Raw genomic sequence first — 115,343 nt, forward strand, 5'->3', positions numbered from 1 at the left:
AAGCCACATGGCATAACCGGCATCTTTGGCGCGCAACGCGGTTGTGAAATGGATGCCTTCATTGTGATTGCCGCTGATCATGCCCGGGATCGTCATGACTCCGGCCCGGCTGGCAACGGCACCATTGGCAAATGCGTCTGCAACCAGATCGCCATCCAGTCCGGCCTTTTGTGCCACCGCAACCAGTTCGGCGGCAGCGGCAATGTGGACCGCCCCCAAAAGGTTGTTCATCAGCTTGTAGATTGTCCCCGATCCAATAGGCCCGAAATGCACGATACGGTTGGCAACGGCTTCCATGATCGGGCGTGCCTGTTTCAGGACGGCGTCATCCGCACCGATTAAAAACATGGTTTCGCCCGCGGCAACCTGTGCCGGCACCGCGGTGACCGGTGCATCGACATAAAGGCAGCCTGCCGTCATGATCTTGCCGGACAGTTCCAGAACGAACCCGTGCGAAAGGGTGGAACACTCGATGGCAAGCGCCCCCGGCGTCATTGCACCAAGTGCCCCATTTTCGCCCAGCCAGACGGTTTCAGATGCAATATCGTCGGCCATGAAGGAAAGGACTGCGTCAACATCACTTGCCGCCTCGGCTGGTGTCGCGCAGGCAATGGCCCCCTTGGCAACCAACGGTTCGATTTTGGCAGCACTACGGTTCCAGACCTTGACCGGATAGCCTTGTTCAAGCAGGCGCGAAATCATTGCAGACGCCATGCGGCCTGCGCCTAGGAAACCGATTTTCTGGGGCATGATATTTTCCTTCGGACCAAAGAAACGGCCCGCCACCTCGGGCGGGCCGGAAATTCCAGTTATCAAGAGATGATCAGGAAAGCTGCACTTTGACATATTCACCCGGTGCCGGGCCAAGCACTTTAAGCTTGCCATCGCCCGGTTTGCGGGCGTCGACTTGCCCTCCGGAACGGCGGCTGATCCAGTTTTGCCAATCGGTCCACCATGATCCTTCATGCTGGACCGCCTTGGCGAGCCAGTCATCGGGATTGGGGGGATTGCGATTATAAGTCCAATGGCAATATTTGTTGGCTGCGGGCGGGTTCACCACACCGGCAATATGACCCGATGCCGATAGCACGAATTTCACCTGGCCTGACATCAATTGGGTTCCGGCATATGTTGCCTGCCACGGTGCAATATGGTCCTCGCGGGTGGAGAGGAAATAGACCGGGATTTTGATGTCGCGAAGGTCGATCTTTTCGCCCAGAATCGTAATGCCACCCGGTTCACGCAGCAGGTTCTTGTTATACATGTTGCGCAGATAGAAGCTATGCATTGCCTTGGGCATCCGGGTCGAATCGGAATTCCAGTACAAAAGATCGAACGGGAAGGGATCCTTGCCTAGCATGTAGTTGTTGACCACAAATGACCAGATCAGGTCATTGGCACGCAGCATGTTGAACGACATCGCCATGTCGCGGCCGTCAAGATAGCCGTCCTTCGACATGCGGTTTTCAAGGCTTTCGATCTGTTCGTCATCGACAAAAACCGAGAGTTCGCCGGGTTTTTCAAAGTCGGTCAGGGTGGTAAAGAACGTCGCCGATTTGATGCGTTCATCGCCAATCTTGGCCATATAGGCCAGCATGGCCGCCAGAAGCGTTCCGCCAAGGCAGTAGCCGATAGCGTTGACTTCCTTTTCGCCGGTTGCCTTTTCGATCATGTCGAGTGCCGCAAGCACGCCGTCACGCCCGTAATCTTCAAAGCTTTCTTCGGCAAGTTTGCTGTCCGGGTTGACCCACGACAGGACAAAAACCGTGTGGCCCTGATCAACAGCCCATTTGATGAATGAATTTTCCGGGCGCAGATCAAGGATGTAATATTTGTTGATCCATGGCGGCACGATCATAAGCGGCCGTTTCGCGACCTTTTCGGTTGCCGGTTTGTATTGCAGCAGTTCCATCAGCTGCGTCCGACCGATCACCGATCCTTCGGTGGTTGCGACATTCTCGCCGATCTTGAAAGCGTCCAGATCTGTCATTTTGATCTGAAGCTTGCCCTTGCCGCGTTCCAGATCGTCCAGAAGGTTGCTGAGCCCCTTAAGAAGGTTTTCACCGCCACTTTCGATGGTGGCGCGCAGGACTTCCGGGTTGGTCATCATGAAATTGGTCGGCGAAATCGCGTCCGCAAACTGCCGGGTATAAAATTCGACCTTTTGGGCGGTTTTTTCATCCAGCCCGTCAACATCATGGACAACATTCTGCATCCATTGCGAGGACAGCAGATAGGATTGTTTGATGAAATCAAAAAGTTCGTTGTTTTCCCACGCTTCGTCGCGGAATCGACGATCCCCCTTTTGCGGGAAGGCGACAGGTTCCGATTCCTGCCCCAGCATACGCATCGTTGTATTGTGCCAGAGCATATAATATTGCTGCCACAGGTCCATTTGTGCTTCGACCAGTTTGGTCGGATTTTGCATCATATGGGTGGTCAGTTCGACAAATGCCGATCCGATATTAAGCGGGTCCGGGTCGGAAATTTCCGGGTCTTCTGCCTGTTTTGCAAGGAAGTCTGACACAAGTCTTTGACTTCTCTCCGCTATTTCTGCCATCGCTGATGACAGCTCTTCGGGATCAGGAAGATGAATTTCGGTTTCTTTGGCCTGTTGATCGTTCATGGCGCATTCCCTTATGATACGGCCGCCGGTGCATCGGAACATAAAACGGGAAATCCGATCTTTGCGATATCGCAATCATTTTCCCGTTTTATGATCCAATGCTCTCAAACTGCGTGCTGGGTTGAAACTCTGCTTGATCCCAAGCTTATCATGGCCTTAGCCTAGCTCGCTGATGAGGGGTAATACAAGAATTATAAGGTGACGGATTTGTCGCAATCTTCAACGGCAACGTCACACATAACATAGTTTGGAGCAGCGAAATCAAATGGGCGTTCTGAAATCGACGACATGGCGGTGGTCGGGGCACGGGTCCGCGAAAGGTAAATTGCGGCCCTTGCTGCATGCGGGATCGGCGCTTGCTGTTGTGCTGATGCTGGGCGCCTGTTCTTCGGTCCCTGATGCAATCAATCCGGTCGAATGGGGAAAATCGATTGGTGATGCTTTTGACGGCGACGAGGAAACTGCTGCCAAGTCGGATCAGCCGATTCCGGGTGAAGACGAAGATTATCCGCGTCTGGCCGATACGCCGGCCAAGCCGGTTGTGACCGGTGATGCCGAACGTGATGCGCTTGTCGCAGGTTTGGCAGCAGACCGCGCCAATGCGCAATATTCCCAGTCGGGCCGTCGTCAAAGCACGCCGCCGGTCAACGCGCTTCAGCCGCAGCCGCAGCAAAGTGCCGAAAGTGTTGATATGCCGACGATTGCGCCGGCTCCAACCACATCTGTTAGCAGTAGCGCCATGGCGGAGCCGCAAAAATCAGCTGAAACCAAGGCAACTGCAACTGCTAGTGCCACAACGGGCAGTGCTGTGACTTCGGCGCAGTCCGGTTCTAGGATTGCCGATGAATGGAGTGCCAAGGCACCGGCTTCCGGACCCGTTCCAACACCGCAACCTGCGCCCGAGAAGCCCGATATTCTGAAATCTGAACAGGAAAGAGCCGAGTCTTCACAAGTCGTGCCCGGATCGTCAGGATCATCAACCGGTGACCCGGTGATGGACCAGTACAATCGGCGTCTTGCAGAAGGTCAGGGCGTGTTTGCCAATGAACCGCCGGCACAATCATTTGACTATTCTGCCTATTCCGATAACGGGGCGGTAATTGTCGATGAAAGCCAGCTTGGTAGCGGTGGCAATGCCTATCTGTCCGATTCTGCCATGCCCTATGCCGAAACCGCGAACGAGGTTCTGGCATCGCGTCTTGGTGTGCGTTCCGTTGATACGCTGGGACCAAGTGTGAATGGTGTGCAGGTCGCACAAATCCAGTTTGGCCATGGTTCGTCGAATCTGTCGGGCACGGATAACAATGTCCTGAGCCAGGTTGCCCAAGCGTGGCGTCAGACCGGCGGCATCCTTCGTATTATTGGCCATGCGTCGATGCGTACCGCGAATATGAGCCTTGAAGAACATCTGGCGATCAACCGTCAGGTTTCGGAACAGCGCGCTTCGTCGGTGGTGTCGCAGCTTGTGTCTCTCGGTGTTAACCCTGACGCGATCTTTGTCGGGGCCGACGGATCGGCTGACCCGCGCTATTATGAAGGCGTTCCTGCCGGTGAAGCCGGAAACCGCCGTGTTGAAATCTTTATGGATTATTGATCCTAAAAAAGGTACATCCTTCGAATTGTACGGCGCGCCACCCGCATTTTGTCGTGTGGCGCGCAATTTTTTTCAATTCGACGACCCGGTTTTCGCAGGAAATTCGAAAATCGGCGAAATGACGAGGATGTAGGATAATGTCCCAGGAATTCCATCGCATAAAACGCCTCCCGCCATACGTATTTGCTGAAGTAAATGCGATGAAAGCGGCGGCGCGGCGAGCGGGAGAGGACATTATCGACTTCGGCATGGGCAACCCGGACCCGGCCACGCCGCAACATATTGTCGACAAGCTGGTTGAAACGATCAAGAATCCGCGCACGCATGGTTATTCCATGTCGCGCGGTATCCCCGGTCTGCGCAAGGCGCTGGCGGCTTATTACGGGCGCCGGTTCGGGGTGGATATTGATCCTGAAACCGAAACCGTTGTGACGCTGGGCTCCAAGGAAGGGCTTGCGAACCTCGCCGCAGCCATCACCAGCCCGGGCGACATCATTCTGGTGCCCAATCCGTCCTATCCGATCCATGCGTTCGGTTTCATCATTGCCGGTGCGGCGTTGCGCCACATTCCGATTGGTCATGACGAACAGGGCGAATTCAACGCCGAAAGCTTTATGGAGCAACTGCATCGGGCGGTGAAACATTCGGTCCCGAAACCGAGTGCAGTGGTCCTGAACTTCCCGGCCAATCCGACATCGCTGGTGGTTGACCTTGATTTCTATAAGGAAGTTGTCGATTTCTGCCGGGCGCAGGAAATCTATATCCTGTCGGATATCGCCTATTCGGAAATCTATTTTGATGGCAATCCGCCGCCCTCAATCCTTCAGGTCGAAGGGGCGAAAGACATTGCCGTTGAATTCTATTCCCTGTCGAAAACCTATTCGATGGCGGGATGGCGCATCGGTTTTGCCACCGGCAACAAAAAGCTGATCAATGCACTGACGCGGATCAAGTCATATCTTGATTACGGTGCATTTACCCCGATTCAGGTGGCGGCAACGGCAGCATTGAACGGCCCGCAGGATTGTGTCGAAGAATTCCGTAACCTGTATCGTGACCGTCGCGATATCTTTATCGAAGGTATGCAAAGTGCCGGATGGCATATTCCGGTCCCGGCGGCGACCATGTTTGCCTGGGCCCCGATTCCCAAGGCGTTTGAAGAACTCGGATCGCTTGATTTTTCCAAGCTTCTTTTGCAGGAAGCGGGCGTTGCGGTGGCACCGGGACTTGGCTTTGGCGAATATGGTGATCGTCATGTGCGTATCGCGCTTGTTGAAAACAAACATCGCATCCGGCAGGCCAATCGTAATATCAAGGCATTCTTCCAGAAATATCCCGATGCAGAATCTGCACGTGAACTGTTGAAGAAATCCGTCTGATATTCGATAAAGCATTCTATGTTTCGCCCGGGACATGTCCCGGGCGAAGTTTTGTGTGCGTATCAGATGTTGTAAAAGACTCCGTCGCGCATGCGCAAATCCAACCACGGCATGAGGAGTTATCGTGCAAAACGTCGTAAAAATCGGTGTGGCAGGCCTTGGTACGGTCGGTGCCGGAACCGTTAAACTGCTGAGCGAACACAGGGATAATCTGATGGACCGTTCCGGTTCCCCGATGATTGTCACAGCAGTATCGGCGCGCGATCGAACTCGGGACCGTGGATTTTCGACCGAAGGCATTACCTGGTACGAAGATGCCCGTGACCTTGCAACTGACAAGAATGTCGATGTGGTTGTTGAAACCATTGGCGGTTCGGACGGCATTGCCTATGACGTCTGCAAGGCCGCCCTTGAAAACGGCAAGCATGTCGTGACGGCCAACAAGGCGCTGATTGCATTACATGGGGTGGAACTGGCACGCATTGCCGATGCAAATAACGTGACCATCGCCTATGAGGCCGCGGTTGCTGGCGGTATTCCGGTGATCAAGGCGCTGCGCGAAGGATTGGCGGGGAATGTCATTTCTCGCGTGACAGGGATTCTGAACGGGACGTGCAACTATATCCTGACCACCATGCGCGAACAGGGGCGTGACTTTGCCGATGTTCTGGCCGAGGCGCAAAAACTTGGCTATGCCGAAGCCGACCCGACCTTTGACGTTGATGGTATTGATGCCGCGCACAAGCTTGCGATCCTGACCAGCCTTGCCTTTGGGGTCGAAGTCGACTTTGACGCGATTGCGGTTGAAGGCATTCGCAGCGTTTCTGCCCTTGATATCCAACTGGCTGAAGAACTTGGTTATCGCATCAAGTTGCTGGCGATTGCCAAACAGACGTCTGAGGGCATCGAGCAGCGTGTTTCACCGGTTCTTGTTGACCGCAGCACCCAGATTTCAAAAGTTGAAGGTGTGTTTAACGCAGTCGTGCTTGAAGGCGATTATGTCGGGCCGGTCGTCCTGCAGGGGCGTGGGGCGGGCGAACGTCCGACCGCATCGGCTGTGGTTGCCGACCTTGTTGATATTGCGGCCGGGCGCAATGCGCCGGTCTTTGGTGTTCCGGCGGATCGTTTGAAAAAGAATGTGCGGGCCTCGCTCGAAAAGCATGTCGGGCCTTATTACCTGCGTCTGATGGTATGGGATCGCCCGGGTGTCATGGCCGAGGTCACCGCGACCCTTGCCAAGCATGGTGTGTCGATGGCGTCCATGATCCAGCATGGCCGGGCCGAGACTGAGGGTGGGGTTGTTCCGGTGGTGTTCGTGACCCACGAAACCAGCGAAGCGGCGATGTCCGGGGCGCTTTCCGACATTTCGGCGTTCGAAAGCAATTCGCAGCCGCCGGTCCTGATGCGGATCGAAGGATTTACTTCGTAACAAAACAAAAAAAAGACATATGCGCCTCGCAGGTATAATACCGCGAGGCGTAATTATAAGTCCCGAGCCAAACGGGACACGCCGGGAAACAGAAAGACGGGGCCCCCAGACCCCGCGTTAATGACGAGGATGAAGTTATGGATCGAAATCTCGCGCTTGAAACCGTTCGTGTTACCGAAGCCGCAGCACTTGCCTGTTCCGGGCTTATGGGGCGCGGTGATGAAAAGGCCGCTGACCAGGCCGCCGTGGACGCAATGCGCAATGCCCTCAACAGCATGGATATTCGCGGTACCGTCGTGATCGGCGAAGGTGAACGCGACGAAGCGCCGATGCTGTTTATTGGCGAAGAAGTCGGTTCGGGCGAAGGCCCGGAAATCGATATCGCACTTGATCCGCTTGAAGGCACGACCATCTGCGCGACTGGTGGCCCGAACTCGTTGGCCGTTGTCGCCATGGCGGAAAAGGGCGGGTTCCTGAACGCACCGGACACCTATATGGACAAAATCGCCGTTGGTGGTGGTCTGCCAGATGATGTTGTCGACCTTGATGCCAGCCCGGCCGAAAACCTGAAAAGCCTTGCCTCGGCAAAGGGTTGCGATGTTTCCGATCTGGTGGTTTGCATCCTTGATCGCCCGCGCCATCAGGAAATCATCGCCAAAACCCGTGAAGCCGGTGCGCGTATCATGCTGATCGGTGATGGTGACGTTGCCGGTGTTATCGCGACCTCGCAGAAAACGTCGGGTATTGATCTGTATATGGGAACCGGTGGTGCGCCCGAAGGTGTTCTTGCGGCGGCCGCCCTTCGTTGCATCGGTGGGCAGTTCCAGGGACGTTTGGTCTTCCGCAATGATGACGAAATCGCGCGCGCCAAAAAATGGGGCATCGAAGACCTGACCCGTAAATACAAACTGACGGAACTTGCCAAGGGCAATGTCATGTTTGCGGCAACCGGTGTGACCGATGGCGCAATGCTGCGCGGTGTGCGCCGTTTCGCCAATGGTGCGGAAACCGAAAGCATCGTGATGCGGTCGCAGTCGGGCACGGTGCGCTATGTGCGCGCGGTTCACGATTTCAGCCGGAAAATCTGGTACAAGTAATTCGCCAAAGCGGATCGCGAAAACAAGGGAGTGCCTTTGCGCTCCCTTTTTTCGTTTATCGCTTGCGGGGATAGGCTGTCCGGGTTACATCCTCCGCCCCTTGAAAATGAAACGCCTTTGCCGGAGCCGCCATATGTCCGAAATTATCGCCCTTGATTTTGGTACGACCAATTCGGTGCTTGCCGTGGCCGACAGCAACGGCAATGTGCAATCGGCAACGTTTGAGGTCGGGCAGAACAGTTTCGATACCTATCGAACCATCCTGTATTTCTGGGAAGAACAGAAGCTGACCACACCCGGTGCGCCGATCAGTTTGCAAAGCTGTTCCGGGCCGTTTGCCATGGCCGAATATCTGAAGGAAAGTCAGGATTGCCGACTGATTCAGTCGATCAAATCCTATCTGGCGTCCAAGGATTTCGAGGGCACCGAGATTTTCGGCAATGTCTATACGATCGAAGATCTGATCGCGACGTTCCTGACCCAGATACATCATCACGCGCAATACAGCCTTGGCGGCCTTGGCTATCGGGTGATTTCCGGGCGTCCGGTCGCGTTTGCCGGAACAAATCCCGATAACGATTATGCCGAAATGCGCCTACGTGCGGCCTATGAGCAGGCCGGGTTCGAGGTCGAGGCCATGGTGTTCGAGCCCTTGGCGGCAAGCTATTATTACGGTCGGCAGCTTGATAAACCCGAAACCGTTCTGGTCGCCGACTTTGGCGGGGGTACCAGTGACTTTTCGGTGATCCGCTTTACACCGGGCATGGGGATTCGCGGGGTTCAGGCGCTTTCGCATACCGGTCTTGGCATTGCGGGCGACAGCTTTGATTACCGCATCATCCAGAAAGCCATCTGGCCGCGTCTTGGTTTTGGCAGCGAATATCGCACGATGGGGGCGGCATTGCCGGTGCCGCGCCAGTATTACACCGCGTTTTCGCGCTGGCATTACCTGTCGATGATGCGCCAGCCCAAGGTGATCAACGAAATCAGAAGCCTGATCCGGACCGCCGAACAACCCGACGATATCGAAGATCTGGTAACAATCATCGAAGAAGAACTGGGCTTCCACCTGTATCAGGCGGTGTCAAAAGCCAAGGCGGAGCTTTCAAGCGAGCAAAGCACGATCCTGCAATTCAATCATGCCGGGGTCGAGATCGAGGAACGCCTGACACGTGCCGATTTCGAAGCTGCGATTGCGCCTGATATCGCCGATATCGAAAAGGCCGCCAAGCTGTGTCTTGAGCAGGCGGGTATTCAGGCCCACGAAGTATCACGCGTTTTCATGACGGGTGGGACGTCCTATGTCCCGGCGGTGCGCAAAATCTTTGAAGACGGCTTTGGCCAGGAACGGGTCGAAATTGGTCAACCATTCCTGTCGGTTGCGCATGGTCTTGCGCTAATTGCAGCGGATGAGGGGATCGTTTAGCAACTAAAACTGCCCTGACACTGGGTTTCAAGCAGGATCACGGCCACCGTTATCAGGACAAACCCGATCACGCCAAGGCCGTAAAGCCACAGCGATTTCGGGTGGTTCTTTAAAATCCACGGCAGGATGCCGCCCATCAGGCACAGCACCGGAAACGCCAGAACGGCAAAAAACAGAAACCAGGTCAGGTTGTTTTCGTCCGAGCCCGGTGCATCGAATATCATCGGTGAAAACATCACCAGTGGGGCGGCCATCAAGGCACCCAGAATGGAAAGGACGGTAAGGCCGATCCGAAGGCCTTTTCTATGGTTCATTGCGCGTATCCGCTTTTTGTTTATCCCGGCAGTCTGCACAGCTTTGACGTGTGTGCAAGAAGTTGCAGGCAGGCGCATGTTTTTCACGATGCGAAATCGTCACTTCTTTTTGTGAAAGATCGATCACACTTATCTTCAGGTTATCAAGGGGCGGGCATTCGTTGCTGTATAAGGCCCGATGAGCTTTTTCAGGGAGGATGATTGATGAGCAGTGAAAGTGACGCACATGTTATTGCACGGTTGACGGGCCAGATGCTGCCGTCCCTTGCGTTGGCGGCAACCGATGGCCAGGCGGTTGATCTTGCGATCCTGACCGGGCGCAGCGTTGTCTATGCGTATCCGCGCACAGCCGAACCTGACAAGGCATCCCCCGATGGGTGGGATGAAATCCCCGGTGCAAAGGGCTGCACGCCGCAATCCTGTTCCTTCCGCGATCACGCCAAGGAGCTGTCGGCTGTGGGTGTGGATCACCTATTCGGGCTTTCCAGCCAGACCACGGAATATCAGAAGGAAGCTGCCGAACGGCTGCATCTGCCATTTGCGCTTTTGTCCGATGCCGATCACCGGTTCAAGGAATCCATGGCGATGCCGGACTTCATCATTGATGACATGCGGCTGTTCAAACGCCTGACCATGATCATTGATGATGGCAGGATTGCCAAGGTTTTCTATCCGGTTGATGCCCCGGCCGAGGATGCCGAAAATGTCTTGCGCTGGTGCCGTGATAATCCGAAGGGCTGATGGATTAAAATATCCGGTTTAAGCGCGCCCCGGATTAGGCTATTTCAATGAGCATGACAGACCATGCGCAAGAAAAGACATTTTTGGGAATAGAGCGATCCGTTACCGGTAAATGGTGGCGGGAACGCAATCTGGATGATCGGCTGGCAACCACCATTGCCCAGCGTTTTGGCGTTCCCGAAGTTGTCGGGCGGGTGATGGCGGCCCGCGATATCGGGCTGGATGATGCCGAAAGTTTCCTGAACCCGACCTTGCGCGACCTGATGCCCGATCCATCGACCTTGAAGGATATGGACAAGGCAGCCGCCCGTATTGCCGATGCGGTGATCAAGGGCGAGAATATCGCGGTTTTTGGCGATTATGACGTTGATGGCGCGACCAGTACCGCGCTGTTAAAGCGCCTTTTTGCGGCCCTTGGGCGCGATGTGGTCGTGCATATCCCGGACCGCCAGAAAGAAGGATATGGTCCCAATAGTCCGGCCTTGCTGGATTTGCAACGTCGTGGTGCCAATCTGATCCTGACGGTCGATTGCGGGGTGACGGCCTATGCGCCGCTGACCGATGCCAAGGAAGCCGGGATCGAGATCATCGTTGTTGATCACCACGCGGCCGAGCCAGAATTGCCACCCGCCGTTGCGGTGGTCAACCCGAACCGTCTTGATGATGAAAGCGGCCTTGGGCATTTGTGCGCCGCGGGTGTTGCCTTTTTGCTGGCTGTTGCGATCCTGCGCGAATTGCGTTCGCGTGGCTGGCTGGAACAGGCAGGCATTCGTGCGCCCGATTTGCGCAACTGGCTTGACCTTGTGGCACTTGGCACGGTTTGCGATGTGGTGCCACTGCGCGGGCTTAATCGGGCATTCGTGACGCAAGGCATCAAGATCATGCGCCATCGCCACAATGTCGGCATGGCGGCGCTGGCCGATATTGCCGGGGTAAATGAAACGCCCAGTGCCTATCATCTTGGATTCATGCTGGGGCCGCGGGTGAATGCCGGTGGGCGGGTAGGGGAGTCGTTCCTTGGGACGACGTTGCTTTCGGGCGATGATCCCGCCCAGGCGCTGGATATCGCGCGCAAGCTTGATGAATATAACCGTGAACGCAAGGCGATCGAGGATATTGTGCTTGATCAGGCGATCAGCGCGGTTGAAAGTCAATCAAAGGTTGGTGCAATGGTGCTGGTCGGCGGCGAAGACTGGCACCCTGGTGTGATCGGTATTGTCGCCAGCCGTTTGAAGGATCGTTACCACGTGCCGGCCCTTGTGATGGGCATGGTTGATGGCGTTTACAAAGGATCAGCGCGTTCGGTGCGCGGGATTGACCTTGGGGCCGCGATCATTGCTGCACGGCAGGCGGGGCTTTTGATCAATGGCGGCGGGCATGGGATGGCGGCTGGTTTCACCCTTGATCCGGAAAAACGCCCGGCATTCGAAGAATTTCTTGAAACCCGGTTTGCCAAAATCATCGCTGAAAATGATATTCGCCCGACCATGACGGTTGATGGTGGCCTGCATGCGATGGGGGCGACGCTTGATCTGATCGAGGCCCTCGAAAAGCTTGGCCCGTTTGGTGCCGGCAATGCCGAGCCGCGCTTTGTTTTCCCGGAATGCCGGGTAGTCAAGGCTGACGTAGTGGGCGCTGATCACGTGCGTTGCATATTATCGGGCAGCAATGGCAAGGGGCGCCTTAAGGCCATTGCATTTCGCTGCCTTGACAATGACATGGGCCAGACTCTGCTGAAGCATGGCGGGCGGCCCTTGCATATCCTTGGCCATTTGCGGCGCGACAGCTGGCAGGGGCGTGATGGTGTGCAATTGATGATTGACGACATTGCCCTACCGGTTCTCGGCTAAGGTACATTTTCAGGTCCTTGTACCGGGCCGTTAAAGCGGCCCGGTAACGCGCGGAATTAAATGCGGAAACTGCCTAGGCGTTCTTTCAGCTTTTGTCCGCGCGGCGTTCTTGCTGCCGATCAAGAATAATGGTGATCGCCTGCGACAATATGGTGGCCATCTCGCTGCTATCTCGATTATTTTCGAGGTTCTCGACGATCTGGTCATAGGCACCAATAATGTCATTGGCAATTTGAGGGCTGTTCGTGATGCCTTCGGCTGCGAGAAATCCGCTTATGATGGCGATAAGGATCTCGCGTTCTGCTGGCCCGGTACAATATGGATTTGGTGCCCGGGTTGTTTCAGGCTCGTTCACTGTATTCGGTTTCTTCGCGGTTCCCCTTGGGGGCTCACCTGTTGCGATCCACTGCAAAGAGATACCCTTTGAGATGGCAAGGCGGGCAACGCCGACAAAGCGAGGTTCCGATTGTGCCTGACACCATCTGTTCAATTGTTCAGGGATGATACCGGCGATCCGGGCTGCATCTTTTTTTCGATCAAACATATCGACGACATGGCGAATGCGATCCCCAAGCGCGCTATCAAGTACGGGCAAAGGGGCGTCTGTATCCCGCCTATCCATGATGCACGCAGTATATTGCCGGCTGTGAAACGTCATTACCCGGTTTCCGCAAAATGCTGGAGTAACGAAATTTTTTAGTTGAATGTCGAATTTTTTCGTTGTAAATCTTGCTCATGTTCAACTTTAACTGGCTTTTTTAACCAAAGGGCTTGGTTTTGTTGTTCGGGCTTGGGGATCGGCGAAGAGTGGGCGCCGAAAGAATCGAAAACAGCATACTACATCAACATGTTCTAAAATTAGACTGCTACCCTTTCGGACGGAATCCATCTTGCACGTGGCATGTTAGCGTCACGTGAAGGCGCATTCTTGTTCAAATGGATGGTTCCCTTTGAATCTAGATATGTACGACGTTACTGGCAATCAACATGTCGGGCTACCATGTTGAATAAACAGGTTATGTGACAGTTCGTTCTTTCGGTCCTGCAAGTTTCTTTTTTGCGGCTTTTTGCATTTCATAGCTGACAGGGAAACATATGCGACGGACGGGTATATTCTTTCATCCAAAGGAGCGGCGAGGCATTACGATTTTGCGGCGCATTGTCGTAATTGTTGCCTTTGCTGCCGTCATCCTGTGGTCGCACGGTATGGTCGCAGCTGCCCAGACGGGGGATATGCTTGCCGCGGCCCGGTCGATAAAGATTTATACCGAGGATTTTGCACCCTTTAATTACATGTCGGATACGGGGTTGACCGGTGCCGGGACGGATGTGGTCCGTGAAATGGCCGCGCGTCTGGGGCATGACGGAAAATTTGAGGTGCTTCCGTGGAAACGGGCCCTGCAAATTGTCGACAATGAACCCGGCACGGCTGTTTTTTCAATGGTGCGAACGTCTGAGCGCGAAGATGAGTATAAATGGGTTGGGCCAATCATTGTGACGCGTGGCTGGCTTTATAAAATGACCGACAGCAACCTTGAAATCCGCGATTTGAGTGACGCACGCAAAGTTGCCGCCATCGGGGTGCAGGCAGGCGGTGCGGCGGAACGAATGTTGCGCGAACAGGGCTTTAAAAACCTTGCGGCACTTTATACACCTGGGAATGCGTTACAGCTTCTGGCCAGTGACCGGATAGACCTATGGGAAGCATCCGATCTGGTTCTGGAGCATCAGTGTCGCAAGTTCGGAATTGACCGGTCCGAAGTTGAACCGGTTATCGGCTTGGGAATTTACGAGCTTTATCTGGCATTTTCACTGCAAACGCCGGACTTCATCGTGGATCAATGGCAGATGGTTCTTAACGATCTGCGCAGTGACGGGACATTTGTCGAAATCGGCCGAAAATACGGTGTTTCGATGCTGCATGAGGGGGCCGAAGTTCCGTCAGGTGAAGAATTCAATCTGATGACGCGTTGATCGCGACAGAGGGTGATCTGAACCCGCCTGTGTCATTGCGCCAAACGTATCACGGCAATACATCAGGATATATCTTACGGGGGCTTGCGGGTATCCCGTGATCGGATTATGCCATTTGGCATCATGAATGATCATACAAAAACACCAAAGCAGGCCGTGCACGGGGTAGGGACATTTTTATGGATCCTGGCACCGGTCGTGCTGGCCTTTTCGCTCAGCCAGTTTTTCCGTTCTGCACAGGCCTTGCTGGCCGAATCCCTTCGGGCGGAGCTTTCGACCTCTCCCGAGGAACTTGGCCTGATATCGGGCAGTTTTCATTTTGCCTTTGCCTTGATGCAAATTCCCGTCGGTGTGATGCTGGACCGTTACGGGCCGCGTTTGACCAATGGTGTGATGATGATCATCACGGTGGCCGGTGTTCTGATCTTTGCCAATGCGCATAGTGTGGCGGGATTGATGATCGGGCAGGCGGTGATCGGCCTTGGCTGTTCAGCGGCCTTCATGGCGGCATTGGTGCTGGCATCGCGTTGGGTGGCACCGGAAAAGTTTGCCGCGACTTCTGGCCTGATTGTGGCGTTCAGTTTGCTGGGCGTTCTGGCATCGGCAACGCCATTGGCCGCCCTGATCGAACTGCGCGGCTGGCGCGACGTTTATTACGGGCTTGCCGTGCTCAGCGCGCTTTCGGTTGTTCTGACATTCACCATGGTGCGCGACGCACCGCCAAAGCACAGCTTCCATTCCCGAAAGGGCGAAACCGTGGGTGAGGCATTGCGCGGCATGATCTCTGTCTGGAAAAACCGGCAGGTCTGGTTTCTGGTTGGTGTTGCCTTCTTCAGCTATCCGGCGATCCTGACCGTACGTGGGCTTTGGGGCGGGCCGTACCTACAGGACGTCTTCCATCTCGGGGCGGTGGATGTTGGTAACGTTCTTTTGGTGATGACAATCGGCATGATCATCGGACCGCCCGCCTATGGGCAACTTTCGCGCCTGATGGGCGGTGCGGCACATCCCCTGATCGTCTTTGCCGTTCTGATTGCGGCTGTGCTGTGCCTGTTGCAGGCGCTGCTGGGGACGACAGCTCTTTGGCTCGCCGCGGTCCTGATGGTCGCACACGGGCTTCTGGGCAGCTGTGCAACGCTTAACTATGCCGCATCGCGGGCCGCGGTGCCCGAACATCTGATTGGCCGTGCCCTGACCACGGTCAATCTGGCGACCTTTGGCGGGCTGTTTGTCCTTCAGGGGATTGCAGGTGTGATCATTGGTCGGTTTGAGCCGGGCGCAACGGAGGGCTATCGCGTGATGTTTGCCTTCCTTGGTGTCTGCCTTGCGATTGCGGGAACGGCCTTCTGGATGGGAACCCGAAAACGGTCGAATTGATTTCAAGCGGTTTTGTGCGGGTGCCTTTGCGGTTGTCGTTGCGGACATGCGTTCGCATATGTGTTGGACAAGGATATTGCAGGATCGGACTATGATCCTTGCGGTTAAACAGGATGCTTGGATTTCCCGGCTTTTGGCGTGTTATCGCCCTATTTGCGGTGGGGGATTAAAAAAAACGTCACAGCGGCGAAAAACGCGCTTGACCTTGCCCGACCCAATCGCTAAAAACCGGCCTCGTTAACGCGCTGCGTCCCCTTCGTCTAGAGGCCTAGGACACTGCCCTTTCACGGCGGCAACAGGGGTTCGAATCCCCTAGGGGACGCCACTCGTTAACACGGACTGCATTTTGGTGACTGTGTCCCCTTCGTCTAGAGGCCTAGGACACTGCCCTTTCACGGCGGCAACAGGGGTTCGAATCCCCTAGGGGACGCCACCAAAGCAGACCATACATAAGATCGCACCGCGATTTGCGTCCCCTTCGTCTAGAGGCCTAGGACACTGCCCTTTCACGGCGGCAACAGGGGTTCGAATCCCCTAGGGGACGCCACTTTCTCTTAAAAAGATTGTTCAATCTGTGATGCTCGTTCGGTTCGCGACGGGCATTTTTCGTTTCAAGCCGTTCAGGCAATGGAAACGCTAAAATCCGAAACGATGCTGGCGCGATGTTTTCTTGTGCTGGCGATACCGCCGCGTCAGGCTTTCGCGTAATTGCTCCGCCGTCGGGCGTGGGATTTGCGGGATCAGGCGGGCCGGGGGCAGGGTGCTTTCGCCATTATCCTCGATCAATTCGACGGGGGCTGTTTCCTCGGCTTCGCCAAACAGGTCGGCAGGGTCGGCTGTTTCGGCCGGGAAAAGATCGGCAACGCCGACACCCAGCAGGCGATAACGCGTGCCATCGACTTCCTTTTTCAGAAGTGTCAGGGCTGTTTCAAGGATCAGATCTTCGCGCAATGTCGGGTAGGTCAGGCGCATATTGCGCGTGCGGGTTTTGAAATCGGCTGATTTCAGTTTCAGAACAACGGTATGGCCCGCGATTTCCTTGCGTGCGAGGTCACTGGCGACGCGCGCCGTCAGGCGTTTGGCGATATCGACCAGTTCATCTAGGTCGGAAATGTCTTCGTTAAAGGTTGTTTCCGATGACAGGCTTTTGCGTTCGCTGCTTTGTTCGACCCGGCGATTGTCCTGCCCGCGCGAAAAATAGAAGAACCGTTTGCCAATGCTGCCGTAACGGCCCTGCAAGGCATGTATATCAAGCTGTTGCATCTGTCCGATGGTGGTGATGCCATCGTCGCGCAGCTTGCGCTCCATCGCCGGTCCAACGCCCCACATCATGCGTACCGGCTTATCCGCAAGGAACGATACGGCTTCTGCGGAGCCAATCATTGAAAAGCCGAACGGTTTATTGAGGTCGGATGCGATCTTGGCCAGAAATTTGTTGTAGGAAAGCCCGATGGAAACCGTGATGCCGACTTCGCGCCTGATTTCCGCCTGAAGATCAATCAGGCATTCGGCGGCTGTTTTACAATGCGTTCCTTGCGCATTGGTCAGGTCAAGAAACGCCTCGTCAATTGAAAGCGGTTCAATGTCCGGGGTTATGGCGCGCATCATGTCACGTACTCGGTATCCTTCGCGCTGATACTTTGCCATGTCGGGTTTCAGGAAAACACCGTCGGGGCAAAGTTCGCGCGCCTTGAAGGCTGGCATGGCGGATCGCACGCCGAATTTGCGCGCGACATAACAGCAGGTGGAAACCACCCCGCGATGCCCGCCGCCAATGATGACAGGCTGATCCATCAGTTCCGGTCGGTCACGCTTTTCAATCGAGGCATAAAACGCATCGCAATCCAGGTGCCCGATGAAAAGTTCGGGCAGTTCGGCATGCGCGATCCCGCGTTTTCCGCCACAGACCGGGCAGGGGGCATAGGCCCCTTCGCCGCTTTTGGGGAGCGGCCGGTCTGCATGGAAACGCCATTTGTGATGGCAATCGGGACAAAGCGCATAGATCATGCTTATTTGTACCGCTTTTGTTCCGTTTATGCCAAGCAAAGAAACGCGGCAAATCCCCGTCAGGTGACAGGATTTGTCAGGAGCAATAATCGGATTGGGGCGAGGTTAGCGTTTCTGTGCTGCGGCCGCACGTTTCGCACGGCGTTGACGGGCAATCATGTTGTCGATATAGCGCCCCTGGAACAGGGTAATGCCCAGCGACTGACCGAATTTGATCGCGGTCGGGCTGTCGCAACGGCACAGGATCACACGTTCCCGGCCAGAGTCTTTCACAAGATTGTCCATTTCGGAATATTTTTTGCGAATGACGTTGTCTGTCATTTCCTCGCGCCAGGCGACCTTGATGAAATCAGCCTTAAGGCTTTTGCGATCCACAAACGAAAGGGCTTCGACAGTCAGATTGTCGATCAAAACGCGATAGCCGCGTTCATGGAATTCGTCACGCAGCCGCAGATAGGTTTCGAGGTTTGAGAACAGATCGACCTGATTGAGCTCGATGATCACATTGCCCGGCCATTTTTTACGAACAACTTCATCGAACCGCTCGAAATCCTTGGATGTCAGCGTTTCCAGATTGAGGTTGATCGAGAATGAGCTGGCATGTGTCTTGAACGTCCGCTTGCACAGATAGTTCAGCATGCGTTTATCAAGCACTTCGGTCATATGCTGAAACAGCCAGCGGTTTGACGCAAGGTCAATGTTGGGCATGATCGCGTTGCGCAAGTCCGAGATCGAGACAAAGAATTCGTCAAAAACCGGATGCAGTTCCTTGGAGCCCGCGCGGGCAAACACGCAAACAGGTTGCTGGCGGATATGTTCGGAAAGATCAGCCGAATGAATGGTGTCTTCCAACTGGGCCAGATTTTCCGCATTGATCGGGCTCAGAACATTGGTTGGCTTCTGGGCCGGGCGCATATTGCTGCTTTGCTGCAGCTTTTTGGCGCGTTCATCAAGATGCTGGCACAGCAGCAGGAATTCCTGGAATTCCGTATTCAGATTGTACCATGTGCAGAATCCGGTTTCCTCGCTTTCGTCCTGCGAAAGCGGATCATCGCGGAACAGGTAGCGCAGCGTGTCAACTGCCGGTTCCACGTCGGCGATCGATTTGTCTTTCCAGATGAACAGAAGGTCATCGTTACTTAGGACAAAGATACGGCCGACATAAAGCTTTACGTAGCTTTCAAAGGTATTGGTCGCGACCCGGATATGATAATCGCGTCGGTGAAATGGCTTGAGCCGGGACAAATGGATATGAACAGCGCGGTGCCCGAATTTGCGGGTTTCCAGACGCTGGACATAATCAAGCATCAGGTATTCCTGAAGGGCCTGTTGGCCATATTGTTTGGGCTCAATCAATCTACTTCCCCGAAAGAGACAGGATTAATTCCTGATATTTTGAATTCATACAATGGTATGGGACGATCTATCAAACCATATTGTCCCTGAATGCCGCGTTAACAGGTGCGACAGTTATATAGTTTACTTTTACGAATTATATTTTGGACATGTCCTATTGCATAGTTTCTGACATTGGAAAATGCTTTTAACGAATTGTTCGCAGCCATCGGGCAGACTGGATCACCATCAGGGAAATGATGGGGCGGTGCGCGTTGGACTTGACGACAGCCTGCGAAACATGCTCCCTGAATTGTCTTTTAATAATAGGGGGTTGACACCATGAAGGTATCCGCAATGCGGACCGGGAACTGGCTGAAGATCGGCGGCAGAAGCCTTGCCGTTGTCGGCATGGTTTCATGGGTGTCTGGCTGTGCGCCACTGCTTGATCAGGATTTCTGGGACGAGGCGACTTCATTTACCGATGAAAATTATACCGCCAATGGTTTGCAGCAGCTTGCAACCGGCGATTATGCCTCTGCGGAAAAATTCTTTGACGAAGCATTGCGCAAAAATCCTCAGGACGGGCACGCGCTTTTGTGGCGGTCGGTGATGTATCAAAACACCAACCGTGCCGATCGTGCGCGGGATGGATACGATACCCTGATCGCCATGAACCCGCCCGGAACGGTTTTGATGACAACGGCCAACGGCACGCAACCGCGCCCGTTGCGCGATGCGGCTGAATTCAACCTGATGCGTTTGCAGCGCGGTCTTCCGGGATCGCTTAGCATCAATGACCAGATTGCGACGGCTCCGGCCGGGTTGGGGACGGCAAATCAATCCGTCATGGCACCGTCGAATGCCATGGTCGCACCCCCGATGGTCGCCAGCAGTCAACCGCGTGCGCGAAGTGCCGATATGCCTGCCGGTGCTGCATTGAGCACGGGGGATGAAGCCATCGCAAAGCGGTTTGCCATTCTGCGTGATTTACAGGCCGCTGGCCTTGTCACGCCGGAGGAATTTTCAGCGCGCCGGTCTGCCAATCTGGGGGCATTGCTGCCCATGAGCCAGTCAGCACCGGCGGCATTTCTTGATAATCCGCCACCGGACAGCACGCAAATCGAGCAGCGCCTGAACCAGTTGAACCGTGCCCTTCAGATCGGGGCGATCACGGTGCAGGAACATGTCAATGAACGTACCGCTATTCTGGATGCGCTTTTACCGGCCCAACCGCGCCAGCGCGCAACCCCGCCGCCGGCACCACAAGGCTTGATGGATGCCGCACGCCAGATTGCGCGTATCGAAGATTTTTCGCAGATGAAACTGGTGACGCCCGACGAATTCAAACGAGAGCGTGATGCAATCGAAGCCGCCATTGTCGAACCGGCAAAGGCCAATGTAACGACCTTAAGCGCGGGCGAGCCTGTTCGTCGTGTCGCCACCGGCGAAAGCCGTGCGGTTCAGTCGGGCGGCGAAATGGCAGCGGCCCCGACCATGGGGACGGCAAATCCGGTTGCTGCAACAGCCGGGGGCAAAAGCCTTCATCTGGCATCTTATCGCAATCAGGCACAGGCCGAACGCGGTTGGCAAATCCTGACGCAACGTTATGCCGAGCTTGCGCCACTTCAGCACGGTGTCACGCAGGCAAACATTCCTGGCAAGGGGACCTATTTCCGTTTGATGGCGACCGGGCTTAGTGACAGTTCCGCCAGTTCAATCTGTGCTGAGCTTAAACGTCGCGGTCAGTTCTGCGAGGTCAAGTAACAGCGCTTTGCGCGCAACCTGACTGAAATCAGGCAGGTTTGCCGACGATCCGGATGTCCGACATGATCCTGATTTTCAGCGATTTTGGCGTAATCGGCCCTTATAGTGGGGCGATGCGTGCGGTTGTTCATCGTAATGCCCCCGACATTACGGTTTGCGATCTGATGTTCGATGCGCCGGATCGCAATCCACGTGCATCAGCCTATCTTCTGGCCGCATTGTCGCGCGAATTTCAACCGGGCGATGTCGTGCTTTGCGTCGTTGACCCGGGTGTCGGCAGCCAGCGTCGCGGCATTGTTGTTGAATGCGACGGCGTTTTTTACGTCGGTCCCGACAACGGATTGTTCGAAATACTGATCCGGCGGTCGAAAACATGCCGGGTGAGAGTGATCAACTGGCATCCCGAAAATGCATCGGCAAGCTTTCACGGGCGAGATATTTTCGCCCCGGTGGCCTGCATGATTGCCAAGGGTGAACCTGTGGCACTTGGCGATATCGATGTCGGGTTGCGTTATGTCCCGCCCCAGAGCTGGCCGGATGAGCTTTCAGAAATCATTTATATCGACAGCTATGGCAATCTGATGACCGGTCTTCTTGCCGCACCGGGGTGGCAGAACCGCAATCTGAAGCTTTTGATCAACGGACAGTCTCTTTCGCCTGCCCGGACATTCTCCGATGTCGCGCTGGGGCAGGGCTTTCATTACCGAAATTCAATCGGACTTTGTGAGGTTGCCGTAAACTGTGGACGTGCCGATCAGGCGTTCGGGGCAGAGATCGGTACAGCGGTGTTTATCAAGCCGCAGAATTAGAACGCGGGTAATTTTCTTTTGCGAAATGAGTGTTATATTTCAACGGGATTGATGCATTCGTCTGTCGCGGACGACAGCCACAGACATATGTGAAGGGCAGCGAATGGCAATTGATGTAAAGTTCTGGGGAGTTCGTGGGAGCATTGCCTGTCCTTCCCCCGACCATGTTGTTTATGGCGGCAATACCAGTTGTATCGAAATGCGGATCGGTGATCATACCCTGATCTTTGACGCCGGAACCGGTATTCGCAATCTTGGCAAGGATCTGATCCGGCGCAAGGTAACCGAAGCCAGCATTTATCTGACGCATACCCACTGGGACCATATCAACGGGTTCCCGTTTTTTGTCCCGGCCTATAATCCTGCTGCACGTTTTCACGTGCTGGCCGGACATTTGAAAGAGCAGGGCGGGGTCGAGCGCGTGTTTTCGGCCCAGATGGCCGATCCAACCTTTCCGGTACCGCTTTCGGCCATGCAGTCAAAACTGACATTCGAAGATTTCACGGTCGGGACGGTTTTATACCCGGCCGATGGGATTGCCGTTAGGACCGCGCCGTTGCGTCATCCCAACGGGGCGACGGCGTATCGCGTGGAGCATGACGGCAAGTCTGTCTGTTATGTCACCGATACCGAACATATGCCGGGCCAACCTGACAAGGTGGTTCTTGATTTCATCCGGAATGCTGATCTCGTGATTTATGACAGCACTTACACCGACGATGAATTCCCGGCCAAACTTGGCTGGGGGCATTCGACCTGGCAGGAGGGAGTTCGGTTGTGTCAGGCGGCAAACGTCAAACGGCTTGCCCTGTTTCATCATGATCCCGATCACAATGATGCGGTAATGGCCGGGATCGAACAGCAGGCACGCAGCCAATGGTCAAATGTCTTTGCCGCGCGCGATGAAATGGTCGTCGCTATCGAATAGGTACCCGGCAGAACGCGCACCACCAACATCAGAATACGCGCGAATATTTTGGGAAAATGCGAATTTCGATACGGCGGTTGGCTTCGCGGTTTTCCTCGATCGGGTTGCCATCATCGCCGCGGTTGGGCAATTTCGGCTTGGTATCGCCATAGGAAATTGCCCGCATGCGGTCACTTTCCGGATCAACCCCGACCGCGGTTAAAAAGCGCACAACGGCAATGGATCGCCCGGCCGCCAGTTCCCAGTTCGACGGGAAACGTGGTGTGTTGATCGGGCTGTCGTCAGTATGCCCGGTCACTTCGACCTGAAAGCCAAGATAACGGGGTTCTTTTAACAGGTCCCCAACATCTTTAAGGAACAGGACCGCATCCTGCGTCAAATTGGCTGATCCGGGATGGAAAAATGCGCCGCCGCCAAGTTCCATCAGAATACCTTCGTCGTCGGTCGAAACATTGACGGCATTATCCATTGATGTGTTGAACACAACATCCTTCAGATCGGTTTCGAGAACCTGCGTCGGGCGGACGATCTCGCGTTTGCCAATCTGTTCGGCAATACCTGATTGTACTTTTTCGAAAAGCGGGATTTCGACCTTGGAAAAGCTGACCAGCATCACAAAGAACGCCATCAGAAGCGTGATCGCATCGGCATAGGTTACGATCCAGTCTTCTTCGACCAGTTCTTCCTGGCGTCGCCCCATCGGTGATTTGCGTCGGGCCATCATGGCCTCCTGTCGTCAAGCATATCGTCTGTGGCCGCTATTTTGCGGACTTGTCGATATTGAAATGGATCGCCGGATCAAGGAACGAATTCATTTTGTCCTGTATGGCGCGCGGTCCCTTGCGATCGGCTAGCATGATCAGGCCTTCAGCAATCAGGTAATTTCGAAACCGCATGATTTCCTCGCGCTGCTGGATTTTGCTGGCGGCTGGCATGAAAAAGAACCGGGCGGCGACAATCCCGTAAAGGGTCGTGATCAGCGCAATCGCAAGACCCGAACCAAGCTGTGTCGGATCATCGGCCATTTTATCAAGCATGATGACAAGACCAACCAGCGTTCCGATCATGCCAAATGCCGGCGCGGCACCCGCCATGCTTTTCAGGATGGATACAGGCACCAGATTGCGGCTGAACGCGTTTTCAATCGCGTTATGGAGCATTTCGGCGGTTTCATCACCGTTATAACCGGTGATGACGACTTCCATCGCCCAGCCCAGAAATGGCTCGTCCTTGCCGACGCGCTGTGCTTCCTGCTCCAGCGCGTTGATGCCTTTTTTCTGAAGCAGATAGCCCCATTTGACAACACGCCCGACTTCGCCAGTCAATTGGCCCCGGCCCATCTGCGGTGCCCGAAAGATTTTGAAAATCAGCTTGAGCGCAAGCAGAACATAGCGTGCTTCATAGGCAATAAAAGTCGCTGCCAAGGTCCCGCCGATCACCATCAACGCACTCGACAGACTGATAAACACAAAATAGTTGTCGGTCGAAATGAAGATGGAGCCGACAAAAAGCCCCAAACCGACCAGAATCCCCAAGATCGTCGTAAAAGACATTGTCTTTTATTTTCTCCAAGCGTGAGCCGCTCGAATACCCCCAACCCGATTAGAATTTTAAAGGTTTAACACCTTTTTTTCAGAATAGACAAATTGGCGGTTATCGTCAGGTTAATTTTGATGCCAAGATTTTGCCGGGGAATTGCTGTACACCAAAAAACAAGCCCCGCACCACCAGAAATGGTGCGGGGCACAAAATGCAGTTCCGGAAAATTTCAGGATCAAGCCGACCGGATACTGATCAGGAAACTATCGACCTCTCGGCGAAGTTCTGTCGAAAGTTGCCCCAGTTCTTCAGCCACATTCAGGACCTGGTGGGCGGCCTGGTCGGTTTCGGCCACCGTATCGCTGACGCGTTCGATATTGCTGCTGACTTCCTGCGTGCCAATAGCGGCCTGTTCGACATTCTGTGCAATTTCGCCAGTGGCATCGGCCTGTTCACGAACTGCATCGGAAATCGTGTTTGTGATGTCGGTAATCCGCGAAATAACGTTGGAAATGTCGTCCATTGACTGGACCGTTTTGCCGGTTTCTTCCTGGATGGCCAAAATCTGTTCGGAAATTTCGCTGGTTGCGCGTGCCGTCTGGTTGGCAAGGTTTTTGACCTCTGCTGCAACAACGGCAAAGCCTTTACCTGCTTCGCCTGCGCGGGCGGCCTCGATGGTTGCGTTAAGCGCCAGAAGGTTGGTTTGACCAGCAATGTCACTGATCAGTTCGACAATCTCGCCAATGCGACCGGCGGCTTCTGAAAGTCCGGCGACGGTCTTGCTGGAAACTTCGGCTTCGCGCGATGCTTCGGCGGTGATTTCGGTTGAATGATGCGCCTGATTGCCGATCTGGGTGATCGAATGCGACAGATTTTCCGCTGCGTCGGCCACGGTGCGGACATTAACCGTGGCTTCTTCGGAGGCGGCAGCAACGGTTGTGGCACTTTTGCTTGCCAGATCGGCGGCGCCGACCAAGGCGCGGGCCGTGCTTTGCATCCGGTCGGCCGATGTGGAGACCGAACCGACAATATTGGCAATTACCCCTTCGAACCCGCCAATGTGTTTTTCAAGCATCTTCATGCGTTCTTCGCGCTTGCGCGATGCCGCTTCCTGTTCGGCTTCCATGCGTTTTTTTGCAATCGCATTGGTGCGGAACACATCGACCGATTGTGCCATGCGACCGATTTCGTCCTTGCGGTCAAGGTCATGGATGATCAGGTCGGTTTTGCCATCGGCAAGTTCGGTCATCACCGAACCCAGCTTGCTAAGCGGTTCGGTAACGATTTTCGACAGCAGCAACCGCATGCCAAAGATGGTCGCAAGTGCAATGACGATGCCGCCAATCACAATACCGATCAGGATCTGATTGGTTTTCGCCTGTTCGGGGGCAACCGAAAGACTTGATGACAGAACTGCAATCACGTCGCCCTTTTCGGCTTCCATTGCGCCATGGCAGCTAAAGCAAACCTCGCGTTCGGCACCTTTGGTCACACCAAGAACAATTGGCATCGACAGGCGATAGGTGCCTTCGTCGGTATAACGTCCAATGGTTTGACCGGTTTCAATGGCTTCCTGATCAATCGCATCGCGCGGCGTTTTCAGGTCCTTGTCGCCATATTCCTTCATATAGGCCAGCGTGGTCGGGCCCCATGCCGACCATAATTCGCCGGGATAATCCAGATTTCGGCTTTCAAACCAGTTGTTGAAAACATCAATACCGATGTCATCAGAGTCATCAGGACGGGCGGCCATCACATTTACAATCAGCGCATGAAGCGATGTCAGTTCATTCTGGCTTAGCTGATTAAGCTTGGCATCCATTGCCTTTTCTTCGGCAAACATCATCATGGCAAGTGCGATGATCACCGTGGAAGTAACGCCGAAGGCCGACGCCCACATAAAGCGTTTGCGAATGCCCATGGCATTGAAAGCCGATAACAACTTCATCACTGATCCCCGAATGGATTATGCAAATGCACGCGCACAGACCATCAATGATCCACTGATGGTCCGTATCAAACTGTCCCGAATGCAGCATCGGACCATGCGGGATGCAGGTCTTTGATTTGTCTCAAGTCGGATGGCAAAATGGCTGGATCATTCGGATAGGTAAGGGCGCGCCGGTATAGTTCGCGGGGGCGAAAACTTGTCATCTGGTAACTGGCAGGGCATAAGGCGCGTGGTTGTCGTATCAGAACAGGAAACATCATGAGCATTTCATTCTCGGACGCGCAGAAAAAGCTCGAACAGATCACAGCCGAAATGCTGGAGCTGATCCGAAAATATGGTCTGGATGCTGAAAGTCCGTTTGATGTGATCCCGGTTGCACGCGCCAAAATCGACAATCAGCAGGACTATATCCGGTTTCTGGAGCTGTCGATCGAAGGCCGTATCTACGGCGAATATGCCGATGCGCTGCAAAAGAAGTTTGATGAAGAAGCGCGTCAGGCCGAAGCCCAGAAAAAGATGCACTGAACCGGGCTGGCTATTCGCCGGTTGGCGTCTTTTTTCTGTCTGATAGCAGTTTGTTCTGATTGCATTTTTTCCGATTAAGGCGAGGTGTCACAAAATATTCCCGATCTTGTCACCGTCCTGCCGTTGAGAGGCGGCCTTTAGGGGATTATATCGCTGCTTGACGATGCGCTGGCAAAGCCGGGCGTCGTTATTCCGAAGGGGATTGTCATTCGGAACATCACGAGCAACAGGATGGCTGACATGAACAAAAGTTATGTCCAGACCTTGATGGAAGTCGAAAAAGTATTTGGTCAGATCAATGACCATGATTACCGCCTTTATCGCGCAGTATGGGGTAACCGGCAGGCCGCCGGGACCGGTTTGCCGCGTGGTACACGTGCTGAAATCAGCAAGAAACTTGCAAATGACTTTGTCACGGCAAACAACGCCGTAATGCATCGAAACACGGCGCACGCGGCCTAGCTGCGATTGCAGGCCGCAAACCCGATTTGCTGCCAATATTCGGGAACGCTTGATTTTAAACCGCCATCTGGTGTTAAAGATGGCGGTTTTGTTTTTCAGGTTAACCCCGGCCGGAGTTCTCCCATGTCGATCAAGTCGCTGATCCGTACCATTCCCGATTACCCGAAAAAGGGAATCATGTTTCGCGATATCACGACCCTGTTTGCCGATGCAGATGGTTTGCGTGATGTGATCGACAGTTTTGCTGCCGAATTTCAGGATAAACAGATCGACGTGATCGTCGGGATTGAGGCGCGCGGTTTTATCATCGGCCCGGCGGTCGCCGTAGCCCTTGGTGTCGGTTTTGTTCCGATCCGCAAACGCGGCAAACTTCCTGCTGAAACCATCGAAGTCGAATATGAACTGGAATATGGATCGGACGTGATCGAAATGCACACCGATGCGATCAAACCCGGACAGCGTGTTCTGGTGATGGATGATCTGATCGCAACCGGCGGCACGGCTCTTGCCGCGATTGATCTGATCGAAAAGGCAGGCGGCGAAGTTGCCGGTTGTGCCTTTATTATCGATCTTCCTGATATTGGCGGGGCACAAAAAATCCGTGATCGCGGTGTCAATGTCTTCCACCTGGTCGAATTTGACGGCGACTAATGCTTCAAAACAGCTCGATACCCACTGAAAATGACGATTCTTGTCTCTTTTGAGCCGTAATTGGGATATAATCTTACAGTTGAATAATACTGCAACATGTTCCGGTTCCGGCTAGAGAGAGGAAAATGGTCGCACCTGTCGTCAACAACCAGTCCATAAGCCAGGTCAGCCAGTATGGCCGACTTGCGGCTGCTGGTGCGCGCGGTGTTGCGACGGTTGACCGCAATAGCCAGATTCAGGCTCCCAGCGAACATTACACTTATGACCCCGATAATGACGGTATCCTGTTCAATGCCTATATCGACGGCAAAGGCAAACAGCAATCCGGGCAGGGAAGTGCGGGTGATCAGAAAGACCAGCGCGCCGAACAAAGCCGTCTGTCGGCAGCTCGTCGGGCAAGCGACCGCGAAGGTGCGATTTCACCCGAAAGCGATATCGATTTCGCAAGCTTTCTTGATCCGGAAATTCCATTCGATCTAAGCGCGAATAGCGGAACATCATTCTATGCGGTGGTTAATGCTGTTGTGCATGGTGCGGGTATTCGCGGCACACGGGTTGATGCTTTGATCTGATCGCCTGCCGGATTTCCTTGAAAAGTGAATACATTCCGTTCCGGTCCTTGTTGTCGTGCCCAAGCGGCATTATGATCGTGATCCGCCATGCGTTTCGTTTGCTGGATCAGATATGCAGAACAAGCCGGTCCTTAATTCCGTATTCGAAGCCGTTTTTCGCCTGATTGATCATGCATTAAACGACAACGAATATCTGCAACCGCAAAAGCTTCATCGTCTGCTGTATCTGGCGCAGGCCTATTACGGGGCCAATTATCACGGTCGCATGTTGATGCCCGCTGTTTTCATCGCAGATGATATTGGTCCGATTGAACCGAACGTCTATGCCGTCATGGAAGAAAGTCGACCGGATGTGCGGCTTAAATCGGTTGATCCCAAAACGCAGCATTTTATCGAAAGTATCTGGTCGCAGTTTGGTCATCACTCTGTCGAACATCTTAGCGAAACCGTGCGCAATCATCCGCCTTATCTTGATGCATATAAACAGGGGCCGGGGACAGTGATCCCGTTTCAGGTGATGGTGGATTTCTATGCCTCGGTCCGTAAAAGTGCCACCACGCCTGAGGCAAAAGAAGTTGTCCGCCCGCGTGTCATGCGTTCGCATAAGGGCAAACCGGTTGCGACCACCGATTGGTTGCCCCGTCGAATCAAATAATTTTCGGTTTTTGCTCGGACCTATTGTCCAATCTGAATGTCTTCGCACGGATCGGCACGTGGCAGATCATTTGTGAACCACATGAAATCCGCCACATTTTCTGATCCCATCCGAAGCGCATAATCACGCACACCAGGAAGGTCTTCACCCGGGTCATCTGCCTCGATCAGAATGACAACTGCAATGTCGTTATCGTCGATATCAGGTGCATAACGCCGCAGATGGTAGGGTACCGCAATGTCATCACGCACATGCATGGCACCGGCAATCAGGAATGCGCCATCCGGGCTAATGGTTTTGTTCGCATCAATCATCGCGCGCGCAAGCGACGCATCGCGGGCAAACTGCACAAGCGAAAAGTCAGGTAATTGCGATTTGGGTAACATGTTGCAATGACCGACTGCAATTTCCTGATCAAATCGTGCGGCAATATCATCGGGTAGCGCCGGCAGGGAGAGCTTTTGCGCAAGCTCGGTCGGCAGGGCGCTGATACCTTCGTTGATCATGGGCCGCAGGACATCCCGGGGCAGATTGCCTGCAACCATCGGCAGCCCGTTTTCCTTTGCCGCCTCGGCAATCGGGGCATAGTCATGCCATGATGGCCAACCACTTTCGCCCCACTTCATTTCACTGCCAAGTTCCTCGGGCGGTACAGCCTGCCAGGCCAGATCAAGGCTTTCCTGCTGGTCGCGATTAAACATTTCCCAGACAACTGCACGCTTGGTGCCTTCGCGTTTGCTTAGCGCGCGGACCAATTGTGCCTGATGATGATGATGGATCGGATTGTCGTGTTTTTCCCCGATCAGGATAAAACGCGTCCCGGCAAGATGCGAAACCAAGTCGTCAAACATGATATAGCGCTGCCCGGCCATATCGAAAATCAGTCCCGGTGCCGGGGGCAGGGAATTGGCATCGGGAATATCACGCATGCCTGCCGGTTGGCTTGAGGTGCGGGCTTGCGCCTGCGCCGAACGAACCGGAAATTCCGTCGCCGCGATCATTGCTGCAAAAGCAAGACACAGCGAAAGTGATTGTTTGAAACAAGATCGTGTGCGGGCACGAAACACAGTTTTCATCACGCGTGGAATTTCCAGTCCGTTGATTGGCCGATTTTCATTCCGACTTTATTTACTCAAATTCAGGGCGGTTTCAATATCATGGATCAAATCGTGGGCATCTTCGATACCGACGGACAAACGCAACAGATCATCGGGTACAGGGCTTGTTGGGCCTTCGACCGATGATCTGTGTTCAATCAGACTTTCGACCCCGCCAAGTGACGTCGCGCGTTTAAACAGTTTGCACTGATTGTGGAAATCCACGGCCCGTTTGCCGCCGCCCTTGACCCGGATCGACATCATGCCGCCAAATCCGCCGGTCATCTGACGCTTGGCAATGTCATGGCCGATATGGCTTTCAAGGCCGGGATACTGGACCTGCGCGATTTCAGGGTGGTTTTCGAAATGGCGGGCGATTGCCATGGCATTGGCACTGGCCCGTTCGACCCGGATTGACAGGGTACGCATACCACGCAAAAGCAGCCATGCTTCGAACACACCCAGAACACCGCCGCCGCCTGCATGCTGTTTGCAAACGCGTTGCCAGAATTCGCTGTCCTTGTTTGCAGTGGTAAGTGTGCCGGCCAGAACATCACTATGTCCGTTAAGATACTTGGTTGCCGAATGCATGACGATATCTGCACCCAGTTCAATCGGGCGGGTCAGAAGCGGTGTGGCAACCGTATTGTCAACCGCAACAATCGCCCCGGCCTTGTGCGCGGCATCGGCAACGGCGGCGATATCGGTGATCTGCCAGTCCGGGTTGGCGGGCGTTTCCAGCCAGACCATTCTGGTTTTGCCCGGCTGGATATGTTTCACCCACTGGGCCGTGTCGCCATTGTCGACAAAATCAAATGTCAGACCGGCGCGCACACCGCTATCGAGCATGAAGCTGCGCAGTGCCCAATACATTACCTTTGGCGCGACCACATGATCGCCTGGTGATAACGCATGCAGCAACGCAACGGCGGCGGCCATGCCCGATGCGAAAAGCCGCGTCTGTGTGCCACCTTCGAGCGCGTCAAGAACCGCACAGGCCTGATCATAGGTCGGGTTGTCGGTGCGAGTATAGCATCGGCCATCGTGATAGCTAAGATCGGTATTGCGTTCGAACGTGGTCGACGGATAGATCGGCGGGGTGACCGAACGGGTGGTTTCCTCGACCCAGCCCAGGGCCTGAGCCGTGATGGTTGCGGGGTTCTGTTTCTTGTTATCGGCAGACATGGTGGCACCTGATTTTGTTGTCATTTATTGCCGCGCAACATAACGTGGAACACGCCACATCCCAAAACGAAAACAAAAGAACGACTGATTCAGATGCCCCATATCACGAACGATCCCCAATTCGACCTTCCCAAAGAATGCGATGTTGTCGTTATCGGCGGCGGTATCCATGGTGCCAGCAGCGCGTACTACCTTGCCAAGGCGGGCATGAAGGTTGTCCTTCTGGAAAAGGACACCATTGCCTCGCATCAGTCGGGGCGGGCGTGGGGGTTCGTGCGTCAGCAGGGCCGCGATCCGGTTGAACTGCCCCTGATGATCGAATGCAACCGCATCTGGCAGGGGCTTGAACAGGAACTGAATGCTGATCTGGAATGGCGGCAGGGCGGGGTCATGTTCGTTGCGCGCGATGATGCCGAAATGGCGGAATTTGAGCAATGGATCGAAGACGCCAAAGGATTTGATATCGAAACGCAGGTGCTTGATCCCAAGGGGGTTGCCAGGATCGCACCGGGCATCACGCGCCCCGGCGTTGGCGGGATTTATACCCCGTCTGACGGGCAGGCCGAACCGAAAAAGGCCGCCCCGGCAATCGCAAAACGTGCCGGTGAACTCGGCGCCTTTATTGCCGAAGGTTGCGGCGCCATTGGCATTGAAACGAGTGGCGGTGCAATCAGTTCGGTCATATCCGAACGTGGCGAGATCAAATGCAAATACGTGATCTGTGCCGCTGGGGCCGCGACGCATAAATTCGTTGCCAAATTCGGCCGTCGCCTGCCGCAGCAAACCACGCGCGGCACGGTGATCCGCACCACCCCGGTGCCGGAAATTTCAGCCGCCGGTACATTGGCCGCCGGTCTGGCGTTTCGTCAACGTGCCGATGGCTCGATGAATATCGCTGACGAATTCATGACCGATCTGGATCTGACATTGGGCCGGTTCAAATATGCCCGCGATTTTGCACCGGGCCTGTTTGCTAATTGGGCGACCTTCAAATTCCATCTGAACAGGCGGTTTGTTGATGACCTTGTTGATCGCCTGCCGGGTTCGGCGGCATCAAAGCAGCCATTGATCGGGCGGCGGGAAAATCAGGCGCAGCCCTACGAGGTGCGCGTGAATAACGCGATGGCCAATTTGCAAAAGGTCTTTCCGCAAATCAAACAGGTCGGTATTGCCGATAAATGGGCGGGCGATATCGATGTTACCCCCGATGCCATACCGGTGATCGATCAGTTCGACAATCCAAAACATTTCTTTGTCGCCACCGGTTTTTCCGGCCACGGATTTGCCATGGGGCCGGTTGTCGGCAATGTGCTGGCGGACTGGATCACGACCGGACAGCCATCCATTACGCTTGCCGGGATGGCGCTTTCACGGTTTGAGGACGGCACCATCCGCAAACCGCGCACGCGGGTCTGATCTTTTTGTGTGAGGAATAATCTGGCGTCGGGATCGTTTTCAAACGGTCTTGACGCAGGGTATCTGTCATGCAATTAAGTGTTATGTTATAACGTAACTTTTAATTTGAAGCTCATGGTGAAATTTGCATCGGTTGCCGGTGTTGGTCTGGCTCTTTTCGGTGCGGCACAAATCGCCTAAAGCCGGGACCATGATCGCAGTTCTCCCAAACATTGCGGTCAGGGTTTCGGCTTTCGAAGACCGGCAACGATCTGCACGTTGCCGGTCTTCACCTATCTGTTATGCTCTATTGCGCGGCTTTGGTTTCGGGTAAATCATTCGTCTGATGATTGGTTTTGCCGTTAAAAAACCGTGTTGCCCCAATCGGGGCGGCAATGAAGTCATTCGCGCCAATGCCGGCATCCTTGCGTGCCGATGCCAATCGCACCGGCGGTTCGTCAACCGGTTCTGCGGTCAGGACGAAAGTCCCCCAATGAATGGCAAGCGCCTGCTTGATGCCCATTACCTGCATGATCTGAATGGCTTCTTCGGGGTTGGTGTGGGCGTTGCGCATGAAATCGCTGGGCTCGTAAGCCCCGATCGGGATCAGGCCGAAATCGATCCCGCCATATTGTTCGCCCATTTCGGTAAACAGCCGTTCGTTCCAGCCGGTATCACCGACGAAATAGAAACGATAGCCATCTGCGAATTCAAGGATGTAGCCGCCCCACAGCATTTCCTTACGGTCCTTGGTGGTGCGCGCCGACCAGTGATTGCTGGGCACATGGGTGATGGTAACGCCGCCATGCGAAAGGCTTTGGTCCCAGTCGAGTTCTTCGTACTGGTCGGTGGAGATTCCGGCCTTTTCCAGAAGAGTTCCGTTTTTAAGCGGCAGGATATAGCGCGGTGTATTGCCAATCTTTCCAAGGCTTTCGATATCGAAATGGTCGTAATGATTGTGCGACAGCAGCACCAGATCAAGATCTGGCAACTGATCGATCCGCAATCCCGGCTGGCTGTATCGTTTGGGGCCGACATAACGGAACGGCGATGCCCGTTTGGCAAAGACCGGGTCGGTCAGGATATTGAGCCCGCCATATTGCACCAGAGCCGTCGCATGGCCGATCCATGTGACTTGCAGGCGCGCCGGATCGGGATTGTGGATCGCGTCCATATCCGGGGCCTCTGTCGGGATTTTGCCGTGCTGGTGTTTGGCTTTTGGCCAGTTTTCAGCACCGAAATAACGCCGCTTCAGGAAGCGCCAGAATGATCTTTTGCCGGTTTCCGGCAGTGGATAGCGGTTTTCAAATCCGAATGCTGTGTGGTGCGTTGGGCGTTTTTCGTCAGTCACGCGGTCAAATCCCCTGATCGGCTGATTGTTATTTTGATCCTATCAATGTGTCGCGGATCGGGAATTGTGCAAGTGCGGGCTGATCAATGGAAAAGGCCGGAACCGCGTTTGGTTCCGGCCTGCATTCCAGTCGGTTTATTCGATTACGGTCACATAGCTGTCAAGCGGTGGAACGGTTTCGATAATGCCCTGATCCTTGAGATAATCGGCAAAGCGGGCATAACGGGTGCGGTCAATAGCGGCCGGACGGAGCGCAAAGCGCGGCAGGGTATCGGCCCATGCCTTGATGTTAAGCTCGTCATCCAGGTTCGGATAGGCCGCGATAAAGGCCTGCCAGCTGTCATCGGGATGATTGACCAGATACTGAACGCCCTCTTCAAGCGCGGCCAGCATGCGGGCAAAGCGCGGATCATCGGTTTTGTCGTTACGCACCGTCAGGATCAGCTCGTCATAGGGCGGAACGCCTTCTTCCTCGACATAAAATGCCTTGCCCGGTTTGCCTTCGATTTCCATCTGGTTGAGTTCGAAATTGCGATAGCCGCCAATGATCGCGTCGACCTGCCCGGAATACAGCGAGGGCGAGAGCGAGAAATTGACATTCACCAGTTCGACATCGTCAATCGAAACCCCGTATTTGCCGAGCATCGTGCCGAGTAACGCATCTTCGAAACCGGCCAGCGAATAACCGATTTTCTTGCCCTTAAGGTCGGCAATTTCCTTGATCGGCCCGTCTTTGAGGACGATCAGGCTATTAAGCGGGGTTGCGACCAGCGTGCCGATCCGGGTCAATGGCAGGCCTTCGGCGGCCTGTACGTGAAGCTGAGGCTGATAATTCACGGCAACGTCACCCTGACCGGCGGCAACAAGACGCGGCGGGGCGGATGGATCGGCCGGTTCGATCAGCTCGACATCCAGATCATGCTTGGCAAAAAAGCCCTTTTCCTTAGCGACGATCAGCGGTGCGTGATCGGGATTGACGAACCAGTCGAGAAGAATGGTGAGCTTGTCGGCGGCACAGGCCGGGCTGGTCATTCCCATCGCAACCGCGCCAATCGTAGCCGCGGTGATCATGGATTTCAGGCGTGACATGGATGAACCTCCTATCGGATATATTTTTGATGTTCTGCCCCGCAATTTTTCGCGGGGAATTCGGTTTATTTTGCCGGTTTCAGGCTGTCGGGCTGCCATGGCAAAGCCGCACGTAACGCCCGGTCGACAAGGAAATATTGCGTGATCGAAAACGCGCACAGGATCAGAAGGCAGGCAAAGACCATGTCGATCTGAACCCGTGCATTGGCATGCAGCATCAGATAGCCAAGGCCGTGGCTTGATCCGACCCATTCGCCGATCACCGCCCCGATGGGGGCAACCGCAGTTGCGACCCGAAAGCCCGAGGCAAATGAAGGCAGTGCGGCGGGCAGGCGCACATGGGTCAGCAACCGCCAGCGGCTGGCACCCATGGTGCGGGCAAGGTCAAGGAAGCCCGGTTCGGTGCGCGATAACCCGTCAAAAAACGCGACGGTGACAGGGAAGAAAATGATCAGGGCCGCCATTGCGATTTTTGAGCCCAGGCCAAAGCCCAGCCATAATACCAGAAGCGGTGCCAGCGCAAAAAACGGGATCGCCTGCGACACCAGCAGGATCGGCATCAGCCAGAACCGGACGGGTGCAAAAAGTGCCATCGGCAGGGCCGCCAAAGCCCCCAATGACGCCCCGGCAAAAAGCCCGATCACGGTTTCGGCAATCGTGTATCTGGCATGGTCAAGCAACACGTCATGACGCTTGATCAGGGTCAGCCAGACTTCATAGGGGGCGGGCAGCATATATTTCGGTGCGCCGGTCACAGACACAACAATCTGCCATGTCGCGATCAGGGCGGCGATGATGATGAAAGGCCGGGCGAGTTTCAGCAGGCGCCATTCGGTAAGCGGGGTGCGGGATGTCTTCGTCATGCCGTGCCCTCCGCCCGGTTGAGTTCTTCGGCGGTGGCGCCAAGCTGACGGAGCAGTTCGGCCTGATGGCGGAGTATTTCCGGATCGGTGACATCGCGCGGGATGCTGCCCGCCGGAAGCATGGCGTCACTCAGGACCGCGGGGGTACCACGCAGGACATGAACCCGGTCGCCAATCCGAAGGGCTTCGAGCGGATCATGGGTGACCAGCAAAACCGTTTTGCCACGCAATACCCGTGCCGCAAGGTCCTGAAGGCGCATGCGGTTAAGCGGATCAAGGGCCGAAAACGGTTCATCCATCAGGACAACCGGCCGGTCTTCCATCAGGGTGCGGGCAAGGGCAGCGCGCTGTTTCATCCCGCCGGAAAGTTCGGCCGGGCGCAAATGTACCGCATCCGATAGCCCGACCTTGGCAATCAGCGCATCGGCGCGCGCAAGATCGGGGCGTTGATTGCGCAGCACCGCCCCCAGCACCACATTTTCCCGGACACTCCGCCACGGCAGAAGCAAATCCTGCTGCGCCATATAGGCAACCCGGCCGAAAAGCGGCTTGCCATCCGAGCAGGCAATATCCCCGCCCACCTCGCCATCAACCAGCCCGGCGAGATAGCGCAACAGCGTACTTTTGCCGACACCAGATGGGCCCAGCAAACAGGTGATGCTGTTGGCAGGTAAACTCAGATCAAGATCATGGAAAATATCGTCGCCGTTAAAGGCCACGCGACCACCGCGCAGATGAACATCAAACGGCGTTGTGTTGCCCGGCATAACGGGGGAATTTGGGGAGGTTGCCGGTTTCGGCACTGATTCTGTCTTGCGCATGCGATCCTTCCTACGCCGGTCTTAACCGGTTCAGGTTCAAAGGGTCGTCCGGCAACACCGAACCTCTCAGCCGATTCACGATCGGCCCCCCTGGAGATGACGGGACTATGCGCAGATCATGGCGGGACGTCAAGTATCGTTGTTGAATGTTGATATCCGCGTAATGGGACAAGCGAAATATATACCAAAGTTTATAGGGCTATCCTATGCCATGGTGCTCAAAAGTGGAGGTTAATATTTCAGAGTATAAGTAATAAGAAATTTTTTTAAAGTATGTGTTCTAATGTGTGACGGTTGTCACTCATTAAAAGGATTAATGACTGTAATCAAAGCAAATGAATGTTGGTGGGATTCATTGGCGTCGTGCTTTGATATGGTTTCATTGAACTTTGTTGTAAATGAGTTTTTAGGAATATTTGCGTCGGGCGCTGATCTTTTCGGTGCGCCGAACTGCGAAGAACATGCTTGTGCGGCTGTGCGCTATGCAGAAGTCCGGAAAAGCTGATGCGTATCCGGTGTGCCTTAGTGATGTGCGGATTGCTGGCTTTCTATGCGGATAAGTCTTATGCGCAACAGGTGCCTGAAGCCGTCCAAAAATCAATAGAGCAAGAGCAAATCCGTCAGCAGCAGCGCGATTGGGATTTCAATACGCAGCCACAAAGCAGGCCCGATATCAGGTTGGATGCACCTGTACCCAAATCCAAAGATGAGGGGCAGCCTGTAGGGCCGTGTTTCCCTATCGAGACTACGGAAATAGAAGGGCTGGAGGGTTTGGATCTTGTGCCGGATACTTTCGACCGCCTGAACGGCGAATGTATTCGATTGAATGATCTGAACGATTATCTGAACGAGATGAACGCATTTTATGCGGATCGCGGATATATAACGACACGTGTTTATTTGCCAGAGCAGGATCTTTCAACCGGCATTCTGAAGATACTAATAATTCCCGGTAGAGTTGAAGGATTTGATTATGAAGGCGGAGAGCCCGCCGACTCTCGGATTTATTCGGCATTCCCGCTCAAGGAGGGGGATATCGTTAATCTCCGGGATATTGAGCAGGCATTAGAAAACTTTAATTCACCGCGATCTCAATCAGGGCAGTTCAAGCTATATCCGGGCGCGCAGCAGGGTACTTCGATAATTCGTCTGTCGGCGGCAAATGAACTGCCCTTTGGCGGAAATATCACTTTTAATAATTTCGGCTATAAAAACACAGGGCGCCAGAAAACCGGGGGAAGTCTTTATTACGACAACCTTCTTAACCTGAATGACACGATCCAGATAAGCGCGTCCTCTACTGTTAAAGGGCTCACGTCCAGCGATACCTATTCCAGAAGTACAAACGGCAGCTATTTTGTTCCTTTTGGAAACTGGAGTTTCAATGTTGGAGCAGGATACAGCGAATACGGTTTTATCCTGCCCGCCATCAATCAGAATCTGCCGGTTTATGGTCGAAGCCATTGGGTTTCGACGGATATTCAACGCTTAATTTGGCGCGGAGAAAACGCCAAATTTTATGCCGTTGCCGGGCTTGAAACTTCGCGATCCAGAAATTTCCTTGATGATTTTGAAGTCGTTGTTCAGAGGCGTTTCGCAACCAAGTCAAAATTTGGACTAAGCGGGCGCCTGAATTTCGAAAATGGCTATCACGATTGGTCTGTTAACGCGATCCGCGGATTGGATGCGCTTGGTGCAGAGCCGCCACTTGATCCGGATATCGATCCTGAACCCCTGTTGTTCACTGCAAGTTCTGCGCTTCAAGCCAGTTTTGCAGAGGGACAGGTGCGTCTTGGTCACCAAATCAATGCTCAATACTCTGAAGATAATCTCGCGAGTTCTGACAAGTTTGCAATTGGTGGCGGGTATTTCAGCATCCGCGGTTTCAGAGAAGACAGTTTGTCCGGAAGGTCCGGAATATCGACACGCAACGATCTCAGCTATCGCATTTTTCAAGACAATGACGCGAGTGCCGACGTCGTCTGGGGACTGGACGCCGGTTATGTCGAACTAAGCAAAGATGATCGCGAAACCTATGACGCCCCCTTGCTTGTCGGGACGTCACTTGGGCTGCGGGTCAACTTTTTGGGTGCTTTCAATCTTGATCTGGTCGTTGCCCGGGCTCTTCGCAGACCCGAGGCCTTTACGGATTCCGGAATAATCAAATACGCGCAAGCGTCTCTGTCGTTTTAGCTGCGGAGTTGGGGATTAAGTCATGGATTATCTTGGCAAATTGTTTCCTGGTATTCAGAAAAGCGCAGCACTGCTTGCCGCAGTGCTTTATACGCTTTCTCCTGTAGTGGCAGGAGCCCAGCAAGCAGCAAATACAGACCGCTCTTCTGTTGATCAGTCGAGAAACGGGCTTACGATTTACAATATCAACACGCCCAACTCCAAAGGGCTGTCGAACAACATTCACAGCAGCTTTAATATCCCCAATCAGGGCGCAATCGATAACAATTCGGCAACGATTGCCTATTCGCAGCTTGAAAAGGGTTATATCGAGGGTAACCCCAACCTTCGCGCCGGACAGGAAGCATCGACGATCCTTCACCAGATCATCGGTGGTTCCCGCTCTCAGATGAATGGTCTGCTTGAGGTTGCAGGCAAGAAAGCCCAGGTCGTTATCGTGAACGAAAATGGGATTACCTGTAATGGTTGCGGTTTCATCAACACGAGCAGGGCAACCCTTTCCACCGGGCAAGCAAATATCAATGCTTCTGGTGATCTGGCGGGTTTTGACGTTACGCGTGGCGATATTCTGATTAACGGAAATGGGCTGGATGCCATTAGCGGCAACCAGGCAAACGACCAGATTGACCTGATTGCCCGAACCATCGCCATTCGCGACGCTGCCAAAGTCAGGGCGAAACAACTTAACGTCATTGCGGGCAGCAATGCGGTTGATTACGCGTCTTTGAGCACCGGCGAGATTTCCGGAAGCGGTGCCGTTCCGGAAGTTGCCATAGACGTTGCCGCACTTGGCGGAATGTACGCTGATTATATTCACCTCATCGCGACGGATGACGGGGTTGGCGTGAATATGAATGGTGCTGTCGCGTCGGCGGGAAATCTTGCTCTTGATGCCAATGGCAAGATCAGTCTTGGCGGATCGGCTGTCGTTTCGTCCGGAGAGGCGACGACCATCAATACGACGGACGACTTTGAAAATGCGGGAAGTCTGAAAAGTGCCAAAGAACTTTCTGTGTCGGCAAAAAATATTGAAAACAGCGGACAGCTGAACTCGGACGCCAATGTAAGCCTGACAGCCCAAGAGACGATAGCATCTGGCAGCACCGGCATGATCCGTTCAAGCGGGGATACAGCTCTTACAGCCGGTCAGAACATACAAAACAGCGGTGTTGTGGCCGCATATGGTGACCTCGCTATTGATGCGCCGGATGTAAGGAATGAAGGCGGCATTCTTTGGGCCAATGATAATGTCCAGATTGGATATGCCGCCGCAGATGATGGTCGGGCCAATTATGTTCTGAACCGGAACGGGCGTATTGAAGCCTATAGCGGTGACCTTGAAATCAAGGCTGAGAATATTGTCAACCAAGGCACTGCACCGACAGCCAATATCAAAGAGAATATCTATCAGTTTTACGAAACGCCGGGGCCGGTTAATCCAAATGGCGATATTCGCAGTCGATTGGTTTCTGCGACGTTCTTTAATGCAGATGGTTCTCTGAAAACGGAATACACAGAAGACTATGCTTTACTTTGGGAGCAGCTGTTTTCTGGAGACCTGACAAATGCAACGCAGCTTGAGCCGGAAATTCTGGCCCTGCTGCAATCATCGGCAATCGGAAGTGGTGGAAATACGCTTGGCTCGTCTTGGGTTACTTATTTCGGTCGTCTGAGCAGTAAAGCATCCGAAGCAGGCGTTCCTTCGATTGTAGAATTCATGCGCGACATGATGGCGGACTCTGCGCGTGTGCCAGAACCCGTTGTTGCGCCAGAAGAACCTTCTTCTCCCGAAGGCGGGGAAGGCGCACCGGAAGCAACGCCTTCACCGGAGCCGGCATCAGAGGGGCCTGAGCCTGGTTCCATCAAGGCGGAATATCTTCCGCAATATCTGGCCCTTTGGGAAAGCCTGTCGTCTGGGCAGGCTATCAGTGCCGAAACACTTGCGGCCCTGAACCCGTCTTATGTGAAGGACGGGGCCATCCTGCCGGAAATCAGCAATCTCTGGAAATCGATCCGTTCGGGATCGGGCGAAAATTATACCATCTTGGTCACGATTACCCAGGACACGCTGAACGATGATGGTGTTCTGGCTGAATTGAAGGCCGGGCGAAATATTCGCCTTGAAGCGAAAAACATTAACAATATCTACGGCGCGATTCAGGCGGGTGAAAATCTTGATATTACCGCTGAAAACCTTACGAACACTTCGTTCGGGGCCAGCCAGACACGCCACGAAGTGCACAAACGCGGATGCTTTACCTGTCATGAAGGGGTTCTTGATTTTGCCGATACTTTCGGTGGGGTGATACAGGCCCATGGTGACCTGAATATTTCGGTTACCGATTCCTTGAACAATATGACAATCGGCAGTCGCAGTGCGGCGCAGCTGTTGGCTGATATTGGTGTGCATCTGCAAAGCACCAGCAATCGCCTGACCGCGGAAGTTCCAAAACCCTCCAAAAGCACCATCGCGCCTACGCCGGAAATCTCGACACCCGGCGCAGCAACATCGACCCTTGATAATCTCAAGCAGGAGCTGGAAGAGGTCCTTGAGGTTGCGCACGAGAATTTTGAGACCCCCGCAACTGGCGAGCTCGATGCATTCATGTCCTCGCCATACCTGTTCAGTCGTCTCGATTTCGAACCGCTGATTGAACAGAATGAATTACGGGCATTTGAAGTTCTTGCCTCAAACGACCCGACGGTACGTCAGGCATGGGCAACACAGCAAATTCGCAATGCGCAGGTTCTTGGCGGCAATGGTGCGGCCCAGGCACGAAACGATTTGATCAGCGAGCAGCTTGAGCTTGCTCTTGCTCTTCCGTCCTCGACGGATAATGGCGCAAAGCCCCTGTCTTCTGTGACGGCGTTTCTTGACAAGCGCAACGGTGCCCTGATTTCCGCAGACAAGGTTGATATCGTCGCGGGAGAGGTAAAGCAGATCGCTGGTGGCCAGATCACAAGCGACAGCGAAACCACAATTGTTGCCGATACCATCGATCTTGAACGCGGCGATCTTAAGTCTGGTGGCGATATCTCGCTTTCCGGTGATCAGGAAGTGCGTCTTGCTGCTGTCGATGTTTCGGCCGGTAATGATGTCACGATCAACAGTGCTAGCGGTGATGTCCGGATCGAGACAATTGAAGAGCGGACTGAATTCACCCGCGAATTTTATTCCGATGTGACAACCCGAAATCCTGGCTGTGGTTCGGACGGAGATTGCGAACCGTTCACAACCAAGCGCGTCAAAACCGGCAGCGGTAAAGGCACGGCTGTTACCCATCAGGGCGGGGCGCTTGATATTGGCGGTAACCTTAAGATCGAGGCTGCTAAAGATGTGGCCGTGATTGGCACCAAGGCCGAAGTTGGCGGTGATGTCAGCCTTTCGGCTTCTGGTGATCTTTTGATCGGTTCCGCCCGTAATGTGCATGATTATTCCCAAACCAGCGGCAAGTCATCGTCCAAGGCCCATTCCGAAGATCTGGTGACCTCGGAGATCACTGCTGGTGGCAACATTGTCATGACCGGCACCAATGTCGGGATCGAGGCATCGACGGTTTCCGCCGATGGCAAGCTTGATGTCATGGCGTTTAACGACCTGTCGATCGTGGCGGGTGCTGAAAATTCAAGCTACTCCTACAAATCCAGTTCGGGCGGTGGCGGGTTCTTTGGCAAGAAGAAATCCGAAAGCCTTAACGAGAGTCACCTGACCTATCAGGAAAGCGTGCTGTCGAGCGGCGATGACATGTCGCTTAACGCGATGGGTAATATCGCGATTGCCGGATCGGAGGTCGAAAGCGGCGGCGATATAGATATCACTGCCTTTGGGGGCCTGACAGTTACCTCGCTTCAGGAACAGCATCACCGCGAACACAAGGTGGAAAAATCCGGCCCGTTTGGCGGGATGTTCGGCGGGTCGAGTTCGCGCACGGAAATCCGCGATCTGACGGAAATCAAGGGGGCCGAGGTCACTTCGCTTGCTGATCTGACGACACAGTCAGGATCGGACACCACCATTCGTGCCAGCCGGGTTTCGGCCGGGGGCGATTTGAACATCAGCGTTGGCAAGGGCCCGTTTGCCGATCCGGATGCCAAATTGTGGCTTCTGACCGACAAGGACCGCGATTACCTGTCGGTGTCTGAGTATGAGGGCGGGGCCCTTAAATGGACGATGACGGAATATGGCCACGAAAAGGAAGTGGTCCGTCATGCCATCCTTGAATCGGGCGGGGATTTCGTCATCGAAAGTCCGGGTGGCATCGTTGTCGAATACCGCTCGACGGGCGATTTTGCCAACGATATCGCCCAGCTTGCCGAGGCACCGGGCCTTGAATACCTGGCCGAGCTGCAAGGCATGGACAATGTCGACTGGCAGGGTGTGGAGGAAATCTATCGCACCTGGTACGAGCAAAGCTCCGGCCTTGGCAGCGGGGCGATGGCGCTGATTGCGATTGCAACGGCGGTGCTGACCTATGGGGCGACTTTGGAGCTTGCTGGTGCCCTCGTGGAACTGGTTCCGTATGCGACCACGGAAGCCGCAATACAGGCAGGCTACGCCGCCTCGCAACTCGTGACAATCGGCGAGACGATTTATGCCGGAACAGCCGCACAATTAACCGCCATGACCATGATCAATGCAGCACTTTCGAGTGTTGCGGTCACCGCCTCGACCTCGATTGCCAATGGTGCGGTGTCGGGTGATATGCGCGGGGCGTTTCAGGCGATTTTCTCAAGCGATACGCTCAGAAGCATTGTTGTCAGTGCATTGACGGCTGGCGCTACTCAATCAATCAATCTTGATACGTTCGGGCTTGAGGACCTCGGCACAAATTCCGAATTCGTGACAACTTTGTTGGAGCGAAGCCTGGACGGAGTAATTCGGAGCGGCATCTCAAGCACCATTGGTGGAACCGACTTCAGTGACGCGGTCGTTGCAAATTTGCGATTTGCAGCAACGGATACGCTGCTGGCCGCCACTCAAACTGTCATCGGTGACCTTACCGATGGCGTCGGGGCAAACGACCTGCCCGTCATGAACATGTTGCTTCATGCCGTTGCCGGGGGCATTGCGTCTGAAGCACTGGGAAATGACTTCACCGCTGGTGCAGTTGCAGCCCTTGCATCATCTGCCACCGCGAGTAGTGGTTTGTTTGAAGGTCTTGAACCGAACCAAATTTCAGCAATTAGTCAACTTATCGGTGGCGTGGCAGCACTGATCGCTGGTGGTGATGGTAATGAAGTTGGATTGGGAGCCCATGTTGCTCAATCGGCTGCAATTAACAACTATCTGACCCATGCAAATCTAAACGACATGATGTCTGAATTACGTAATTGTCAGGCATCTGAAGGAGGATGTTCCGAAGAAGAAGAGAGGTTAATTGCCTATAAGTGGCAGAATGTGGCTGTGGCGAACGACAAAGCTCTTGTCGCAATCTGTGCTGACACCGCGTGCGTCGAGGAGATGCTAAGCCCGCGTGTTGAGTTTCACGATGACATAGCAACTGAACTGCGAAACCTGAGTCCTACCGTCTTTAACATTCTGCATGCGACTTACTCTTTTGAGGTTCTGCAGCCTGCGGTTGATCAACTTAATGAGAATATCCGATTTAGGGAGGATTACGAGAATTATGTAGACGTAAAATGTGGCGGAGTTGCTTCCGCAGATTGTGCGGAAGCCCATTACGAAGCTTGGGAAAACGTTAACGACAAGCTCGAAGTTGTCGACAAAGCAAAGCTTGTCCTCTCTGTTGTGGTCGGTGGCGGTATGGCGGCCGGGCCCAAGATGCTTCAGGTTCTCAAAAACTGTGCAGCAAACCTTGCCTGCCTCAATGAACTTGGCATCACCTTGGTAGAGGCAGGAGCGGAAGTTGCTGCCGGTGGGCCGCTTGCGGGCAGTGGCGGGATCGCTTTTGCAACTGGTTCTGTTGTGCTGAAAAAAGGTGATGAAGTTCTTGGCGTGATTGATGAGACACTTGGACACCTTACTCATTTGAATGCTAGTAGTGAGCTGTTCCGGGCCTCCGATGGTAGTCTTTTAAGATTTACGGATGACGGTGAATGGCGCGTTCTTTGGACTGAGCAAGCCTCTAAAAAGACAGGCCTGACAGAAGATTTCGTCGACCAGATGGTCTCAACTCCCAAAGGGGAAAGACCCGATCCTTCAACCTATATGTCGCAGACAGAGATTGATACACATTTGGCACGCTTTGACGATGGTGCTGTTAGGTTCGCGTCTGCAGAAGATGTGTCGACTTACAGGACAGCTGGACCGCCTAGCGGAGGGTTCGTTATACCGAAATCAGAATTCGACAATCTTGTTCAAGAAGCAGGAGGTGACCTAAGCTTGGTAGAAGTCCGTCTCGGACTTGATACTGGTTCGCTAACTAGCGGAAATACTGTCGCGCTGGCAATTGAGCCACAAAATCTGAACAATCTAAGAATACCATCAGGTAACGAAGGCGGCGCAAATAGCAAATGGGTTCCGGGTGGGTTCACATCAGATGGTGTTCCTGAGGCAGTGATGGATTTCATCGGTGTGCCATTTACACCAATTCAGTTCTAAGAGGGGATTCAATGTCGAAATTAGAATTTGGTAAAACGTATTATCCTCCAAAGCCCGAAATAACTGTGACTGATAATTTAGTCAAAGGACCAGGTTGGAAGGTGGAAAGGTTTGGTACAGAATTTATATTCGAGTTTCTTGCAGCACGTCATGGTGGTGGTGTTGACCGATATAAGGTAACTGCTGAAGAATTCGAAGAGCTAAAGCTAGGAAGACTTTCATTTGAAGAACTTCTAAAAAAATACGACGTTAATTGATTTGAGCGAAAAATGGGATGCAAAAGATGCAGGAAGAAGGTGACAGATTTATTTCTAGGCACCTTTAAATCGTACCCTAACCTCGGGCATCAATGCTGGTAGTAGCGTGGTCATGACAGGTACTAAGGCGGCGGGGGCTTTGACCTTGCCACCGATTGCAAGCTTGATGTCATGGCCTATAACGGCCTGTCGATTACAGCAGGTATGGAACACTTAAGCTATTCACACACGTCGAGCTCCGGCGGCGCTGGTTTCTTTGGTAAGAAGAGAGCCGAAAGTCTGACGGAAAACCACCCGACTATAAAAGTCGGGAATGTGCGGGGTTTGCTGTGTAGAAAAAAGGGGGCAGATTTATTTTTAGGCACATTCCGAAGACCTCCTGACATCTGCGATAAATGCTGGCGGCAATGTCGCCATGGCCGGCACCAATGTCGGGATCGATGCCTCTACCGTTGCCGCCGATGGCAAGCTTGATGTCATGGCCTATAACGACCTGTCGATTACGGCGGGTATGGAAAATTCAAGCTATTCCTATCAATCCAGTTCCGGCGGCGGTGGTTTCTTTGGCAAGAAGAAATCCGAAAGCCTTAACGAGAGTCACCTGACCTATCAGGAAAGCGTGCTTTCGAGCGGCGATGACATGTCGCTGAATGCCATGGGCAATATCGCCATTGCAGGCTCCGAAGTCGAAAGCGGTGGCGACATTGACATTACCGCCTTTGGCGGGCTGACGATTACATCGCTTCAGGAACAGCATCACCGCGAACACAAGGTCGAGAAAACCGGGCGTTTTGGCGGGATGTTCGGGGGATCCAGCTCGCGCACGGAAATCCGTGATCTGACGGAAATCAAGGGGGCCGAGGTCACTTCGCTTGCTGATCTGACGACACAGTCGGGATCGGACACCACCATTCGTGCCAGCCGGGTTTCGGCGGGGGGCGACCTTAAGATCAGCGTCGGTAAAGGCCCGTTTGCCGATCCGGATGCCAAGCTCTGGCTTCTGACCGACAAGGAACGCGATTACCTGTCGGTTTCGGAATATGAGGGCGGGGCCCTTAAATGGACGATGACGGAATATGGCCACGAAAAGGAAGTGGTCCGTCATGCCATCCTTGAATCGGGCGGTGATTTCGTCATCGAAAGCCCGGGCGGGGTGGTGGTTGAATACCGCTCTACCGGCGATTTTGCCACCGACATCGCCCAGTTGGCCGAGGCGCCCGGCCTTGAATATCTCGCCGACCTGCAAGGCATGGACAATGTCGACTGGCAGGGTGTGGAGGAAATCTATCGCACCTGGTACGACCAAAGCTCCGGCCTTGGCGGCGGTGCGATGGCGCTTATCGCGATTGCGACGGCCATTCTGACAGCGGGGGCAACGGCAGGGTTGGCTGCGGCAATGACCGGTGCCACTGCAGGTGGTGCCGGTGCGGCTTCGGTAACGATTGCCGGTGTCACCTATGCTGGATCGGTTGCCCAGATCACCGCGATGACGATGATCAACGCAGCGTTGGCGGGAGTTGCAACCACTGTTACCACCTCTGTTGCCAACGGTGCTGTGTCAGGCGACATGCGTGGTGCTTTCCAGTCAATATTCTCCAGCAATACTTTGCGCAACATTGTTGTAGGTGCCCTGACCGCGGGTGCGACGCAATCCATTAATCTCGATACTTTCGGATTTGAGGACTTGGGCAAGTCTCCCGAATTTGTGACAACACTTCTGGATAACAGCATTGATGGTGTTATCCGTAGTGGGATCGGTAGCGCCATTACCGGCGAAGACTTTAGCGACAGTCTGATTGGTAATCTGCGTCTGGCGGCTGCCAGCACGATAGGCGCGTCGCTGGCGGCTGAAATCGGTGCCGAATACAACTCTATGATGACGGCCAATGCCGACGGCACAACCAGTGTCGATCCGGGAACCTGGCTTTGGCACAAGGTTGCCCATGCGGCACTGGGCTGTGCGCGTGGCGAGATTTCGCAGTCCGGCGGCTGTGCGGCGGGGGCCGCAGGCGGTGTCGGCGGTGCGGTATCAGCCGAGCTCTATCAGTGGATGACTGAAGAGAGCACCCTTCAAGACATTCAGAACTTTACAGGAATTGACTTGGAGAAACCCGACGAAATCACGCCAGAACAACGCGACACCATGAATGCCATGTTTGCAGAGTGGCGTCAGAACGGGGTTGATGTTGGGCGTCTGGTTGGTGCGGCATCGGCAGCCTTGATCGCGACAAGCGGCAACGAGGTCTATATCGGGGCCGATGCGGGCCAGAGTGTTGCAGAGGACAATATCCTTCCTGCTGTCATTCTTCTGGTTCAGGGGGCAATGATCGCATGGACGGCTTATGAGCTTTATGACAATGCGACAACCGCATATGAATTGGTCACTGCTTATGCCAATGGCGAACTGACCGACGAGCAGTTTGAAGATGCCCTTCTGGAGGCTGGCCTCAATGCGGTCATTGATGTTTCGGTGGGCAAGCTCAAGATTCTTGAGAAAACCTATGAGCTCGCCCGCAAGGCTGGGTTGACCGATAAGGTTGACGACATTGCCCGGCAGATTGCAAACCATAAGAATGGTGGTATAAATTCCCCAAATACGGCAGATGGTGTTCCAATTCGTGAGTACCCCGATGGAAGCTTTAGGACGCCGGACGGGAAATTTGCAAGTCAGGGAGGGCTACCTTCTCCGGGAACGAAATCTGCTCAGGAATATACCCAGTATTTGCGTGACAACGGATTCGATGTAGTGGGTGAAGAGCTGACTGTCAGGGGAGCTGTTGGAAACCGGCGCTATGATGCAGTCGTTCGTACGGACAGTGGCGAATTATGGGGAATAGAATACAAGAGTGGCGGGGCAACTAAAACGCCTCAGCAAGACTTCAATGACATGTACATCAACCAGTTCGGTGCTGACGGTGTCGGACAATTGGCTGGTGAAACTGTAGTCGGAAACATTACGATATATCTGCCATGAAAATGCTCCTTGAAGTAGAAAAGAAAAAGCCTGCGCAAGTTCACGAGTTTTCAAAGGTCGAAAAAGCGCTTCGCGCTTTGAAAAGCTATGGGCCACAATCCTATGCTAGCTTGACGAAACCGGATGGATCCTACTTACAAGTTGCTGGCGGTCGAGTTAATTGCGTACTGGAAATGCGTGAAAAGCCAAGCGATAGGCATTGGCGAGCACATCTTGAGGTGGCAAAGGTCCCGTTCAAAGGGCAGCAGACTCTTATGTTTGGTGGCGGCCACATGACGATGGAGCCTGATGAGGTGTTGTTCGTTGAAGATGTTGTGGCGGTTTTCAAAGCATTTTTTGAATCTGAACCGTTCCCCAAAGAGATAAAGTGGCGTGACATGTCTCAGATAGTGCGAAAGACGTGAAAGTCTTTAGAAAAAGGGGACAGATTTAATTTGGGCACAGGCTGTAATGCTCTTCAATCGGCATCAATGTCGGGTTTTAGGCCTATTGCCTAAAGCAAGCTTGCTGTCATGGCGTTTAACAATCTGGTGATCTTGGCCGGTTGGGGCAACTTAAAGTATAAAAAGTCTGTCCCTTTGGATCCGTGTGCGGTTTTCATATTTCCTAAAAAAGTTCTTGATTTGTTCTTTTGTTTGTGGCATAAAGACAAAGTCAACGGGAGAAATGCACCCGGACCGAAACCCGCGAAGCGCCTTGTGCCTCGCGGGTTTTTGCGTTTGGGACCAGATCAAAGAGGGGATCAGGATGCAGCGGCAAGGATTGAGGCGGGGCGGCGGGGTAGTTCGCAGGAGATGGATCGGCGGATGGCGGAGCCATTACGGCGGCGTTCCGCACTGGCTCTAATACGCTTTTAACACGCTTATTTGTCATGACGGGAGAGGTGCGTCTTGTCGGGGAACGGACCCCGGATTTGCCGGAAGCGGCAGCAATGGCAGCAGCGGCGGCATCAGATTGTGGCCCGTCGGTGGTGGACAGGTTGGGGGCAGTGCGCCCGAAATCCGTCTGCGGGTGAAAATGGCGGCGGTCCGAGGTGTGTCTGGACGCCGGGGGAACAGGTTGCCGCCGTGGCCGGAAGATGATCGAAGTGGGCGGTGAGCCCCTGGACCATCTGCTGCTGAAAATGGCGAAGGCCCAAGGTGCGTCGAGGCGGCAGAGAGCCCGATGATTTTCCGTCGGCGGCGGGGGCTGGAGGCCCGAGTTTTGTCCCGGCGTCGGTGGTCATGCCATTGCCGAAAGGGTCGGATCGGGCAGCGAGGCCGTAGTCGGTCAGTGGCCCGTCGATGGTTGGACAGGCGGTGTCGGCGGTGCGGTATCAGCCGAACTCTATCAGTGGATGACGGAAAAGAGCACTCTTGAGAAGATACAAGGGCTTGCAAAACTCAAACCCGGTCAACCGCCAACTGCCGAGCAACAGGAAATGTTTGCTGAGTGGCGTCAGAACGGGGTTGATGTCGGGCGTCTGGTTGGTGCGGCATCGGCAGCCTTGATCGCGACAAGCGGCAACGAGGTCTATATCGGGGCCGATGCGGGCCAGAGTGTTGCAGAGGACAATATCCTTCCTGCTGTCATTCTTCTGGTTCAGGGGGCAATGATCGCATGGACGGCTTATGAGCTTTATGACAATGCGACAACCGCATATGAATTGGTTACTGCTTATGCCAATGGCGAACTGACCGACGAGCAGTTTGAAGATGCCCTTCTGGAGGCTGGCCTCAATGCGGTCATTGATGCTTCTGTGGGCAAGCTCAAGATTCTTGAGAAGTCCTATGAACTTGCTCGCAAGGCAGGCCTGACGGACAAGGCTGATGACCTGCTCAGGAAAATTGCAAGCCATAACAATGGTGGTATAGGTGGGCCAAATAGGACACTACCAAGCGGGTACACGAGAAATGTCGACGGGAGTGTAACTGGTCCACGAGGTGGAACATACTCAACGGCTGGAACAGATCTAAATGGCCAGCAGGTTTATCGAGATAGTGGCGGGCGATATTACACGCTTGACGGCGGTACAAAAACGCAGGTTTCTAATCCTGCTGGCAGTCCTAATGTTGCGATCACACAGCAGCATGCACACCATCAGGACTATGTTAACGATATTTCTGGGCAACTCAAAGGACAAGGATACACAACAAGTTCCGGAGGCTTTTACAGTAGTTGCGGATCAACAATCTGCTATCCTGATATCACTTATAGTGCTCCGGGTAGCAACAAAATCACTGGGGTTATTGAGGTTAAAACTGGGGGAGCCGGTCCTTCAACAAACCAATCGATCGTATATCCACAGATTGGAACAGGAGATGCGATTCCCGGACCGTCTATTGCAAATGCATATGGGCTTGATGCCGGGATTCCTATGAACCAGCAAGGCTACCCCAATGGAATCCCTGTTTATCAGATAACTGCACCGGGTTTGGGCCAATGAAAAAAGATACAAGAACCAGTAAGTTCCATACCATTTATAAGGTTTTACTAATTGGAGGATGGAAAGAGCATAGGACTGACGCCGGGCGGTGTTTTGCGAAGGGGATGGGAAATGAATTTCTAGTTCTAAACCTTCATGAAACCTTTTTAAAAGATAGCCAAAATCTCGCGGCGAACTGGTTTTTGCACTCGGATGAGCTTTCTAAAATTGGGCAGGCAATTTTTCCGAACAAACAGCGGACCTGGTTGCCTCTTAGAGCATTTATTGAAGCTCCTCAGGAGCAGGAAGCATTAGTATCTGTGTCTGACAAAGAAGAATATTCGGCTGCGGATGCAGAAAAACTTATCTGTAAAATCACAGCCTGGGGCCAAGCTGTAGATGTTAACCGAACTATCCAAAATATCGCCAATGCTTCCATCCCGAATGTAGGGGGTGCTCAATTAAAGTACTTAGCTGCTCTCGCCTATGTTGGGGATTTTAACACCTTGATGGATTATCAGGCAGCCTTCCAAAAAGGTAGGCGTTTGAATTTTACTCCGATGATCAAGCCTGAGATGATTGATCGAGCTGTTGATATAGCTCTTGAGCGCGCATAGTCATTCTGTCTGTTCTGGTGGTTGATAGTCTGGCATGTGACTGCGCAATGGTTGCTTTGCTCGTCAGAAAAAGGGGACAGATTTATTTTTAGGCACCTTTAAATCGTCCCCTGACCTCGGCTCAGTGCCGGTGTCAATATTGCCATGACCGGCACCAATGTCGGGATCAAGGCATCTATTGTCTCTGCCGATGGTAAGCTTGATGTCATGGCGGTTAACGACCTGTCGATTGTGGCGGGTGCTGAAAATTCAAGCTACTCCAACAAATCCAGTTCGGGCGGTGGCGGGTTCTTTGGCAAGAAGAAAGCCTGACCTCCACTCTAAACGAAGCACAGGCTGCTTTCGAATCTGGAGATTATAACGCTGCTGGGCAGATTGCCGGAAAACTGCAAACCCAGCTCCTTACCGCGATTAACGGTACGACGATGAGCGCTGAACTCTTGCTGGCTAGTAAGGGGTTGACCAAGTGGAAGGCGGATATTCCAACTGCTCCAATCGGTCTTACATCTGATACAGTTGATACCGCATTTGATGGGATGAGGGGCGGTGGCGGGCACGCAATCCGGCATTTGCAAAATGAAGGCTTGATTCCAAGTACAGGTTCTTTGTCCGCAAGAGTCGAAGCTTTTCAAGATTTAACTCGAGGTATCTTGACTACTCCCTAGAAAACTTTCGACCATTTACTTGGTCCTTCAAATAACGGCACCCGGACAAAAGGCTTTGTCGGTGTAGTAAATGGCGAAAAAATTGTAGTATTCGTGGCGAAAGAGGGACCATGCCAAGGGAAAGTGATTTCTGCTTTCAGGCCATCTTCACAGCAAGAAATTAATTGGGGGATACAATGATCAGAGAGAGCATAGAAAGTGCATATTATGCATACGAGGAAGCCTATCAAATTCCGATTTATGGCATGTTTCCTCATGAAATAGCTCCTGAAGAACCTTTGAAAGTGCCGGGGTATCAACTGCAGCGTTCATCTATGCCATTTCACCTGGAACACCCTAGTGGAGCTGCTAAATATGAGTGTTACGTTTTTGACATTGAACTACATGTTTTTCCTCAAAACTGGAGAGATTTTGCTTGTTCCATATTTGATGAATTTTGTGCTTTAGGATCACGGTTCAGTTGGATGACCTTTGATCAAGGATTTGATTTCAATCTGTTGTTCAGTGAGTATTTTTCGCGAAATGTATTCGCATTTTGTTTTTCCGGGAAAGAAGCTGTGTTCGCTGAAAGTATGGATCAATTGCGCACAAAGAGTTGGGAAAAACGCATTATGGCTATTAAAGAACGTCTTGTTGTTTGAGTTTTCTGCTGTCCCTTGTCCCCTTTGGATCCGTGTGCGGGTTTCATATTTCCTAAAAAAGTTCTTGATTTGTTCTTTTAGTTGTGACATAAAGATAAAGTCAACGGGAGAAATGTACCCGGACCAAAACCCGCAAAGCCTTGTAGGCTCTGCGGGTTTTTGCGTTTGGGGCCGGATCAAAGAGGGGATCAGGATGCAGCGGCAAGGATTGAGGCAGGGCAGCGGAGTAGTCCGCAGGATATGGGTCGGGGGATGGCGGAGCCATTACGGCGGCATTCCGCGCCTGTTCTAATACGCTTATTTGTCATGATGGGAGAGGTGCGTCTTGTCGGGGAGAGGACCCCGAATTTGCCGGAAGCGGCAGCAATGGCAGAAGTGGGGGCATCAGATTGTGGCCCGTCGGTGGTGGACAGGTTGGGGGCAGTGCGCCCGAAAACCGTCTGCTGATGAAGATTGCGGCGGCCCGAGATGTGTCTGGACGCCGGGGTGGCGCGTTGCTGCCGGGGCCGGACGGTGATCGAGGCGGCAGGGAGCCCGATGATGGTCCTTCGGCGAGGTTGCTGGACGCCCGAGGTATGTCCGGCCTTCGGAGGTCATGCCATTGCCGAAAGGGGCCGGAGCGGGCAGCGATGCCGTGGGCGGTCAGTGGCCGTCGATGGTGGGAGACAGGTGGGGGCGGTTAGCCCGAAGGCCGTCTGTTGGCGAGGATGGCAGACGCCCGAAGTTTGTCCGGGGTTCATGGGGGGGGGCGGAAGTGCCGCCATGGCCGGAAGTGATCGGATCGACCGTTCGAAGCTAGCCCGCCGGGTGATCCCGTCCATGTGCTACGCCATCGATCACCGCCGGGAAGCAAATGCGCCTTGCTTTGCGCCGGCTTGTGGTTTCGATATGCTGGGCGATGTCATTTTCTGTTTTTGTGGGCGATGGTCTGGGGGCGGTTGGGTTGCGTGTATCACGGCGGCCCTGCAGTATGGGCTTGCATCAACCAATTGATTTGTCGATACCTGTTGACCTGTGCAGGGCCGCAATTGATCAGTTGGGTGTGCAATCGGCTTGTGTTACCAGCGTGATTGCTCCGCTTGTTCGGCCCGCTTCAAGGTCGGTATGTGCGCGTGTGGCCTCGGAAAGGGGATATTCGGTCGCGGCCGGGAACTCATACTGACGCAAAATATTGAACCACGCGTGTGCGGCCCGGTGATAGTTTTCTGTATCCGTGACATACGTAAGGATACTGGGCCGTGCAAGAAACCGGTTGGTCAGATGCCGCAGGTCAAGAGGCGGTATGTCTCCGGCAACCTGACCAATTGTTGCGGTAATTCCGAACGGCCTGGTCGCGTTTAGGGATTTGGTCAGATTATCGCCGCCGATCCCGTCAATCGCGTAATCAACACCCCGTCCTGATGTCAGGTCCATGATGGCGGTTTCAAAATCCTGTTCGCGATACAAGATCGCGTGATCAAGCCCCTGCGCTTTTGCTGCCAGTGCCTTGTCTGAGGAGCCGATTGTGCCGATGGTTGTCGCCCCTAAATGCTTGGCCCAGCGGACCAGTATCTGGCCCAGACCACCTGCTGCTGCGTGTATCAGAACGGTTTGACCCGGTGAGACGCGGCCAATTTGTTCTAATAAAAGGTAGGCAGTCATGCCGCGCAGGAAGGAACCGGCGATCTGATCGGGGTGAATATCATCGGGGATTTTGATCAGCTGGCTTGCCGAAATGTTGCGTTCTGAGGCATAGCTTCCGGCCGGAAAACCGGCATAGGCAACCTTGTTGCCGATGGCAAAGCCGGTCACGTCAGGACCTGTTCCCGTAACGGTTCCGACAGCTTCAACCCCGATAATCGCGGGCTTTTCTTGCAGCGGATACAGGCCGACGCGATGATAGATATCGACAAAATTAACCCCGATCCGGTTTTGGTCAATCCGGACTTCACCCACGGCTGGTGCGGGTAAATTGATTGCGCGTTCCTGAAGGCATTCCGGGCCGCCGATTTGGCTGAGTTCGATGATTCTGGTCATGAAATACTCCTGACATTCGATGTGATATCAGGAATATCCGTTGTTTTTCTTGGGGGAAATTCCCTATATTTGCGTAGTTAATGGGGAAAAATGCGCAAATGAATTGGGAAGACTACCGATACTTTCTGGCTTTGGCTGATACGGGCAGTTTTTCGGCAGCGGCACGGGAACTGGGTGTGGATCACAGCACGGTTGCGCGTCGGGTCAATGCGCTTGAAACCACATTCGGGGTCCGGTTGATTGATCGTTTGCCGAAGTCGGTGATGTTGACGGTTGATGGCAAACTGGTTGCCGAACAGGGGCGTCAGGCGGTTCTGGCAATGCAGGCGGTTGAACGTGTTGCGGCGGGATCCGCCGACCATGTTTCAGGAACTGTTTGTGTGAGCGCACCACCGGCACTGGCCAGTCATATTATCGGGCCAAAAGTCCGGGAATTGCGAGAACAGCATCCTGAGATCGATCTTGTTTTGCAGGGGGAAACCCGATCAACAGACCTGAACCGGCGGCAGGCCGATATTGCGTTGCGCCTGTCGCGCCCGGAAAAATCGGCGGTCACAGTGCGCAAGTTGACGGATATGCCGTTCGGTTTTTACAGCGCACCTGATTATGACAAGCCCGAGCATGTCTGGGACTTTATCAGTTGGGATGAAACGACGGCTAGTATCCCGCAACATCGCTGGATCGAGGAGCGGTTGCATGGGCGCAAGGTCGTGCTGCGTAGCAATGATACCAGCATACAGGCTGCGGCGGCTGGCTCGGGGTTGGGAGTTGCGATTTTACCGCACTTTGTCGGGGATGCCGATCCAAGGCTGGCCCGCCTTTATCCTCATGAAAGTTTTCCACCGCGCGAGGTCTGGATGCTGGTGCATGAGGATCTGCGTCATGCACCACGCATCCGAACTGTGATGGATTTCCTGATCAAGACTGTTGCCGTGCTGAAAACCCAGATCGTCTGAGTAATTGATATATTGCTTACCACGCTGCCGCGCTGGATAAAAGCCGTCCTGCCGGGTGATCCCAACCATGTGCGACGCCATCAATGGTGGCCGGGAAACGAACGCGCCGGGCCTTGCCCCAGCTTGTGGTTTCGAGATGTGGGGCGATGTCGTTTTCGGTTTCGGGGGCGATGGTTTGGGTTCGGGTCGGTTGTGCGGTCTGGCAAAGCAGATGGGCGGTGCGGGCGAGCGAATGGCGGGCGGTGGTGATCTGGCCGGTCTGGCTGCGGAGCAACAGGGCTTGGATCGTGCTTGCCGCCATCAGATAGCCGGTGGCGTGGTCAAGGGCCTGAACGGGAAGGGGCGTTGGTTTTGGCGCATCGGCCTGTTTCATGCCGAAATCGGCGATGCCGCAGCTCATTTGGACCAAGCTGTCAAAGCCGCGCCGCTTGGCCCACGGGCCGGTCCAGCCATAGGCGCAGAGTGTCACATCGATCAGACCGGGATTGATGCGGCGAAGTTCATCCGCGCCATAGCCAAGACCGGGCAGGGCATCGGGGCGATAGCCATGCAGCAGGATATCGGCACCCGCCAGAAGGCTTTCAAATGTTTGGCGATCTTCGGCACGTTTGAGGTCAAGCCCGGCACAGCGTTTTCCAAGGGTGATTTCGGGGATTACCGCGCCCTCGTCCCAGTGGGGCGGGTCGATGCGCAGGACATCGGCACCATAGGCCGCCAGAAACCGCCCGGCGACCGGACCAGCCAGAACGCGGGTCAGGTCAAGCACGCGCATTCCGGCCAAGGGGCGGTCGGGTCGGATAACGTGGCGCGATTTGGTGAATGTGCCGTGATCCTGCCAGCCGATCAGCGGTTCGGCTGCAATTGCCGCCCCCTGCGGGTGGGATTGCCAGTCATCGAGGCTGCGCATGGTGGCGGCACAGCCGCCCGCCGCAATGATTGCGGTTTCGAGGTCATCGGATTTCCAGTTTGCGACAATGGGGGCGAGGGCCTGGCGATCCGGATAATCGCCCAGAACCGACAGGGCGGCGGTGCGGTGATGCGGGGCGTTGGTGTGAAGCCGTATCCAGCCATCGGCGGTTTGATAGTCACCTGCAATCGCGTCCCAGACCGGCGGCAATTCCCAGCCCATCGGACGGATCGTCATATCAAACCATTTTGATGCCAGCCGTTGATCAATGGTGACGCCAGCCTGATCACCGGTGGCCAAACCGCGATAGCGGGAAATCATGGCGGATGCGATACCGATGGACGCGGTCGCAAGATCGGTCACGGCAAAGAAGGATGGCAGGGCGTCCGTGCCGGTGATTTTGATATCGGGCAGGGCGTTTGTTGCGCCCGGAAGAGCAAGGGCAGCGGTGATCGGGGTGATGAACGGGTTGGGCTTGTTGGTCATGGCGGTCATGTTGGTGGCTCCTTTTTCCGCATGGGTGGCGCGGGGGATTTTGATCGGCCAAGGATCACGCGGGGCTGGACAAATCGTCAATCTTGATCAAGATAATCAATATGAAAAATCTTGATGATCCGATGAATGAAACGGCATTTTTCACGCTGTCGGCACAGGAAGTCTGTGCGGCGACCGGCATATCGCGCGATACGCTTTATGCCTATGTCAGCCGCGGGATCGTGCGCGCCATTGCCCATCCGGGGGACGCGCGCAAAAGCCTGTATGACCATCGCGATGTGCGCAAAATCATCGCGGGTAAAAAACGCGGCCGGTCGCGGCAATCGGTGGCGGCATCGACGATTGACTGGGGCGAGCCCATACTGGTGTCGAAAATCACCCGCATTGCCGATGGGCGGTTTTTCTATCGCGGCAGGGATGCGGTGGTGCTTGCCGATACCATGACGCTTGAAGATGCTGCACGGCTTCTGGCAGGTCTTCGGGTCGATCAGGATCGGTGTTGCGCGCCCGATTTCATCCCGGCCAATCATGCCACACCGTTTGACCGGATGATTGCGATGATGGCGGGCGAGGTGACAAACCATCCTGCCGGGGATGGCCGCCCGGCAGCGGCGAAGCTGATGCGGCTTGCGGCCTTGGCGGCGGCGGGTATGCGCGATGACGGTGAAAGTCCGATCCATGTGATGCTGGCGCGCGCGTGGCCAAAGAGACCAGAGGCCGTGGATTTGCTGCGCCGCGCGCTTGTGCTGTGTGCCGATCATGAATTGAATGCGTCGGCCTATGCGGTGCGGGTGGCGGCATCGGCAGGGGCGAGTGTTCCGGCGTCGTTGCTGGCGGGGTTGGCGACATTATCGGGCAGTCGACATGGCGGGTTAACGCCGCGCTGCCGGGCATGGATGGACCGGGTGGAAAAGCGCAAGATTGATCCGGTGCAGGATGGCGTGCCGCCGGGGTTCGGCCATCCGCTTTATCCCGATGGTGATCCGCGCACACGCGCGATCATGCAATCTTGCGGGCAGGTGGGGGATGCGTTCTGGGCGCGGATAGCAGACCGGGTGACCGCCGAAACCGGGCAATATCCCAGCCTTGATTTCGGTCTGGCGTTGCTGGAACGCGAGCTTGATCTTCCCAAAGGGGCCGGGCTTGGCATTTTTGCCGTCGGGCGCATGGCAGGCTGGATCGCGCATCTGTTCGAGCAGCGCCAAAGTGGGAAGATCATTCGGCCAAGGGCGGCTGTGGCCGGGTGAGGGTGTGAGGTATTTGGCGGCATTGAGCTTGTGGCGCGATGGACTCCCGCGTTCGCGGGAGTGACGGTTGGGGCGTTGCAGCATGCGCGCGCGTTTTTATCGTCATTTCGGAACACGTGCCGGTCTGGTTTGTTTGATAAACAGGGCAAACGGTAACGAAGGACGAGACAATGCCTGCAAAATCGAAATCCCAGCAGAAAGCCGCCGGTCTGGCGCTTTCGGTCAAGCGTGGTGAGCAGAAAAAGAGCGAACTGACCGGGGCTGCGCGCGAGATGGCAGAAAGCATGTCCGAGGAGGAGCTTGAGGAACTGGCATCGGGCCAGCGCAAGGGCAAACCGGAGCACAAAACCAAGTCGGGATCGTGATCGGTATCACATCCCTGGCTTGTGAAATCAGGCCGTCCGGTTATCTTTTTCGGATCGACAGGATCGCGGAAGGTACAGATGCAGGATCGGCAGCCTTTTTCCATTTGTCATGGCATCGAAGATGGCCATATCGACAAGGCACTTGATCTTTTCTGGCAGGCGTTTCGCCAGAAGCTTGCCCCGGTGTTGAAGCCGGAGGACAAGGCGTTGCGATTCCTGAGGCGGGTTGTTGATCCGGCGCATGCGATCAGTGCAGTGTCGCCCGATGGTGATCTGCTTGGCATTGCCGGTTTCAAAACGCCCGCGGGGGCGTTTATTGGCGGGAAGCTATCGGATATCTGCGCGATTTATGGCGCGTGGGGCGGATTGTGGCGCGGGGTTCTGATCGATATTCTTGAACGGGATCTGTCCGAGGGGGTGCTGTTGATGGACGGCATTTTTGTTGATCCTGATGCGCGCGGCAGGGGTGTCGGGACGGCACTTCTGGACGGGATTGCACATGAAGCCCGGGCGGGCAATCTGGCGCAGGTGCGGCTTGACGTGATCGATACCAATCCGCGCGCCCGGGCGCTTTATGAACGATGCGGCTTTGTTGCGGGCGAGGTGCAGGAGCTTGGCCTGCTTTGCCATCTGTTCGGGTTTCGCAAGGCAACGACTATGATGTTGCCGGTTTGATGCGGATTAAACACAAAATGCTTTAGCGCGCCGGGCTATGGGCTTTGCGTGATCTGTTTGATCCAGGTGGTGATGTGATCCATCGCGCCGGGGGCATAGGCATGCCGCCCCATCACGACAAAGGCCAGTTTGACGATGTCGGGCATCTGATCGGCAAGCTGATAATTAAACAGGCGGCTGCGCAGCAGCCCGTGCGTCGCATCGGGAAGGGTGATGACCCTGTTTGCGCGATTGTTGGGCAGGGCAAGCTTGCGATAGATCGTTGCATTATAAGCCGCATCAACATTGAGGTCATCTTCGCCCCATATGGCAAGCAGGGGCGACGTGACTGTTTCAAGCGGCCCGGTGGCGTCTGATCCGATATTGCGTTTCACAAATTCATAGCGGTCCTGTGACATGACTTCCTGATCATGGGGCATGGCGAGATAATCCTGATATGTGCTGTCGGGGCCGAAAATCCGGTCATCCATATTGTGCGCGGTTGCAATGCGCATGGCGATTTCATCGGGCCGGGTGCCAAGGGCCTCAAGCCGCGTTCGCATGTAATAGGTGCCCTGATGCTGCCAATTGACTGCCGCGCCGATCAGGATGTGAAAGGCGGCATCGGGCAGGCGATTGGCGATATCGGGGATGACCCAGCCGGCCTGCGAAAACCCCAGAAAGCCGATTTTGCGGTTTTGATTGCCATCAAGGTTGCGAAGGGCGGCGAAGGCCGACATCGCCTCGTTGGCGCGATCATTCATGGATTGATCAAGCCAGTTGCCCGTGCTGTTGCCAATACCGGCCTTGTCCCAGCTATACACACCGATCCCGTCATCAAGCAGGCTGTTGATCAGCGGCAGGTAACCGTCATTTGAAAAGCGGTCCTGCGGGCCGTCGCCATGGATCAGAAGGACAATCGGGGCGGTATTGGCCGCCGCATTATCGTCGGGCAGGATCAGGGTGCCCGAAAGCCGGTTGCCGTGATCGTCAAATTCGACAAGGCGGGTATTGCGGCCTTCAAGATCAAAATCGGCAAGCCCCGAAAGGGCAAAGCCAGCGCCAATGACAATAACGATGATCAGGATCGCAAGCCCCGCGAAAAGGCGGTGGCGTTTTGACGTTTTTCCGGGCACGGGCGGGGCTCCGACGGGTTGGTGATGACGATGGATTGAGAGCGATCAGGACGATGTCATGAAACGGGTCAGAAGGGCCTGATTGGCGGCGTCAAACGTGACCCGGCCAAGGGCGACGCGGCCATCAAGTGCGTTTTTGACCGCATCAAAATCCGTATCGGAAAAACCGCCACAGGTTTCAATGACCTCTATCCCGTTTTGGGCAAAGTTTTGCGCCGCAACGATCAGGGCCGCGATATTTGACGCGGCAAAGATATGGGTGGTGAAGCCATCGCCGGGCAGGGTGGTTTGTGTGCCACGTACCGGGTATCCGTCGGCCTTGATCAGAAAGGCATAGTTTTTGATCGGCATGGGGCGGCCTGTCGTTTAATTAAAAGGGCGTTTAAGAAAAGAGAAAGTGTTCCGGGAGCAGAGTTACGCGGATGCGTTTGCGCGTCAATCCTGCGATGCCCCAACGAGCCCAGCCCGAATGAAGCATGATCGGTGATGATGCCATCTGATGAACCTGTTCTGAATTATCCCGATCATCGCCGCCACGATATTCGTCCGCGCATGATTGCGGCCGAGATTTATCGCGGGTCGAGTTACGGGCCCAAACACCCCCTGTCGATCCCGCGGGTGTCGCTGGTGGTGGATATGGTGCATGCGATGGGTTGGGTCGATGGGGAAAACTACCTGACCGGGCCGGTGGCGACGCCGGCACAATTGGCACGCTTTCACGATCCCGACTATATCGCCGCCGTGGCACAGGCCGAACGTGACCAGATGTTGCCCGATGACATGATGGTCAGATACGGGTTGGGTAAAAACGGCAACCCGATCTATCCGGAAATTTTCCGGCGCCCGGCGACGGCGGCCGGATCATCGATCATGGCCGCACGTCTGATTGCCGATGGCGGAATCATCCATCATCCGGCGGGGGGTACGCATCATGGATTGCGTGATCGGGCATCGGGGTTTTGCTACTTCAATGACCCGGTTCTGGGCATTCTTGAACTGCTCGATTCGGGGCTGGATCGGGTGCTTTACCTTGATATTGATGCCCATCACGGGGATGGTGTGCAGATTGCCTTTGCCGATGATGACCGTGTTTTGACGGTTTCGATGCATGAAGAAGGGTTATGGCCGCGCACCGGGACGATTGATGATGTCGCCGGGGGAATGGCGCGGAACCTGCCGATGCCAAGTGGCATGCATGATGACGAGATGCGTTATGTCCTTCATGAATATTTCATGCCGCTTGCGCAGAAGTTCTCACCACAAGCCATTGTTTTGCAATGTGGATGTGATATATTAGCAGAAGATCCATTATCCAGACAGATGCTTGGCAATCAGGCCATTTGGGACGTGGTCGGGGCCATGATCAAAATGGCACCCAGGTGTCTGGTACTGGGGGGCGGAGGATATAACCCTTATGGGGTTGCGCGCTGTTGGTCCGGGGTGTGGGCGGTTGTAAACGAAATCGAAATACCACCTGTGTTAACCATCACAGCGGAAAATATCCTGCGTGCCGTAAAATGGACGCATAGCCGTGGAAAGCAGCCGGACGAAAAAATGCTGACCAGCATTAAAGATCCGTGGCGCGGCGGGGACATACGTGACGAAGTCAGGACACGCGTCCAAAGACTGAAGGGGTATGGGTTATGAAGTCGTTCATTCAAATGACCTTGGTCGTTTGCTTTATCAGTGCTGCCGTGATGGCGGGGCTGAATGCAAAGGCGACGGGGTTTGAACGATCGCGCCTGCTGGTGGATGGCAAGGTTTTCAATGTTGAAATGGCGGTTACACCCGATGAACGGTCGCGCGGATTGATGTTCCGCACCGAAATGGCCGAGGATGCCGGGATGCTGTTTGATTTTGGCCGCGCCAGCGACATTTCAATGTGGATGAAGAATACCTTCATTTCGCTTGATATGCTGTTTATCGACAAGAATGGCGTGATTGTCGGGATTGAAAAACGCACGGTACCGAAATCCGAAACCATCATTCCGGGGCCAAAGCCGGTGCGCTTTGTTCTGGAACTTAATGGCGGTTCGGCGGACCGGTTGGGATTTGAAGTTGGCGAGAAGGTCGAGGGGCTGCCGCGCTAGGCATGCCATAGGCACCCGGGATAGGCCCGTTGCGGCCACGCGATCCTCAATCAGCAATAGCAAGGCCGCGGATGATTTCTGCGGCCTTTGGTTTTTGACCTGCATTTTATTTCCAATCCGGGCAAAAAACGCATAATGCGGTCTTGCCCGTGCGGAATTATGGTGCTAAATCCACATCCGCGTCGGGGAGTAGCGCAGTCTGGTAGCGTACCTGCTTTGGGAGCAGGGGGTCGCGAGTTCGAATCTCGCCTTCCCGACCATTTTTCCCTTTTGCCATACGGACACGTTTTCATGTGCCGGCAAAAGGTGTAAAAGATGACGAGACAGCGGGTGTTAGAGAGCCCCGCATTCATGTTATCTTATCCGACGGTCAAGACGAGGGTCCCGATGAAGGTCCGTGTTTACAAACCTGCCAAAAACGCCATGCAGTCCGGTCGTGCGGCGACCAAACACTGGGTGATGGAATTTGAACCGGGTGCAAAGAAGGTTGCTGATCAGCTTATGGGCTGGATCGGTTCGACCGATACCCGCGGCCAGGTGCGCATGTATTTCGATAGTCTTGAGGAAGCACAGGCATTTGCCGCCCGTCACAAGCTGATTGCCGATATCGAACAGCCGAAATCGCGCGTCCGCCGGGTGCAGGCCTATGCCGATAACTTCGCGTTCAAACGCGTCGTCTGATCCCTCGGCCAGCAAGACGGCCGATCACCATCATCGGGGCGGTTTCCGCCCCGTTCGTCTGACAGAAGACGTTAAAGACTGAAAAGATATTCTATCATGCCGGGCAGGCGTCCAATGCTTTGCCCCGGGGCACCAACCGGCCCCCACAGCGGTCCCTTAGCTCAACTGGATAGAGCAACAGACTTCTAATCTGTAGGTTGCAGGTTCGAGTCCTGCAGGGATCGCCATTTTTATATGCTTGAGGGCAAAGTAAGATATTTGCCTAGCGCCTCTCGCAGGGCCTCTACCGTTCCATGTTCCTTGAACCATGCGTCCAGACTGTCAAGTCGCTGGATGCAATCGTTTATCGTGTTTTCTATGGTCTCAGAGCGATATGGTCGAGAAACATATCGATCAAATCGAAGATTGGTGAGTTCATAATCTTCGCATTTTCGAGCTAATTCTTTTAGGTATTCGGACGCGGACGACGGAAATATAAAATCTGCTGTTGATATTAACCGTTGGGCCTCGTTTCGAACTTCCTTGTCTGTCGTAATCCCGAAACGAACATAAATTAAGTACTGCCTAGCTGCATGAAATGTTTCAACGCGTTTTTCGTGAAGTGATACAGAATAATTGGCTCTTGATACAATTTTTTGATGTTGTGAGTGTTTCCATTGCAAGGCGCAAAGTACAGCCGTGAATATTGCTATGACGATTGTTGATGCCACCATTGGATAGTCAATTTTATCTGAGTATTCGAGGATAGAGTACGCTGCTCCTCCCGCGAACATTCCTAATACAAAACCAAATAAGACTAGAAGGTTTGTGGTTGATGATTCATTTTTGTGTTTATCTACGTCTTTCATGATTTTATACTGTCTAATCTCATTGTTAACTCATGAGAGCCGCAGGCTCACGCCTGAATGGGGCGGGCGACGGTTGCGGCGAAGCGGGCGAGGCACATCCATTTCTGATAACCTTTAAGAAATTATCGTGTATGACTGGTTAAGTGTGTCGTTTGACATAAATATCTAACTTATTAAGTTGTTGAATAATATTTTTCCTTCTGTTTATCTGGTTTACGTTTCTCATGGTGTAAAATTTAAGGTCGCGGGTTATTTGATCAATAATTTGATCGAGTTCTATCGTGAAAATGGAATCCGATAGGAGAGGCATATTATTTGCGATTTTAAGGGCTTCTTTATTTGCTAAATTACTTGGCATATTCTCATCTGAATCCTTAAGCTCCAATGTTTGAAGAATTCTTTGAGTTTGAGAAGGTTCTGGATCGCTAAGGATCAGAAATACTTCAAGAGATTGTCTGACCTTCTTTTGGAATATCTGTAGTTTACGTTTTTGAGCTCGCTTCGATGGCTCTACCGCCCCGCGATAAGCTAAATAACCGCCAAGTAAGGCGGTGGCTCCTCCCAGAAGAACTTCCCATTGTAGTCTGAATGGGTGATCACTAAACAGCATCCAAGAGTTATGTTCTGAAGCAACATACCCAGCGGCCCATCCTACCGAAAATATCCCTAAAACTCCTAAAGCAATGGCCAATGGCAAAAAGTTATCGCGCATTATATGTCCTGTTTTTGGAGAGACGTAGCCGATATGTAACCATATAATTGATAGTGTAAACTCAGTTCAGATGATTTTCTAATATACAATTGTGAGTTTTAGGGCGAAGTTTGTTTGCATCGCCACCTCTATCAACCCAGCCATAGGAAGAATAAATCTTATGGCTTTAATCTTTTAGTTGTGTTTTTGAGGCCCTTCGGGGCCATCAATTCATATCCGGGGGTGATGCGCCCGCTGATCCTGCGGTCTTTCGGCGGCGGAAATATCAGTAAGGTGGCGTTAGGACGGGTTATCTCGCAGCGAGGTAGCGACCCGGGCGGTGATTAAGCGCGATGATCAGGTTGAGCACGACCGCACCGAGGATCGAGAGCAGGACCTTGTCAAACGGCAGGGTCAGGAAGGCGCAGGCGAGGATGACCAGATCGACGGCGAGCTGGAAATAGCCCGCGCGGATGCCGAAATGTTCTTGCAGATACAGGGCAAGGATATTGATCCCGCCCAAGCCGGCACGGTGGCGAAACAGCATCAGAAGACCGATCCCCATCAGCGCACCCCCGGCAATCGCGGCGAAGATCGGGTTGAGCATCGAAAAATCGATCCACATCGGCATCAGTTTTGAAAACAGCGAGACAAGCCCGACCGCGATGAAGGTCTTGATGGTGAAGGCAAGGCCCATGCGTTTGAAGGCCAGCCCGTAAAACGGCAGATTGATCGCAAAGAAGATCACGCCAAAACCGATGCCGGTGGCATGTTCGATCAGAAGGGCCGCGCCCGCCGTGCTGCCGGTGACCAGCACGCTTTCGCTATAAAGCATCACACCCAGCGATACGACCATGGTGCCGAGCAGAAGCGCCAGCACATCTTCGTACAGACGATGGCCGAGATCGGGTTTGGTGGTTTCGGCGGTGTGGGTTGTGGTGCTGGTCATGAAGGAATCGCCGGTTACGGATTGAACAGGCTATCAAATTACGCTTTTCGCATGTGCGAAACAAGCCGGGGGTGGCGACCGGGGGAAATTCGGCGGTTTTTGGCGGGGCGGGGGGATTTAACGCAAAAGACCGGCCTGTCGGGGGCCGGTCTTGATGGTTTTATGCGTGGTTTTGTTCTTTTCCGTCATTCCGGGCGGAGCGAAGCGCAGACCCGGAATCCATTTCTTTACCGCTGGCTGGATTCCCGCTTTCGCGGGAATGACGGGGGTGGGCGGTGGTGGGCGGTGCCGCTGGTTCAGGCGGCCTGATCCCATTCGGGGGCGAAATCGGGATCGATCAGGCGGCCGTCGGGCCGGGCGAGTTCGTTGATGTCGGCCATGTCGGTATCGGAGAGTTCGAAATCAAAGATATCGAAATTGGCCTTGGCGTTTTTGGGTGAGCCGGATTTCGGGATCGCCATGACGCCATCCTGTTGCAGCAGCCAGCGCAAGGTGACCTGTGCCGGTGATTTGCCATAGGCCTTGCCGATGGCAACCAGCGTTTCGTCATTCATCACCTTGGCACGTGCCAGCGGGCAATAGGCGGTCAGCAGCATGTCATGGCTGCGGAGGCATTCAAGCACCTTGGACTGGTCAAGATAGGGGTGATATTCGACCTGATTGACGGCAAGGGGAAAATCGCTGTGGCCGACGGCGCGTTCGATCAGGGCGGTCGGGAAGTTGGAAATCCCGATCAGGTGCGTCATGCCGAGGTTTTTGACCTCGTTCAGCGCTGCGATGGTTTCGCGCAGCGGAATGTCATCATTGGGCCAATGGAGCAGCAAAAGATCGACATGGTCGAGATCAAGCTTGCGCAGGCTTTCGACCACGGAGGTTTGCAGATCGCCGCTTTGGAAATTGTCGGGCCAGATTTTGGTGGTGAGGAAGTAGTCATCACGTGAAAGGCCGGATGCCTTGAGCCCGCGACCAACCCCTTCCTCGTTATGATACATCTGGGCGGTATCGAAATGGCGGTAACCGATTTTGGCGGCTTCGGCGACCATATGTTCGGCACTTGCGTTATCGAGCTCGTATGTTCCAAAGCCAAGTGCGGGGATTTTCGTACCCTGCCAGTTCCGGAAAATCATGATGTTCTACCCCCTTCGATTTGATTTGATTGATTGTTTTGAGAGTTTCGGAAAACTGAGGACAGCTTTGCCAACCTGCGACAGATTTAGTGCAGCGCAACAGCAGCGCAACCTGTACGGTTGGATGGTGGATGCTGTCCTTCGGTTTGGCGAGGGGATAGAATGCCCATGAAAAACGGCAAGAAAAAGGGCGATCACCACATGTGGGATCGCCCGAAGTTCAGGACTTAGAGTGAGGCTGTATCAAGCCAAGACCCAATCTGATCCAATTTCGGGTTGAATGCCTTGATGTGGCTCAAATGCCGAAAAATTCAGGTATTCTCAGTCGTTTCCGAGACGGCGGCATTCAGGTGATAGAGCGATTCCCGGATGACCTGCGGCCCGAGATCCCTGGTGATGAAGACGATTTTTGATCGGCGATCCTCATCAGGCCATGCGGGCAGGGTGGCGGGTGGATGAAAAACATGCTGCACGGCATGGATCGCGACCGGGTTGCTTTCGCCGACAAGGTTCAGGATGCCCTTGACGCGCAAAAGGCTTTCGCCGCGCATCTGGGTGAAGATTTCCGCCCAGGTGACAAATGCATCCCAATGCAGCGGTTCGTCAAAGGTGATGCAGAAGGACCGGATATGGTCGTTATGCCGGTTGACGTCGTGGGAATGCGCGTGGTGGTGGTGATCATGATCGTGATCGTGGTCATGGTGGTCATGCGCGTGATCATGCCCGTCGTGATGATCCTGATGATTGTCGCCGTGCTGTTCATAGGCCTCGTCGCGCAGCCATTTCTGCACATCCATGCTTTTGGTCGCCGGGTCATACAGCCCGGCATTGAACAGTTTGGCCGGGTCAATATCACCCATGGTGACGGCATGGATCGGGGCGGCCGGGTTAAGTTGGCGCAGGCGGGTTTCAAGGCGTTCGCGCGTTTCGGCGTCGGCCAGATCGGATTTGGTGATCAGGATGCGGTCGGCAACGGCGGCCTGTTTGACGCTTTCGGGATGGTCATCAAGCTGCCCCGCGCCATGCAGGGCATCGACGGTGGTGACCACACTATCAAGGCGGAATTTGGCCGTGAGCAGCGGATCGGTCATCAGGGTATGCAGGATCGGGGCCGGGTCGGCCAAGCCGGTGGTTTCGATGATGACCCGGTCGAATTCCGGTACCTCGCCACGGGTGCGTTTGACAAACAGATCACGCAAGCCCGAAATCAGATCGCCGCGCACCGAACAGCAGATGCAGCCGGAATTCAGCAATACGACATCCTCGGACACCTCGCGGACCAGAAGGTGATCAAGCCCGATTTCGCCAAATTCATTGATCAGAACGGCGGTCTTTGCCATGCCGTCGTGAGCCAGAAGGGCATTGAGAAGGGTTGTTTTGCCACTGCCAAGGAAGCCCGTGATAACGGTGGTGGCAACGCGGTCAAACTGTTCGTCGGAAATCGCCATGTCTGATGCTTACTTTTTGCCGTAAAGGTCTTCGACGGCGATTTCGGGTTGGGAAATCACCACTTCCTCGCCATCGCGGGCGGCGAAATAGAAACAGTTGCGACGCCCGGTGTGGCAGGCAACGCCAAGCTGATCGACCTGTATCAGAACCGTGTCCTGATCGCAGTCATAGCGGAAATCGATCAGTTTCTGTACCTGGCCGGAGCTTTCACCCTTGCGCCAGAGCTTGCCACGCGAGCGCGAGTAATAGCAGACCCGGCCGGTTTCAAGCGTTTCGATCACCGCATCGCGGTTCATCCAGGCCATCATCAGGACCTCGCCACTGTCATGTTGCTGGGCGATTGCCGGGATCAGGCCGCTTTCATTGAATTTCAGTTTGTCGGCAATCTTTGCGTTGGTGGTGGCGCTGGTCATCGAAGGCTCCGGTCGATGGTTGTTGACTTTTCGCGGCAGTGGCGTCAAGAAATGATATATTATAACATATCACCCTGTGCCATGGCTTTTTGCAGATTAATGCAAATCGCCCGGCGTGACTTCGGATGTGCGACATGACCGATCTTTTCCCGAAAAAGGGCCACGATCACGACAGATGTATCGATAGCGCAATCGCGCAGGCAGAGAAAGTCTGCGAGGCGGAAAATGCGCGTTTTACCGATATGCGCCGCAAGGTGTTCAGCCTGATCTGGCAATCGCACAAGGCGGTGACGGCCTATGAGCTGCTTGATGCGTTGCAGTCTGAAGGGCAGCGGGTGCAGCCGCCCACCGTGTATCGGGCGCTGGAATTCCTGACCGATCTTGGGCTGGTGCATCGTATTGAGTCACTTAATGCCTATTTCGGCTGTGATCAGCCTGATTGCGATCATCTGGGGCAGTATTTCATTTGTACCCGATGTGGCCGGGTTGCCGAAACGGTGGATGAGGATGTGAGCATCGCGGTCCGCAAGGCGGCGAGACAGGTCGGATTTAAGATCGAAGCCACCACTGTTGAAATCAAGGGCCTGTGCCATGACTGCACCACTCATTGAAGGGCGGGGGCTGATCCTGTCCTTTGGCAATGAACGGGTGCTTGATAACGTGTCGCTTTCGATCATGGCGGGCGAGATCATGACCCTGATCGGGCCAAACGGGGCGGGTAAATCAACACTGGTCAAGACGCTTCTGGGGCTTCAGCAGGCCGATCAGGGCGAAGTCACCCGCAAACCCGGTCTTCGTATTGGTTATGTGCCGCAAAAGCTTGCGATTGATCAGGTTTTGCCGATGACGGTGAAGCGGTTCCTGACACTGACCCGGTCGGCATCGCGGGTGGACTGCCAGAAGGTTCTGGATCAGGTCGGTGCCAGCCATGTGATCGACAATCAGATGAGCAGCCTTTCAGGCGGCGAGACGCAGCGTGTGATGCTGGCGCGGACATTGTTGCTGCGCCCGGAATTGCTGGTGCTTGATGAGCCGACCCAGGGGGTTGACGTGACCGGGCAGGCGGAACTTTACCGCCTTATTGATGATATCCGGGCCGAGCTTAATTGTGCGGTACTGATGATTTCGCATGATCTGCATCTGGTGATGGCCAAGACCGATCAGGTGGTGTGCTTTAACCGGCATGTCTGTTGTTCGGGGATTCCTGAAACCGTGCGCCAGCATCCTGAATACCGATCCCTGTTTGGCAATCAGGCGGCGGATGCGATTGGCATTTATACCCATGCGCATGATCACGAACATGACCTTGCCGGGCATATTGTCGATGGCGGGCATGATCATGGTCATAGGCACGTACATGGGCCGGGATGCGCGCATGGACATCATCATCATGAAGAAGAAATCGACGAAAAAGATCGGATATGGCGGCCGCAATGATGGATGATTTTCTGACCCGTGCGGTGATCGGCGGGATTTTGCTGGCATTTGTCTGCGGGCCGTTCGGGGCGTTTATCGTCTGGCGGCGGATGGCGTTTTTTGGCGATACGCTGGCGCATTCGGCGTTGCTGGGTGTCGCACTTGGACTTTTGATGGGGGTCGATGTCCGGATCGGGATGATTGCCACCTGCCTTGCCGCCGCCCTGATCCTTGCCATCGGGCAACGCCAGAGCCGCCTTGGCAGCGATACGGTTCTGGGGATGCTTGCGCATTCGACACTGGCCCTTGGCATGGTGGCCCTTGCCTTTGTGCAGGGGATTGCGGTTGATCTGATGGCCTATCTGTTTGGTGATATTCTGGCGGTCAATGTTGCCGATATCTGGCTTCTGGGGCTGGGCGGTGGATTGGCCCTTCTGGTGCTGATCTGGATGTGGCGGCCGTTGCTCGCCCTGACTGTCAGCCCGGAAATTGCCGCGGCTGAAAGCATTCCGGTCGAACGGCTGCGTCTGGTTTTCATGCTGCTGATGGCGCTTGTGATCGGCATGGCGATCAAGATTGTCGGGGTTCTTCTGATCACGGCCCTTTTGATTGTTCCGGCTGCCAGTGCGCGGTTTTTTGCCAGAACGCCCGAGCAGATGGCAATTGGTGCGGCCCTGTTCGGGGCGGCATCGGTCATGGCGGGGATCAGCCTTTCGTGGCATGTCGACAGCCCGGCCGGGCCAAGCATCGTGATTTCGGCGGCGGGGCTGTTTGTCCTGAGTGCGATGATGGTTCCCATTCTGCGCCGTTTCCAGGCGTGCTGAGGTGATCAGTCAGGGATAAAATAACGTAGAACGAGCATCTTACGCCCAAACGGAGCTCGTCATGGAAGACGCAACCAATTCACCGCAGCAACCCGGTTCAATTCGCGCGATCAGGAGGGATGGATTTTTTGCGGTTATTCCACCTGCTGCGCGCTGGTTCGGGTTGACGGGCGCCATACCTTTCATGGTGCTCTCATTTGGGGGCGAGTTCTTATCGCCAGCTCATCAGTCTTATGCGCAGTTTTCGTTGATGGCTTACGGGGCGGTGATTCTTTCCTTTTTGGGTGGTGTGCACTGGGGAAGAGCGATTGTACCGCCAGAGCGTGGCCGACTTGAGGATAAAACCTTGTGGGGGCCGCTTGCGATCAGTGTGACCCCGTCGCTATTCGGGTGGGGTGCGTTGCTGGTGCCAGGATTTATCGCGCTGCCGATCCTGGCGGCGAGTTTTGCCGCAATGCTTCTGATTGATCTGTTTATGGTCAGGATCGGTTCTTTGCCGGAATGGTATGGCAATTTGCGTGTGATTCTTTCGGCGGTGGTTGTGGCCTCTTTGCTTTTTGCGTGGGTATAGGATGATTCTGCAAAAAGGGCGCCGAAATAATTCTGGCGCCCTTTTGCGTTTGACTGCGGGATATCTTAGTCTTTTGCCAGACGGGCAAGACCTGCTTCCAGATCGGCGATCAGGTCGTCGGTGTCTTCAAGGCCGACATGCAGGCGGATCAGTTGGCCGTCTTCGTCCCATTTGGTTGCGGTGCGGATGTTTTTCGGATCGGATGGCAGGATCAGGCTTTCGAAGCCACCCCAGCTAAATCCCATGCCAAACAGGTCCATATGATCGACCATATTGGCAAGTTGTGGCTTTGTGACCGGCTTCAGGATAAAGGAAAACAGGCCCGATGCGCCGGTGAAGTCGCGTTTCCAGATCGCATGGCCCGGATCATCGGGCAGGGCCGGGTGCAGGACGCGTTTGACTTCGGGGCGGGTTTGCAGCCATTGGGCGACCTTGATGCCGCTTTCATGATGCTGGCGCAGGCGCACGCCAAGGGTGCGAAGCCCGCGTTGTGCGAGATAGCAATCATCGGGACCAACCGCGTCGCCCGATATGATGATCTGTTTTTTAATCGTCAGAAGGTCTTCTTCGGTGGCGGTGGTGATCGTGCCCAGCATGACGTCGGAATGACCGACGATGTATTTCGTGCCAGCCTGCACCGATACATCAACCCCCATATCAAACGGGCGGCACAAAAGTGGCGATGCCCAGGTGTTATCGAGCAATACCTTGACACCGCGTGCACGGGCCGCCGCCGAAATCGCCGGGATATCCTGCATTTCAAAGGTCAGCGAGCCGGGGCTTTCGCACCAGACAAAGGCGGTGTTATCGCGGATCAGGCCCGCGATATCACCGCCGATGGCCGGATCGTAATATTCGGTTTCAACGCCAAAGCGTTTCAGAAACGTGTTGCACAGATTGCGCGTCGGGTAATAGGTGCTGTCGGTGACCAGAATATGATCGCCCGGTTTGACAAAGGCGAGGATCGCATTGGTGATTGCCGCCACCCCGGACGATACGCATAGGGTGCCAAAGCCACCTTCGAGCTCGGCCACGGCTTCTTCGAGCAGGAAGCGTGTCGGGGTTCCGTGCCGTCCATAGGTCACCTTGCCCGGTGCGGATGAGCCGGCCTTTTCAAGGTCGGCCAGGCTTTCAAACAGGATGGTCGAGGCATGAAGAACCGGCGGGTTGACCACGCCGTGATATTCGCTGGATCGGCGACCGGCATGGACCAGTTGGGTTGCGGGCTTTTGGGGGCGGTGACCTGACATGGGTGGCTTTTCTCCTTGGATGCGTCGGGGGTGACGATGCGACGACGCGCGGGGCCTTGAATTTCTTCTATAACTCAAAGCATTTCAGATCATCGGGTTCAAGGTTTTTTCACCGCAAAGAGTTGTGAAACCGGCATTTTGCGATATTTCAAGCCTTATGCCTCGCGTCCGGTTCCGGGCCGCGTTACAACAGGTAAAGCCCGTTTAACACTATCCGACTTGCAGGAGGCCCCGTGCTTGAACTTCAGGATTTTCGCGCCGCGCGTCGTGCCATTTCCGATCATATGCGCCTGACGCCGGTATTTGCCGCCGGTATTTATGGCGACAAGTCGGTTTTTCCCGACCGGGATCATATTCCGGATTTGTATCTGAAGCTTGAAAACATGCAGATATCGGGTTCGTTCAAAGCACGCGGCGCGATGAATGCCGCCCTTGCCCTTGATGAAGACAAACGCGCCGTGGGCCTTTGTACCGCATCGGGGGGCAATCATGGCATGGGGGTGATCAACGCGGCCCGTGTGCTGGGCGTGCCGGTCAAGATATTCCTGCCAACCAATACGCCAAAGCCCAAGGTCGAAAAGCTGCGCAAGCAGGGCGTTGACGTCGCATTGACCGGGGCGGTCTGGGACGATGCCAACCGGGCAGCCATGGATCATGCGCGTGAAAGCGGCATGGCCTATATCCATCCCTTTGCCGATCCAAAGGTGATTGCAGGGCAGGGCACGATTGCGCTTGAGATGCTTGAACAGCAGGCCGACCTTGATACGCTGGTGGTGGCGATTGGCGGTGGCGGGCTTATTTCAGGGGTGGCGACAGCGGCCAAGCTTTTGCGGCCCTCAATCCGGGTGATCGGGGTCGAGCCGACCGGTGCCCCGACCTTGTTCGAGAGCCTCAAGCATAACGAGGTCGCGACATTGCCAAGTGTGAATACGGCGGCAACCAGTCTGGCGCCGCGTCAGTCATCGGCGTTGAATGTTGATCTGATTAGCAGGAATGTCGACCGGATCGTTCTGGTCAGCGATGATGAAATGCGCGATGCGGCACGCTGGCTTTGGCGGGAATTGGGAATTGCCGTGGAGCTTTCGGCGGCTGCCGGGATTGCCGCAGTGGCTTCTGACCGGCTGGGTGTTGAAAGCCCCGGCAAGATCGGGGTCGTGATTTGCGGTACCGGTTCGGACGGGATGGCGTGATCAAATAAAAAAGGACGAAACCGCTGGGCTTCGTCCTTTTTTAAACCAAACGCCATCCGAAAAACGGATGGCGTGGAAACTTGTAGCGTCGCAAACCGCCAAAGAGCCAAAGCCCTCCGGTGCGGAATTACATCTTCGGCTCTACCACCTGACGACCACGGTACATACCGGTGTTCGGATCAATGTGGTGCGGGCGATGCAGTTCGCCGGTTTCTTTGTCTTCGCGGTACGAGCCCTTGGCGAGCTTGTCATGCGAGCGACGCATGCCCTGACGGGACTTGGTCACTTTTTTCTTTGGCACTGCCATGGGTCATCATCCTCTGGCTTGGGTAAACTCAGGCGCGCTTGTTAACGTGCGCGGTCGGGAAAGTCAACGATCAAAGTGCCGGAATTTTCATTTTCCTGCGACCTTTCGGCTTTTTTGCCGTGATCGGCACCGGCATCATGATCAACATGATGGTCGATGGCCGGAATCAGGCCGGTATCACGCGGATCGTCAACAATATCTGTTCGCTGGTCGTATACACCAAAGCCTGCCTTCTGGTAAGCCCCCAAAGCACTTGGATGATCCAGCGAACATGTATTGACTGTTATGCGTTGCGGTTTAAGGCCCCAGGCAGTGTCAATCGCCCAGTTCAGAAGGTATTTGCCATACCCCTTGCCGATGAAATCGGGGATCAGGCCCATATAATGCAGGTCGATCACGCCGTTTTCTTCAAGATCGGTCAGGTCAAGTTCGGCAAAACCGGCCGGGACGCCGCCGACATATAAAACGTAAACGTGGGTTTCGGGGCGGGCCAGAATTTCGGCAAGCTCGTCATCGCCCATCAGGCGGCGGAACCACCACAGCCACGGTTCGCCGACCGTATCATAAAGGTAACGATAAAAGGACAGGGTGGGGTTTTCGGCGCGCACGATGGCGACCTTGCCCGGCGGGATGGTTGCCGCAGGGCGATCTGGCGGATCAAGCATTTCAAGGAAGGTGATGACGACTTCCAGCTTGCGCGGGTTGGATGCACTCATGACTTCAGCCTTTTTCGCATAACCACAAAATCGGTGCCGATTTCAGATATTTGCGTGTTGGTTCGTGGGACAGTTTCGACAATTTCATAACCGAGCTTGCGATAAAAATCATGCACTGCCGGGTCTGTGACCGTGACCTTGTTTACAGCAAGGCCGGTGGCGGCAAGGATATCCTCGGCCAGGGCCAAAAGACCCGATCCAAGGCCGGTGCCGCGCGCATCGTTGGCCACGGCAAGATAATGAACCCAGCCACTTTCACCGTCATGACCGGCCATGATTGTGCCGATGATTGTAGCGTCTTTTGCCGATCGTGCCAAAATCACGCTGCCGCGCCCGGAATTCAGGCATGTGGCGAGATCACGACCAGCATCGTAGCCCGGTCCGGTCAGCCCGGATTTATGCCAGAGGTCGCCGATGGCGGCGATATCGTGCGTGGTCGGGGATTGCAGTCTTTCAAGAAAAAAGCCCGGTTCTTCCTTTCTGTCACTTTTGCCTGCCGCTTTGTTCGTGGCGGCATCGGTTTGGGACAGGGTGAGGGAACCGGGCATTTTCATATCTGTTGATGGTTGGCGTTATGCCGGGCCCTTGTCGACCGGGCTTCCCTCCGTGCTGGCCCATTCGGCCCAGGAACCGTCATAAACCGCGACTTCCTTTTTTCCGGCGATATAGGCACCAAGGGCAAGCACGCAGGCGGTCACGCCCGAGCCGCAGGATGTGACAACCGATTTATCAAGATTGACACCGGCATCATGGAAGGCGGTGCGAATGGCATCGGCATCCTTGAAGGTGCCGTCAGCATTCAGGAGCCTGTCAAACGGCAGGTTATAGGAACCCGGCACATGGCCAGCCTTGCCCCAGGGTTCGTCGGCATCGCCGGTGAAGCGTTCGGTTGCGCGGGCATCGACAAGCTGTTCGCGTTTGCTTTTGACGTTTGCCAGCACCTGATCATATTCGCGCAAAAGGAAGCTGTTGGCGCGCGCGGTGAAATGGCGTTCGCGCGGCGGGGTTGGTGCATCGGTCACCGGGCGGTTTTCCGCCAGCCATTTCGGCAGGCCGCCATCAAGCACGGCGACATCGTGATGCCCGAAATGGCGCAGCATCCACCATACCCGGCAGGCGGCAAGGGCGGACCCCGTCTGGCCATAAACCACGATGCGCACACCGTCGCCAAGGCCAAGCTTGCGGACCTTGGCCGAAAATTTGATCGCGTCGGGCATCATGTGGGGAAGGGGTGCGCTATCGTCGGCGGCGATTTCGTCAATATCAAAGAAGACCGCGCCCTGAATGTGCTGCGCGTTATAAATCTCGCGCGCATTTTTGTTCTGGGCGGGCATGTACCAGCTGGCATCGACGACACGAACGTCGGGTGCATCAAGGTGATCCGCAAGCCACTGGGTGGAGACCAGTGCGTCGGAAGTTGGGTTGGTCATCAAAGAGACTCCGGTTTGCAATGGTGGGTATTGCGCGATCCGGGGCGTTTCCGCAGATCTGTATCTTCAAACTCAAATGTTTCTTGTTTTAATTTCTATCCGTCCTGAAAGCGCATGGCAATATCCCGACTTGATTTGTGGATATGCCGATTGCGCGTTTCCGGGGAATTCATTCATCAAAGACGATATTGATGCGGCGGTTCTGGCGGCCTTTCTTTTCGATCTTGGCAACCAGAACCCTGCCGATTTCGGCCGTACTTTTGACATGCGTACCGCCGCAGGGCTGATAATCGATGCCCTCTATCGTGACTGTGCGGATGCTGTTTCCATCCATTGGCGGCTGTACCGACATGGTGCGAACCAGTTCCGGATTGGCTTTAAGCTCTGCCACGCTGATTTCACCGTCATAGACCTCGGCATTGCGTGCGATCAGTTCGTTCAGTCTTGCGGTCAGTTCATCCTTGTCAGGCGCTTCATCGGGCAGGTTGAAATCAAGCCGCGCCTTGTGGGCGGCGATATTGCCACCTGTGACGTCGCCTTCGACAATTGCACACAGCAAATGCAGGCAGGTGTGAAAGCGCATCAGGCGGTGGCGGGTTTCCCAATCCAGTTCGGCCGTGATCGTGTCGCCGATTGCGGGCAGGTCGTGACCATCGGCGATGATATGCAGGACTTTGCCGCTGTCGCGGTCCTTGATCGTGGTTGCGACCGGCATTTCACGGCCATCGGCGGTTTTGAAAATCCCGACATCGCCGGTCTGGCCGCCGGCGGTGGCGTAAAACACGGTTTGGTCCAGTTCAATGCCGCGGTCCGAGATCGAGATGACTTTGGCGTCACAGTTCCGGCGATAGGCGTCTTCACGAAATAAAAGGCGGGTCACAGACTCCTCCATACTTGGTGGCGATCAGATCGCGTGACCGTCAGTTGGCCGCCTAAATCGGGGAGGCGGCAGATGTGCCTTTTGTGGGGCTGGGCAGCATCGCGGTGATGGTCCGGTCTGAAATCTTGCAGTGAAATCATGGTGCTGCCGGAAGGCTTGGTTTGTCGAGGAGTTTTTGGAATTTAGATTGTGTATATATTGATACATATTTTTGGAATTGATGTTGATAATCATACGAAATGTATGTTATCCCCTTGGCCAAATTGGGGGTGAAAGAAACTTGGCTGCTGTTATTCATGTCAAATTGACGGGCGAAGGTGATTTCGGACCGGTGGATCTTGAATGTGCGATCCCGCCTGCGCGCCTGCCTTTGGTGATGGCGGCCCTGTTTGGCTCCCCGACTAGTTTGCGGGCGGGGGCGGCGCAAGGGGGCGGTGCGGTTGATCATGGGGCAGCTTCTTCGGGGGCTTCGATGTCCTCTGCTATATCGCCTGCTATATCCCCTGCTATGTCCCTTGCGGCATCATCTCCGTCTGCCCCATCTTCGACATTCGGGCCTGAGGGCTCTTCGCGGGAAATGCCTGCTGGCGGGCAATTGCCTGTAACGGCGCGTCCTGATCGATCCGGCCCGGTTTTTTCATCGGCACACCCGGCTATTGTTGGTGAAGGCGCTACGGATGCGATTGATCCAGCGAACTTCCTGATTGGATATATTGGCAATCTGGGCGATCTGATTGCCCGGCTTCAGCCGCGCGGCTTTGCCGAAACCATCCTGATTGCGGCGATCTGGCTGCATTACCGTGATGGGCGGAGCTTTGTGACGCGTGACGATATCCGGCGGTTGCTGCGGCGGCAGGAACATCTGCGCATGCCAAAGAATTTCGGTCGCGATTTTCATACCGCAATCACGCGGGGCTATATCGAACCGGTCGACGAGGACGGGGGATTTGCCGCGACCGGAACCGGATATCAGTGGTTTCGTGACGCCTGTATTAAATGATACAAAAAGCCGATAAAATGGTTGACGTTATGTATTGATAATGTATCATTATTGACGTGGGACAAGAAAACAGGCGGGGACAAAATGCGGGAATGGGAAGTACGGACAAGCTGCAGGGTCTGGCGTGGGCGATATGTGATCCGTGGGGGCGTTGATCGCATCGCCAATGATATCGTCAGCCTGCAGCAAAGCCGTTTTCCGGGGATTGAAACCGGCAAGGTTTCTCTTCGGGTTGTGACAATGGCGGTGATGGCGGTTCTGGCCGAGGAATGCTGCGAAGACGGCGTGACGGCAGCGGAACTTTCGTTTTTGCTGACCACATGCCTTGGTCGGCCGATTTCACCGGCCCGGATCGAACGCGAAATGGAAACGCTTTCGGGGCTGGTCTGGTCCGGGCCATGGGGGGCGGAAACGCTTTATGTTCTTGAAAAGCGCGGTCTTCGCTTTTTTGAAAGCGCGCGCATGATGGCGATGAACGATACCGACGCCAAAAACGAGGATTTGACAGAATATACAGGCGCGGAGGAAGGCGGGGTTTTGCCGAAGATCGATCCGTCGATTACGGCAAGCCCCGCCCCACACGCCCGGTACCGGGTGGTGGGATAAACCGCCATTATCCGGCTGATCAACAACACCCGCCTAATGGCTTTGCCCGGGCGGGTGTTTTGCTGTGTGCAGCATTGAACTGGTGCCCCGGTGGGCTGTTCACAGCAACTGCACCTGCCGGTTGGCATTCGGGCGGACAAAGCTGCTGTAATCAGGCTTGACCTGACAGCATAAGGTACGTAATGATTTAAAGATGGAAAACATTGTTACACATCAGAACGCCTATTTTACGTCGTGCACACAGCGCGGCGCCTGTTGATGTGTTTGTAAATTAAACCAAGACCGGCTGCCCCAGGGCGGCCTTTGTTTTTTCCATAAACCGGTTTGCCCGAGGTGGCCCCACCAACAAGGAAACCGGAAAATGACCCATATCTCCCTTGCGGATCGCATGCCGACACTTGATTTCACGCCCAATGCCCTGAAAGACGGGATCGGGGTGGTGCCGCTTATTCTGATGGCGGGGTTTGCCGATACCATTGCGGCAGCGAGCGCGCTGGTCGCAGATGGTGCTGTCATGATCGAGGACAGACAGATTGTGGATCCTGATCATCATATCCTGAGTTACGCGTTTGATGATGGCGAAGTATTGCGCCTTACCGTTGGCGGTCAGAGAACGATGCTGATCCGTCGTGCAGAGTGATTGGGGCGGAGTGACCGGGGCGGAGTGACCGGGGCGGAGTGATCGGGTTGGTGCCCGCCGGTCGCGCGAGCAGGGCTTGGGGGTGAGGAGGGCGATGTTGCTGGTGATTTCAGAACAGCGACATTTGCCCGTTCGCGCTGGGGCGGACAAAGCCGCTGCAATCAAGGTTGAGCGACCGGCCGGTCATGCCGTGTTTTTTGCGTGCAGCATCAAACCGTCTGGCGATCAGGTCGGCAATCGGGCCGGTGCCGCGCATACGGGTGCCAAATTCGGACTGATAGCGTTCGCCGTCGCGCATCTGGCGGATCAGCGACATGACCTTTGCCTTGCGATCAGGATAATGGGCGCCAAGCCATTCTTCGAACAGATCGGCGATTTCAAGCGGCAGGCGGATGACGATGTGCGATACGGACGTTGCCCCGGCGTCACGCACCGCGGCGACCAGATTTTCGATTTCCATGTCATTCAGGCCGGGAATGATTGGCGCGCACAGGACCGTGACCGGGATACCGGCATCGGCAAGTTTGCGAATGGCATCGAGCCGGCGGTGCGGGGCGGAGGCACGCGGTTCAAGAAGGTTGGACAATCTGTGATCAAGGCTTGTAACCGATACCGCGACCGACGCGCGGTTTCTGGCGGCCATTGGCGCGATCAGATCAATGTCGCGGGTGACAAGTGCGCCTTTGGTGATGATCGAAAAAGGATGGTGGCAATCGCCAAGCACCTTGATGATGGATCGGGTCAGTTGCTTTTCACGTTCAACCGGCTGATAGGGATCGGTGCTGGTGCCAATGACAATCGGGGCGGGCATATAGCTTTTGACGGCGAGCTGTTTGCGCAATAGCGTCGGGGCATCGGGCTTCCAGAACAGTTTTGTTTCAAAATCCAGCCCCGGCGACAGGCCGAGATAGGCGTGTGTCGGCCTGGCAAAGCAATAGATGCAGCCATGTTCACAGCCGCGATAAGGATTGATCGAACGGTCAAACGGCACGTCCGGGCTTTGATTTTTGGTGATCACGCTGCGCGCGCCATCAATGCCAAGGGTGGTACGGATGCGCGGTGCGTCCTGATCTTCCATCAGGCTGGTCATCCAGCCATCGTCGACCGCCTGATGGATATGGCGTTCAAATCGGCCATCAATGTTCGATACCGCCCCGCGGCCTTTTTGCCGGCGCGCGGGCAGTAGATCCGGATCAAAATCCGGATGGCTCCAGCCTTCGCCCGGTGGGGCGGTTTCGATGTGATCGGATGTCGGTTCGATGATATTTCGCATATGTTCAAAATACAGAACAAAACAGGAACATTCAAGCGAAATACGCAGTGCCCAGGTTGCCCGCGCCGATGTCAACGCGGACAGCGGCAGGCCGTTGATTTGACATCATCCGGTTATCAACAGCTTTCCTGATTACGGGCAGGTCGGCGTTGCTGACGTGAAACTGATGGAGCCGGTGTTTGTCCCGCCACCGACATTGCATGTGCTTACATTGCCGCTGTTCCCGGAGCCGGAGAGATTTGTATTGTTACTGTTAAAGAATATCAGGTGGTTGTTTGTCGCCCCGCTGACATTGAGCGTATTATTCTCGAATACGAGGTTGTCTGATCCGACTGCTGAGAGGGCGTAGGCAAAGGTATCGTTACTGCTGGTTGTGATCGTGTTGCCGCGAATGACGGTATTTTGTGCGTTCCCCAGAACCTGTATGCCAAAGACCGTGTTGTCCGTTGCGGTGGTGGTCAAGGTGCTGTTGATAATTTCAACGTTATCCACACCGTCAATCCGCACCGCTGTGACCGCCTCTGTTGCGGGGCCTGAAACAGTAACAGTAACGCCAACAAGGCGACTGTTGGCGGCCATATTGAAAATATGGTGCGGCGTGCCGAAGCCGACCGGAGGGGCGCCATCGCCGCTTAGGCTGGCGCCCGGTGTGGTGATGGTCACAGTGCGACCGGAAGGTGTTTTAACATCAAGATTGCCCGTTCCCATGATGGTTTGGCCATCCTGCACATCAAGGCGGTCGTTGACATTGGCAAAGCTGCCGTTAAGGACCACGGTCGAATTGGCACCGGCGGATGAGATGGTCGTGGCGAGGTCGGCACTTGCTGTTGTTGCGCTGCTGACAAGCGTGATGGTGTTGCCGTTGGCCGTGCTTGTTATTTCCTCTGCCGTGGTGAATTGCCCGGCCTGACTGACGATATCAATGTCGCGCATGATCGGATCGGTCATGCGGCGTTCGATAGCGTTCAGGCGCGGTTTGGGATTGTCGCCAAAATCCTGAAGCGGGATGCGCAGGCGGAAGCTGGCGAAGCTTTGTGTGCCGCGCGGATCGTCATGCTGGATTTCAGCCCCCAGCGAAAAGCGCGAGCCTTCCCACAGGAACGGTATTTCATCAAAGGTCAGGTCAAGCCGCCCGCGAGGTCCCTGCACCGTGTCCACATCGTCTTCGGTAAAACGATAGCCGCCTGCGTAAAGGCGCAATTGTTGTGGTGCCGTGGCTTCAAACAATGGTGCGCGCCAGCCGATTTCGGCATCAAACCCGCGAAGGGCGCGTTCTTCGCCCTGACGGTACATGATCGATGCGCCGGAAAAATCCACCGTACTCAGGCTGTCTTCTACATAGCTTGTCGTGCCGACCGGCATATAGGCATTGGCGCGAAAATCCCAGTCAAGCGAAAGGGCTTCGGCCCCGAAGGTGACCTGATTGAATTTGTTGTCATACGAGCTGTGGCGGCGGTCAAAATAACCATAGCCACCAATATTCCAGCCATTATCAAGCATCTGGCGAATGCCGAGACCGAAGTTGCCTTCGTGACTGTTGGCATCATCCATGCGTGCGCGGATATTGGCAAAGGTCAGGGTGTCGTCATCCTGCCATAGCGGAATGAACAGATCGGTTTCGCCAAGATTTCGATCTGTACCGGCCTTGCCTTCAAGGTCGATATGTGGCCCCCATTTATTGGTTGGTTCCGGTGTTTGCGCATGTGCGACAAAAGCCGTGGCCATTGCGGCCCCAACCCAAAAGCCAAGCTCGTGTACCCTCATTTGTCTTCCCGCTATTTTCAGCCGCATGTGACGCGTTTGGATAAAAATGCGCAGATCATTTCTATCTGCGTATCTGGATTATCCTGTGGATTTCAAGTCTGCGGCTCGATATTTTGTGCGTTATGATTTCTGTCCCGATTCTTATAGTAACAACACTTTTTATGCTAATCCAATGATATTGATGAATTTTATTGGATATTTCTGAGATGCTCGAATTCTATTGCGAACGATCAATTTAATCTTATGGTTGTGTTTTGGCGTTTGCTAACTTGCCGTGTGAAAAATCGGTTCGTATTTCTTTTTGTAAAAGCAGCGACACGGCCAAAATCAATGCCAACCGCATATTTTTTCATTTTTGTCTTCAATCATTTTGATCTGGCTTATGCGCGGCAGGAGAAATCGCTGGCATTTTGCGCATCAGTCAGATCGGCAGTTAAGCCAGTTCATGAAATGGAAGTCCGAGGATTAGGGGATTTGCGCATGGGTCGCCACAGCAACGGCAGGGATGCGATATTTTCCTGCGCGAAGTGGATATCCATTGCGTTTTATGGATAGGAAACAGTGCGAGGTGCGCAAAAGCGGACTATTGAGCCCCGTCTTTTTGTCGACCTTTTAAATTGCCTTTTCGATTGTCATGTATCGGTACAATCGCGCGCTTGCCGGTTTTTACAATCCATCTATAGTTTCGTGGCCACCCTTTTTATGGAGCCATTCCGATGGATTGGACACAGTTTGTCAGCTTTACGCTTGTCACCGCCCTTCTGGTGATGTCACCGGGCCCCAATGGCGTTCTGATTGCCAAAACCGTTCCGACATCGGGCCGTGCGGCAGGTTTTGCCAATGTTGCCGGTTTCGTGACCGCCTTTTACCTGCATGGCACATTGTCGATTTTAGGGATTTCAGTGATCCTGGTGCAGTCGGCACAATTGTTCATGATGGTGAAGATTGCCGGTGCGGCATATCTTTGCTGGGTCGGGTTCAAGGCGCTGCGCGAGGCGTGGCGCGGGGTTAAAACCGTTGCCGAAGTGGCCCCGGCCAAACGCCGCAGGACGCTTCTGGTGGCGTTTGGTGAAGGGTTTCTGACCAATGCGCTTAACCCCAAGGTATCGATTTTCTATCTTGCGGCATTTCCGCAATTCATTCCGGTCGGTGACGGGGCGATTGCATCGGCCTTCATGCTGGTTTGTGTGCATGCCAGCATCAATGTCATCTGGTTTTCGGCGATGATCATTCTGTTATCGCGCCTGACAGGCGTGGCGCGCAGTGGATCGTTCCAGCGCGCATTAAAGGCCGTGACCGGCAGCGTGTTTATTGCGTTCGGGATCAAGCTTGCGATGTTCCGGCCCTGATCTCGGGCCGGGATCGCATTACTTTTTGATGGCAATCAGCGCCATGACGGCCGCAAACAGGCCAAACAGAATGCCGCCCACCGGAATGCCAGCAAGGATACCGGAAAGGGCGGCATCTTCGTTGATCAGGGCTTCGAACGCGACCAGCGGCAGGATCAGGGACGCCAGAAACAGAAAGACCGGATTGAACAGTTTGTTTTTCATGGTCTTATCCCCCGACCATCGCAATCAGCAACAGGCCCAGTGCCATGAAACCGCAAAGGGCGGTCAGAAGCACACCGGTTTTAAGCACGACCGATAATACCGGTCCTTCCTTGCCCGAAAGTCCGACCGTCGAACAGCCGACCAGGATTTTTGACGGGGCCAGCATGCTGCCAAGTGACGCACCGGTTGCCTGTGCGGCCAGAACAAGGGCGGTTGAAATGCCCGAAAGTTCGGCGGTGTGGCGCTGGAACATGCCAAAGACCACGTTGGAATTATTCGTGCTGCCGGTCATGAAGGCACCCAAGGCGCCGATTGCCGGGGCCACCACCGGATAGGCGATGGCAAAGGAGCCGGAAAACAGCGCAGCACCGCCTTCGGCCAGGGCATAGGTCATGCCCGCGTGATCCATGATGATGGCAAGGCCGATGACCGGCACCATGCCGATGCTGGTCGGAAGGCCGCTTTTGACCGTGCGTTGCCAGATACGTCTGGCGATGCCGTTGTCATAGCGTCCGCGAATTTTAAAGAAGGCAAAGCTGATGGCGGCGGTATAAAGCAGCAACGCGCCGGGATGGCCGAAAATGGCAATCGGCTTGGCGCTTTCGGCATCGATATTCCAGCCAAGATCGGTTGAGATTGCCGGGAAATCGAAGGTCAGGCGAAGACCGGACAGGAAATCCTCGACCTGGGGGACAAAGGTTGCCAGACCGACAATCACCATGAAAACGAGGTAAGGGGTCAATGCCTCAATCAAAGGCATGTGGTGATGGTCGTCATCCCCGTTTGGTTCGGTGACGTCATCGGGATGGGGTTTCCAGAACCGGGTGACGATGATCGAGGTGACAAGCCCGGCAATCCCGGCGGTCAGCCCGCCCAGCGTCCAGACGCCGTAATTCGCCATCAGATATTGAACGACACCCATGACACCGGCAATCAGTACCAGTGGCACGATCCGGCGACGCACGGTGCGAAAACCACCATCGAGCCACAGAACCGCCGCCCCGCAGGTAAAGCCCGACAGGCCAAGCAGAATGGCGGAATAATGCGTCAGTTCGGTACCGGGAATGCCGGTCACGCCGATCAGGGCCTCGAACGAGGTTGCCATATTGCCAAACAGCACCGACCAGCTATGGCCGATCATCGGGGCGGCAACGGCGATGACGGGCGAGAACCCCATGCCGAGCAAAAGCGGTGCGATGACCGCAATCGGCACACCGAACCCGGCAACGCCCTGCAAGAAGGTGGCAAACACATAACCAAGGATCAGCAATTGCAGTGGGCGATCATCGGTTAGCTGGCGGATGGCCCGCCCGATGGTTTTGATGGCCCCGGCTTCTTCGGCTGCGAAATAAAGGATCAGGGCGGCCCAGACGATATAAAGAATGTAAAGCGCCAGCATGACGCCCTTGGCCTGGGCGATGATCAGCATATCGGTCGGCGCACCAAACGCGATCATGGCGATGGCAACGGTGACATACCATGCGGCCGCGCCGGCGCGTGCCGCGCCCCAGTTTGCCTTGATCATCAGAAACAGAATGGTGGCGATTGGCAGGGCAGCCAGAAGGAAGTCTGTCATGGGGGCGAGCCAAAACCTTTTGGAACAATGTGTTGCGGTTGATTTTCCAACCGGGCCGACATCTTGTCCCAGTGCTTCTGCAAGCGCAAGAAAACAGTTATGGCATTTCGTATGATGAAATACAAAACCGGGCCCGGCTGGTTTCAGTCGAGCCCGGTGATTGTCTGACTAATTGTTTCAGGCGCAGTTTTGCGCGGTTTGTTCGGTTTCAAGTTCGTCGCGCAGTTCTGCGGCAATCGAGAATGATTTCAGCCGTGCCGCGTGATCAAAGATATTGGCGGTGACCATGATTTCATCGGCCTTGGTCATATAGATGAAATCGCGCAGTTTTTTGCGTACGGTGTCGCGCGAGCCGATTGCGGCACAGCGCATGGCATGATCAACCCCGGCCTTTTCCACCCGGTTCCAGATGTCATCCATCGATTTGACCGGTTTGGGCAATTGACCCGGCGAACCGCGCCGCAAGTTCAGGAATTGCTGCTGCATGGAGGTGGCAATAAATTCGCCTTCCTCGTCGGTATCGGCGGCGAAGAAGCCCATCGCGGCAATCGCATAGGGTTTATCAAGCTGTTTGCTGGGTTCAAACCGGTGACGATACAGCGACAGTGCATCCATCAGCATATCGGGCGCAAAGTGCGACGCAAAGGCAAAGGGCAGGCCAAGACGTGCCGCCAGGTCAGCCGAAAACAGGCTGCTGCCCAGAAGCCACATCGGGACTTCGGAGCCATAACCCGGAACGGCCCGGATCGGCGGATTGCCTTCAAGGGGGGCAAGGAACTGCTGGACCTGAAGCACGTCCTGAATGAAGCGTTCCTCGGTGCCGTGCATATCACGGCGAAGGGCGGCGGCGGTACGTTGGTCCGTACCCGGTGCGCGCCCGATGCCAAGATCGATACGGCCGGGATACAGCGCATCAAGGGTGCCGAACTGTTCGGCAATCACCAATGGCGCATGGTTGGGCAGCATCACACCGCCCGAACCAACCCGGATGGTTTTGGTGCCCGCCGCGACATGCGATATGACAACCGAGGTTGCAGCGCTGGCGATGCCGGGCATGTTGTGATGTTCGGCCAGCCAGTAACGATGAAAGCCGAGCTTTTCGGCATGCTGGGCCAGTTCAAGCGTATTGCGAAGCGCATCGCGCGGATGTTCGCCCTCGTTCACGGGGCAAAGATCAAGAACGGAAAAACGGGGCATAGGCATAATCCCAATTGGGCGCAGGCCGAAAACGGCGCGCCGGATTTCAGTGTTGGGATTAATCTAGCCCAAAATCAGATGCTTGCCAGTCAGGGAGTGTCGGTTTTAGGTTCAGGGCCGGAGAAAGGATAGAATATGCTGATCATTTTTGGCGGTTTGCCCGGTGTTGGCAAGACATCCATTGCACGCGCACTGGCGCAAAAAATCGGTGCGGTGCATCTCCGGATCGACACGATAGAGCAGGCGATCCTTGATGCCGGGGTGCCACCTGATGATGATATCGGCCCGGTCGGCTATATGGTTGCCAACCGGCAGGCGACCGATAACCTTAAACTGGGTCTGACGGTGATCGGGGATGCGGTCAATTCGGTTGAAGAAACCCGAAGTGAATGGCGACTGGCAGCAGAGCGCGCCAGTAAACCCTATGTACAGATTGAGCTGATCTGTTCCGATCCGGGGGAGCATCGCCACCGGATCGAAACCCGGCCCTGTGACATTGAAAACCTGCATCAGCCCGACTGGGACAAGGTCCTTGGCCGTCATTACGAGCCGTGGCACGGGGTTGATCTGATTATCGATACGGCAAAGATGACGGTGGATCAGGCCGTCGATGCAATTTGCGGTGTGATCGATAAAAATAAATAAGGTTCAATTGTTCAGGTCGTTTTCCTGATCTTCTGCGCGATGCGCATTCAGCGTGCGGCTGACGAAATTGCGCAGTACGGTCGAGATATCGTTGCTGCGATAGGCCAGTGCGAGATGCGCCATCGGGACATCGCCCGCGACCTTGCGATAGACCACGCCATTGACCTGCAATTGTGCCATGGCGGCGGGGACGAGCGAGAAACCGAGTTCGGCGGCGACAAAGTTGATCACCGATCCCAATTGCGGCGCACTTTGCCCCATGACCGGTTCAAACCCGGCGGCACGGCAGGCGGCAACGACGATATCGAAATGGGTTGGTCCGACCTGGCGCGGGGTCAGGATCAGGGCATCATCGCGCAGGGTTTCGAGTGCCACCGTTTCACTTTGTGCTGCCGGATGACCCGCCGGAAGCACGATCAGCATCGGTTCGGATTTCAGGCGATGCAGTTTGATGTCATCGCTGTTGGCGGCACCCTGGCGCAGGAAGACGGCATCGAGCTGTTCGTCCATCAATGCATGCAAAAGGCGGGCGGAATTGTTTTCTTCCAGCGTCATTTCAACGCCGGGATAGGACCGGCGGAAATCACGGAAAACGCGTGGGACGCTGGGGCTAAACGCGGCGGATGCGGTAAAGCCCACCCGGATCGAGCCGATTTCACCGCGACCGGCGCGACGGGCGGCACGGATGGCGCGTTCCGCCAGTTCGGGGAAATGCTGCACGATATCGCGAAAGGCAATCCCGGCCTCGGTCAATTCCGCGCCATGCGGGACGCGGTGAAACAGCTGGGTGCCGATTTCGGTTTCAAGATCGCGGATCTGCTGGCTTAGCGGCGGTTGGCCGATGCCGATGCGGGCTGCGGCACGGGTAAAGTTCCCCTCGCGGGCGACTTCAAGAAAATATCGAATATGACGCAGTTCCATCCGGTATATCCAAAACATATCGAAAATGACTGTGACATATATTGGACCGATATCGAGAAAGCTGCAATCCTTTCGGTCAGATCAGAATTCTTCAAAACGAGGCCGGAATATGAGTGCCCACCGGGTGGAAAGCCCCGCAGCAGAGCCTGCCAATGATGATATCAAGCCAGCGACCGCCGGGGCCGAGCCGGTTTATACCGAACCGGGATCGCCGGAATTTCGCCGGATCAGTCTGGCGCTTTTTCTGGCGGGGTATGCGACCTTTTCGCTGATTTACTGCGTGCAGCCGCTATTGCCGGAACTGGCGCGCGATTTTGCCGTCAGCCCGGCATCCAGTTCGCTTGCGCTGTCACTGACGACCGGGTTTCTTGCCTTTGCCATCCTGCTTGCCGGGGCGGTTTCCGAGGCATTCGGGCGCAAGCAATTGATGTTTGCATCCATGTGCGGTGCGTCTATTTTGAACCTGATTGCGCCGTTGCTTTCCGACTGGCATGCATTCCTGGTGGTGCGTGCGCTTGAAGGCCTGATTTTGGGCGGGGTTCCTGCGGTTGCAATGGCGTATCTGGCCGAAGAAATGCATCCGCGCGGCCTTGGCACCACGATGGGGATTTACATCAGCGGGACCGCACTTGGCGGGATGAGCGGGCGCGTGGTGATCGGCATTCTGACCGATATGTTTGGCTGGCATCTCGCACTTGGCGCGATGGGGGCACTTGGTTTGCTCGCCGCCCTTGGGTTTGTCATTCTGTTGCCGGCATCGCGCAATTTCGTGCGCCGCCCCGGATTTCAATTGTCGTATCATATCCGCGCGTGGGAGGGGCATCTGCGCCATCCCGGCCTGCCATTCGTGTTCCTGATCGGGGCATTTGCGATGGGCTGTTTTGTGACGGTGTATAATTATGCCGGGTTCCGTTTATCTGCGGCCCCCTATGACCTGAGCCAGGGGCAGATCAGTCTGATTTTTGTGGTTTATCTTTGCGGGATGGTGACGTCTTCCATTGCCGGTGCCATGTCCGACCGGATCGGCCGGGGCCCGGTTTTGCTGGCGGGTATCCTGATTGCAGGTGTTGGGGTTGCCTTGACCCTGCTTTCCAGCCTTTGGGGCATGATCGGTGGGATCATGGTCCTGACCAGCGGGTTCTTTGTTGCCCATTCGGTGGCAAGTGGCTGGGTCGGGCGGATGGCGAAACAATCCAAGGGCCATGCGTCATCGCTTTATCTGCTGGCCTATTATCTGGGATCTAGCATCATGGGATCGGTCGGCGGCTGGTTCTGGTCGCATGGCGGCTGGGACGCGGTGGCGGCGTTTGCCGGGGCGCTTCTGATTGGGGCGGCGATTTGCGGGACTTACCTTTGGCAGGCCGCAAGACGGGCTGAGGCCGTTGCCTGACACAGATAAAAAGAAACCCCCGCCAGAATGGATGGCGGGGGATTTTGTTTGATGGTCGTAACAGGCGTGCCTAGAGCCAATCGGGGCTCGGCAAACCTTTTTCCTTGAGGAAGGCCGGGTTCCACAGTTTGCTTTGATAGCGGGTGCCAAGGTCACACAGGATGGTGACGATGGTTTTGCCCGGGCCGAGTTCACGGGCCAGACGTACCGCACCGGCGATGTTGATCCCGGTCGAGCCGCCCATGCAAAGCCCTTCTTCCTTGAGCAGGTCAAAGACGATCGGCAGCATTTCATCATCTGAAATCTGGAACGGGTGATCGATATCGATGCCTTCGAGGTTGGCAGTGATCCGGCCTTGACCGATGCCTTCGGAGATCGAGCTTCCTTCGGATTTCAGTTCGCCAAATTTGTAGTGGCTGTAAAGAGCAGCCCCCATCGGATCGGCAAGACCGATCTGAATATCCTTGTTGCGATCCTTGAGCGCCATCGACACACCGGCAAGTGTCCCGCCGGTACCGACCGCACAGATAAAGCCGTCAATCTTGCCGTCGGTCTGTTCCCAGATTTCCGGGCCGGTGGTGTCGATATGGCCCTGACGGTTGGCGACGTTATCGAACTGGTTGGCCCAGATGGCCCCGTTCGGTTCGGTCTTTGCCAGTTCTTCGGCCAGACGGCGCGAAACGTGAACATAGTTGTTCTGATCGCGATAGGGGACGGCGGGGACTTCGCGAAGGTCGGCACCGAGCAAACGCAACAGGTCTTTCTTTTCCTGGCTTTGCGTTTCGGGGATGACGATCACGGTGCGATAGCCAAGCGCATTGCCGACCACGGCAAGACCGATGCCGGTATTGCCCGCAGTGCCCTCGACAATCACGCCGCCCGGCTTCAGAAGGCCGCGTTTTTCCGCGTCACGAATGATGGCAAGGGCAGCGCGGTCTTTGACCGATCCGCCCGGATTGGCATATTCCGCCTTGCCCAGAATGGTGCAACCCGTCAGCTCGGAAACCTTTCTGAGTTTCACAAGCGGGGTGCGGCCAATGGCTTCAATGGTGCCATTGCGAATGTCCATGACAGACTCCAAGCGTGGTTAGAATGTGTTTTGTTACCTGTTGATTGGGTCTTTTATACACAAAAGTCAAGATGGATTAAAAATTACCACGTAATTTGTGTGTTAATTAATTCACATCCCAAAAGCGCGCTTACACCCCGGAAACCCCGGCTTCCCGGCGAATACGGTCGCGATTGAGCATCAGCCACTGAACGGCAATCGTCGCCGTTGCATTGCAGAGTTGTCCATCACGCAACATGGCAAAGCATTCATCGGACGATACCGTATAAACGCGAATGTCTTCGCCTTCTTCTTCCAGACCATGCAGGCCATTGGCACCCGACGCATCGACCCGACCATAATACATGGTGACTGTCTCGCTCGAACAGCCGGGGGTGACATAGTAACGCGAAATCAGTTCCAGGTCGCCGATGATGGTGCAACCGGATTCTTCCTTGGTTTCGCGATGCGCGACATCTTCCATTTCCTCGCCATCCTCGACGATGCCAGCGACAATTTCTGTCAGCCAAAGCGGCATTTCAGGGAAACGCTGATGCACCGAAATGGCGCCGGGGCGGAATTGTTCGATCAAAACGACTTCATCGCGCACCGGGTCATAGGGCAGGACCGCGACGGCATGGCCGCGTTCAAGAACCTCGCGCTGCAAAACCGCACTTTGACCGCCGTCAAAAAGGTGATGGCGCAATTCATATACATCAAGTTTGAAATGGCCGTCCCAACCGCGTGTGCGGCGAATGATTTCGTAATTATTGTTGTGTTTCATAAATTCTGTCCGGTGGTGGTTCTGGAATTATCATTCTGGAGACAACATATATCTCATGGTTTCACATCAGATTTGTGAAGAGAAGAGGGCAGAGCCACTTTGCGGTTGATGCGCGCCTCCCGTGAGGGGGTGATTAGCCGAAACCGTTCAGGTTGCACTGCAACTATTCGCAAGGGTGTGAGGCCAAGTGCCGTATTTTAATAATTTTTAATGTAGTGTAAAATCTGATCAATTAGCGCGCGGAATGAACGCTGCCAAACCGGACAGGTAGCGCGTTAGATCGCATTGGCGGGGAAGGTGGGGCTTTGATGCGATTCGAACCGACTGAAATCGCGCGTCTTTACGGGCGGTCGCGGGTGGGAGTTGTCGTGCACAGGGATTTGAACGCTGTGTATGTCAATGACGCCTATGCGAAAATGCTTGGCCGAAAAGACGTGAAGGATTTCATGGCGGAGCCCGATCTGCGCCAGTATATCCCGCCCAGTTTCCATTACGAAGCCAGCAAGCTTGTTGCGAAGTTTCAGGATTCGACCGGTTTTCACGGTTGGAAAAAGGTCTATAACATCCGCACCGATGGAACCCCGGTCTGGATGGAGATCAGCGACGAAACTGTCGAATGGGGCGCTGACAAAGCGGTTCTAACCACTGCACAGCTGATTGATAACGGCACGACGGCCATGCAGGTCGATCACATGCTGGGACGATCCTTTATCGGCGTGATGGTCCATCGCGACATGACGGCACTTTATGTCAATGATGCCTTTGCCCGCCTGATGGGGGCGGAAAATGCCAGCGCCTTCATGGAAAAACCCGATATCTTGCGGTTTATTCCCGAAGCGGATCGGGATCGGGCGATAAAACATGTTGCTGATATTTTACACGGCGCGCGTGAAGGCGAGCGTCATCGTGTGCGCGATATTCTTGATGATGGTAGCACGGTCTGGCGCGATCTGACCGACGAGCGGATTTTGTGGCACGACGGACGCCCGGCAATCCTGACCACGGCACATGACGTGCGCGAAGAAGTCGAAATGAACGAAGCCCTGATGCGAACCAAGGCCGGGCTTGAAGAAGCTGTGACCGAGGTCATCCGCATGGTGCCATCGGCTGTAGCCATGCTTGATGTCCATCAGAATGTTACGAACTTCAATCGTGAATTTGCCCGCCTGTTTGGCGAAGAACAACAAAACAAAGATGACGATCCGGTCTTTGATATTTCGATTTTGTGCAATTTGTATGCATCCATGATCAAAGGTGGCCACGGGCACGCCAATGTCGATAGTGTTGAAACCCCGTCCGGTTCTCACGCTGATATTCGCATGAACCTGATGGAAGATGGCAGGGTGATGGTTTCGGCATTGGATATTTCCAGCCACAAGCGCAAGGAGCAGCATCTTGACGCGCTTGCTTCGACCGATCCGCTGACCGGGGCGCTGAACCGGCGCGGATTTGAATCCGCTGTCAGCCGTCTTCGCGAAATTCGCCTGCTTAAAGGCAAGGTCTGGCAATTCGGGCTGGTGGTGCTGGATCTGGATTATTTCAAATACGTCAATGATACCTATGGCCATTCTGTTGGTGACAGGGTTCTTGAGAAAATTGCCATCACCTTGCGGCAGGCGCTTCGTGATGATGACCTTGTCGTGCGTCTGGGCGGAGAAGAGTTTGCTGTCCTGCTGCCATCTGCAACCACGGCGGTTACGAAGCGTATTGCGGAACGGCTTGCCAATATGATCCGTGCCATCGAAATCCCGGTCGGTGCTTCAGGCAGCGAGATGGTGACCATCACGGCCAGTTTCGGTGTAACTGTCGGCGGGGAACTGCGTGGGCAGTTTGTGGAACTGGAGCAGGCGTTGCTGGTGGCGGACCGCGCGATGTATGACGCCAAGGAAGCCGGTCGCGACACGATCAGGTTCCTGACCTTCGATGATGATATCGACAACTGAATTTCCGTGAATTATCTTCGCGCTTTGCGCAATCGGGCAGGCGAAAGATGACAATTCGTGAAATGCGGTCTTCGGACGGTGATGCTGTTGTCGATATCTATGACCGGGCACTGAAATCCGGCCATGCATCCTTTCAACAAAACGGCGGAAGCTGGGACGACTGGGATAACGGGCATTTGACGAAATGCCGGTATGTTGCCGTCGATGAGGCCGGTCAGGTGACGGGCTGGGCGGGATTGTCTGCTGTTTCGGGGCGCTGTGCCTTTGCCGGTGTTGCGGAGGTATCGGTTTATGTCGATCCGCAATGCCAAGGGCGGGGCATCGGAAGTGCGTTGATGAACGCATTGATCCGTGGTTCGGAACAGAACGGTTTCTGGTCGCTTGAGGCCGGAATATTCCCGGAAAATACCGGAAGTGTTGCCCTTCATCGAAAACACGGGTTCGAAATTCTTTGCCAGCGTAGCGGATTTGCCCGCATGGGATATGGCCCGATGCAGGGGCAGTGGCGCGATGTGCTGCTGCTTGAACGGCGCAGCAATGTTGTCGGGATCGACTAGATATCAATCCAATCATTTGTCACTGGGTTGCGTAAAAACCCGTAGACGATCTGGAAATTGCGGTGCCGATGCGCTAAGCAGCAGGGGCACCCGCGATAAATGCCGCGAATAAACGATACAGGAGAGCGCCACCGTGAATGAGATCAGCAAAATTGCCCCGGTCGCAATCTGGGAAAACTTCCAGAAGCTTTGCGATACCCCACGCCCGTCAACCAAGGAAGAAGCCGTTTTGCAGCTTCTGGAAAAGATGGCCGATGCCAAGGGTTTCGCCCATTTCCGCGACAGCGGCAGTAACCTTGTCATTTCCATTCCGGCCAAACCGGGGTTCGAGAATCGCAAGATGGTCATCCTTCAGGCCCATGTCGATATGGTGACCCAGGCCAATAGCGGATCGACCCACAATTTCGACACCGACCCGATCCGTATGATCATGGATGGTGAATGGATCACGGCCGACAATACCACCCTTGGTGCGGATAATGGCATCGGGGCGGCGGCCATGATGGGGTTCATGACCGAAGAAGGTCTTGAACATGGTCCGCTGGAACTGTTGTTCACGGTTGATGAGGAACGCGGCCTGACGGGTGCGATGAGCCTTGAGCCGGGGCGGCTTAAGGGCGAAATCCTTCTGAACCTTGATACCGAAGACGAGTACGAGCTTTGTGTGGGGTGTGCCGGCGGTGGTGATCTGGTCGCGAGTTTTGCCTATACCCCCGAAGCCGTTGAAGGCGTTCAGGTCGCGCGTGAAATTGCCCTGACCGGGCTTAAGGGCGGGCATTCGGGCATTGATATCATTCTGGGCCTTGGCAATGCCAACAAGCTGATGGCGCGTTTCCTGCGCACTGCCATTCGTGATCTTGGCGTGCGGATTGTGACCATAAATGCCGGTACGGCGCGTAATGCGATCCCGCGGGAATCCTTTGCAACGGTTGTTTTGCCGTCAGAAAAGGTATCTGCCTTTGATGGCGCGCTGAGCGCCTTTGCCGCCGAGGTCAAAGACGAGATCGGCGCGATCGAGCCGAATTTTGCCATCGCAGCCAAAGATGTCGCATTGCCAGCAAAAGCGATGAGTGCAGCGGATTCCAAACGTTTCAATAACGCGGTTGTCGGGGCACCGAACGGTGTTCACGCCATGAGCACCAGCGTTGAAGGTGTGGTTGAAACGTCAATCAATCTGGCGATTGTCAAACTGGCCGATGGGAAGGCGGATGTGACCCTTTCGGCGCGCAGTTCGATCAATTCGGCGCGGGATGCCCTGCGCGAGGTTGCGACATCGGTGTTTGAAAATATCGGTGCGACGGTGAAGTGGGGCGATGCCTATCCCGGTTGGAAACCGAACGCGGATAGCGAAGTCGTCAATATGATGAAAGCGGTTCATCGCGACATGTTTGGCAAAGACCCTGAAATCCGGGTCATTCATGCCGGGCTTGAATGTGGTGTATTGGGCGCGAAATATCCGCATTGGGATATGGTGTCGTTCGGCCCGACCATCAAACGCGCGCATAGCCCGGACGAATGCGTCCATGTGCCAAGTGTCCTGCGTTTCTGGGATTATCTTCTGGCGGCGCTGAAGGCGGTTCCGGTCAAGAACTGACCGGTTCCATCAGGCCATATCAAATGAGTTTCTGTTGCGACTGATCGTATCCGCGGTCAGTCGCAACTGTTTGTAGCGCACCATTCATCGCGGGCCTTGGCACCGCTTCCGGGAACCAGCGCATCCAGATTGACGAACCCTGTTTCGCCAAGGGCTGTTTCAATTTCAATCCAGAAATCCTCGCTTGGTCCGTCGACATAGACGGTTTCGAAGCGTGCCAGACGCCGCATGACCGGATATTCGATGCCGGGGCCTTCGCGCATGTTCAGAAGATCACGGTCAATATAATAAGGATCGCGATCTTCGCCGATCAGCTTTTCGACGGAGCGCGTCAGTTCGCTGGTCTTGTCGGCAACAAGTTGCGGGATGTCGTGACTGACAAAGCCTTGCCCCGGTCCAAACGCCACCAGCAAACAGAAAATGGCAACAAACAGCGGGCTTAGATGCAAAAGGGCATCGAGCATCCCGGCCTGTTTCCATTCGCTGCGGACCCGGCGAAGGGGTTTTCCGTCATCCAGACGCCGCAGATTAGCGCGGATCTGTTCGGCCAGCACCGACCGGTTGGTGCCGATGAAATCACTGGCTTGTAACAACACGGCCCGGGCAAGGGGTTTATTTCCGCTGCGTTCGAACGCAGTGGCCTGTGTGAACAGAAGTTTTGCATTGCCCTCTGCGGGCAGGGTGCCGCCGCGCATATTGCCAATGATTGCCCGCCATGCCGGAATGAAGCTGCGCCAGCCCCAGAAACCGCGGAGCCATGTTTTGAAACTGGCCTTAAGCGCCATGCGTTTTGCCCCTTTGGGAGCAAGATTGGCGGTGATTTTTTCGATTTTCAGGGAATTGAGAAAACCGCGCACAATGGTGAATTCAACCATGCGGGGTTGGGCGGATACGACTTCTGTCACGGCACAGCGGACAAAACCGGCCTGATCGGGCTTGGCGCGTGCTTTTGCGTGGCGCTTGGCACCTGGATGGATGTTTGATTTGCGTGCCGCGTTGCGTTCCTGCTGCTGGCGATAGGCTTCGTTGGCGCGGGCAAAGCGTTCCTCTTCGCTTTCGCGGTTGGTTTCGGCCTTGCGCCCTGTACCGGCAAAGCCCTGACGGGTGCGTTGTTGCGAATTGGCGTTTTGGGCACCGGCGGCCTGTGGGCCATAGGGCCCGTTTTGCTGTTTGCCGGCTGTGCCATCATTTGTGCCGGTACCGTTTTTACCGTTACGTGATGGGTTTGGCGGTGCCTTGCGCGCGCCGGTCAGGATTTCATAGGCTTCGGTGATGTCCTTGAATTTTTCCTCGGCGTCGATATCTGTATTGCGATCAGGATGAAATTCAAAGGCAAGCTTGCGGTAGGCAAGCTTGATTTCCTTTGCGCTGGCGCCCGGCGCAATTTTCAGCAGGCGATAATAGATCCCGAGGTGATCCTGGCTCATTCGTGAAAAGGCATCCTGCACATAAACATTGTCCCGAAGCCGGGCAGGTTAAATCACATTCACTTTATATTCGTATCGATGCTGGGATCATATGATTGAAATCTTAACACGTTGTCACTTTTGCGTATTTGCCATATTTTGCAAGAATTGATCCGCTTATCTGCGAACCGCTTAGCGAGTATCCGCCTTGAAACTTAAATTCTGGCAACGCAATGCCGACCATGACGGCGATGTCCTTGATCACAATGGTGGTCATGGTGGTGATATGGCGGAATTCGTGATGCCCGAAGGTCACAGTCTGAGCCTTGCAACAAAACTTCGTGCGCGTTGGCAGGGGTATGACAACCCGGTCGAATATTATCTTCTGCAAAAAGAAATCGATGATTACCGGGCGTGGCTTCACAAAATGCGCCTGTTTCTTGCCCGGCCTGTTGAGCCGGAACTGGGCGAGCTTGACCTTGATGATGAAATCGGTCGCTGGCCACCGGAACGAATCAAGCTTTATGCCAAGCTGTTTGATCGCGGCATCATGATCCCGGGTGGTCATGATTATGCGTTGGAACTGGCAAAGCCGCTTGCACTTGACGAGACGCTGAGCTGCCTTGAAATCGGGGCGAAGCTTGGCGGGGTTGCGCGTTTGCTTGCCGACAAGCTTGGTGTCTGGGTAACTGCCTACGAGCGGGATGGCGAACTGGCGTTGCTGGGGATGGAGCGGTCCGTGCAGGCCGGAGTTCAGAAAAAAGTCCCGGTGCAGGCCTTTGATCCGGCCAACCCCGATTTGCGCAAAGCCTATTTCAACGTGGTTTATTCGTTTGGCGATCTTTTCCACATCGAAAAAAAGGATGTCTTGCTGGTCTCGGTGGCGGAAACGCTGCGTGATCACGGCCAGATATTGTTGACCGACTATGTCCTGACGTCCGAGGGCCACGAAGATGAGGTGGCCAATTGGGCAAAGTATGAGGACTTCAAACCGTTTCCATGGACGGCTGACCAATACAAAAAGGTGTTGGGCAAGCTGAAATTCGATATCCGTATCGCCAAGGACGAGACGGATGTGCATGTCAGTCAGATCAAAGCCGCCTGGATGGCGATGCTGGCAGATATCCAGAACAGCGGTTTGGACCCGGATGTGCTGACATATCTGGTGCCAGAGATGGAAATGTGGATGAATCGCGTAAAAATGCTTGAAAACGGAACGCTAGCCTTTTATCGGTTCTACGCAACGATCAGGTGATTGCCCTGTTTCATGTCTACGGCGGGCGACGAAGGAATGGACTTTGTCCGGAATTCTGTCGCTGCAACCTGTTTTAGGTGTTGACAGGGGCTGGGTGTACTTCTATTTTCCGGCTTCCTCGAAGGGGCCAAGTTTCTAAGGTTTACTATTATGAAGATCCGGAACTCATTGAAATCCGCGAAGCTGCGGGAAAAAGGCTGCCGTATCGTGCGCCGCCGTGGCCGCGTATACGTGATCAATAAAAAGAACCCGCGTTTCAAGGCGCGCCAGGGTTAATTCCCGGTACCTTGTTCTCTCAGGTTTTACAAAACGCCGCATCGGTTTATCCAATGCGGCGTTTTGTGTTTTGCGGCTTGCCAACCCTTTTCTTAATCAATGCCATCTATCGGAATGGTATAGACAGCGGTTGTTTCGCTGCGTCCGCGCAGCAGAATTTCATCGGCAAGACGGGCCTGTGACGGGTCTGAAAGCTGATCGAATGTGGTGCTTGCGATCAGGATGCGCGTGCCGAGTTCCTTGTTCTTGGCTTCCAGTCTGGCTGCACTGTTGACCGCATCGCCGTGTACGGTGAATGTCAGACGGTCCGGCGCCCCGACATTTCCCGCGACCAGCAGGCCGGTATTGATCCCGCAGCGACAGCGCAGTTCTTCACCGTCAAACAGTTCATTATGAACCAGCGTTTGCAGGGCGACTGCCGTTCGCACCGCCGCATCGGCGTGACCGGGCACCTCGTCAAAGGCATTGAACACGGCAAGGATGGCATCGCCCTGAAACTGGGTAATGATGCCGCCATTTTGTTCGATGATTGCCGTTGCCTTGGCAAAATAGGCGTTCAGGATGGTGACGATCCGCTGCGGGGCGATCTTTTCGCTTAGGGTCGTAAAGCCGACCAGATCGACAAACAGGATGGATGCCTCGCACTGGCGGGATTGGATATTGCCGGTGTCATCGTCAGAGGCCAGCAATTGCTGGGCGATGGCCGTTGGCAGGAATTTGCCAAACAGCCGTCCGATGCGTTCGCGGTCACGCAGGGTGATGGCCATATTGTTGAATGATCGTGATGCATCGTTAAATTCGATGATATGGCTGCCGGGCAGGATCGGCAGATTGTCAAGAATACCGGTTTCAAGTTGCCTTGTTGCGGCGGAAAACCGTTTAAGCGGGCGCGTGAAATAATGCGCGATCATGACGGCCAGAATGATGGCAAGAACCATGATTGCCGTTCCGATCAGTGTCGCGAGCTTCAGGCGTTCCCATTCGCGGGTAAAAACGGTCGGATCAAAATGCATGCCCATTACAATTGGAAGACCTGCCGATTCTTCAAATTTCCGGGTGATGATAACGTGGTATCCGCCCTCGGTTTCGAGTGCAGAGGCCGTCGAACCATTGGTTCCATCAGGTGTTCGGCCGTCGTTGAAATCAAATGTCTGCCACTGGTCCATCTGTGCAAGAACCGGATCGGCAAGGTCGCCGATACGGGGCAGGACGCCAAGAACATCATCGGTTCCAATATTTGCGGGCGGGTGCAACTGGTGCCAGTCGGGCAAGGCGGGATGGGCAATGACATGATCATTGACGATGACAAATGGCGTGCGTCCGGCCTCTGTCGGGTCCGTTTTCAGATCGCGTGAAAAATCGCCAAGTGATACAAGCTGCACAAGCGATCCGATATATTCCCCCCTTTGAAACAGCGGGATCATTTCGGTAATCACGACCTGATTGACCAGGCTGTTCCAGCGTGGAAACTGCGTGATGCTTTGGCCCGGGCCAAAGGCGATCAGGGATCGGGCGATGATGTCTTCCTGGGGATCGGCCTGGCGCGAGACAGTCCTGTCCGTCTTTGGATCGTACCACCGGAAACGACCATCGGGCATCAGAAGCCCGATGGCGGTCACATCGAGTTCATTGGTCACAAGGGCCGCCAGGGTATTGTCCCAGATGGCAGTGTCATCGGGTGAAAGATCGCCATTTGCCACTTCGCGGGCGACCCAGATATTGCGGCGTTGCATCCGTTCGATCCGGTTGCGCATGGCATTTTGCGCGTCTTTCAGGTCGGCATGGGTCATCGCAATCCATAGATTGCGGGTGTTGTCATAAGCCGTATCAAGGCCAAGGCGAAGTGCAAGCCCCACACCGAGTACGCTGGTCATAAAAAACGCGCCCAGCAATACGCCAAGTATCGAAAAACGCCCCCTGCGTTTGGTCATCATATTCCCCGTATGCCCCCAATGGCCCGGTTTGTTTTTCCGGGTTATCGGCAAAGCTTACTGATGATTGAACGCAATGAAAAGCATATCGCGCGGGTCAATTCCGGCAGGTATAGATTAGAGTTTCGGTATGACGGCCACGCAACTGGATTTGTCCGGCTTTTACCACCCGCTCGGGATCGGAAAGGAGATCGCGGGTGCTGTCTGATAGAAGGATGCGGGTTCCCAGTTCCTTGTTTTCCCGTTCAAGCCGCGACGCGGTGTTCACGGCATCGCCGTGCACGGTAAAGGACAGGCGGGCACTTGCGCCGACATTCCCGGCGATCATGCGCCCGGTATTCACCCCGCAGCGGCAATGAATGGAAAGTCCGTCGAACTGGCGGGTTTTGACGGCATGCTGAATGGCGATGGCCGAATCAAGGGCCGCATCGGCATGGTCATGCAATTCATCAAAGGCGTTAAATACCGCAAGAATTGCGCCACCCTGGAACTGGGTAATGATGCCACCATGTTCTTCGATAATGCCGGTCGCGCAATCAAAATAGGCATTGAGCATCGAGATGATCTGTTGCGGTTCAAGTTCTTCACATAATGTCGTGAAGCCTTCGATATCGACAAACAGGACAGTTGCCTCGCACTGCTGCGGCGGAAGAACCCCGGAATCGGTTCCCGATGCCAGAAGTTTGCGGGCAATGGAGGCCGGCAGGAATTTACCAAACAGGCTGCTGATCCGTTCGCGGTCATGGACGGCCTTGATCATGTGATTGAATGATCGTGCGGCATCATCATATTCGCGAATACGGCTGCCTTTAAGGTCGGGGAAATCGTGGTTTTCGATACCATCTTCCTCAAATGCCCGGGCGGCAGCGGCAAAACGGCGGATCGGTTTGGTAAAGTGACGGGCAATGATCACGGCAACGATGATCGATAGCAGCAAAACAGTCCCACCCATCACCGATGCCAGAACCAGCCTGTTCCATTCGTCATCAAACAGTTCTTCTTCGAAATGGATCCCGATGATGATCGGCGAGAAGGGGGTATTCATCATCTGTTTGGTGACGATCATCGAATAGCGGCCATCAAGATCAAGGCCGGACAGGCGAAGGTTTTTGGCTTCGGGGCGTTTTTTGCTTTCATCGCCAATATCAATGGACTCGGACTTGCCGATATTGGCCAGAACCGGATCGCCGATATCATTGATCGTCGGAAGGGGAATAGGGCTGCGTGCGATATCCGCGCCATTTACCAGTGCCGATGCAGCACTATCGCCCCATTCACGAAGACGTGGATGGGCCATGACACGGTTTCCGGCGATCAGGATAAACGGAACACCAGGCAAGTCCTCGCGCCCACGGATAAGGCTGTTGGACAGGTTTGACAGTGACAGATACTGGATGAATGTTCCGACGTAGCGGCCGTCCGCAAACAATGGAATCCAATCAGCAATCACTGTCTGCTTGAAATAGGGGTCCCATCGTGGAAAACCGGTGTGATTAACCGTTGGTCCGCGTAAATGCGCCAGTTCTGAAAAAATAACATCATCGCTGGGCAATGTACGGCGGATTTCGCTCATATTTTCGGGATTATAGCCGATAAACTGGCGGTCGCCGGTAATCAGACCATAGGCCATCACATCGATTTGCGACGCCGAAAGTGCGCGCATCGCATTGTTCCAGCCATACTGAAAGCTTGGATCCAGAGCGCCACTTGCCACCTGATCGGCGACCCAGACCGCACGTTTACCCACATTGTCCATCCGTTCATGCATGGTTCGCTGGACCGATGTCAGGTCCAGATCGCTAAGCATGACCCAAAGGTTGCGGGTGTTTTGATAGGCGGCCCCAAGTCCGACATAAAGGGCAATACCGACACCAAGAATGCTGGTGACAGAAAACCCGGCAAGCAGAACAGTCAGGACGGAATATCTGCGTTTTTCAGCCAATTTTTTGAAAATTCCCGAACAGAGGCTCCCCAACCCGGGGGCAGTTTATCGTCTATCAAATTTCGTGGAAAGGATGATTGAGCTTGCCGTGCGTTTAATTCCGGGCAAGGCCCCGATTTGGTCAAGAACGGTATCAAGTTCTTCGGATGTGTCGGCGGCAATTTCGGCGATCAGGTCATATTCACCGGAAATCGCAAGGCACCGAATGCAGTGGGTTATTTTCTGAAGCGCGCCGACCACCCCGGCAGACTGTTTCTGTTCGACCTGTATCATGACTTCGGCAAGCAAAAGCGCACGTGCTTGTTCGCCAAGCTGTATTGTGTATCCGGTTATGAACTTTGCCTTTTCAAGGCGTTCAAGGCGTTCCTGAACAGCACTTCGTGACAGATCGACATCACGCGCAAGGGCCGCAATCGGGGTGCGGGCGTTTTGTTGCAGCCGGGCGATCAGGCGGCGATCAATGTCATCAATGTTGCGTTTCATCGGTGTAGCCCGTGATTTTAACGGTTAAATCATGAGAAATGACAGTATCGCCGGGTTGTAACCGGCAGTCCAGCGGAAGACCATCAAGACAGCATAACAATAACGTTATCAGGGCCATAATCAGGCGGGGCCACGCATCATATGCGGTCAAAGGCGTCAAAATGGGAGTTTGCTGAAATGAAAAAAGTTCTGATCCTTGGGGCAGGTAAAATCGGTCGTATTGCTGCTGTCATGCTGCGTGAAAGTGGCGAATATGCGGTGACGCTGGCGGATTCCAACGGGCATATGCTTGAAATTTGTGCCAAGGATGATGCGGCAACGCTGGTCAAGGTTGATGTCACCGACGAGGCGGCATTGACGGATGTGGCCAAAGGCCATGATGCAATCCTGTCGACCTGTCCGTTTTACCTTAATGTCGCGATTGCGCGTGTGGCGCGCAGTGTTGGCGCATCTTATTTTGATGTCACCGAAGATGTTGAAACCACCCGTGCCATTCGTGATATTGCCAAGGATGCCGATGGGGCGTTTGTGCCGCAATGTGGTTTGGCACCCGGCTTTATTTCAATCGCGGCCCACGATCTTTTCAAGCGGTTTGATAGCGTTCAGAACCTGCGTCTTCGTGTCGGTGCCCTGCCGCAAAACCCGACCAACCGGTTGAAATACAACCTGACATGGTCGACAGATGGTCTGATCAACGAATATCTGAACCCGTGCGAAGCCATCCACAAGGGTAAGCGGATCGAGGTTCTGCCGCTTGAAGGATATGAGCGTTTCACCATCGATGGCACCGAATACGAGGCATTCAATACATCGGGCGGGGTCGGTGCGCTTTGTGACATGCTGGAAGGCAAGGTCGAAAACCTTGACTACAAGACCGTGCGTTACCCCGGGCATCAGGAAATCCTGAAAATCCTGATCGAAGACCTTGGGCTTGGCAAGCGCCCCGATCTGATGAAGGAGATCTTTGAAAAGTCGCTACCGATCACAAGTCAGGACGTGATCGTGATTTTTGCCGATGCAATTGGTACCCGCGATGGCGAGCTTTGCGAGGAAAACTTTATCCGCAAGGTTCATGGCACGGCAATCGGTGGCAGGAACTGGTCGGCGATCCAGATCACGACGTCGGCCGGGCTTTGTGCGGTGATGGATATGGTCCTGACCGGCAAACTGGCGGGCAAGGGATATATCCGGCAGGAACAGGTTTCGCTTGATGATTTTCTTGCCAACCGTTTCGGCCATTACTTCAGCCACGAGGATTGATGAATAACCCCCGCATCATGCTTTTTGGTATGATGACAAACTTTGCCATCCGGTCTTGCCAGGCCGGGTGGTTTTTTGTGTGTGCTTGCCATAGTCAGAGCCCATATTTTGTGGCAAAGACGTGGTTTGTTAACGCTTGGCGCCTATGGTGGCGGATTAAACAAACTCTCGGGTGGCGATACGATCCTTGTCTGATCTTGGCGAGATGTTCCGGTTTGCAATCGACCTGTTTGAAACGGGTCAACTGGCGGAGGCAGAAAGCGCCTGCCGCAAGATGACGCTTGCCTATCCGCAGGCGGCAGAAGCCATGCATCTTGCCGGTCTGGTGGCGATGAAACAGGGCAATGGCGATATCGCTGCCGAACGCATGGGCCGGGCTGCAATCGCGGACGCTAATAACGCTGAAATCCAGCACGACCATGCGCAGGCGTTAAAGGCAGTCGGAAAATTGCGCGAAGCCGTTGGTGCGTTCAAGCGCGCGATTCGCCTATGCCCCGATTCCCCCGCACTTTATTGCAATATCGCCAATACCTATCGCCAGCTTGATGAACTTGAACTGGCGCATGAAAATTACATGCTGGCCCTTCGACTGGCACCCGATGTTGCCGAAATTCATGCCAATCTTGGGGCATGCCAGTATGCCATGGGGGATATCGCCGGGGCGGAGGAATCCTGCACAACCGCGCTCAGGCTGCGTGATGATATCGTCAATGCACTTGTGCTTATGGGGCAGATCCGGCTTGATCAGGGGCGAACGGTTTCGGCATCCGAACCCCTTTTGCGCGCCCTTGAATTGCAGCCGGGACATCAGCGCGCCCTGACGGCCTATGGCGATGCGCTTTTCCGACTGGGACAGTTTGCCGGGGCGCTGCATTGCCTGCGTCAGGTTCTGGCACTTGATCCGCAGGATGCCGGGGCGCGGCGGACGCTTGCACTGTTGTATTTGCGAACCGGGCAGGGGACCGAGGCGATTGGTGCGCTTGAAGCACTTTTGAATGCAAATCCCAACGATCCCGAACTTCTTTTGATGATGGGCGAGGCATTAAGCCTTGCCGGACGTCACAGCGAAGCAGTCGAGCGATTTGGGGCGTCGATTGGTGCGGGTGGTGGCGATGACGCCGTGTTCCGTCTTGCGGTCGAACTGGCGGAAGAAGGCGACGCGGCATCGGCCCAATCGGTTTTGCAGAACGCCATTGATCGCAAGATTGCGATTGGGGAAAATACGGCGTTGTTCCGAACGGCCCGCCGATTGCTGTTTGCGCCGGTCCCGGCCGATCTGGCGGCACAGAATGACGAAGTTGTTCGTGATCTTCTCGACGATACGCTTGATGACGATGATCTTGACCTTGATCTTGGCCAAAGTGACCTGATCGATCCGATTACCCTGACACGGTTCCCGCCGGTATGGCGTGCGGCCCTTCGTCCCGAAGGCGATGCACAATTGCGTGCAGTTGGTCATTATTGGGAACGGTTGGTTTCAGGTTATGACGTGCCTCATGTTGCGGCGCGAACCCGGCCAAAGGGTGGCAAGGTCCGGCTTGGCGTTGTATCGGCCAATATGCGCGATAATGGTATTGGTCGATGGATTGCGGGGCTGGTCCGGGCGATTGACCGGGACCGTTTTGATATTACGGTTATCCGCCCGCCACTGGGCGAGGATGACATTACCGCCCGCATCGACGCCGAGGCCGATCTGGTAGTGCCATTGCCGCTTGATCCGTTGCATTCGGCGCGCGTGATTGCGGGCCTTGACCTTGACGTTTTGCATTATGCTGATCCACAGGCCGATGCTTATACGATGTTGCTGGCAAGCTGGCGTCTGGCACCGTTGCAAATTGCCGGTGGCGGGATTGCCGCGACGACCGGGCTTGCAAATATTGACTGCCACCTGATTGCCGAGGATTGGGAAACCGCGGGCGGTGAAACCCGCTTTAGCGAGGAATTGATCCGTCTGCCCGGATTGTTTGTCAATGCAACACGGCCCGATGAGATCACCTTGTCGCCGGGCGATTTGCAGCGCCGCTGGCGGATTGATCAGGATCGGAATACCTATCTTTGCCCGCAGCCGCTTGATGTTCTGACGGCTGATTTTGATCCGCTGATTGCCGAAATCCTGCGTCTTGATGAAACCGCCGAACTTTTGCTGATCGCACCGGAACGCGATAGCTGGGACGCGGCATGGGGGCGGCGGTTTGCTCTTAACTATGCCGATGTCGCCGGACGCATGCGGTTTGTTTCGGTGCATAGTCGTGCAGATCTTCATTCCCTCCTATGTGCGGTGGATGTGGTTCTTGAAAGTCCGGCATGGAACGATGCGATGCTGGCGTTTGACTGCCTTGGTCTTGGTGTGCCGCTGGTGACCTTGCCGGGCAAGGGCGCACGCTCACGGCGTAGCCATACCTGCTATCGCCAGATTTCGGTTTTTGATTGCGTTGCCTATCATTCGGCGGATTACGTTGAAACCGCCCTGACACTGGCAACAGATAAAAGGCGACGTTCGGTGGTTTCACAGGCCATTCGCAATCGTGCCCATGTCCTGTTCGGGCAACGGTCGTCTTTTGAAACCTATATGAACTTCCTTGAAGATCGGGCTGCTTGATAAGCTTGTTGCCCCATAAGCAAAGCCTGACAACTGCCTGGCTTTGCTTTGTCTGGCTAGGGCTCAGCTGAGCGCGTCGATATCGGCTTCTGACAGGGCCGCTGGCACGATGGTCAATGGCAGGCGCAATTGACCAACCACATCTCGGTTGGTCAATGCGGTGATCAGTGGGCCTGGGCCGTCGCTGTTGGTGCCTGCGGCCAGAACCAGAATGGAAATCTGTTCTTCTTCGTCGAGCAAATTCAGAAGTTCGTCTTTCAGGCGTCCTTCGCGAATGAACAGAAGCGGCATGGAGCCGGTCTGTTCATGGACATAGGCGGCCAGTTCGTTGACGCGTGCTTCGGCGTTTTCGCGCGCTTCTTCCTGCATCAGATCGCCAACTGCCATCCAGTGCTGGAATTCAGCAGGTTGAATGACGCTTAGCAGCGCGACACGCCCCCCGGTATGCTGCGCACGGCGACAGGCATAGCGAAGCGCCTTGGTCATTTCGTCACTATCGTCGACCACAACAAGGAACGTGCGATCCGTGGTGGCAGTACGCAGTTCGCGGTCGGCATCAAATGAATTCATGTCGTCCTGTCCTGAATAAAATGGGTTCCGGGTGAATGGGCACCAACGTGCGGGGCGAGGCGCAATCAAGCCGGACAGACAAAGTTTGCCGTAATTCAAGGCCGGTTTCCAAGCTATTTTTCAAGCATTCCGACAAAGAAAATATCTTTACGCAACTGCAAAACGCGATGGTGCATGTGAGAAAATCCCCAGATGAAAGGGACCATTCGCAAAAGTTCAATCAGTGATTGGAGCCCGGATTAGCGTTTGCGGAAGGCGACGCTTGCGATCCAGCCGGCACCGATCGCAATGATGACGGCGATGATGCCATAAAGTGCCGAATAACGATGGGCGAAGTCATAAACTTCTGCGCTTACACCGGTTTTTGATACGACCAGCGGCGTTGTTTTAACGCTGGCAATGCGTCCGTCACGGATGAGATAGACATTGATGGTGTAGGTACCGGTCGGGGTATTGGCCGGAAAATGGATATCGGTCCGGAAAAGCTGATTGGACAGGAAGCTGATTTTGGCCGGGCGCTGGTTGAAAAGGCCGGCCGCGCGCATGTTGCGCAGCAGGGCATCTCGATAATCGCTGCTGTTGCGATCCTTGTCGTCTATTTCAGTGACAAAGCGTTGATGTTCAAGCCCGATACGGTAATCGTTGTAAAGCTGGGAATTGGCGATGATTTCCATCGGCCGGTTCGATGCGCTGGCATAATAGGCGGGCACATTGCGGAATGTGGCGCTTTCGCTGTTGACCCAGATGCCAACTTTCCGTTCCTTGCGCCGCACGACCATATCCTGATCAGGACCCTTGACCGTCACGATCACATCGCCTTCGCTTTGCACGGCACCAAACAACAGAACATCGGTGCCGGTAAAGCCGGTGGTAATGGCGACCAGGTGGTTGGAAAGATCGACTACCAGTGCTTCGGAGCGCGCGCGTTCAGGCGCGGCCACGGCCAGCACCGCTGCAACGGCCAGCAGTGTGCGGATGATCGCGCCCGATTTGTGCATTACAAATTCTCCGGCGCGACGGAATACAGTTCGGTCGGCGTGATCACCAGATCGAACAGAAGTTTCAGGCAAACCGAAAGTACCAGAAGCCCCAGCATTGCGCGCAAATGCTCTGCCTTAAGCCGCGATCCGAATTGCGCGCCAAATTGCGCCCCGATGACCCCGCCAATCAAAAGAAGGATGGCAAGGGCGACATCGACGGTCTGTGTCTGGATTGATTGCAGGAAGGTGACGTTTGCCGTCACAAAAATGATCTGGAACAGCGACGTCCCGATAACGACACTGGTCGGCATGCCAAGGATATAGATCATGGCCGGAACCATGACAAACCCGCCACCAACCCCCATCAGAGCTGTCAATAATCCGACAAAGAGCCCGACAAGAAGCGGCAGTAATGCGCTGATATAAAGGCCCGAGCGATAAAACCGCATTTTAAATGGAAGGCCATGCACGAAGCTGTGCTGGTGCTTTTTGGTGCGGCGGAGCTGCCCGCCGCGGCGTCGGGTACGGAAAATGGCGCGCGATGCTTCGATCAGCATCATACCGCCAATGATCCCCAAAAAGATCACATAGCAAAGCGAAATGACCAGATCGATCTGGCCCAGGGAACGTAACCATGCAAAGACCCAAACCCCGGCGGTCGATCCGGCAATACCACCCGCAAGCAGCACGAGGCCCATTTTAAGATCGACATTGCCGCGTCGCCAATGGGCAAAAACCCCGGAAACAGAGGATGCTACGATCTGGTTTGCCGCGGTGGCAACCGATACTGCGGGGGGGATTCCGTAAAAAATCAAAAGCGGCGTGATCAGAAATCCGCCGCCAACGCCGAACAATCCGGACAAAAATCCGACGCCGCCGCCAAGCCCCAATATCAGAAAAATGTTTACCGACATCTCGGCAATAGGCAGATAGATTTGCATTGCGGGCGGGCATCAGCGTTTGATTGATTCTGGAAAATCAGTCTAACATATTGTGCAAATGCAACAATCGCCAATTCACGGATTGGCGATGATTATCCCGATTTTTATAAGGTTTTTCATGTCGTTTACTCCAGAAGACCCTTTCGACCTTGTTCTTGATGCCCGTGGACTGATTTGTCCGATGCCAGTGCTGAAGGCAAAGAAGGCGTTGCGCGATGTGCCGGTAGGCGGCGTTCTAAAGGTTTTGGCGACTGATCCGGGATCGGTTGCAGATATGAAATCCTTTTGCGATATGACAGGAAACCGCCTGTTGTCATCGACACAGGAAAATGATGTGTTTATCTATCATATCGAGAATCTGGCCGCGAAATAACCACAAGAACCGCGCCCGCCACGTCCGGAAATGAAAGTTGCCGCCATGTCCGCCTCATCATCACCCCTGCAATGGGTTCATTGTGCCTTTGACGATATGACGCCGCGTCTGGTCCATGACCTTTTTCAATTACGGCAACAGATTTTCATCATCGAACAGGAATGTCTTTTTCCCGATATCGATGGATTGGACCCGATTTGTCAGCATGTTCTGGGGTTGCTTGATGGCAGGGTGGTGGCAGCCGCGCGCATTGTGGCACCGGGTATTGACCCCGATCATTCCGCACAGGGGCAACATCCAGCAATCGGGCGTGTCGTTGCCAGCCCGGATTTGCGCGGACAGGGGATCGGCCGTAAACTGATGTTGCAGGCCATTGCATCCTGCGAAGACAGCTTTGCGGGTAAGGGCATTTTTCTAAATGCCCAGCTGTATCTTAAAAACTTCTACGAGGGGCTTGGCTTCATCCAGTTCGGTGAGGCGTTCTATGAAGATGGCATCGCCCACATATCAATGCTGCGTTCGGCCTGATCGCGGGCGGTATGGCCGGTATGGCCGGTACGGTTTAGCGCAGGCCGACCGTTGCCATACCGGTAAAGAATTCAAGCTGCCACTTCATGTCTTCTTCGCTCAAGGGATATGCCTCGCCACGGGGATTAAGCGTCTGACCGGGCGGAACATGACCGAGTTTGACCTGAATTTTAACGGCCAGTTCGGCCGAAAGGCCGGCCTTCCATGCCAACGACACAACCCCCTTGGCCGAATGGGTATTCAGGACCTTGCTTACCGCTTCTGGCGGAATTCCGGCAAGTACGGCCAAGGCGGCACGTGCCAGTTTGACATCATTGGCGGCCAATGCCTTGGCAACTTCCTTATCGGTGAGTTTGCCTTTGCTATGCAGGGCCAAGGCCTTTTCGTAGGAGGATTCTTCTTCCTCTTCGCCTGCTGCGCCGTCTTTACCGTCTGCCTTGGCAGCGACTTTCTTTTCGGCCTCTTTTTGCTTGGCCTTGCGGGTTTCAACCTGGATTTCGTCGCGTTTGTCAAATTCGCCTGACGAAATGCGGCGATTGACCACTTCACGCACGGCTTCCAGCTGTTCCTTTTTCAGATCTTTACGACGTTCAAGCACACTGATGAGGCTTTCGGCAACAAATCGCGCCAGTTTCCCGGCCGCTGTTGGTGGCAGTTGCGGGCGTTCAACCAATGGCTTGTGCCATTCGGGATAATCCGGGGCACGATCAATCAGCTGATCAAGCGTCTCTTCGCGGATTTGAGCCGATTTATTGCCCAGAAGGTGCGAAATCGCGTCCTTATCGCTACTTGCCGCAATCGCATCAGCCAGTTTTTCGCCGACATTGCGTCTGCGCGAAATAAAGCTTAGCGATCCGCGCCCGGTGCTGCCTTCGATGATTTCAAGCAGGTCCGTTTCGGTCAGAACCGGCGAATATTGCAGGACTGGTCCGCACACGACACTTTCCGTATCGCGTGCCAATTGCTGAATGATCGGCTGCGGTGCGTTGGCGATATCCTTGAGCGTTTCGGAAATCACCTGACGGACATGGACGGCCTGATCACGGGCAAGCTTGTCCAGCGCCTCGTAGGTCATGCGGCGCAGCTTGTCCGACTCGTTAGGGGTCAGTCCGGCTGACAGATTGGCAATCTTTTCGGCCAGACTGCCACGAACGCTGTCATCCTTGTCGTCGGTCAGCAGGACGTCGGCTTGTACCGGGGTTGCCTGGTTTGCTGCAATATGACGCCGCACCTGGGAATCCGCATCACTTGCAAGATAGTACAGGATTTCGGGTTTGGTATCGTGACGCTGGGCCAGTACCCCGCGCACATTTGCATCCGGGCTGGCTGCCATATCCTTGGCTTCATCATACGTGATCGGGGTTTCCCGACGTTTGGTGAAGACCCTCTGCAAAAAGCCCTTCATAGGGGTGTCTCCTGGTTTTCTATTTTTGCCGGTTCATCCGATCCGGGAGGGGCGGCAATACCGAAACTGCCTTTGCCGTGTTTTTTCACCTGATACATGGTCTGATCGGCGCGAAGCACAAGTTGTTCAAGCGGTTCTTTGGATGCGGCATCGCGTACCGCAATACCGACCGAAATACCAAGCGGGCGATCTTTGGCACCGGAAAACGACGATAAGGCTGCGCTTTTTTCCAGAAGGATGCGTGCGCGCTTCGCCGCGGTTTCCATATCGGCCCCATCCAGCCAGACGACAAATTCATCGCCGCCAAGACGCGCGACCAAGTCAACCGGGCGGGTGTTGTCCAGAAGAATGCGGGTTAGTGCCAGAATGGCCTCGTCGCCGGTCTGATGCCCGTGCACATCGTTGACCAGCTTGAAATTATCCATATCAACATACATCAGTGCCGCGGGCATGTTGTCATGCAGCAGTCGGGCATGGCGACGACCGAGTTCGTCGAAAAAGGCACGCCGGTTCAATAGCCCGGTCAGACCATCGGTCCGCGACAGGGTGACGATCCGGTCATGCTGTGCGGCCTGTTCGATTGCAATGCCGATCTGATCGGAAACCTCGGACATGATGGCGCGTTCGCCGTCATTCGGGACGGGGTGATCGGCATTGAAGATAAATATCACTGCACCATTCACCCGCTGATGATAGTGGGAGTGATGAGCAAGAACGCGATAGTTTTCGATTTCTGCTTCGAAAACGTCTTCGTTTTCGTCAAGCTGTTTCAAGGCCTGATTGGCAATCGGGTCAATGTCTTCGGGGCCGTGACAGGCGACCATTTCGATCTCGTCGGTGTCTTCGTTGCGGCGAAAAATCGCGCATCCCGCACAGGCCAGCGCGCGCGCGCTGGCATCGGCCGCCCCTTTCAGGACAAGGGTCGGATCTATTTCATCGCGCATGGTTCGCACGATATAGGTCATCAGCCGGTCACGGTTTCGCGCGGTGGCGACTTCGCTTTCTCGGCGGCGCTGTTCGGTAATGTCATGGGCAAGCCCGCGCGTGCCGGTCCAACGGCCATCACGCGTGTAAACCGGGGTCGAGGAAACGGCCAGACAGGCGGCATTACCATTGGCCCGTTTAAGCCAGATCGGCACATCCCGAACGGCCTTTTGGCTGCGAAATACGATTTCGCTGTCCTGATCGGCGGTATCAAGCAGGAAATCAAGAGGTGAGCGTCCGACAAGCTGTTCGGCCTTGTAGCCAAGTGCGCCGCGCGGCGAGACGAAAATGAATTTGCCGGTATCGTCGGTTTCCCATGCGAAGGCAGAGGATACTTCGACAATGTCACGGTAACGCTGGCGCGAATCAATCAAGGCCTCGCGCAGGTTACGATCCATACTGACATCACGTGGCAGTAGCAAAACACGGTCATCCGTCATTGGCAGGGCCGTCAGTTCAAGCGTTGCTGTGCCCTCTTGAACTTCGAAAGTCAGCAGTTCTAAAACCCCGCCGGGTGTTGTGATCGCGCGTAAGACCAGTTTGTTGATTTCGGGGAATAGGCCGTCACGAATGCCTTCGGCGAAGCTTCGGGCATTTTTGTTGGCAAACAGGGGCGTTCCGTTCTTGTCCATGACCAGAACGGGGGCCTCTGCATCGGCCATGGTCTGTGGATCAAGGATGAAAACCTGTTCGGACGTCACATCGGTATGGTCAGACATTGCCTTCTCAGCATCCTTGTGGTGCCGGTTCATTTTCCGCCTCCGGTCGCATCGGCGGTTTGCGTGGTATTTGATGATCCGGTATTCACACTGGCAAGCGTTACAGGCGCGCCAAGATGATATCCTTGACCGTAATCAATGCCCAGATCGCGAACCAGTTCGAAGCTGGCCTGATCATAGATCATTTCTGCAATTGTATGGATGCCAAGATCCCGGCAAAGCAAGGCCGTGGCCTTGATAAAAGCGCGGCCTTTGGGTTTGGCCAGAGCGGTTCGCATGGCACCGCCATCAAATTTGATGATGTCGACGTCAAGCGCGCTCAGATATTCGAAATTGGCGGCCCCGGCCCCGAAATCGTCAAGGCAGACAAGGTGCCCGCGTGCGCGCAGGCGCTGCAGACCATCATTCACGTCGCGCAATCCGCGAATGCGCGACGTTTCTGTCACCTCGAACATGATTTTTGCCGGATCGATATCATAGCGATCCAGAATTTGTTCAAGTGCTGGCAGAAAATCCTGCTGTTCAAGCGAGTGGCCGGATAAATTAACTGCAACAGAATGAGTTACGCGTTCAGGTTCAAGCGTGACGTGATCCAGCACCTTCTGACACATTGCCAGATCGAATTCGGTAATCAATCCGGTGCCTTCGGCAAAATGAATGATCTGATCAACCGCAAGGGCGCTGCCGCCGTGATGGAACCGCGCCAATGCTTCGTAATGGTGCATCTCAAGGCTTTCGAGATGCACGATCGGTTGCAGCGCGACGGCAAAGGATCCGTTCTGCACAATTTCGCGAAATGCCCGAACCGATTTCAGGGTTTCCTGAATAAGATGCGGCAAGCTTGCTGAAAGGCGTTCGGCCGATACATCCGAATCACCGCGATGCTGCAGACGATTAAGCGCATATGCAACAGCACGTGTCAGATTGGTTTCTCTTTCACCATTTTCTATCGGTTGGCGGACATTCTGTGTGAGGCGGTGAAACCCGCTGGCAAGGTCATAGTCACGGCCAAACAGATCATTGTTGGTGAGTGTCGAAGCACCCGACGTGCCAGAACCGCCCGTGGCAAGGTTCAGATTTTTGAAAGGATCGGGGGCGTTTGCCGCATCGCTGCAATCCGGATCGTCAAGATCGGCGCGTAATGCACTGGCATAGGCGACAATTCGGCGTTCCAGTTCGATCATCGGTTCGTCAACCAGATAACCGCCGTCTGGCTCATGGTTTTCGGGGCTTCGGCGGTTGCCGATGCCAATCCCGATCAGGCGCGCAAGTTCGTTGGTCGCATCGGTTTCTGCTTGACTGCGAAGGGCGGCGAGGTTTTCAAGAACCACAAGGGCTTCGCTATGGCTTGAGGCCATGCGTGCGGCGGTTTCGGCCTGCTGGTCGTTCTTGCCTGTTTTTGAGCTTACCGCAGACAACGTGTTTTGCAGGATCAGGCGATCAATGCCCGATCGTGCGCGCGGACGTATC

103 protein-coding genes, 5 tRNA genes and 1 riboswitch (2 of these 109 only partly in view) are annotated in these 115,343 nt (G+C 54.7%); of the genes, 59 read left to right on the plus strand and 49 right to left on the minus strand.

Annotated elements, in window-relative coordinates:
- Positions 1–750: the 5' portion of an NAD(P)-dependent oxidoreductase gene (locus TH3_RS08075; protein ID WP_040060734.1), read on the minus strand. The gene continues 126 nt to the left of window position 1, outside the view; only the first 750 of its 876 coding nucleotides appear in the window; its start codon is at positions 748–750; its stop codon lies beyond the left edge, outside the window.
- Positions 751–823: 73 nt separating this feature from the next.
- Entirely contained in the window at positions 824–2,626 is a 1,803-nt protein-coding gene (locus TH3_RS08080) for a PHA/PHB synthase family protein (RefSeq protein WP_040059748.1), read from the minus strand.
- 265 nt (positions 2,627–2,891) lie between these two features.
- On the opposite strand from TH3_RS08080, the gene TH3_RS08085 reads away from it, so the two are divergent.
- The 5 genes from TH3_RS08085 to TH3_RS08105 all read left to right on the plus strand — a co-directional run bounded on the left by TH3_RS08085 (position 2,892) and on the right by TH3_RS08105 (position 9,551).
- Entirely contained in the window at positions 2,892–4,220 is a 1,329-nt protein-coding gene (locus TH3_RS08085; protein ID WP_007091619.1) for an OmpA family protein, read from the plus strand.
- A 137-nt stretch (positions 4,221–4,357) separates the two neighbouring features.
- Entirely contained in the window at positions 4,358–5,599 is a 1,242-nt protein-coding gene (locus TH3_RS08090) for an LL-diaminopimelate aminotransferase (RefSeq protein WP_007091618.1), read from the plus strand.
- A 124-nt stretch (positions 5,600–5,723) separates the two neighbouring features.
- On the plus strand, positions 5,724–7,028 hold the full coding sequence (locus TH3_RS08095; protein WP_007091617.1) for a homoserine dehydrogenase: 1,305 nt from the start codon (positions 5,724–5,726) through the stop codon (positions 7,026–7,028).
- A gap of 137 nt (positions 7,029–7,165) precedes the next feature.
- Entirely contained in the window at positions 7,166–8,125 is a 960-nt protein-coding gene (gene glpX / locus TH3_RS08100) for a class II fructose-bisphosphatase (RefSeq protein ID WP_007091616.1), read from the plus strand.
- 133 nt (positions 8,126–8,258) lie between these two features.
- Positions 8,259–9,551, plus strand: coding sequence for an Hsp70 family protein (locus TH3_RS08105; RefSeq protein ID WP_007091615.1), 1,293 nt, complete (start codon positions 8,259–8,261; stop codon positions 9,549–9,551).
- Here TH3_RS08105 and TH3_RS08110 read toward each other — a convergent pair.
- On the minus strand, positions 9,548–9,865 hold the full coding sequence (locus TH3_RS08110; protein ID WP_007091614.1) for a hypothetical protein: 318 nt from the start codon (positions 9,863–9,865) through the stop codon (positions 9,548–9,550). The genes TH3_RS08105 and TH3_RS08110 overlap by 4 nt on opposite strands.
- A 204-nt stretch (positions 9,866–10,069) precedes the next feature.
- On the opposite strand from TH3_RS08110, the gene TH3_RS08115 reads away from it, so the two are divergent.
- Together TH3_RS08115 and recJ are read left to right on the plus strand one after the other, a co-directional pair.
- Positions 10,070–10,606, plus strand: coding sequence for a peroxiredoxin (locus TH3_RS08115; RefSeq protein ID WP_007091613.1), 537 nt, complete (start codon positions 10,070–10,072; stop codon positions 10,604–10,606).
- A 47-nt stretch (positions 10,607–10,653) separates the two neighbouring features.
- On the plus strand, positions 10,654–12,456 hold the full coding sequence (gene recJ / locus TH3_RS08120; RefSeq protein WP_007091612.1) for a single-stranded-DNA-specific exonuclease RecJ: 1,803 nt from the start codon (positions 10,654–10,656) through the stop codon (positions 12,454–12,456).
- An 85-nt stretch (positions 12,457–12,541) separates the two neighbouring features.
- Here the strand turns inward: recJ and TH3_RS08125 are convergent, their stop codons facing one another.
- Entirely contained in the window at positions 12,542–13,114 is a 573-nt protein-coding gene (locus TH3_RS08125; protein WP_007091611.1) for a hypothetical protein, read from the minus strand.
- 491 nt (positions 13,115–13,605) lie between these two features.
- Here TH3_RS08125 and TH3_RS08130 point away from each other — a divergent pair, with 491 nt between their 5' ends.
- From TH3_RS08130 to TH3_RS08150, 5 genes are all read left to right on the plus strand, one after another.
- Positions 13,606–14,430, plus strand: a complete 825-nt coding sequence (locus TH3_RS08130; protein WP_007091610.1) for a substrate-binding periplasmic protein — start codon at positions 13,606–13,608, stop codon at positions 14,428–14,430.
- A 123-nt stretch (positions 14,431–14,553) separates the two neighbouring features.
- Entirely contained in the window at positions 14,554–15,807 is a 1,254-nt protein-coding gene (locus TH3_RS08135; RefSeq protein WP_139328168.1) for an MFS transporter, read from the plus strand.
- A gap of 249 nt (positions 15,808–16,056) precedes the next feature.
- Positions 16,057–16,132, plus strand: a tRNA-Glu gene (locus TH3_RS08140).
- A 32-nt stretch (positions 16,133–16,164) separates the two neighbouring features.
- Positions 16,165–16,240: transfer RNA gene (locus TH3_RS08145), tRNA-Glu, on the plus strand.
- Between the two features lie 38 nt (positions 16,241–16,278).
- Positions 16,279–16,354 (plus strand) — tRNA-Glu (locus TH3_RS08150).
- An 89-nt stretch (positions 16,355–16,443) separates the two neighbouring features.
- Here TH3_RS08150 and TH3_RS08155 read toward each other — a convergent pair.
- Together TH3_RS08155 and TH3_RS08160 are read right to left on the minus strand one after the other, a co-directional pair.
- Positions 16,444–17,814, minus strand: a complete 1,371-nt coding sequence (locus tag TH3_RS08155) for a DNA polymerase IV (protein ID WP_007091608.1) — start codon at positions 17,812–17,814, stop codon at positions 16,444–16,446.
- Between the two features lie 105 nt (positions 17,815–17,919).
- On the minus strand, positions 17,920–19,170 hold the full coding sequence (locus TH3_RS08160) for an EAL domain-containing protein (protein ID WP_007091607.1): 1,251 nt from the start codon (positions 19,168–19,170) through the stop codon (positions 17,920–17,922).
- Positions 19,171–19,491: 321 nt separating this feature from the next.
- Between TH3_RS08160 and TH3_RS08165 the strand changes: the two genes are divergently transcribed.
- The 3 genes from TH3_RS08165 to TH3_RS08175 all read left to right on the plus strand — a co-directional run bounded on the left by TH3_RS08165 (position 19,492) and on the right by TH3_RS08175 (position 22,653).
- Positions 19,492–20,916 carry a tetratricopeptide repeat protein gene (locus TH3_RS08165; RefSeq protein WP_007091606.1) on the plus strand — a complete coding sequence of 475 codons (1,425 nt, stop codon included), beginning with the start codon at positions 19,492–19,494 and terminating at the stop codon, positions 20,914–20,916.
- A 62-nt stretch (positions 20,917–20,978) separates the two neighbouring features.
- Positions 20,979–21,725: an SAM hydrolase/SAM-dependent halogenase family protein gene (locus TH3_RS08170; protein WP_007091605.1), complete on the plus strand. Its 747-nt coding sequence runs from the start codon at positions 20,979–20,981 to the stop codon at positions 21,723–21,725.
- 103 nt (positions 21,726–21,828) lie between these two features.
- Complete coding sequence (locus TH3_RS08175; RefSeq protein WP_007091604.1) at positions 21,829–22,653, plus strand: MBL fold metallo-hydrolase; 825 nt, start codon at positions 21,829–21,831, stop codon at positions 22,651–22,653.
- Between the two features lie 28 nt (positions 22,654–22,681).
- Here the strand turns inward: TH3_RS08175 and TH3_RS08180 are convergent, their stop codons facing one another.
- The 3 genes from TH3_RS08180 to TH3_RS08190 all read right to left on the minus strand — a co-directional run bounded on the left by TH3_RS08180 (position 22,682) and on the right by TH3_RS08190 (position 26,140).
- Positions 22,682–23,374, minus strand: coding sequence for an OmpA/MotB family protein (locus tag TH3_RS08180; RefSeq protein ID WP_007091603.1), 693 nt, complete (start codon positions 23,372–23,374; stop codon positions 22,682–22,684).
- 37 nt (positions 23,375–23,411) lie between these two features.
- Positions 23,412–24,206, minus strand: coding sequence for a motility protein A (locus TH3_RS08185; RefSeq protein WP_007091602.1), 795 nt, complete (start codon positions 24,204–24,206; stop codon positions 23,412–23,414).
- 221 nt (positions 24,207–24,427) lie between these two features.
- Positions 24,428–26,140 (minus strand): methyl-accepting chemotaxis protein, encoded by a 1,713-nt coding sequence (locus TH3_RS08190; protein ID WP_114094345.1) that lies wholly within the window; start codon positions 26,138–26,140, stop codon positions 24,428–24,430.
- Positions 26,141–26,401: 261 nt separating this feature from the next.
- Between TH3_RS08190 and TH3_RS08195 the strand changes: the two genes are divergently transcribed.
- From TH3_RS08195 to TH3_RS08215, 5 genes are all read left to right on the plus strand, one after another.
- Positions 26,402–26,668: a hypothetical protein gene (locus TH3_RS08195; RefSeq protein WP_007091600.1), complete on the plus strand. Its 267-nt coding sequence runs from the start codon at positions 26,402–26,404 to the stop codon at positions 26,666–26,668.
- Between the two features lie 240 nt (positions 26,669–26,908).
- The gene (locus TH3_RS08200; protein WP_007091599.1) at positions 26,909–27,130 is read left to right on the plus strand and encodes a hypothetical protein; all 222 of its coding nucleotides are present in this window, start codon (positions 26,909–26,911) and stop codon (positions 27,128–27,130) included.
- Positions 27,131–27,253: 123 nt separating this feature from the next.
- Positions 27,254–27,781 (plus strand): adenine phosphoribosyltransferase, encoded by a 528-nt coding sequence (locus tag TH3_RS08205; protein WP_007091598.1) that lies wholly within the window; start codon positions 27,254–27,256, stop codon positions 27,779–27,781.
- A gap of 125 nt (positions 27,782–27,906) precedes the next feature.
- Positions 27,907–28,353 (plus strand): hypothetical protein, encoded by a 447-nt coding sequence (locus TH3_RS08210; RefSeq protein ID WP_007091597.1) that lies wholly within the window; start codon positions 27,907–27,909, stop codon positions 28,351–28,353.
- 112 nt (positions 28,354–28,465) lie between these two features.
- A complete protein-coding gene (locus TH3_RS08215; RefSeq protein ID WP_007091596.1) occupies positions 28,466–29,008 on the plus strand; it encodes a Panacea domain-containing protein in 543 nt (180 codons plus the stop codon).
- Positions 29,009–29,028: 20 nt separating this feature from the next.
- On the opposite strand, the gene TH3_RS08220 is transcribed toward TH3_RS08215, so the two are convergent.
- Both TH3_RS08220 and TH3_RS08225 read right to left on the minus strand, forming a co-directional pair.
- Positions 29,029–30,084, minus strand: a complete 1,056-nt coding sequence (locus TH3_RS08220; RefSeq protein WP_007091595.1) for a ChaN family lipoprotein — start codon at positions 30,082–30,084, stop codon at positions 29,029–29,031.
- Positions 30,085–30,132: 48 nt separating this feature from the next.
- The gene (locus TH3_RS08225) at positions 30,133–31,314 is read right to left on the minus strand and encodes a trans-sulfuration enzyme family protein (protein ID WP_007091594.1); all 1,182 of its coding nucleotides are present in this window, start codon (positions 31,312–31,314) and stop codon (positions 30,133–30,135) included.
- A gap of 69 nt (positions 31,315–31,383) precedes the next feature.
- Here TH3_RS08225 and TH3_RS08230 point away from each other — a divergent pair, with 69 nt between their 5' ends.
- A complete protein-coding gene (locus TH3_RS08230; protein ID WP_007091593.1) occupies positions 31,384–32,706 on the plus strand; it encodes an NAD(P)/FAD-dependent oxidoreductase in 1,323 nt (440 codons plus the stop codon).
- A 286-nt stretch (positions 32,707–32,992) separates the two neighbouring features.
- Here TH3_RS08230 and TH3_RS08235 read toward each other — a convergent pair whose 3' ends face one another.
- The 4 genes from TH3_RS08235 to TH3_RS08250 all read right to left on the minus strand — a co-directional run bounded on the left by TH3_RS08235 (position 32,993) and on the right by TH3_RS08250 (position 36,809).
- On the minus strand, positions 32,993–34,036 hold the full coding sequence (locus tag TH3_RS08235) for an MBL fold metallo-hydrolase (RefSeq protein WP_007091592.1): 1,044 nt from the start codon (positions 34,034–34,036) through the stop codon (positions 32,993–32,995).
- 135 nt (positions 34,037–34,171) lie between these two features.
- Positions 34,172–35,125 carry an ABC transporter substrate-binding protein gene (locus TH3_RS08240; RefSeq protein ID WP_007091591.1) on the minus strand — a complete coding sequence of 318 codons (954 nt, stop codon included), beginning with the start codon at positions 35,123–35,125 and terminating at the stop codon, positions 34,172–34,174.
- 65 nt (positions 35,126–35,190) lie between these two features.
- Positions 35,191–35,988, minus strand: a complete 798-nt coding sequence (locus TH3_RS08245) for an ABC transporter permease (protein WP_007091590.1) — start codon at positions 35,986–35,988, stop codon at positions 35,191–35,193.
- Positions 35,985–36,809: an ABC transporter ATP-binding protein gene (locus tag TH3_RS08250; protein WP_007091589.1), complete on the minus strand. Its 825-nt coding sequence runs from the start codon at positions 36,807–36,809 to the stop codon at positions 35,985–35,987. The genes TH3_RS08245 and TH3_RS08250 overlap by 4 nt, the downstream gene beginning before the upstream one ends.
- A riboswitch (TPP riboswitch) is annotated at positions 36,800–36,911 on the minus strand. Its footprint overlaps the gene before it by 10 nt.
- Before the next feature lie 426 nt (positions 36,912–37,337).
- Here TH3_RS08250 and TH3_RS22355 point away from each other — a divergent pair.
- From TH3_RS22355 to TH3_RS22830, 9 genes are all read left to right on the plus strand, one after another.
- Entirely contained in the window at positions 37,338–39,002 is a 1,665-nt protein-coding gene (locus TH3_RS22355; protein WP_167710560.1) for a ShlB/FhaC/HecB family hemolysin secretion/activation protein, read from the plus strand.
- A 22-nt stretch (positions 39,003–39,024) separates the two neighbouring features.
- The gene (locus tag TH3_RS08260; protein ID WP_040059758.1) at positions 39,025–45,564 is read left to right on the plus strand and encodes a two-partner secretion domain-containing protein; all 6,540 of its coding nucleotides are present in this window, start codon (positions 39,025–39,027) and stop codon (positions 45,562–45,564) included.
- Between the two features lie 11 nt (positions 45,565–45,575).
- The gene (locus TH3_RS08265) at positions 45,576–45,821 is read left to right on the plus strand and encodes a hypothetical protein (protein WP_007091585.1); all 246 of its coding nucleotides are present in this window, start codon (positions 45,576–45,578) and stop codon (positions 45,819–45,821) included.
- Positions 45,822–46,212: 391 nt separating this feature from the next.
- Entirely contained in the window at positions 46,213–48,795 is a 2,583-nt protein-coding gene (locus TH3_RS08270) for a DUF637 domain-containing protein (protein WP_267958674.1), read from the plus strand.
- The gene (locus TH3_RS08275) at positions 48,792–49,199 is read left to right on the plus strand and encodes a hypothetical protein (protein WP_007092564.1); all 408 of its coding nucleotides are present in this window, start codon (positions 48,792–48,794) and stop codon (positions 49,197–49,199) included. The genes TH3_RS08270 and TH3_RS08275 overlap by 4 nt, the downstream gene beginning before the upstream one ends.
- 932 nt (positions 49,200–50,131) lie before the next feature.
- On the plus strand, positions 50,132–51,220 hold the full coding sequence (locus tag TH3_RS08285; RefSeq protein WP_040059762.1) for a hypothetical protein: 1,089 nt from the start codon (positions 50,132–50,134) through the stop codon (positions 51,218–51,220).
- Complete coding sequence (locus TH3_RS08290; protein WP_007090055.1) at positions 51,217–51,816, plus strand: DUF6990 domain-containing protein; 600 nt, start codon at positions 51,217–51,219, stop codon at positions 51,814–51,816. The genes TH3_RS08285 and TH3_RS08290 overlap by 4 nt, the downstream gene beginning before the upstream one ends.
- A 144-nt stretch (positions 51,817–51,960) precedes the next feature.
- Positions 51,961–52,128: a hypothetical protein gene (locus tag TH3_RS23055; RefSeq protein WP_167710561.1), complete on the plus strand. Its 168-nt coding sequence runs from the start codon at positions 51,961–51,963 to the stop codon at positions 52,126–52,128.
- A gap of 529 nt (positions 52,129–52,657) precedes the next feature.
- Positions 52,658–53,122, plus strand: a complete 465-nt coding sequence (locus TH3_RS22830; RefSeq protein WP_139328166.1) for a hypothetical protein — start codon at positions 52,658–52,660, stop codon at positions 53,120–53,122.
- 1,032 nt (positions 53,123–54,154) lie between these two features.
- Here the strand turns inward: TH3_RS22830 and TH3_RS08300 are convergent.
- Positions 54,155–55,138 (minus strand): quinone oxidoreductase family protein, encoded by a 984-nt coding sequence (locus TH3_RS08300; RefSeq protein ID WP_007090053.1) that lies wholly within the window; start codon positions 55,136–55,138, stop codon positions 54,155–54,157.
- A 98-nt stretch (positions 55,139–55,236) separates the two neighbouring features.
- Here TH3_RS08300 and TH3_RS08305 point away from each other — a divergent pair, with 98 nt between their 5' ends.
- Positions 55,237–56,094, plus strand: coding sequence for a LysR family transcriptional regulator (locus TH3_RS08305; RefSeq protein WP_007090052.1), 858 nt, complete (start codon positions 55,237–55,239; stop codon positions 56,092–56,094).
- Between the two features lie 16 nt (positions 56,095–56,110).
- Here TH3_RS08305 and TH3_RS08310 read toward each other — a convergent pair whose 3' ends face one another.
- Positions 56,111–57,496 (minus strand): CoA transferase, encoded by a 1,386-nt coding sequence (locus TH3_RS08310; RefSeq protein ID WP_007090051.1) that lies wholly within the window; start codon positions 57,494–57,496, stop codon positions 56,111–56,113.
- A gap of 101 nt (positions 57,497–57,597) precedes the next feature.
- Here TH3_RS08310 and TH3_RS08315 point away from each other — a divergent pair, with 101 nt between their 5' ends.
- From TH3_RS08315 to TH3_RS08325, 3 genes are all read left to right on the plus strand, one after another.
- Positions 57,598–58,743, plus strand: coding sequence for a citrate/2-methylcitrate synthase (locus TH3_RS08315; RefSeq protein ID WP_007090050.1), 1,146 nt, complete (start codon positions 57,598–57,600; stop codon positions 58,741–58,743).
- A 170-nt stretch (positions 58,744–58,913) separates the two neighbouring features.
- The gene (locus TH3_RS08320) at positions 58,914–59,108 is read left to right on the plus strand and encodes a DUF3008 family protein (RefSeq protein WP_007090049.1); all 195 of its coding nucleotides are present in this window, start codon (positions 58,914–58,916) and stop codon (positions 59,106–59,108) included.
- 78 nt (positions 59,109–59,186) lie between these two features.
- Positions 59,187–59,783 carry a GNAT family N-acetyltransferase gene (locus tag TH3_RS08325; RefSeq protein WP_007090048.1) on the plus strand — a complete coding sequence of 199 codons (597 nt, stop codon included), beginning with the start codon at positions 59,187–59,189 and terminating at the stop codon, positions 59,781–59,783.
- 35 nt (positions 59,784–59,818) lie between these two features.
- On the opposite strand, the gene TH3_RS08330 is transcribed toward TH3_RS08325, so the two are convergent.
- Together TH3_RS08330 and TH3_RS08335 are read right to left on the minus strand one after the other, a co-directional pair.
- Positions 59,819–60,898, minus strand: a complete 1,080-nt coding sequence (locus TH3_RS08330; RefSeq protein WP_007090047.1) for an alpha/beta hydrolase family protein — start codon at positions 60,896–60,898, stop codon at positions 59,819–59,821.
- Positions 60,899–60,943: 45 nt separating this feature from the next.
- Positions 60,944–61,249 carry a DUF6506 family protein gene (locus tag TH3_RS08335; RefSeq protein WP_007090046.1) on the minus strand — a complete coding sequence of 102 codons (306 nt, stop codon included), beginning with the start codon at positions 61,247–61,249 and terminating at the stop codon, positions 60,944–60,946.
- Positions 61,250–61,384: 135 nt separating this feature from the next.
- Between TH3_RS08335 and TH3_RS08340 the strand changes: the two genes are divergently transcribed.
- From TH3_RS08340 to TH3_RS08360, 5 genes are all read left to right on the plus strand, one after another.
- Positions 61,385–62,545, plus strand: coding sequence for an acetoin utilization protein AcuC (locus tag TH3_RS08340; RefSeq protein WP_007090045.1), 1,161 nt, complete (start codon positions 61,385–61,387; stop codon positions 62,543–62,545).
- A complete protein-coding gene (locus tag TH3_RS08345) occupies positions 62,542–62,988 on the plus strand; it encodes a DUF192 domain-containing protein (RefSeq protein ID WP_007090044.1) in 447 nt (148 codons plus the stop codon). The genes TH3_RS08340 and TH3_RS08345 overlap by 4 nt, the downstream gene beginning before the upstream one ends.
- Positions 62,989–63,171: 183 nt before the next feature.
- A tRNA-Pro gene (locus TH3_RS08350) sits at positions 63,172–63,248 on the plus strand.
- Positions 63,249–63,375: 127 nt separating this feature from the next.
- Positions 63,376–63,669 carry an ETC complex I subunit gene (locus tag TH3_RS08355; protein WP_007090043.1) on the plus strand — a complete coding sequence of 98 codons (294 nt, stop codon included), beginning with the start codon at positions 63,376–63,378 and terminating at the stop codon, positions 63,667–63,669.
- A 150-nt stretch (positions 63,670–63,819) separates the two neighbouring features.
- Positions 63,820–63,896, plus strand: a tRNA-Arg gene (locus tag TH3_RS08360).
- A 3-nt stretch (positions 63,897–63,899) separates the two neighbouring features.
- Here the strand turns inward: TH3_RS08360 and TH3_RS08365 are convergent.
- The 6 genes from TH3_RS08365 to hisI form a co-directional block, all read right to left on the minus strand.
- Positions 63,900–64,517 carry a hypothetical protein gene (locus TH3_RS08365; protein WP_007090042.1) on the minus strand — a complete coding sequence of 206 codons (618 nt, stop codon included), beginning with the start codon at positions 64,515–64,517 and terminating at the stop codon, positions 63,900–63,902.
- 139 nt (positions 64,518–64,656) lie between these two features.
- The gene (locus TH3_RS08370) at positions 64,657–65,229 is read right to left on the minus strand and encodes a hypothetical protein (protein ID WP_007090041.1); all 573 of its coding nucleotides are present in this window, start codon (positions 65,227–65,229) and stop codon (positions 64,657–64,659) included.
- Between the two features lie 289 nt (positions 65,230–65,518).
- Positions 65,519–66,157 carry a YitT family protein gene (locus TH3_RS08375; protein ID WP_007090040.1) on the minus strand — a complete coding sequence of 213 codons (639 nt, stop codon included), beginning with the start codon at positions 66,155–66,157 and terminating at the stop codon, positions 65,519–65,521.
- 296 nt (positions 66,158–66,453) lie between these two features.
- Positions 66,454–67,284 (minus strand): aldo/keto reductase, encoded by an 831-nt coding sequence (locus TH3_RS08385; RefSeq protein ID WP_007090038.1) that lies wholly within the window; start codon positions 67,282–67,284, stop codon positions 66,454–66,456.
- 311 nt (positions 67,285–67,595) lie between these two features.
- Positions 67,596–68,732 (minus strand): CobW family GTP-binding protein, encoded by a 1,137-nt coding sequence (locus TH3_RS08390; protein ID WP_007090037.1) that lies wholly within the window; start codon positions 68,730–68,732, stop codon positions 67,596–67,598.
- Between the two features lie 9 nt (positions 68,733–68,741).
- Complete coding sequence (hisI, locus tag TH3_RS08395; protein ID WP_007090036.1) at positions 68,742–69,146, minus strand: phosphoribosyl-AMP cyclohydrolase; 405 nt, start codon at positions 69,144–69,146, stop codon at positions 68,742–68,744.
- Positions 69,147–69,280: 134 nt separating this feature from the next.
- On the opposite strand from hisI, the gene TH3_RS08400 reads away from it, so the two are divergent.
- From TH3_RS08400 to TH3_RS08415, 4 genes are all read left to right on the plus strand, one after another.
- Positions 69,281–69,757 (plus strand): Fur family transcriptional regulator, encoded by a 477-nt coding sequence (locus tag TH3_RS08400; protein WP_007090035.1) that lies wholly within the window; start codon positions 69,281–69,283, stop codon positions 69,755–69,757.
- A complete protein-coding gene (znuC, locus tag TH3_RS08405) occupies positions 69,738–70,583 on the plus strand; it encodes a zinc ABC transporter ATP-binding protein ZnuC (RefSeq protein ID WP_007090034.1) in 846 nt (281 codons plus the stop codon). Before TH3_RS08400 ends, znuC begins: the two co-directional genes overlap by 20 nt.
- Positions 70,580–71,386 carry a metal ABC transporter permease gene (locus TH3_RS08410; protein ID WP_202965961.1) on the plus strand — a complete coding sequence of 269 codons (807 nt, stop codon included), beginning with the start codon at positions 70,580–70,582 and terminating at the stop codon, positions 71,384–71,386. Before znuC ends, TH3_RS08410 begins: the two co-directional genes overlap by 4 nt.
- Before the next feature lie 61 nt (positions 71,387–71,447).
- Positions 71,448–71,957, plus strand: coding sequence for a DUF3429 domain-containing protein (locus TH3_RS08415; protein WP_007090032.1), 510 nt, complete (start codon positions 71,448–71,450; stop codon positions 71,955–71,957).
- Between the two features lie 65 nt (positions 71,958–72,022).
- Here TH3_RS08415 and metC read toward each other — a convergent pair whose 3' ends face one another.
- On the minus strand, positions 72,023–73,207 hold the full coding sequence (metC, locus tag TH3_RS08420) for a cystathionine beta-lyase (protein ID WP_007090031.1): 1,185 nt from the start codon (positions 73,205–73,207) through the stop codon (positions 72,023–72,025).
- A 233-nt stretch (positions 73,208–73,440) separates the two neighbouring features.
- Between metC and TH3_RS08425 the strand changes: the two genes are divergently transcribed.
- The gene (locus tag TH3_RS08425) at positions 73,441–74,397 is read left to right on the plus strand and encodes a threonine ammonia-lyase (RefSeq protein WP_007090030.1); all 957 of its coding nucleotides are present in this window, start codon (positions 73,441–73,443) and stop codon (positions 74,395–74,397) included.
- Between the two features lie 127 nt (positions 74,398–74,524).
- Here the strand turns inward: TH3_RS08425 and rpmF are convergent, their stop codons facing one another.
- The 5 genes from rpmF to TH3_RS08450 form a co-directional block, all read right to left on the minus strand.
- Positions 74,525–74,704 carry a 50S ribosomal protein L32 gene (gene rpmF / locus TH3_RS08430; RefSeq protein ID WP_007090029.1) on the minus strand — a complete coding sequence of 60 codons (180 nt, stop codon included), beginning with the start codon at positions 74,702–74,704 and terminating at the stop codon, positions 74,525–74,527.
- Positions 74,705–74,745: 41 nt separating this feature from the next.
- Positions 74,746–75,420 carry a GNAT family N-acetyltransferase gene (locus tag TH3_RS08435; protein WP_007090028.1) on the minus strand — a complete coding sequence of 225 codons (675 nt, stop codon included), beginning with the start codon at positions 75,418–75,420 and terminating at the stop codon, positions 74,746–74,748.
- Positions 75,417–75,968: a GNAT family N-acetyltransferase gene (locus tag TH3_RS22360; RefSeq protein ID WP_167710562.1), complete on the minus strand. Its 552-nt coding sequence runs from the start codon at positions 75,966–75,968 to the stop codon at positions 75,417–75,419. The genes TH3_RS08435 and TH3_RS22360 overlap by 4 nt, the downstream gene beginning before the upstream one ends.
- Before the next feature lie 24 nt (positions 75,969–75,992).
- The gene (locus tag TH3_RS08445; protein WP_007090026.1) at positions 75,993–76,850 is read right to left on the minus strand and encodes a sulfurtransferase; all 858 of its coding nucleotides are present in this window, start codon (positions 76,848–76,850) and stop codon (positions 75,993–75,995) included.
- 169 nt (positions 76,851–77,019) lie between these two features.
- Entirely contained in the window at positions 77,020–77,730 is a 711-nt protein-coding gene (locus tag TH3_RS08450; RefSeq protein ID WP_007090025.1) for an alanyl-tRNA editing protein, read from the minus strand.
- 280 nt (positions 77,731–78,010) lie between these two features.
- Here TH3_RS08450 and TH3_RS22835 point away from each other — a divergent pair, with 280 nt between their 5' ends.
- The 3 genes from TH3_RS22835 (at position 78,011) to TH3_RS08465 (ending at position 79,976) form a co-directional block, all read left to right on the plus strand.
- Positions 78,011–78,730, plus strand: coding sequence for a hypothetical protein (locus TH3_RS22835; RefSeq protein ID WP_139328164.1), 720 nt, complete (start codon positions 78,011–78,013; stop codon positions 78,728–78,730).
- Positions 78,731–78,814: 84 nt separating this feature from the next.
- Positions 78,815–79,336, plus strand: coding sequence for a hypothetical protein (locus TH3_RS08460; protein WP_007090022.1), 522 nt, complete (start codon positions 78,815–78,817; stop codon positions 79,334–79,336).
- Between the two features lie 361 nt (positions 79,337–79,697).
- Positions 79,698–79,976, plus strand: a complete 279-nt coding sequence (locus tag TH3_RS08465; RefSeq protein ID WP_007090021.1) for a hypothetical protein — start codon at positions 79,698–79,700, stop codon at positions 79,974–79,976.
- A 109-nt stretch (positions 79,977–80,085) separates the two neighbouring features.
- Here TH3_RS08465 and TH3_RS08470 read toward each other — a convergent pair whose 3' ends face one another.
- Positions 80,086–81,249, minus strand: coding sequence for a PA0069 family radical SAM protein (locus tag TH3_RS08470; protein ID WP_040060760.1), 1,164 nt, complete (start codon positions 81,247–81,249; stop codon positions 80,086–80,088).
- Positions 81,250–81,381: 132 nt separating this feature from the next.
- A complete protein-coding gene (locus tag TH3_RS08475; RefSeq protein ID WP_233421855.1) occupies positions 81,382–82,974 on the minus strand; it encodes an inverse autotransporter beta domain-containing protein in 1,593 nt (530 codons plus the stop codon).
- 755 nt (positions 82,975–83,729) lie between these two features.
- Between TH3_RS08475 and TH3_RS08485 the strand changes: the two genes are divergently transcribed.
- Positions 83,730–84,362 (plus strand): LysE family translocator, encoded by a 633-nt coding sequence (locus tag TH3_RS08485; protein WP_007090018.1) that lies wholly within the window; start codon positions 83,730–83,732, stop codon positions 84,360–84,362.
- Between the two features lie 18 nt (positions 84,363–84,380).
- Here TH3_RS08485 and TH3_RS08490 read toward each other — a convergent pair whose 3' ends face one another.
- From TH3_RS08490 to TH3_RS08500, 3 genes are all read right to left on the minus strand, one after another.
- Complete coding sequence (locus TH3_RS08490; protein WP_007090017.1) at positions 84,381–84,566, minus strand: hypothetical protein; 186 nt, start codon at positions 84,564–84,566, stop codon at positions 84,381–84,383.
- Between the two features lie 4 nt (positions 84,567–84,570).
- Positions 84,571–86,142: an L-lactate permease gene (locus TH3_RS08495; protein ID WP_007090016.1), complete on the minus strand. Its 1,572-nt coding sequence runs from the start codon at positions 86,140–86,142 to the stop codon at positions 84,571–84,573.
- Between the two features lie 177 nt (positions 86,143–86,319).
- Entirely contained in the window at positions 86,320–87,339 is a 1,020-nt protein-coding gene (locus tag TH3_RS08500) for an LLM class flavin-dependent oxidoreductase (protein ID WP_007090015.1), read from the minus strand.
- Positions 87,340–87,474: 135 nt separating this feature from the next.
- Here TH3_RS08500 and TH3_RS08505 point away from each other — a divergent pair, with 135 nt between their 5' ends.
- Positions 87,475–87,984: a P-loop nucleotide/nucleoside kinase family protein gene (locus tag TH3_RS08505; protein ID WP_007090014.1), complete on the plus strand. Its 510-nt coding sequence runs from the start codon at positions 87,475–87,477 to the stop codon at positions 87,982–87,984.
- Positions 87,985–87,987: 3 nt separating this feature from the next.
- Here the strand turns inward: TH3_RS08505 and TH3_RS08510 are convergent, their stop codons facing one another.
- Entirely contained in the window at positions 87,988–88,905 is a 918-nt protein-coding gene (locus tag TH3_RS08510; RefSeq protein WP_007090013.1) for a LysR family transcriptional regulator, read from the minus strand.
- A gap of 109 nt (positions 88,906–89,014) precedes the next feature.
- Between TH3_RS08510 and TH3_RS08515 the strand changes: the two genes are divergently transcribed.
- Positions 89,015–90,295: an MFS transporter gene (locus TH3_RS08515; RefSeq protein ID WP_007090012.1), complete on the plus strand. Its 1,281-nt coding sequence runs from the start codon at positions 89,015–89,017 to the stop codon at positions 90,293–90,295.
- Between the two features lie 70 nt (positions 90,296–90,365).
- On the opposite strand, the gene TH3_RS08520 is transcribed toward TH3_RS08515, so the two are convergent.
- Both TH3_RS08520 and TH3_RS08525 read right to left on the minus strand, forming a co-directional pair.
- A complete protein-coding gene (locus TH3_RS08520; protein WP_007090011.1) occupies positions 90,366–91,364 on the minus strand; it encodes a cysteine synthase A in 999 nt (332 codons plus the stop codon).
- 130 nt (positions 91,365–91,494) lie between these two features.
- The gene (locus TH3_RS08525; protein ID WP_007090010.1) at positions 91,495–92,127 is read right to left on the minus strand and encodes an NUDIX domain-containing protein; all 633 of its coding nucleotides are present in this window, start codon (positions 92,125–92,127) and stop codon (positions 91,495–91,497) included.
- 308 nt (positions 92,128–92,435) lie between these two features.
- Between TH3_RS08525 and TH3_RS08530 the strand changes: the two genes are divergently transcribed.
- The 3 genes from TH3_RS08530 to TH3_RS08540 all read left to right on the plus strand — a co-directional run bounded on the left by TH3_RS08530 (position 92,436) and on the right by TH3_RS08540 (position 96,221).
- On the plus strand, positions 92,436–94,070 hold the full coding sequence (locus TH3_RS08530; protein ID WP_007090009.1) for a sensor domain-containing diguanylate cyclase: 1,635 nt from the start codon (positions 92,436–92,438) through the stop codon (positions 94,068–94,070).
- 47 nt (positions 94,071–94,117) lie between these two features.
- Entirely contained in the window at positions 94,118–94,627 is a 510-nt protein-coding gene (locus tag TH3_RS08535) for a GNAT family N-acetyltransferase (protein ID WP_007090008.1), read from the plus strand.
- A gap of 133 nt (positions 94,628–94,760) precedes the next feature.
- Complete coding sequence (locus TH3_RS08540) at positions 94,761–96,221, plus strand: aminoacyl-histidine dipeptidase (protein ID WP_007090007.1); 1,461 nt, start codon at positions 94,761–94,763, stop codon at positions 96,219–96,221.
- A 56-nt stretch (positions 96,222–96,277) separates the two neighbouring features.
- On the opposite strand, the gene TH3_RS08545 is transcribed toward TH3_RS08540, so the two are convergent.
- Positions 96,278–97,648, minus strand: coding sequence for a DnaJ domain-containing protein (locus TH3_RS08545; RefSeq protein WP_007090006.1), 1,371 nt, complete (start codon positions 97,646–97,648; stop codon positions 96,278–96,280).
- A 187-nt stretch (positions 97,649–97,835) separates the two neighbouring features.
- Between TH3_RS08545 and TH3_RS08550 the strand changes: the two genes are divergently transcribed.
- Both TH3_RS08550 and ykgO read left to right on the plus strand, forming a co-directional pair.
- Complete coding sequence (locus tag TH3_RS08550; protein ID WP_007090005.1) at positions 97,836–98,882, plus strand: methyltransferase domain-containing protein; 1,047 nt, start codon at positions 97,836–97,838, stop codon at positions 98,880–98,882.
- 150 nt (positions 98,883–99,032) lie between these two features.
- Positions 99,033–99,158: a type B 50S ribosomal protein L36 gene (gene ykgO / locus TH3_RS08555; RefSeq protein ID WP_007090004.1), complete on the plus strand. Its 126-nt coding sequence runs from the start codon at positions 99,033–99,035 to the stop codon at positions 99,156–99,158.
- 92 nt (positions 99,159–99,250) lie between these two features.
- Here ykgO and TH3_RS08560 read toward each other — a convergent pair whose 3' ends face one another.
- The 3 genes from TH3_RS08560 to TH3_RS08570 form a co-directional block, all read right to left on the minus strand.
- Entirely contained in the window at positions 99,251–101,032 is a 1,782-nt protein-coding gene (locus tag TH3_RS08560; RefSeq protein ID WP_167710563.1) for an adenylate/guanylate cyclase domain-containing protein, read from the minus strand.
- 154 nt (positions 101,033–101,186) lie between these two features.
- Positions 101,187–103,031, minus strand: a complete 1,845-nt coding sequence (locus tag TH3_RS08565) for an adenylate/guanylate cyclase domain-containing protein (RefSeq protein WP_007090002.1) — start codon at positions 103,029–103,031, stop codon at positions 101,187–101,189.
- A gap of 45 nt (positions 103,032–103,076) precedes the next feature.
- On the minus strand, positions 103,077–103,514 hold the full coding sequence (locus TH3_RS08570) for an Lrp/AsnC family transcriptional regulator (RefSeq protein WP_007090001.1): 438 nt from the start codon (positions 103,512–103,514) through the stop codon (positions 103,077–103,079).
- Between the two features lie 177 nt (positions 103,515–103,691).
- Here TH3_RS08570 and TH3_RS08575 point away from each other — a divergent pair, with 177 nt between their 5' ends.
- Both TH3_RS08575 and TH3_RS08580 read left to right on the plus strand, forming a co-directional pair.
- Positions 103,692–104,774: a saccharopine dehydrogenase family protein gene (locus TH3_RS08575; protein ID WP_007090000.1), complete on the plus strand. Its 1,083-nt coding sequence runs from the start codon at positions 103,692–103,694 to the stop codon at positions 104,772–104,774.
- A gap of 187 nt (positions 104,775–104,961) precedes the next feature.
- Positions 104,962–107,373, plus strand: a complete 2,412-nt coding sequence (locus TH3_RS08580) for a tetratricopeptide repeat protein (RefSeq protein ID WP_007089999.1) — start codon at positions 104,962–104,964, stop codon at positions 107,371–107,373.
- A gap of 63 nt (positions 107,374–107,436) precedes the next feature.
- Here the strand turns inward: TH3_RS08580 and TH3_RS08585 are convergent, their stop codons facing one another.
- The 3 genes from TH3_RS08585 to TH3_RS08595 all read right to left on the minus strand — a co-directional run bounded on the left by TH3_RS08585 (position 107,437) and on the right by TH3_RS08595 (position 109,864).
- Positions 107,437–107,943: a universal stress protein gene (locus TH3_RS08585; RefSeq protein WP_007089998.1), complete on the minus strand. Its 507-nt coding sequence runs from the start codon at positions 107,941–107,943 to the stop codon at positions 107,437–107,439.
- 239 nt (positions 107,944–108,182) lie between these two features.
- The gene (locus TH3_RS08590; protein WP_007089997.1) at positions 108,183–108,941 is read right to left on the minus strand and encodes a TIGR02186 family protein; all 759 of its coding nucleotides are present in this window, start codon (positions 108,939–108,941) and stop codon (positions 108,183–108,185) included.
- Positions 108,941–109,864, minus strand: a complete 924-nt coding sequence (locus tag TH3_RS08595) for a sulfite exporter TauE/SafE family protein (protein WP_007089996.1) — start codon at positions 109,862–109,864, stop codon at positions 108,941–108,943. Before TH3_RS08595 ends, TH3_RS08590 begins: the two co-directional genes overlap by 1 nt.
- An 88-nt stretch (positions 109,865–109,952) precedes the next feature.
- Here TH3_RS08595 and TH3_RS08600 point away from each other — a divergent pair, with 88 nt between their 5' ends.
- Positions 109,953–110,237, plus strand: a complete 285-nt coding sequence (locus tag TH3_RS08600; RefSeq protein WP_007089995.1) for a sulfurtransferase TusA family protein — start codon at positions 109,953–109,955, stop codon at positions 110,235–110,237.
- A 45-nt stretch (positions 110,238–110,282) separates the two neighbouring features.
- Complete coding sequence (locus TH3_RS08605; protein ID WP_065702201.1) at positions 110,283–110,765, plus strand: GNAT family N-acetyltransferase; 483 nt, start codon at positions 110,283–110,285, stop codon at positions 110,763–110,765.
- Between the two features lie 34 nt (positions 110,766–110,799).
- Here the strand turns inward: TH3_RS08605 and TH3_RS08610 are convergent, their stop codons facing one another.
- The 3 genes in view from TH3_RS08610 to TH3_RS08620 are tightly spaced (at most 29 nt apart) and all read right to left on the minus strand, a layout consistent with a single transcriptional unit that may run on beyond the window.
- Complete coding sequence (locus tag TH3_RS08610) at positions 110,800–112,170, minus strand: DUF2336 domain-containing protein (protein ID WP_007089993.1); 1,371 nt, start codon at positions 112,168–112,170, stop codon at positions 110,800–110,802.
- On the minus strand, positions 112,167–113,873 hold the full coding sequence (locus tag TH3_RS08615) for a sensor domain-containing diguanylate cyclase (protein WP_233421856.1): 1,707 nt from the start codon (positions 113,871–113,873) through the stop codon (positions 112,167–112,169). Before TH3_RS08615 ends, TH3_RS08610 begins: the two co-directional genes overlap by 4 nt.
- A gap of 29 nt (positions 113,874–113,902) precedes the next feature.
- On the minus strand, positions 113,903–115,343 hold the 3' portion of the coding sequence (locus tag TH3_RS08620; protein ID WP_233421857.1) for a sensor domain-containing phosphodiesterase. 377 nt of this gene lie beyond the right edge of the window; the window shows 1,441 of its 1,818 coding nt (coding positions 378–1,818); its start codon lies beyond the right edge, outside the window — the gene reads right to left on this strand; the stop codon is at positions 113,903–113,905.

This window comes from Thalassospira xiamenensis M-5 = DSM 17429 (assembly GCF_000300235.2).
Lineage (GTDB): Bacteria > Pseudomonadota > Alphaproteobacteria > Rhodospirillales > Thalassospiraceae > Thalassospira > Thalassospira xiamenensis.

What these genes read in the sequence shown, in the direction of transcription:
- TH3_RS08080 (WP_040059748.1), bottom strand. Translation starts at nt 2,626, where the DNA reads ATGAACGATCAACAGGCCAAAGAAACCGAAATTCATCTTCCTGATCCC.
- TH3_RS08085 (WP_007091619.1), top strand. Translation starts at nt 2,892, where the DNA reads ATGGGCGTTCTGAAATCGACGACATGGCGGTGGTCGGGGCACGGGTCC.
- TH3_RS08090 (WP_007091618.1), top strand. Translation starts at nt 4,358, where the DNA reads ATGTCCCAGGAATTCCATCGCATAAAACGCCTCCCGCCATACGTATTT.
- glpX (WP_007091616.1), top strand. Translation starts at nt 7,166, where the DNA reads ATGGATCGAAATCTCGCGCTTGAAACCGTTCGTGTTACCGAAGCCGCA.
- TH3_RS08105 (WP_007091615.1), top strand. Translation starts at nt 8,259, where the DNA reads ATGTCCGAAATTATCGCCCTTGATTTTGGTACGACCAATTCGGTGCTT.
- TH3_RS08110 (WP_007091614.1), bottom strand. Translation starts at nt 9,865, where the DNA reads ATGAACCATAGAAAAGGCCTTCGGATCGGCCTTACCGTCCTTTCCATT.
- TH3_RS08115 (WP_007091613.1), top strand. Translation starts at nt 10,070, where the DNA reads ATGAGCAGTGAAAGTGACGCACATGTTATTGCACGGTTGACGGGCCAG.
- recJ (WP_007091612.1), top strand. Translation starts at nt 10,654, where the DNA reads ATGAGCATGACAGACCATGCGCAAGAAAAGACATTTTTGGGAATAGAG.
- TH3_RS08125 (WP_007091611.1), bottom strand. Translation starts at nt 13,114, where the DNA reads ATGACGTTTCACAGCCGGCAATATACTGCGTGCATCATGGATAGGCGG.
- TH3_RS08135 (WP_139328168.1), top strand. Translation starts at nt 14,554, where the DNA reads ATGAATGATCATACAAAAACACCAAAGCAGGCCGTGCACGGGGTAGGG.
- TH3_RS08155 (WP_007091608.1), bottom strand. Translation starts at nt 17,814, where the DNA reads ATGATCTATGCGCTTTGTCCCGATTGCCATCACAAATGGCGTTTCCAT.
- TH3_RS08165 (WP_007091606.1), top strand. Translation starts at nt 19,492, where the DNA reads ATGAAGGTATCCGCAATGCGGACCGGGAACTGGCTGAAGATCGGCGGC.
- TH3_RS08170 (WP_007091605.1), top strand. Translation starts at nt 20,979, where the DNA reads ATGATCCTGATTTTCAGCGATTTTGGCGTAATCGGCCCTTATAGTGGG.
- TH3_RS08175 (WP_007091604.1), top strand. Translation starts at nt 21,829, where the DNA reads ATGGCAATTGATGTAAAGTTCTGGGGAGTTCGTGGGAGCATTGCCTGT.
- TH3_RS08180 (WP_007091603.1), bottom strand. Translation starts at nt 23,374, where the DNA reads ATGGCCCGACGCAAATCACCGATGGGGCGACGCCAGGAAGAACTGGTC.
- TH3_RS08185 (WP_007091602.1), bottom strand. Translation starts at nt 24,206, where the DNA reads ATGTCTTTTACGACGATCTTGGGGATTCTGGTCGGTTTGGGGCTTTTT.
- TH3_RS08190 (WP_114094345.1), bottom strand. Translation starts at nt 26,140, where the DNA reads ATGAAGTTGTTATCGGCTTTCAATGCCATGGGCATTCGCAAACGCTTT.
- TH3_RS08195 (WP_007091600.1), top strand. Translation starts at nt 26,402, where the DNA reads ATGAGCATTTCATTCTCGGACGCGCAGAAAAAGCTCGAACAGATCACA.
- TH3_RS08200 (WP_007091599.1), top strand. Translation starts at nt 26,909, where the DNA reads ATGAACAAAAGTTATGTCCAGACCTTGATGGAAGTCGAAAAAGTATTT.
- TH3_RS08205 (WP_007091598.1), top strand. Translation starts at nt 27,254, where the DNA reads ATGTCGATCAAGTCGCTGATCCGTACCATTCCCGATTACCCGAAAAAG.
- TH3_RS08210 (WP_007091597.1), top strand. Translation starts at nt 27,907, where the DNA reads ATGGTCGCACCTGTCGTCAACAACCAGTCCATAAGCCAGGTCAGCCAG.
- TH3_RS08215 (WP_007091596.1), top strand. Translation starts at nt 28,466, where the DNA reads ATGCAGAACAAGCCGGTCCTTAATTCCGTATTCGAAGCCGTTTTTCGC.
- TH3_RS08220 (WP_007091595.1), bottom strand. Translation starts at nt 30,084, where the DNA reads ATGAAAACTGTGTTTCGTGCCCGCACACGATCTTGTTTCAAACAATCA.
- TH3_RS08225 (WP_007091594.1), bottom strand. Translation starts at nt 31,314, where the DNA reads ATGACAACAAAATCAGGTGCCACCATGTCTGCCGATAACAAGAAACAG.
- TH3_RS08230 (WP_007091593.1), top strand. Translation starts at nt 31,384, where the DNA reads ATGCCCCATATCACGAACGATCCCCAATTCGACCTTCCCAAAGAATGC.
- TH3_RS08240 (WP_007091591.1), bottom strand. Translation starts at nt 35,125, where the DNA reads ATGTCACGCCTGAAATCCATGATCACCGCGGCTACGATTGGCGCGGTT.
- TH3_RS08245 (WP_007091590.1), bottom strand. Translation starts at nt 35,988, where the DNA reads ATGACGAAGACATCCCGCACCCCGCTTACCGAATGGCGCCTGCTGAAA.
- TH3_RS08250 (WP_007091589.1), bottom strand. Translation starts at nt 36,809, where the DNA reads ATGCGCAAGACAGAATCAGTGCCGAAACCGGCAACCTCCCCAAATTCC.
- TH3_RS22355 (WP_167710560.1), top strand. Translation starts at nt 37,338, where the DNA reads ATGTGCGGATTGCTGGCTTTCTATGCGGATAAGTCTTATGCGCAACAG.
- TH3_RS08260 (WP_040059758.1), top strand. Translation starts at nt 39,025, where the DNA reads ATGGATTATCTTGGCAAATTGTTTCCTGGTATTCAGAAAAGCGCAGCA.
- TH3_RS08265 (WP_007091585.1), top strand. Translation starts at nt 45,576, where the DNA reads ATGTCGAAATTAGAATTTGGTAAAACGTATTATCCTCCAAAGCCCGAA.
- TH3_RS08275 (WP_007092564.1), top strand. Translation starts at nt 48,792, where the DNA reads ATGAAAATGCTCCTTGAAGTAGAAAAGAAAAAGCCTGCGCAAGTTCAC.
- TH3_RS08285 (WP_040059762.1), top strand. Translation starts at nt 50,132, where the DNA reads ATGACGGAAAAGAGCACTCTTGAGAAGATACAAGGGCTTGCAAAACTC.
- TH3_RS08290 (WP_007090055.1), top strand. Translation starts at nt 51,217, where the DNA reads ATGAAAAAAGATACAAGAACCAGTAAGTTCCATACCATTTATAAGGTT.
- TH3_RS23055 (WP_167710561.1), top strand. Translation starts at nt 51,961, where the DNA reads ATGACCGGCACCAATGTCGGGATCAAGGCATCTATTGTCTCTGCCGAT.
- TH3_RS22830 (WP_139328166.1), top strand. Translation starts at nt 52,658, where the DNA reads ATGATCAGAGAGAGCATAGAAAGTGCATATTATGCATACGAGGAAGCC.
- TH3_RS08300 (WP_007090053.1), bottom strand. Translation starts at nt 55,138, where the DNA reads ATGACCAGAATCATCGAACTCAGCCAAATCGGCGGCCCGGAATGCCTT.
- TH3_RS08305 (WP_007090052.1), top strand. Translation starts at nt 55,237, where the DNA reads ATGAATTGGGAAGACTACCGATACTTTCTGGCTTTGGCTGATACGGGC.
- TH3_RS08310 (WP_007090051.1), bottom strand. Translation starts at nt 57,496, where the DNA reads ATGACCGCCATGACCAACAAGCCCAACCCGTTCATCACCCCGATCACC.
- TH3_RS08315 (WP_007090050.1), top strand. Translation starts at nt 57,598, where the DNA reads ATGAAAAATCTTGATGATCCGATGAATGAAACGGCATTTTTCACGCTG.
- TH3_RS08320 (WP_007090049.1), top strand. Translation starts at nt 58,914, where the DNA reads ATGCCTGCAAAATCGAAATCCCAGCAGAAAGCCGCCGGTCTGGCGCTT.
- TH3_RS08325 (WP_007090048.1), top strand. Translation starts at nt 59,187, where the DNA reads ATGCAGGATCGGCAGCCTTTTTCCATTTGTCATGGCATCGAAGATGGC.
- TH3_RS08335 (WP_007090046.1), bottom strand. Translation starts at nt 61,249, where the DNA reads ATGCCGATCAAAAACTATGCCTTTCTGATCAAGGCCGACGGATACCCG.
- TH3_RS08340 (WP_007090045.1), top strand. Translation starts at nt 61,385, where the DNA reads ATGATGCCATCTGATGAACCTGTTCTGAATTATCCCGATCATCGCCGC.
- TH3_RS08345 (WP_007090044.1), top strand. Translation starts at nt 62,542, where the DNA reads ATGAAGTCGTTCATTCAAATGACCTTGGTCGTTTGCTTTATCAGTGCT.
- TH3_RS08355 (WP_007090043.1), top strand. Translation starts at nt 63,376, where the DNA reads ATGAAGGTCCGTGTTTACAAACCTGCCAAAAACGCCATGCAGTCCGGT.
- TH3_RS08365 (WP_007090042.1), bottom strand. Translation starts at nt 64,517, where the DNA reads ATGAAAGACGTAGATAAACACAAAAATGAATCATCAACCACAAACCTT.
- TH3_RS08370 (WP_007090041.1), bottom strand. Translation starts at nt 65,229, where the DNA reads ATGCGCGATAACTTTTTGCCATTGGCCATTGCTTTAGGAGTTTTAGGG.
- TH3_RS08375 (WP_007090040.1), bottom strand. Translation starts at nt 66,157, where the DNA reads ATGACCAGCACCACAACCCACACCGCCGAAACCACCAAACCCGATCTC.
- TH3_RS08385 (WP_007090038.1), bottom strand. Translation starts at nt 67,284, where the DNA reads ATGATTTTCCGGAACTGGCAGGGTACGAAAATCCCCGCACTTGGCTTT.
- TH3_RS08390 (WP_007090037.1), bottom strand. Translation starts at nt 68,732, where the DNA reads ATGGCGATTTCCGACGAACAGTTTGACCGCGTTGCCACCACCGTTATC.
- hisI (WP_007090036.1), bottom strand. Translation starts at nt 69,146, where the DNA reads ATGACCAGCGCCACCACCAACGCAAAGATTGCCGACAAACTGAAATTC.
- TH3_RS08400 (WP_007090035.1), top strand. Translation starts at nt 69,281, where the DNA reads ATGACCGATCTTTTCCCGAAAAAGGGCCACGATCACGACAGATGTATC.
- znuC (WP_007090034.1), top strand. Translation starts at nt 69,738, where the DNA reads ATGACTGCACCACTCATTGAAGGGCGGGGGCTGATCCTGTCCTTTGGC.
- TH3_RS08410 (WP_202965961.1), top strand. Translation starts at nt 70,580, where the DNA reads ATGATGGATGATTTTCTGACCCGTGCGGTGATCGGCGGGATTTTGCTG.
- TH3_RS08415 (WP_007090032.1), top strand. Translation starts at nt 71,448, where the DNA reads ATGGAAGACGCAACCAATTCACCGCAGCAACCCGGTTCAATTCGCGCG.
- metC (WP_007090031.1), bottom strand. Translation starts at nt 73,207, where the DNA reads ATGTCAGGTCACCGCCCCCAAAAGCCCGCAACCCAACTGGTCCATGCC.
- rpmF (WP_007090029.1), bottom strand. Translation starts at nt 74,704, where the DNA reads ATGGCAGTGCCAAAGAAAAAAGTGACCAAGTCCCGTCAGGGCATGCGT.
- TH3_RS08435 (WP_007090028.1), bottom strand. Translation starts at nt 75,420, where the DNA reads ATGAGTGCATCCAACCCGCGCAAGCTGGAAGTCGTCATCACCTTCCTT.
- TH3_RS22360 (WP_167710562.1), bottom strand. Translation starts at nt 75,968, where the DNA reads ATGCCCGGTTCCCTCACCCTGTCCCAAACCGATGCCGCCACGAACAAA.
- TH3_RS08445 (WP_007090026.1), bottom strand. Translation starts at nt 76,850, where the DNA reads ATGACCAACCCAACTTCCGACGCACTGGTCTCCACCCAGTGGCTTGCG.
- TH3_RS08460 (WP_007090022.1), top strand. Translation starts at nt 78,815, where the DNA reads ATGCGGGAATGGGAAGTACGGACAAGCTGCAGGGTCTGGCGTGGGCGA.
- TH3_RS08465 (WP_007090021.1), top strand. Translation starts at nt 79,698, where the DNA reads ATGACCCATATCTCCCTTGCGGATCGCATGCCGACACTTGATTTCACG.
- TH3_RS08470 (WP_040060760.1), bottom strand. Translation starts at nt 81,249, where the DNA reads ATGCGAAATATCATCGAACCGACATCCGATCACATCGAAACCGCCCCA.
- TH3_RS08475 (WP_233421855.1), bottom strand. Translation starts at nt 82,974, where the DNA reads ATGGCCACGGCTTTTGTCGCACATGCGCAAACACCGGAACCAACCAAT.
- TH3_RS08485 (WP_007090018.1), top strand. Translation starts at nt 83,730, where the DNA reads ATGGATTGGACACAGTTTGTCAGCTTTACGCTTGTCACCGCCCTTCTG.
- TH3_RS08490 (WP_007090017.1), bottom strand. Translation starts at nt 84,566, where the DNA reads ATGAAAAACAAACTGTTCAATCCGGTCTTTCTGTTTCTGGCGTCCCTG.
- TH3_RS08495 (WP_007090016.1), bottom strand. Translation starts at nt 86,142, where the DNA reads ATGACAGACTTCCTTCTGGCTGCCCTGCCAATCGCCACCATTCTGTTT.
- TH3_RS08500 (WP_007090015.1), bottom strand. Translation starts at nt 87,339, where the DNA reads ATGCCCCGTTTTTCCGTTCTTGATCTTTGCCCCGTGAACGAGGGCGAA.
- TH3_RS08505 (WP_007090014.1), top strand. Translation starts at nt 87,475, where the DNA reads ATGCTGATCATTTTTGGCGGTTTGCCCGGTGTTGGCAAGACATCCATT.
- TH3_RS08510 (WP_007090013.1), bottom strand. Translation starts at nt 88,905, where the DNA reads ATGGAACTGCGTCATATTCGATATTTTCTTGAAGTCGCCCGCGAGGGG.
- TH3_RS08515 (WP_007090012.1), top strand. Translation starts at nt 89,015, where the DNA reads ATGAGTGCCCACCGGGTGGAAAGCCCCGCAGCAGAGCCTGCCAATGAT.
- TH3_RS08520 (WP_007090011.1), bottom strand. Translation starts at nt 91,364, where the DNA reads ATGGACATTCGCAATGGCACCATTGAAGCCATTGGCCGCACCCCGCTT.
- TH3_RS08525 (WP_007090010.1), bottom strand. Translation starts at nt 92,127, where the DNA reads ATGAAACACAACAATAATTACGAAATCATTCGCCGCACACGCGGTTGG.
- TH3_RS08530 (WP_007090009.1), top strand. Translation starts at nt 92,436, where the DNA reads ATGCGATTCGAACCGACTGAAATCGCGCGTCTTTACGGGCGGTCGCGG.
- TH3_RS08535 (WP_007090008.1), top strand. Translation starts at nt 94,118, where the DNA reads ATGACAATTCGTGAAATGCGGTCTTCGGACGGTGATGCTGTTGTCGAT.
- TH3_RS08545 (WP_007090006.1), bottom strand. Translation starts at nt 97,648, where the DNA reads ATGAGCCAGGATCACCTCGGGATCTATTATCGCCTGCTGAAAATTGCG.
- ykgO (WP_007090004.1), top strand. Translation starts at nt 99,033, where the DNA reads ATGAAGATCCGGAACTCATTGAAATCCGCGAAGCTGCGGGAAAAAGGC.
- TH3_RS08560 (WP_167710563.1), bottom strand. Translation starts at nt 101,032, where the DNA reads ATGACCAGCGTACTCGGTGTGGGGCTTGCACTTCGCCTTGGCCTTGAT.
- TH3_RS08570 (WP_007090001.1), bottom strand. Translation starts at nt 103,514, where the DNA reads ATGAAACGCAACATTGATGACATTGATCGCCGCCTGATCGCCCGGCTG.
- TH3_RS08575 (WP_007090000.1), top strand. Translation starts at nt 103,692, where the DNA reads ATGAAAAAAGTTCTGATCCTTGGGGCAGGTAAAATCGGTCGTATTGCT.
- TH3_RS08585 (WP_007089998.1), bottom strand. Translation starts at nt 107,943, where the DNA reads ATGAATTCATTTGATGCCGACCGCGAACTGCGTACTGCCACCACGGAT.
- TH3_RS08590 (WP_007089997.1), bottom strand. Translation starts at nt 108,941, where the DNA reads ATGCACAAATCGGGCGCGATCATCCGCACACTGCTGGCCGTTGCAGCG.
- TH3_RS08595 (WP_007089996.1), bottom strand. Translation starts at nt 109,864, where the DNA reads ATGCAAATCTATCTGCCTATTGCCGAGATGTCGGTAAACATTTTTCTG.
- TH3_RS08600 (WP_007089995.1), top strand. Translation starts at nt 109,953, where the DNA reads ATGATTATCCCGATTTTTATAAGGTTTTTCATGTCGTTTACTCCAGAA.
- TH3_RS08605 (WP_065702201.1), top strand. Translation starts at nt 110,283, where the DNA reads ATGTCCGCCTCATCATCACCCCTGCAATGGGTTCATTGTGCCTTTGAC.
- TH3_RS08610 (WP_007089993.1), bottom strand. Translation starts at nt 112,170, where the DNA reads ATGAAGGGCTTTTTGCAGAGGGTCTTCACCAAACGTCGGGAAACCCCG.
- TH3_RS08615 (WP_233421856.1), bottom strand. Translation starts at nt 113,873, where the DNA reads ATGTCTGACCATACCGATGTGACGTCCGAACAGGTTTTCATCCTTGAT.